General features: G+C 68.2%; 108 protein-coding genes, 2 tRNA genes and 1 pseudogene (2 of these 111 cut by a window edge). 40 read left to right on the forward strand and 71 right to left on the reverse strand.

Annotated features, from left to right (window positions below):
• Nucleotides 1-1,050 (forward strand): annotated as a pseudogene (lnt, locus tag ABQE89_RS10265) (apolipoprotein N-acyltransferase); its annotated part reaches 411 nt to the left of the window's first position; the annotation flags it as partial.
• On the opposite strand, the gene ABQE89_RS10270 reads toward lnt, so the two are convergent.
• Nucleotides 986-1,429, reverse strand: a complete 444-nt coding sequence (locus ABQE89_RS10270; RefSeq protein ID WP_448416223.1) for a universal stress protein — start codon at nucleotides 1,427-1,429, stop codon at nucleotides 986-988. The pseudogene lnt and the gene ABQE89_RS10270 overlap by 65 nt on opposite strands.
• A gap of 244 nt (nucleotides 1,430-1,673) precedes the next feature.
• Here ABQE89_RS10270 and ABQE89_RS10275 point away from each other — a divergent pair, with 244 nt between their 5' ends.
• Nucleotides 1,674-2,324 (forward strand): UdgX family uracil-DNA binding protein, encoded by a 651-nt coding sequence (locus tag ABQE89_RS10275; protein WP_448416224.1) that lies wholly within the window; start codon nucleotides 1,674-1,676, stop codon nucleotides 2,322-2,324.
• Here the strand turns inward: ABQE89_RS10275 and ABQE89_RS10280 are convergent.
• From ABQE89_RS10280 to ABQE89_RS10295, 4 genes are all read right to left on the reverse strand, one after another.
• A complete protein-coding gene (locus tag ABQE89_RS10280; protein ID WP_448416225.1) occupies nucleotides 2,321-2,611 on the reverse strand; it encodes a hypothetical protein in 291 nt (96 codons plus the stop codon). The two genes, ABQE89_RS10275 and ABQE89_RS10280, sit on opposite strands and share 4 nt — an antisense overlap.
• A 257-nt stretch (nucleotides 2,612-2,868) precedes the next feature.
• Complete coding sequence (locus ABQE89_RS10285) at nucleotides 2,869-3,300, reverse strand: type II toxin-antitoxin system Rv0910 family toxin (RefSeq protein ID WP_448416226.1); 432 nt, start codon at nucleotides 3,298-3,300, stop codon at nucleotides 2,869-2,871.
• Nucleotides 3,301-3,316: 16 nt separating this feature from the next.
• Nucleotides 3,317-3,387, reverse strand: a tRNA-Cys gene (locus ABQE89_RS10290).
• 59 nt (nucleotides 3,388-3,446) lie between these two features.
• Nucleotides 3,447-4,853 carry an MFS transporter gene (locus ABQE89_RS10295; protein WP_448416227.1) on the reverse strand — a complete coding sequence of 469 codons (1,407 nt, stop codon included), beginning with the start codon at nucleotides 4,851-4,853 and terminating at the stop codon, nucleotides 3,447-3,449.
• Between the two features lie 100 nt (nucleotides 4,854-4,953).
• Between ABQE89_RS10295 and ABQE89_RS10300 the strand changes: the two genes are divergently transcribed.
• Genes ABQE89_RS10300 through ABQE89_RS10310 form a run of 3 tightly spaced genes read left to right on the forward strand, consistent with a single transcriptional unit; the run spans nucleotide 4,954 to nucleotide 7,271 of the window.
• Nucleotides 4,954-5,466, forward strand: coding sequence for an SRPBCC family protein (locus ABQE89_RS10300; protein ID WP_448416228.1), 513 nt, complete (start codon nucleotides 4,954-4,956; stop codon nucleotides 5,464-5,466).
• A gap of 15 nt (nucleotides 5,467-5,481) precedes the next feature.
• Complete coding sequence (locus tag ABQE89_RS10305; protein WP_448416229.1) at nucleotides 5,482-6,366, forward strand: universal stress protein; 885 nt, start codon at nucleotides 5,482-5,484, stop codon at nucleotides 6,364-6,366.
• Between the two features lie 8 nt (nucleotides 6,367-6,374).
• Nucleotides 6,375-7,271 carry a universal stress protein gene (locus ABQE89_RS10310; RefSeq protein ID WP_448416230.1) on the forward strand — a complete coding sequence of 299 codons (897 nt, stop codon included), beginning with the start codon at nucleotides 6,375-6,377 and terminating at the stop codon, nucleotides 7,269-7,271.
• On the opposite strand, the gene ABQE89_RS10315 is transcribed toward ABQE89_RS10310, so the two are convergent.
• On the reverse strand, nucleotides 7,255-8,031 hold the full coding sequence (locus ABQE89_RS10315) for a ribosome hibernation promotion factor (protein WP_448416231.1): 777 nt from the start codon (nucleotides 8,029-8,031) through the stop codon (nucleotides 7,255-7,257). The two genes, ABQE89_RS10310 and ABQE89_RS10315, sit on opposite strands and share 17 nt — an antisense overlap.
• A gap of 45 nt (nucleotides 8,032-8,076) precedes the next feature.
• A complete protein-coding gene (gene uvrB / locus ABQE89_RS10320; protein WP_448416232.1) occupies nucleotides 8,077-10,227 on the reverse strand; it encodes an excinuclease ABC subunit UvrB in 2,151 nt (716 codons plus the stop codon).
• 69 nt (nucleotides 10,228-10,296) lie between these two features.
• On the opposite strand from uvrB, the gene ABQE89_RS10325 reads away from it, so the two are divergent.
• Both ABQE89_RS10325 and ABQE89_RS10330 read left to right on the forward strand, forming a co-directional pair.
• A complete protein-coding gene (locus ABQE89_RS10325; protein WP_448416378.1) occupies nucleotides 10,297-10,815 on the forward strand; it encodes a ribonuclease FAU-1 family protein in 519 nt (172 codons plus the stop codon).
• Between the two features lie 94 nt (nucleotides 10,816-10,909).
• Entirely contained in the window at nucleotides 10,910-11,410 is a 501-nt protein-coding gene (locus ABQE89_RS10330) for a hypothetical protein (RefSeq protein WP_448416233.1), read from the forward strand.
• Here the strand turns inward: ABQE89_RS10330 and coaE are convergent.
• From coaE to polA, 7 genes are all read right to left on the reverse strand, one after another.
• Nucleotides 11,407-12,573, reverse strand: a complete 1,167-nt coding sequence (coaE, locus tag ABQE89_RS10335; RefSeq protein WP_448416234.1) for a dephospho-CoA kinase — start codon at nucleotides 12,571-12,573, stop codon at nucleotides 11,407-11,409. The genes ABQE89_RS10330 and coaE overlap by 4 nt on opposite strands.
• 12 nt (nucleotides 12,574-12,585) lie before the next feature.
• Nucleotides 12,586-14,028, reverse strand: coding sequence for a 30S ribosomal protein S1 (rpsA, locus tag ABQE89_RS10340; protein WP_448416235.1), 1,443 nt, complete (start codon nucleotides 14,026-14,028; stop codon nucleotides 12,586-12,588).
• Between the two features lie 134 nt (nucleotides 14,029-14,162).
• On the reverse strand, nucleotides 14,163-14,783 hold the full coding sequence (locus tag ABQE89_RS10345; protein ID WP_448416236.1) for a TetR/AcrR family transcriptional regulator: 621 nt from the start codon (nucleotides 14,781-14,783) through the stop codon (nucleotides 14,163-14,165).
• Entirely contained in the window at nucleotides 14,771-15,616 is an 846-nt protein-coding gene (locus tag ABQE89_RS10350; protein WP_448416237.1) for an NmrA family NAD(P)-binding protein, read from the reverse strand. The genes ABQE89_RS10345 and ABQE89_RS10350 overlap by 13 nt, the downstream gene beginning before the upstream one ends.
• A complete protein-coding gene (locus ABQE89_RS10355; protein ID WP_448416238.1) occupies nucleotides 15,613-16,095 on the reverse strand; it encodes a nuclear transport factor 2 family protein in 483 nt (160 codons plus the stop codon). The genes ABQE89_RS10350 and ABQE89_RS10355 overlap by 4 nt, the downstream gene beginning before the upstream one ends.
• A gap of 83 nt (nucleotides 16,096-16,178) precedes the next feature.
• Nucleotides 16,179-17,387 carry a threonine/serine exporter family protein gene (locus tag ABQE89_RS10360; protein WP_448416239.1) on the reverse strand — a complete coding sequence of 403 codons (1,209 nt, stop codon included), beginning with the start codon at nucleotides 17,385-17,387 and terminating at the stop codon, nucleotides 16,179-16,181.
• 13 nt (nucleotides 17,388-17,400) lie between these two features.
• Nucleotides 17,401-20,151, reverse strand: coding sequence for a DNA polymerase I (polA, locus tag ABQE89_RS10365; protein ID WP_448416240.1), 2,751 nt, complete (start codon nucleotides 20,149-20,151; stop codon nucleotides 17,401-17,403).
• A 65-nt stretch (nucleotides 20,152-20,216) separates the two neighbouring features.
• On the opposite strand from polA, the gene ABQE89_RS10370 reads away from it, so the two are divergent.
• From ABQE89_RS10370 to ABQE89_RS10380, 3 genes are read left to right on the forward strand one after another with little or no spacing between them, the layout of a single operon-like run.
• On the forward strand, nucleotides 20,217-20,654 hold the full coding sequence (locus ABQE89_RS10370) for a Zn-ribbon domain-containing OB-fold protein (protein ID WP_448416241.1): 438 nt from the start codon (nucleotides 20,217-20,219) through the stop codon (nucleotides 20,652-20,654).
• On the forward strand, nucleotides 20,651-21,850 hold the full coding sequence (locus ABQE89_RS10375; protein WP_448416242.1) for a lipid-transfer protein: 1,200 nt from the start codon (nucleotides 20,651-20,653) through the stop codon (nucleotides 21,848-21,850). Before ABQE89_RS10370 ends, ABQE89_RS10375 begins: the two co-directional genes overlap by 4 nt.
• A 1-nt stretch (nucleotide 21,851) precedes the next feature.
• Complete coding sequence (locus ABQE89_RS10380) at nucleotides 21,852-22,085, forward strand: DUF167 domain-containing protein (RefSeq protein ID WP_448416243.1); 234 nt, start codon at nucleotides 21,852-21,854, stop codon at nucleotides 22,083-22,085.
• A 5-nt stretch (nucleotides 22,086-22,090) separates the two neighbouring features.
• Here ABQE89_RS10380 and ABQE89_RS10385 read toward each other — a convergent pair whose 3' ends face one another.
• Complete coding sequence (locus ABQE89_RS10385; RefSeq protein ID WP_448416244.1) at nucleotides 22,091-23,305, reverse strand: branched-chain amino acid ABC transporter substrate-binding protein; 1,215 nt, start codon at nucleotides 23,303-23,305, stop codon at nucleotides 22,091-22,093.
• A 427-nt stretch (nucleotides 23,306-23,732) separates the two neighbouring features.
• Here ABQE89_RS10385 and ABQE89_RS10390 point away from each other — a divergent pair, with 427 nt between their 5' ends.
• The 4 genes from ABQE89_RS10390 to ABQE89_RS10405 are packed head-to-tail and all read left to right on the forward strand — an operon-like array spanning nucleotide 23,733 to nucleotide 27,654.
• On the forward strand, nucleotides 23,733-24,962 hold the full coding sequence (locus ABQE89_RS10390; RefSeq protein ID WP_448416245.1) for a branched-chain amino acid ABC transporter permease: 1,230 nt from the start codon (nucleotides 23,733-23,735) through the stop codon (nucleotides 24,960-24,962).
• A 10-nt stretch (nucleotides 24,963-24,972) separates the two neighbouring features.
• Nucleotides 24,973-25,962, forward strand: coding sequence for a branched-chain amino acid ABC transporter permease (locus ABQE89_RS10395; protein WP_448416246.1), 990 nt, complete (start codon nucleotides 24,973-24,975; stop codon nucleotides 25,960-25,962).
• Entirely contained in the window at nucleotides 25,955-26,896 is a 942-nt protein-coding gene (locus tag ABQE89_RS10400; RefSeq protein WP_448416247.1) for an ABC transporter ATP-binding protein, read from the forward strand. The genes ABQE89_RS10395 and ABQE89_RS10400 overlap by 8 nt, the downstream gene beginning before the upstream one ends.
• Complete coding sequence (locus tag ABQE89_RS10405) at nucleotides 26,893-27,654, forward strand: ABC transporter ATP-binding protein (protein ID WP_448416248.1); 762 nt, start codon at nucleotides 26,893-26,895, stop codon at nucleotides 27,652-27,654. The genes ABQE89_RS10400 and ABQE89_RS10405 overlap by 4 nt, the downstream gene beginning before the upstream one ends.
• Here ABQE89_RS10405 and ABQE89_RS10410 read toward each other — a convergent pair whose 3' ends face one another.
• Both ABQE89_RS10410 and ABQE89_RS10415 read right to left on the reverse strand, forming a co-directional pair.
• Nucleotides 27,655-28,980, reverse strand: a complete 1,326-nt coding sequence (locus ABQE89_RS10410; protein WP_448416379.1) for an ABC transporter substrate-binding protein — start codon at nucleotides 28,978-28,980, stop codon at nucleotides 27,655-27,657.
• A 66-nt stretch (nucleotides 28,981-29,046) separates the two neighbouring features.
• Nucleotides 29,047-29,673, reverse strand: coding sequence for a two-component system response regulator PdtaR (locus ABQE89_RS10415; RefSeq protein ID WP_448416249.1), 627 nt, complete (start codon nucleotides 29,671-29,673; stop codon nucleotides 29,047-29,049).
• A gap of 69 nt (nucleotides 29,674-29,742) precedes the next feature.
• On the opposite strand from ABQE89_RS10415, the gene ABQE89_RS10420 reads away from it, so the two are divergent.
• Both ABQE89_RS10420 and ABQE89_RS10425 read left to right on the forward strand, forming a co-directional pair.
• Nucleotides 29,743-29,816: transfer RNA gene (locus tag ABQE89_RS10420), tRNA-Leu, on the forward strand.
• Between the two features lie 60 nt (nucleotides 29,817-29,876).
• On the forward strand, nucleotides 29,877-31,130 hold the full coding sequence (locus ABQE89_RS10425; protein ID WP_448416380.1) for an adenylate/guanylate cyclase domain-containing protein: 1,254 nt from the start codon (nucleotides 29,877-29,879) through the stop codon (nucleotides 31,128-31,130).
• Between the two features lie 11 nt (nucleotides 31,131-31,141).
• Here ABQE89_RS10425 and ABQE89_RS10430 read toward each other — a convergent pair whose 3' ends face one another.
• The 7 genes from ABQE89_RS10430 to ABQE89_RS10460 are packed head-to-tail and all read right to left on the reverse strand — an operon-like array spanning nucleotide 31,142 to nucleotide 37,814.
• Nucleotides 31,142-31,633 (reverse strand): Dps family protein, encoded by a 492-nt coding sequence (locus ABQE89_RS10430; RefSeq protein ID WP_448416250.1) that lies wholly within the window; start codon nucleotides 31,631-31,633, stop codon nucleotides 31,142-31,144.
• A 55-nt stretch (nucleotides 31,634-31,688) separates the two neighbouring features.
• Complete coding sequence (locus ABQE89_RS10435) at nucleotides 31,689-33,365, reverse strand: DUF2339 domain-containing protein (protein WP_448416251.1); 1,677 nt, start codon at nucleotides 33,363-33,365, stop codon at nucleotides 31,689-31,691.
• A 44-nt stretch (nucleotides 33,366-33,409) separates the two neighbouring features.
• Complete coding sequence (locus ABQE89_RS10440) at nucleotides 33,410-34,075, reverse strand: response regulator (protein ID WP_448416252.1); 666 nt, start codon at nucleotides 34,073-34,075, stop codon at nucleotides 33,410-33,412.
• Nucleotides 34,048-35,169: a MacS family sensor histidine kinase gene (gene macS, locus ABQE89_RS10445; protein WP_448416253.1), complete on the reverse strand. Its 1,122-nt coding sequence runs from the start codon at nucleotides 35,167-35,169 to the stop codon at nucleotides 34,048-34,050. The genes ABQE89_RS10440 and macS overlap by 28 nt, the downstream gene beginning before the upstream one ends.
• A gap of 6 nt (nucleotides 35,170-35,175) precedes the next feature.
• Nucleotides 35,176-35,928, reverse strand: a complete 753-nt coding sequence (locus ABQE89_RS10450) for an amino acid ABC transporter ATP-binding protein (protein WP_448416381.1) — start codon at nucleotides 35,926-35,928, stop codon at nucleotides 35,176-35,178.
• A gap of 5 nt (nucleotides 35,929-35,933) precedes the next feature.
• Nucleotides 35,934-36,866, reverse strand: coding sequence for an amino acid ABC transporter permease (locus ABQE89_RS10455; RefSeq protein ID WP_448416254.1), 933 nt, complete (start codon nucleotides 36,864-36,866; stop codon nucleotides 35,934-35,936).
• Between the two features lie 12 nt (nucleotides 36,867-36,878).
• Complete coding sequence (locus ABQE89_RS10460; protein WP_448416255.1) at nucleotides 36,879-37,814, reverse strand: ABC transporter substrate-binding protein; 936 nt, start codon at nucleotides 37,812-37,814, stop codon at nucleotides 36,879-36,881.
• A 103-nt stretch (nucleotides 37,815-37,917) separates the two neighbouring features.
• On the opposite strand from ABQE89_RS10460, the gene ABQE89_RS10465 reads away from it, so the two are divergent.
• Genes ABQE89_RS10465 through ABQE89_RS10490 form a run of 6 tightly spaced genes read left to right on the forward strand, consistent with a single transcriptional unit; the run spans nucleotide 37,918 to nucleotide 44,620 of the window.
• Entirely contained in the window at nucleotides 37,918-38,526 is a 609-nt protein-coding gene (locus tag ABQE89_RS10465; protein WP_448416256.1) for an HdeD family acid-resistance protein, read from the forward strand.
• Nucleotides 38,527-38,574: 48 nt separating this feature from the next.
• The gene (locus tag ABQE89_RS10470) at nucleotides 38,575-40,035 is read left to right on the forward strand and encodes a cytochrome ubiquinol oxidase subunit I (protein WP_448416257.1); all 1,461 of its coding nucleotides are present in this window, start codon (nucleotides 38,575-38,577) and stop codon (nucleotides 40,033-40,035) included.
• Between the two features lie 8 nt (nucleotides 40,036-40,043).
• Nucleotides 40,044-41,084, forward strand: a complete 1,041-nt coding sequence (cydB, locus tag ABQE89_RS10475) for a cytochrome d ubiquinol oxidase subunit II (protein ID WP_448416258.1) — start codon at nucleotides 40,044-40,046, stop codon at nucleotides 41,082-41,084.
• A gap of 53 nt (nucleotides 41,085-41,137) precedes the next feature.
• Nucleotides 41,138-42,613 (forward strand): ABC transporter ATP-binding protein/permease, encoded by a 1,476-nt coding sequence (locus ABQE89_RS10480; RefSeq protein WP_448416259.1) that lies wholly within the window; start codon nucleotides 41,138-41,140, stop codon nucleotides 42,611-42,613.
• Nucleotides 42,606-44,111, forward strand: a complete 1,506-nt coding sequence (locus ABQE89_RS10485; RefSeq protein WP_448416260.1) for an ATP-binding cassette domain-containing protein — start codon at nucleotides 42,606-42,608, stop codon at nucleotides 44,109-44,111. Before ABQE89_RS10480 ends, ABQE89_RS10485 begins: the two co-directional genes overlap by 8 nt.
• Nucleotides 44,108-44,620, forward strand: a complete 513-nt coding sequence (locus ABQE89_RS10490; protein WP_448416261.1) for a DUF4190 domain-containing protein — start codon at nucleotides 44,108-44,110, stop codon at nucleotides 44,618-44,620. The genes ABQE89_RS10485 and ABQE89_RS10490 overlap by 4 nt, the downstream gene beginning before the upstream one ends.
• On the opposite strand, the gene ABQE89_RS10495 is transcribed toward ABQE89_RS10490, so the two are convergent.
• From ABQE89_RS10495 to ABQE89_RS10545, 11 genes are all read right to left on the reverse strand, one after another.
• Entirely contained in the window at nucleotides 44,617-45,486 is an 870-nt protein-coding gene (locus ABQE89_RS10495; protein WP_448416262.1) for an acyl-CoA thioesterase II, read from the reverse strand. The genes ABQE89_RS10490 and ABQE89_RS10495 overlap by 4 nt on opposite strands.
• Before the next feature lie 10 nt (nucleotides 45,487-45,496).
• Nucleotides 45,497-46,915, reverse strand: a complete 1,419-nt coding sequence (gene pyk / locus ABQE89_RS10500) for a pyruvate kinase (protein WP_448416263.1) — start codon at nucleotides 46,913-46,915, stop codon at nucleotides 45,497-45,499.
• Between the two features lie 76 nt (nucleotides 46,916-46,991).
• Nucleotides 46,992-47,399: a DUF2752 domain-containing protein gene (locus ABQE89_RS10505; RefSeq protein WP_448416264.1), complete on the reverse strand. Its 408-nt coding sequence runs from the start codon at nucleotides 47,397-47,399 to the stop codon at nucleotides 46,992-46,994.
• On the reverse strand, nucleotides 47,389-47,778 hold the full coding sequence (locus ABQE89_RS10510; RefSeq protein WP_448416265.1) for a TM2 domain-containing protein: 390 nt from the start codon (nucleotides 47,776-47,778) through the stop codon (nucleotides 47,389-47,391). The genes ABQE89_RS10505 and ABQE89_RS10510 overlap by 11 nt, the downstream gene beginning before the upstream one ends.
• A 114-nt stretch (nucleotides 47,779-47,892) precedes the next feature.
• Nucleotides 47,893-49,290 (reverse strand): HNH endonuclease signature motif containing protein, encoded by a 1,398-nt coding sequence (locus ABQE89_RS10515; protein WP_448416266.1) that lies wholly within the window; start codon nucleotides 49,288-49,290, stop codon nucleotides 47,893-47,895.
• A gap of 48 nt (nucleotides 49,291-49,338) precedes the next feature.
• The gene (gene lgt, locus ABQE89_RS10520; protein WP_448416267.1) at nucleotides 49,339-51,318 is read right to left on the reverse strand and encodes a prolipoprotein diacylglyceryl transferase; all 1,980 of its coding nucleotides are present in this window, start codon (nucleotides 51,316-51,318) and stop codon (nucleotides 49,339-49,341) included.
• The gene (trpA, locus tag ABQE89_RS10525; RefSeq protein ID WP_448416268.1) at nucleotides 51,315-52,103 is read right to left on the reverse strand and encodes a tryptophan synthase subunit alpha; all 789 of its coding nucleotides are present in this window, start codon (nucleotides 52,101-52,103) and stop codon (nucleotides 51,315-51,317) included. Before trpA ends, lgt begins: the two co-directional genes overlap by 4 nt.
• Complete coding sequence (trpB, locus tag ABQE89_RS10530) at nucleotides 52,100-53,359, reverse strand: tryptophan synthase subunit beta (protein WP_448416269.1); 1,260 nt, start codon at nucleotides 53,357-53,359, stop codon at nucleotides 52,100-52,102. Before trpB ends, trpA begins: the two co-directional genes overlap by 4 nt.
• Nucleotides 53,360-53,362: 3 nt before the next feature.
• Entirely contained in the window at nucleotides 53,363-54,181 is an 819-nt protein-coding gene (gene trpC, locus ABQE89_RS10535; RefSeq protein ID WP_448416270.1) for an indole-3-glycerol phosphate synthase TrpC, read from the reverse strand.
• A gap of 71 nt (nucleotides 54,182-54,252) precedes the next feature.
• On the reverse strand, nucleotides 54,253-54,846 hold the full coding sequence (locus ABQE89_RS10540; protein WP_448416271.1) for a TIGR02234 family membrane protein: 594 nt from the start codon (nucleotides 54,844-54,846) through the stop codon (nucleotides 54,253-54,255).
• Nucleotides 54,843-56,378, reverse strand: a complete 1,536-nt coding sequence (locus ABQE89_RS10545) for an anthranilate synthase component I (protein ID WP_448416272.1) — start codon at nucleotides 56,376-56,378, stop codon at nucleotides 54,843-54,845. The genes ABQE89_RS10540 and ABQE89_RS10545 overlap by 4 nt, the downstream gene beginning before the upstream one ends.
• 48 nt (nucleotides 56,379-56,426) lie before the next feature.
• On the opposite strand from ABQE89_RS10545, the gene ABQE89_RS10550 reads away from it, so the two are divergent.
• Genes ABQE89_RS10550 through ABQE89_RS10560 form a run of 3 tightly spaced genes read left to right on the forward strand, consistent with a single transcriptional unit; the run spans nucleotide 56,427 to nucleotide 58,836 of the window.
• A complete protein-coding gene (locus ABQE89_RS10550; protein ID WP_448416273.1) occupies nucleotides 56,427-56,891 on the forward strand; it encodes a peroxiredoxin in 465 nt (154 codons plus the stop codon).
• A gap of 59 nt (nucleotides 56,892-56,950) precedes the next feature.
• Entirely contained in the window at nucleotides 56,951-57,691 is a 741-nt protein-coding gene (locus tag ABQE89_RS10555; protein ID WP_448416382.1) for an alpha/beta fold hydrolase, read from the forward strand.
• Nucleotides 57,688-58,836 carry a PP2C family protein-serine/threonine phosphatase gene (locus tag ABQE89_RS10560; RefSeq protein ID WP_448416274.1) on the forward strand — a complete coding sequence of 383 codons (1,149 nt, stop codon included), beginning with the start codon at nucleotides 57,688-57,690 and terminating at the stop codon, nucleotides 58,834-58,836. The genes ABQE89_RS10555 and ABQE89_RS10560 overlap by 4 nt, the downstream gene beginning before the upstream one ends.
• 9 nt (nucleotides 58,837-58,845) lie before the next feature.
• Here the strand turns inward: ABQE89_RS10560 and hisI are convergent, their stop codons facing one another.
• From hisI to hisD, 8 genes are read right to left on the reverse strand one after another with little or no spacing between them, the layout of a single operon-like run.
• Complete coding sequence (gene hisI / locus ABQE89_RS10565; protein WP_448416275.1) at nucleotides 58,846-59,193, reverse strand: phosphoribosyl-AMP cyclohydrolase; 348 nt, start codon at nucleotides 59,191-59,193, stop codon at nucleotides 58,846-58,848.
• On the reverse strand, nucleotides 59,190-59,972 hold the full coding sequence (hisF, locus tag ABQE89_RS10570) for an imidazole glycerol phosphate synthase subunit HisF (protein WP_448416276.1): 783 nt from the start codon (nucleotides 59,970-59,972) through the stop codon (nucleotides 59,190-59,192). The genes hisI and hisF overlap by 4 nt, the downstream gene beginning before the upstream one ends.
• A 1-nt stretch (nucleotide 59,973) precedes the next feature.
• The gene (locus ABQE89_RS10575) at nucleotides 59,974-60,789 is read right to left on the reverse strand and encodes an inositol monophosphatase family protein (RefSeq protein ID WP_448416277.1); all 816 of its coding nucleotides are present in this window, start codon (nucleotides 60,787-60,789) and stop codon (nucleotides 59,974-59,976) included.
• A 7-nt stretch (nucleotides 60,790-60,796) separates the two neighbouring features.
• Entirely contained in the window at nucleotides 60,797-61,531 is a 735-nt protein-coding gene (gene priA / locus ABQE89_RS10580) for a bifunctional 1-(5-phosphoribosyl)-5-((5-phosphoribosylamino)methylideneamino)imidazole-4-carboxamide isomerase/phosphoribosylanthranilate isomerase PriA (protein ID WP_448416278.1), read from the reverse strand.
• A gap of 10 nt (nucleotides 61,532-61,541) precedes the next feature.
• Nucleotides 61,542-62,159: an imidazole glycerol phosphate synthase subunit HisH gene (gene hisH / locus ABQE89_RS10585; RefSeq protein WP_448416279.1), complete on the reverse strand. Its 618-nt coding sequence runs from the start codon at nucleotides 62,157-62,159 to the stop codon at nucleotides 61,542-61,544.
• Nucleotides 62,156-62,779: an imidazoleglycerol-phosphate dehydratase HisB gene (hisB, locus tag ABQE89_RS10590; RefSeq protein WP_448416280.1), complete on the reverse strand. Its 624-nt coding sequence runs from the start codon at nucleotides 62,777-62,779 to the stop codon at nucleotides 62,156-62,158. The genes hisH and hisB overlap by 4 nt, the downstream gene beginning before the upstream one ends.
• Nucleotides 62,776-63,924 (reverse strand): histidinol-phosphate transaminase, encoded by a 1,149-nt coding sequence (locus tag ABQE89_RS10595; protein ID WP_448416281.1) that lies wholly within the window; start codon nucleotides 63,922-63,924, stop codon nucleotides 62,776-62,778. The genes hisB and ABQE89_RS10595 overlap by 4 nt, the downstream gene beginning before the upstream one ends.
• Nucleotides 63,921-65,234 (reverse strand): histidinol dehydrogenase, encoded by a 1,314-nt coding sequence (gene hisD, locus ABQE89_RS10600; RefSeq protein WP_448416383.1) that lies wholly within the window; start codon nucleotides 65,232-65,234, stop codon nucleotides 63,921-63,923. Before hisD ends, ABQE89_RS10595 begins: the two co-directional genes overlap by 4 nt.
• Nucleotides 65,235-65,327: 93 nt before the next feature.
• Here hisD and ABQE89_RS10605 point away from each other — a divergent pair, with 93 nt between their 5' ends.
• A complete protein-coding gene (locus tag ABQE89_RS10605) occupies nucleotides 65,328-65,738 on the forward strand; it encodes a nitroreductase family deazaflavin-dependent oxidoreductase (RefSeq protein WP_448416282.1) in 411 nt (136 codons plus the stop codon).
• Nucleotides 65,739-65,748: 10 nt separating this feature from the next.
• Here the strand turns inward: ABQE89_RS10605 and ABQE89_RS10610 are convergent, their stop codons facing one another.
• The 4 genes from ABQE89_RS10610 to nadA are packed head-to-tail and all read right to left on the reverse strand — an operon-like array spanning nucleotide 65,749 to nucleotide 69,725.
• Entirely contained in the window at nucleotides 65,749-66,240 is a 492-nt protein-coding gene (locus ABQE89_RS10610; RefSeq protein ID WP_448416283.1) for a hypothetical protein, read from the reverse strand.
• A 55-nt stretch (nucleotides 66,241-66,295) separates the two neighbouring features.
• Nucleotides 66,296-67,162: a carboxylating nicotinate-nucleotide diphosphorylase gene (gene nadC, locus ABQE89_RS10615; RefSeq protein ID WP_448416384.1), complete on the reverse strand. Its 867-nt coding sequence runs from the start codon at nucleotides 67,160-67,162 to the stop codon at nucleotides 66,296-66,298.
• Nucleotides 67,162-68,685: an L-aspartate oxidase gene (locus ABQE89_RS10620; RefSeq protein WP_448416284.1), complete on the reverse strand. Its 1,524-nt coding sequence runs from the start codon at nucleotides 68,683-68,685 to the stop codon at nucleotides 67,162-67,164. The genes nadC and ABQE89_RS10620 overlap by 1 nt, the downstream gene beginning before the upstream one ends.
• Complete coding sequence (nadA, locus tag ABQE89_RS10625; protein WP_448416285.1) at nucleotides 68,682-69,725, reverse strand: quinolinate synthase NadA; 1,044 nt, start codon at nucleotides 69,723-69,725, stop codon at nucleotides 68,682-68,684. The genes ABQE89_RS10620 and nadA overlap by 4 nt, the downstream gene beginning before the upstream one ends.
• Nucleotides 69,726-69,772: 47 nt before the next feature.
• On the opposite strand from nadA, the gene ABQE89_RS10630 reads away from it, so the two are divergent.
• Entirely contained in the window at nucleotides 69,773-70,465 is a 693-nt protein-coding gene (locus ABQE89_RS10630) for an NUDIX hydrolase (RefSeq protein ID WP_448416286.1), read from the forward strand.
• A gap of 43 nt (nucleotides 70,466-70,508) precedes the next feature.
• Entirely contained in the window at nucleotides 70,509-71,846 is a 1,338-nt protein-coding gene (locus ABQE89_RS10635; RefSeq protein WP_448416287.1) for a lipase family protein, read from the forward strand.
• On the opposite strand, the gene ABQE89_RS10640 is transcribed toward ABQE89_RS10635, so the two are convergent.
• Genes ABQE89_RS10640 through bioB form a run of 3 tightly spaced genes read right to left on the reverse strand, consistent with a single transcriptional unit; the run spans nucleotide 71,812 to nucleotide 73,637 of the window.
• Nucleotides 71,812-72,444, reverse strand: a complete 633-nt coding sequence (locus tag ABQE89_RS10640) for a DUF2567 domain-containing protein (protein ID WP_448416288.1) — start codon at nucleotides 72,442-72,444, stop codon at nucleotides 71,812-71,814. The genes ABQE89_RS10635 and ABQE89_RS10640 overlap by 35 nt on opposite strands.
• Entirely contained in the window at nucleotides 72,441-72,632 is a 192-nt protein-coding gene (gene bsaP / locus ABQE89_RS10645) for a biotin synthase auxiliary protein BsaP (RefSeq protein ID WP_448416289.1), read from the reverse strand. The genes ABQE89_RS10640 and bsaP overlap by 4 nt, the downstream gene beginning before the upstream one ends.
• Before the next feature lie 9 nt (nucleotides 72,633-72,641).
• Nucleotides 72,642-73,637, reverse strand: a complete 996-nt coding sequence (bioB, locus tag ABQE89_RS10650; protein ID WP_448416290.1) for a biotin synthase BioB — start codon at nucleotides 73,635-73,637, stop codon at nucleotides 72,642-72,644.
• A 47-nt stretch (nucleotides 73,638-73,684) separates the two neighbouring features.
• On the opposite strand from bioB, the gene ABQE89_RS10655 reads away from it, so the two are divergent.
• Nucleotides 73,685-74,263, forward strand: coding sequence for a TetR family transcriptional regulator (locus ABQE89_RS10655; RefSeq protein ID WP_448416291.1), 579 nt, complete (start codon nucleotides 73,685-73,687; stop codon nucleotides 74,261-74,263).
• 25 nt (nucleotides 74,264-74,288) lie between these two features.
• On the opposite strand, the gene ABQE89_RS10660 is transcribed toward ABQE89_RS10655, so the two are convergent.
• From ABQE89_RS10660 to ABQE89_RS10675, 4 genes are all read right to left on the reverse strand, one after another.
• Entirely contained in the window at nucleotides 74,289-74,798 is a 510-nt protein-coding gene (locus tag ABQE89_RS10660) for a 2'-5' RNA ligase family protein (RefSeq protein WP_448416292.1), read from the reverse strand.
• Complete coding sequence (gene bioD, locus ABQE89_RS10665; RefSeq protein WP_448416293.1) at nucleotides 74,798-75,466, reverse strand: dethiobiotin synthase; 669 nt, start codon at nucleotides 75,464-75,466, stop codon at nucleotides 74,798-74,800. The genes ABQE89_RS10660 and bioD overlap by 1 nt, the downstream gene beginning before the upstream one ends.
• Nucleotides 75,463-76,605: an 8-amino-7-oxononanoate synthase gene (locus ABQE89_RS10670; protein WP_448416294.1), complete on the reverse strand. Its 1,143-nt coding sequence runs from the start codon at nucleotides 76,603-76,605 to the stop codon at nucleotides 75,463-75,465. Before ABQE89_RS10670 ends, bioD begins: the two co-directional genes overlap by 4 nt.
• Before the next feature lie 134 nt (nucleotides 76,606-76,739).
• Nucleotides 76,740-78,044: an adenosylmethionine--8-amino-7-oxononanoate transaminase gene (locus ABQE89_RS10675; RefSeq protein WP_448416295.1), complete on the reverse strand. Its 1,305-nt coding sequence runs from the start codon at nucleotides 78,042-78,044 to the stop codon at nucleotides 76,740-76,742.
• 22 nt (nucleotides 78,045-78,066) lie between these two features.
• Between ABQE89_RS10675 and ABQE89_RS10680 the strand changes: the two genes are divergently transcribed.
• The 4 genes from ABQE89_RS10680 to treZ are packed head-to-tail and all read left to right on the forward strand — an operon-like array spanning nucleotide 78,067 to nucleotide 86,472.
• A complete protein-coding gene (locus ABQE89_RS10680) occupies nucleotides 78,067-80,256 on the forward strand; it encodes an acetyltransferase SucT (RefSeq protein ID WP_448416296.1) in 2,190 nt (729 codons plus the stop codon).
• Entirely contained in the window at nucleotides 80,256-82,418 is a 2,163-nt protein-coding gene (gene glgX, locus ABQE89_RS10685) for a glycogen debranching protein GlgX (protein ID WP_448416297.1), read from the forward strand. Before ABQE89_RS10680 ends, glgX begins: the two co-directional genes overlap by 1 nt.
• Before the next feature lie 3 nt (nucleotides 82,419-82,421).
• Nucleotides 82,422-84,749: a malto-oligosyltrehalose synthase gene (gene treY / locus ABQE89_RS10690; protein WP_448416298.1), complete on the forward strand. Its 2,328-nt coding sequence runs from the start codon at nucleotides 82,422-82,424 to the stop codon at nucleotides 84,747-84,749.
• A complete protein-coding gene (gene treZ, locus ABQE89_RS10695; RefSeq protein ID WP_448416299.1) occupies nucleotides 84,742-86,472 on the forward strand; it encodes a malto-oligosyltrehalose trehalohydrolase in 1,731 nt (576 codons plus the stop codon). The genes treY and treZ overlap by 8 nt, the downstream gene beginning before the upstream one ends.
• On the opposite strand, the gene ilvA is transcribed toward treZ, so the two are convergent.
• Complete coding sequence (ilvA, locus tag ABQE89_RS10700; protein WP_448416300.1) at nucleotides 86,460-87,740, reverse strand: threonine ammonia-lyase IlvA; 1,281 nt, start codon at nucleotides 87,738-87,740, stop codon at nucleotides 86,460-86,462. The genes treZ and ilvA overlap by 13 nt on opposite strands.
• Before the next feature lie 26 nt (nucleotides 87,741-87,766).
• Nucleotides 87,767-88,207: a nitroreductase family deazaflavin-dependent oxidoreductase gene (locus tag ABQE89_RS10705; RefSeq protein ID WP_448416301.1), complete on the reverse strand. Its 441-nt coding sequence runs from the start codon at nucleotides 88,205-88,207 to the stop codon at nucleotides 87,767-87,769.
• A gap of 99 nt (nucleotides 88,208-88,306) precedes the next feature.
• Between ABQE89_RS10705 and ABQE89_RS10710 the strand changes: the two genes are divergently transcribed.
• The 4 genes from ABQE89_RS10710 to ABQE89_RS10725 all read left to right on the forward strand — a co-directional run bounded on the left by ABQE89_RS10710 (nucleotide 88,307) and on the right by ABQE89_RS10725 (nucleotide 92,569).
• Nucleotides 88,307-88,501: a hypothetical protein gene (locus ABQE89_RS10710; protein ID WP_448416302.1), complete on the forward strand. Its 195-nt coding sequence runs from the start codon at nucleotides 88,307-88,309 to the stop codon at nucleotides 88,499-88,501.
• Nucleotides 88,502-88,565: 64 nt separating this feature from the next.
• Nucleotides 88,566-89,942: a WS/DGAT/MGAT family O-acyltransferase gene (locus ABQE89_RS10715; RefSeq protein WP_448416303.1), complete on the forward strand. Its 1,377-nt coding sequence runs from the start codon at nucleotides 88,566-88,568 to the stop codon at nucleotides 89,940-89,942.
• 4 nt (nucleotides 89,943-89,946) lie between these two features.
• Nucleotides 89,947-90,930 (forward strand): Acg family FMN-binding oxidoreductase, encoded by a 984-nt coding sequence (locus ABQE89_RS10720; protein WP_448416304.1) that lies wholly within the window; start codon nucleotides 89,947-89,949, stop codon nucleotides 90,928-90,930.
• Nucleotides 90,931-90,949: 19 nt separating this feature from the next.
• Nucleotides 90,950-92,569 (forward strand): sensor histidine kinase, encoded by a 1,620-nt coding sequence (locus ABQE89_RS10725; protein WP_448416385.1) that lies wholly within the window; start codon nucleotides 90,950-90,952, stop codon nucleotides 92,567-92,569.
• A 21-nt stretch (nucleotides 92,570-92,590) separates the two neighbouring features.
• On the opposite strand, the gene ABQE89_RS10730 is transcribed toward ABQE89_RS10725, so the two are convergent.
• From ABQE89_RS10730 to lspA, 13 genes are all read right to left on the reverse strand, one after another.
• Nucleotides 92,591-93,583 (reverse strand): Acg family FMN-binding oxidoreductase, encoded by a 993-nt coding sequence (locus ABQE89_RS10730; RefSeq protein WP_448416305.1) that lies wholly within the window; start codon nucleotides 93,581-93,583, stop codon nucleotides 92,591-92,593.
• Nucleotides 93,584-93,628: 45 nt separating this feature from the next.
• Nucleotides 93,629-94,360 (reverse strand): respiratory nitrate reductase subunit gamma, encoded by a 732-nt coding sequence (gene narI, locus ABQE89_RS10735; protein WP_448416306.1) that lies wholly within the window; start codon nucleotides 94,358-94,360, stop codon nucleotides 93,629-93,631.
• Between the two features lies 1 nt (nucleotide 94,361).
• Nucleotides 94,362-95,006 (reverse strand): nitrate reductase molybdenum cofactor assembly chaperone, encoded by a 645-nt coding sequence (gene narJ / locus ABQE89_RS10740; RefSeq protein WP_448416307.1) that lies wholly within the window; start codon nucleotides 95,004-95,006, stop codon nucleotides 94,362-94,364.
• Nucleotides 95,003-96,658, reverse strand: coding sequence for a nitrate reductase subunit beta (gene narH / locus ABQE89_RS10745; RefSeq protein WP_448416308.1), 1,656 nt, complete (start codon nucleotides 96,656-96,658; stop codon nucleotides 95,003-95,005). The genes narJ and narH overlap by 4 nt, the downstream gene beginning before the upstream one ends.
• 2 nt (nucleotides 96,659-96,660) lie before the next feature.
• A complete protein-coding gene (locus tag ABQE89_RS10750) occupies nucleotides 96,661-100,341 on the reverse strand; it encodes a nitrate reductase subunit alpha (RefSeq protein ID WP_448416309.1) in 3,681 nt (1,226 codons plus the stop codon).
• Nucleotides 100,338-101,558, reverse strand: coding sequence for a nitrate/nitrite transporter (locus ABQE89_RS10755; RefSeq protein WP_448416310.1), 1,221 nt, complete (start codon nucleotides 101,556-101,558; stop codon nucleotides 100,338-100,340). The genes ABQE89_RS10750 and ABQE89_RS10755 overlap by 4 nt, the downstream gene beginning before the upstream one ends.
• A gap of 101 nt (nucleotides 101,559-101,659) precedes the next feature.
• Nucleotides 101,660-102,061 carry an SRPBCC family protein gene (locus ABQE89_RS10760; RefSeq protein ID WP_448416311.1) on the reverse strand — a complete coding sequence of 134 codons (402 nt, stop codon included), beginning with the start codon at nucleotides 102,059-102,061 and terminating at the stop codon, nucleotides 101,660-101,662.
• 4 nt (nucleotides 102,062-102,065) lie between these two features.
• Nucleotides 102,066-105,599, reverse strand: coding sequence for a DNA polymerase III subunit alpha (dnaE, locus tag ABQE89_RS10765; RefSeq protein WP_448416312.1), 3,534 nt, complete (start codon nucleotides 105,597-105,599; stop codon nucleotides 102,066-102,068).
• A 94-nt stretch (nucleotides 105,600-105,693) separates the two neighbouring features.
• On the reverse strand, nucleotides 105,694-105,858 hold the full coding sequence (locus tag ABQE89_RS10770; protein WP_448416313.1) for a hypothetical protein: 165 nt from the start codon (nucleotides 105,856-105,858) through the stop codon (nucleotides 105,694-105,696).
• 47 nt (nucleotides 105,859-105,905) lie between these two features.
• Nucleotides 105,906-106,631 carry a TetR/AcrR family transcriptional regulator gene (locus ABQE89_RS10775; RefSeq protein WP_448416314.1) on the reverse strand — a complete coding sequence of 242 codons (726 nt, stop codon included), beginning with the start codon at nucleotides 106,629-106,631 and terminating at the stop codon, nucleotides 105,906-105,908.
• Between the two features lie 86 nt (nucleotides 106,632-106,717).
• Complete coding sequence (gene rarD, locus ABQE89_RS10780; protein WP_448416315.1) at nucleotides 106,718-107,596, reverse strand: EamA family transporter RarD; 879 nt, start codon at nucleotides 107,594-107,596, stop codon at nucleotides 106,718-106,720.
• The gene (locus tag ABQE89_RS10785; protein WP_448416386.1) at nucleotides 107,593-108,504 is read right to left on the reverse strand and encodes an RluA family pseudouridine synthase; all 912 of its coding nucleotides are present in this window, start codon (nucleotides 108,502-108,504) and stop codon (nucleotides 107,593-107,595) included. Before ABQE89_RS10785 ends, rarD begins: the two co-directional genes overlap by 4 nt.
• Nucleotides 108,505-108,518: 14 nt before the next feature.
• Complete coding sequence (gene lspA / locus ABQE89_RS10790; protein ID WP_448416316.1) at nucleotides 108,519-109,079, reverse strand: signal peptidase II; 561 nt, start codon at nucleotides 109,077-109,079, stop codon at nucleotides 108,519-108,521.
• Nucleotides 109,080-109,121: 42 nt separating this feature from the next.
• On the opposite strand from lspA, the gene ABQE89_RS10795 reads away from it, so the two are divergent.
• A complete protein-coding gene (locus ABQE89_RS10795; RefSeq protein ID WP_448416317.1) occupies nucleotides 109,122-110,039 on the forward strand; it encodes an asparaginase in 918 nt (305 codons plus the stop codon).
• Nucleotides 110,039-110,503, forward strand: coding sequence for a hypothetical protein (locus ABQE89_RS10800; RefSeq protein WP_448416387.1), 465 nt, complete (start codon nucleotides 110,039-110,041; stop codon nucleotides 110,501-110,503). Before ABQE89_RS10795 ends, ABQE89_RS10800 begins: the two co-directional genes overlap by 1 nt.
• Here the strand turns inward: ABQE89_RS10800 and ABQE89_RS10805 are convergent.
• Entirely contained in the window at nucleotides 110,485-111,864 is a 1,380-nt protein-coding gene (locus ABQE89_RS10805; protein WP_448416318.1) for a DNA polymerase IV, read from the reverse strand. The two genes, ABQE89_RS10800 and ABQE89_RS10805, sit on opposite strands and share 19 nt — an antisense overlap.
• Before the next feature lie 39 nt (nucleotides 111,865-111,903).
• Between ABQE89_RS10805 and ABQE89_RS10810 the strand changes: the two genes are divergently transcribed.
• Nucleotides 111,904-112,122 carry an RNA-binding S4 domain-containing protein gene (locus ABQE89_RS10810; RefSeq protein ID WP_448416319.1) on the forward strand — a complete coding sequence of 73 codons (219 nt, stop codon included), beginning with the start codon at nucleotides 111,904-111,906 and terminating at the stop codon, nucleotides 112,120-112,122.
• 77 nt (nucleotides 112,123-112,199) lie between these two features.
• Here ABQE89_RS10810 and ileS read toward each other — a convergent pair whose 3' ends face one another.
• Nucleotides 112,200-114,220 carry the 3' portion of an isoleucine--tRNA ligase gene (gene ileS / locus ABQE89_RS10815; RefSeq protein ID WP_448416320.1) on the reverse strand. The gene runs 1,117 nt beyond the window's last position, so the window shows 2,021 of its 3,138 coding nt (coding positions 1,118-3,138); its start codon lies off the right edge, out of view; the stop codon is at nucleotides 112,200-112,202.

The following is a 114,220-nucleotide window of genomic DNA, read 5'->3' on the forward strand; positions in this document are numbered from 1 at the left end:
TCGCAGTGGAACCAGCCGGCGACGCTGGCGCCCGCATCGGCGGGCGGCGTGTGGCTGGTCAGCGCGCTGATCGTGGCGGTCAACACGGCAGTCGTCGGGTCGGTCTTGCTGCGTTCGGCGCGCCCGCTCGCGCTGGCCGTCGTCCTCGCCGCACTGGGCCCCGCCTGGTTCTGGGCCGGCCCGGCGCCACCTCAGGGCGCGTCGGCGCGGGTGGCGCTCGTCCAACCCGGGGACATCGTGGACGCGACGGAGCGGCAGGCCGTCGGCGAGGCGTTGACGGCGCAACTCGAGGGTCAGCGCCTCGACCTGGTGGTCTGGGGTGAGAGCAGCGTGGCGGTCGATCTGGTCGACGACCCCGACGCCCTGCGGCGTCTCGCGGCGCTGTCCCGCCGGGTCGGGGCCGACCTGCTGGTCAACGTCGACGCGCGGGGACCCACCGGAGACATCCACAAGTCCTCGGTGCTGATCGGCCCGGGCGGGGCGCGGGGGTCCTACACCAAGACCCGGCTGGTGCCGTTCGGCGAATACGTGCCGCTGCGGCCGCTGCTGGGCTGGGCCACCCGCCACACCAAGGCCGCCGACGAGGATCGACGGCGCGGATCCGGTCCCGTGGTGCTGCACACCGACTCGTTGGCGATCGGGCCGTTGATCAGCTTCGAGTCGACGTTCTCGGACCTGCCCCGTCGCGTGGTGCACCTCGGCGCCCAGGTGTTGGCGTATCAGAGCTCGACGTCGACCTACCAGGGCAGTTGGGCCCAGCCCCAGCTGGCTGGCCTGGTCGCCGTGCACGCCGCAGAGGTGGGCCGGCCTGCGGTACACGCCGGGTTGTCCGGTGTCAGTTCGGCGTTCGACGCGCGCGGCCACGAGCTCGGCTGGTTACCGGCCGATGACCGCGGCGTGTTGGTGGTCGACGTCCCACTGGGGACGCACCGCACCGGCTACGACCGCTTCGGAGACTGGGCGGTCGCCGCGTCGCTACTGATCGCTATGGCGTGGTGTGCACGATCAGCACGTCGCTCTTGGAGCGCCGTGCGACGTTGGCGGGAACGGAGCCGAGCAGTCGGCCCGCGATGGTCGAGAGCCCGACATTGCCGACCACCAGAAGATCGGCCTTGACCTCGTCGGCCAGCTCGACGAGGGCGTCGACCGGGGCGCCGACGATCGCCTTCTCCTCGACGTTGGTGGCTCCGGCTTGTTGAGCGCGCTCCCGCGCCTCGCGCAGGATCGCGTAGATGGGTGCGTTGCCCGCCATCTTGTAGCCCTCGTCCTTGAGGACGTCGGCAGCTCGCTGATCCTCGTTCTGGGGAAAGTACGCCGTGGCCACGATCACCTTCGCATCCGACCCGGCGATCTGGCCGGCCTTGTCCACCGCGCGCAACGACGAATCCGATCCGTCCGTGCCGACCACGATGGTCTTGTAGCCGCTCATCCATATCCTCCAAGTGTCAGTTAGCGCCACCCGAGACAGTAACCCGTAGCCAGGTGCCCGGGGCGCAAATCACCCCACATGAATAGCATTTGCCTGGCGATTCGGACCACATTACGCCCCCAAGATCACTTGGCGCGCCGTAGGTGACGCGGCCTACACCCACGTCGCAATATTCGGCCGCGTCAATCGGCAACCGCAGCAAGAGAAGTGATAGCCGAGCGGTCACCGCGGGTAACCGCGTGACATGACCAAGCGAAGCGCCGCCGAATTCGTGCCGGACACGCGCGATCTGGACGATCTGGCCAGCGCCGCTCAGGGATGCAAGGGTTGCGACCTGTATCTGGACGCCACCCAGGCGGTGTTCGGCGGTGGCTCAGATACGGCCGACATGATGCTGGTCGGCGAACAACCGGGCGACCAGGAGGACAAAGCGGGGGTGCCGTTTGTCGGACCGGCGGGCAAGCTGCTCGACAAGGCGCTCGCGGCGGCCGACATCGATCGCGACCGCCTGTATGTGACCAACGCCGTCAAGCATTTCAAGTTCACCCTGCCCGAGCGCGGCAAACGTCGTATTCACAAGACGCCCAGTCGCAGCGAGGTCGTCGCCTGTCGGCCTTGGCTTTTCGCCGAGATGATGTCGGTGCAACCGGAAGTCGTCGTACTGCTCGGCGCGACGGCCGCACAATCCTTGTTGGGCAGTACATTTCGCCTGACCGCCCATCGCGGCGAGCAACTGAGCCTGCCCGATGCCCCGGACACCGCCGGTTTCGACCCCGCGGTCGCCGTCACCGTGCATCCGTCCTCGGTGCTGCGCGGTCCGCCCGATGCCCGGGAGGCGGCGTTCGACGGCCTGGTGTCGGATCTACGGTTCGCCGCAGGCCTGCTCGCCGGTTAGCAGCCCCACGCGGCGGGAGGCACCCATTGCCACACGGCAGGCGGCACCCAGTAGCCCGCTCCACACGGCGCCGCCGGTGGTGGTGGGGCGTTCCAGCGCGGCCCGCGGTGGCCCTTGTTCCAGTGCCGCCAATCGTCCCAGTCGTCGTGGTCGAGCTTCCATGTCACCTGATGCGGTGCGGTGGCCACTCCCGGTTCGGCTTTTGCGGCGCCCGCACCGAAACCCACACCCGCGACAGCGAACGCCGCGACGATTGCTGCTCCCGCTCCGAATTGCTTCACAGTCACGTTCAAAACCCCTATTAGCACAGCCAATTCAGTCCACGACCCGCCATGATTCTATCCCTACGAAGCCAGGCAAATCATCTGAATTCCGGTGTGCGGCTTGGTTATTGACGCTCACGCGATTTGCGGACAGACGCCATCGCTACTGCAGTGGGACGTGACTGCAAACCCTTTCGCTCCTCGTTAGGTGTGGCGACCACCGGCCATGCGCATCCGCGCAAACCGGCTCTGTTGACGCAGCAAGCAGCCTGGTCGGTAACTCAGGTGTAGAGAGCTTCGAAGCGCTTGACGGAGCGTTCGATATCGCCGCGCACCGCTCTGGCCGCGGCTGCTCCGATCGGCCCGAACAGGGGGCGCCCACCGAGATCGATCTTGACGCTGAACGCGCATCCCACCTCGGCCGGGGCCACCGTCATCCGCAGGGCGTACTTCGTGCCGCCCACCCCGTCGCCGGTGATCGCCAGCAGCTTGGGCGGATCGAGCTCGCGCACCGTCCAGGTGACACGGTTGCGCAGGCCCTTGGCTCCCGCCACCCCGACCAGGGTGGTGCCGACCGCCAGCTCCGAGGGCACCTCGCCGCGCCACCCCTCGTGCATCTGCAGCCAGTCACCGAGCTCGGCCAGGTTGGATGCGTGCGCCCAGGCGTCTTCGGGGCACAGCGACAGCTCGCGCGACAGTTCCAGCTTGGCCATGCCCGATCCTAAGCAGAGCGAGTGGCGGGATTCGAACCCGCGTAGACGGCTTTGCAGGCCGGTGCCTATCCACTCAGCCACACCCGCACGACAGTGAGGCTGCCAGGACACCGGCCGCGGGCCCAGCATTGAAATAGTCGTGATCTTTATTGGGCCTGGCCCCACCCGCGGCCGCTCCGCGTCGAGGCCACCATCCCGAAGGCGGCCAGCAGCGCGAACGCCGCGAATGCCCAGCGTGCCGACGTCGCATCGCCGACGTCGGTCAGGTTGACGACCACCCCGGCCAGCCCGGCGCCGAATGCGCCGCAGATCAACTGGACGGTGTTGATCGCGGCGGCCGCAGCGGGCGCCTCCGCCGGATCGTCGACCCGGCTCATCGCCCACGCCGACAGGTGCGGCCACGCCATGCCCACCCCGGCCCCGGTGATCAGCAGCGCCACCGCCCACGCCGCAACCCGGCCGAACGGCGCCTCCGCAGCCATCGTCGACGACCCCACCGCCAGGCCGGCCGCCATCACCAACGGGGCGACCGCGACGGTGCGGCGGATCACCCGCTCGCTGCGCAGCGACGCGCTGACGATCTCGCTGACCGTCCACCCGACCGCCAGAACGGCGCCGAGAAAGCCCGCGGCGACCGGCGTCAGATGAGCAAGGCGCTGGCCGAACAGCGGTACGTACATGTCCACCATCGTCGCCGCCATCAGCACGCCCAGCGTCAGGTAGATCCACTTCAACGGCCCACGACCGTAGGCACTGGGCGGCAGCACCGCGGCGGGCCGCCGCCGGTCCACAGTGAAGAACACCGCGACCAGTACCGCCCCGAGCGCCAACAGCGCCACCGTCCCACGAATGTCGGTCGGCACCGCGGCGACGCTGACGGCCATCGCCGCCGCGCCCAACAACAACAGCGACCACACCGGTATCGGGGTACGGACGAGCTCCTCGCCGCCGTTGCGGCGGGCGGGCAACGCAACCGGCACCAGAACGGCCATCGCGGCGGACAGGATCACCAGCACACCGAACGCCCACCGCCACGAGGTGTACTGCGAGAACAGTCCGCCGGCGGCAGGACCGACCAGAGTGCCGACGCCCCACATCGCCGACACCAACGCGGATGCCTTGGTCCACAACGTGTTCGGCAGCGCGGTGCTGATGACCGCGTACCCCAGGCCGGCCAGCAACCCGCCCGCCAGACCCTGCACCGTGCGACCGGCCAGCAGGATGCCCATCGTCGGGGCCAGCGCACAAGCCAGGCTGCCCGCACCGAACACGCCGAGGCCGAACAGATAGGACCAGCGCGGCCCGATCCGCAACACCGTCGAGTGCACCGTCGTCGCCGCGACCACCGACGCGACCAGATATACCGTCGTGACCCACGCATACAGCCGGTGGCCGCCGATGTCGGCCACGGCGCTGGGCATCAGGCTGATGGTGAGGAATTCGTTGGTCGCGTACAGCGCGATGCCACCGGCGAGCACGGTGGAGGTGCCAAGATTCTTCGGGCCCAACAGCTCACGCCAGCTGCCCGTGGTGGTCGCCGCGGTATCGGTCACGACCGTCACGTTACGAGCTCAACCGCCGTTGAGGTCAATCCGACGTATTAGGGACTACCGGCCCTAGCAGCGCCACCCGCCGGTGGCGCAAGGTGGATGCATGGTGACCAAGGCACTGCAGATCGGCGGCGCGCTCGCGCTGCTGTATGCGGCGCGCCGGTATTACCGCAACTGGGGTACCACCAAACACGAGGCGCGCAAGCCCCTGGAAGGCGACGACCTGCTCAGCGATTCGGTGGTCCGGACCACAGCGGCGGTGTGGATCGACGCGCCGGCCGCAGCGGTCTGGCCACGGCTGGTGCAGGCGGTCCGGGAGCGCAACGCCGACGACATGGTGGAGGTCATCGACGAACAGGCGATCGTGTTGCGCACCGATCGACCGTGGGATGCGGTGTGGTCGTTCCACCTCCTGCCGTACGGCCCGGATCGCAGTCGTCTTCTCACCCGGACGCGGGTTCGACTTCGCCACCCCGGCGAGTTGTTGATGGTCGAAATCACAGGTCCGGCAAGGGCCTTCATGGCACGGAGCATGCTGCTGGGCGTGAAGCGCAGAGCAGAGCAGCAGTTTCGCGAAAAGGTAGATGTCGCCACACCAATGGCAGCGCTCAATTGAGGGGATGTGTGTGAAATGTCTTCAGAGAATCCAGAGTTCGGAATTCTTGTCGGCGTCGACGGCTCACCGGAGTCGAACTCCGCGGTGCGCTGGGCTACCGGGGAAGCGCAGATGCGTAACCTCCCGCTGACCCTGATGCACGTCGTGGCGCCGATCGTCGTGAGCTGGCCGGTGGCCTCACTGCACAGCAGCATCAACGAATGGCAGGAGCAGAACGCGAGCAAGGTGCTCGACGACGCACGCAGGATCGTGGCGGACAGCGCGGGTGATTCATCGCCCCCGGTGGTCCGGACCGAGACCGTCCACACCGACATCGCCTCGGGGCTGGTGACCGCCTCCCGCGACGCGTACATGACAGTCGTCGGTGACCGGGGCATGGGTGCGTTCGGCCGTGCCATTCTCGGATCGGTCAGCAGCGGCCTCGTGCACCACGGGCACGGCCCGATCGCGATCATCCACTCCGACCAAGACCACAGACCAGACCCCGGCCTACCGGTCCTGGTCGGCATCGACGGGTCGCCCGCATCGGAGGAGGCGATCGAGCTCGCATTCGATGAGGCCTCCCGCCGCAAAGTGGAGCTCGTGGCACTGCACGCCTGGAGTGACGTCGGGGTCATTCCGGTCAGCGACGCGGATTGGCGCCTCTACGAGGACCAGGGACAGGCGGTGCTGGCTGAGCGGCTGTCCGGGTGGCAGGAACGCTATCCCGACGTGAGCGTGCGGCGAGTTGTCGTGGGTGATCAGCCCGCCCGGTGGCTCGTCGACGAATCCGACAAGGCCCAGGTGGTCATCGTGGGCAGCCGCGGCCGAGGACGACTGGCCGGCATGCTGCTGGGCTCGGTCGGCTCAAAAGTGGCGCAGGCGGCCAAATCGCCGGTGATCGTCGTGCGGCCCCGGTAGGAGACGGCATGTCCGAGAGCACCCGGCCCGTGGTGGTGGGCGTCAACGGCACGGAATCGTCGCTGCGAGCAGCGCGCTGGGCCGCCGCGGTGGCCGACGCGTTCGGGGCTCCGCTGGAGGTCGTCAACGGCCGGCACGCGACCGGCCACGCCCTCACCGCGGCCGCCGCAGCCATCCAGGCGGCCGCCGTCACCGCACAGCAGGAGTCGGCGGCCGCGATGCTCAAGGCAGTCGAAGACCGGCTGCGGTCCGACTTCGGTTCGCTGGAGATCATCACCCTGCGCTCCGACGAACCCGTGGACCGCCTGCTGACGGCGCGCAGCCGCCAGGCCCGGCTGGTCGTCGTCGGGTCCGACGAACTCTCGCCTGCGCGCGCGATCATGATCGGGTCGACCACGCTTGCGGTCTCGGCGGGGGCTGCGTGTCCGGTGATCGCTTGGCGCGGGGACAATACGGCGCCGACCGGACAGCCCGTGGTGCTCGGCGTCGACGGTGACCGGACCGGACCCGCCGCCTTCGAGGCCGCCTTCGAGTTCGCGGATCGGTTCGGCGTCGAGCTGAGAGCCGTGTATGCCTGGCCGGCGATGCACCCTCCGGCCGAAACGATCACCCGGCAACTGGTCGACTGGGACGCGATCGAGGCGCTGCAATGGCAGGGCCTGCTCAGCGTGGTCGAACCATGGACCGACCGCTACCCCAACGTCGCGGTCACCCATTTCGTCGAACCGGAAGGCGCCGGCGCGGCGCTGATGAAACACGCGTCGCAGTCTCAACTCGTGGTCGTCGACAACCGGGGCCGCGGCGCGCTGGCCGGCACGCTGCTGGGCTCCACCAGCCTGAACCTTCTACACCACTGCCCTGCGCCGGTGATGTTGTGCCACACCGCCGTCAGGCCGCAGGAGTGATCAACCCGTAGTGACCGTCGTAGCGGTGATAGAGCACGCAGGCACGGCCCTGGGCGGCGTCGATGAAGAACAGGAACGGCAGCCCGAGCAGGCCGATGCGCTCGGTGGCCTGCTCGACGGTGATGCACGGAACCGGCTGAGTGCTGATCGTCAGGGGCAGCTCGAAGGGGGCCAGCTGGTCCGCGGGCACGGGCGCGACCTGCGCCAGTCGGTAGCCCGTCGGACCGTGCCGGTACAGAACGCTGGCCATTCCGGTGGCCTTCTCGGTGAACAAGTGGAAGTCGTAGTCGAGCAGGTCCATCTCGAGCGCGGCCTCGTCGACCGAACACGGCGCGAGCGTGAACGACTTGCGCCGCACGATCCGACGCTGTTCAGGGGGCACCGGAAAGTGGCTGGGGCGGTGGGTGGGTCGGGTCTCGTGCCGCTCGTGGATTGCGTCCGTCGACCGCCCGGCGGCCCGGCGAAGCAGCCGCCGTAACCGATCCGCCAGCCGGTCGACGGCTTCGCGGGCGTTGGCGCCCTCGGCCTCCGCGCGGATCAGCCGGCCGTCCAGGTCGAGATTGGCCTGCGCGATGACCGGCCGCTCCTGCGCCGGGTCCCCGTGTCTGGTCAGTTTGACGTGCGCGTGCAGGACCCGACGATGGGCGAACCGGCCCAACTCGGCGATCTTCTCCTTGGCGTAATCGGCCGCGCCGGGCAGATGACCGCGCGTGGTCACTTCGACGTCGAAACCTGGCGCCGCTTTCGTTCCCTCACCCATACTTTCGTTCTACGCGAGTTACACGGCGGGCGCGAGGGCCGAAGGTCATCTCAGGCCGGCCGCGTCCATCCCGCGTAGTTCCTTTTTCAGGTCGGCGATCTCGTCGCGGATGCGCGCAGCCAACTCGAACTGCAGGTCGCGGGCGGCTGCCATCATCTGGTCGGTGAGTTCCTTGATCAGATCGGCCAATTCGGCGCGCGGCATGTTGGTGGTGTCGCGTCCCTCGAGGATGCCCGCGCTGGCAACACGCCCCGGTTCGCCCTGCGCACGGCGTCCGCGCGAGGAGTTGCGCCCCGAACCGCCCACCTCGACGTCGTCGGCCTCCCGATACACCTGATCGAGGATGTCGGCGATCTTCTTGCGCAACGGTTTCGGGTCGATGCCGCGCTCTTCGTTGTAGGCAATCTGCTTGGCCCGGCGGCGTTCGGTCTCGTCGATGGCCTCGCGCATCGAGTCGGTGATGTTGTCGGCGTACATGTGCACCTCGCCGGACACGTTGCGCGCCGCGCGTCCGATGGTCTGTATCAGGCTGCGGGTCGACCTCAGGAAGCCCTCCTTGTCCGCGTCGAGGATCGCCACCAGCGACACCTCGGGAAGGTCCAGGCCCTCCCGCAGCAGGTTGATGCCGACCAACACGTCGTAATCGCCCAGCCGCAGTTGGCGCAGCAACTCCACCCGACGCAACGTGTCGACCTCGGAGTGCAGGTAGCGCACCCGGATGCCCATCTCGAGGAGGTAGTCGGTGAGGTCCTCGGCCATCTTCTTGGTCAGCGTGGTGACCAGCACCCGCTCGTCGCGTTCGGTGCGCAGACGGATCTCGCCGATCAGGTCGTCGATCTGGCCCTTGGTGGGCTTGACCACCACCTTCGGGTCGACGAGGCCCGTCGGACGGATCACCTGCTCGACGAACTCGCCGCCGGTCTGGCTCAGCTCGTACGGCCCGGGGGTGGCCGACAGATACACCGTCTGGCCGATCCGGTCGGCGAACTCCTCCCAGGTCAGCGGCCGGTTGTCGATGGCCGACGGCAACCGGAACCCGAAGTCGACCAGGTTGCGCTTGCGGGAGATGTCGCCCTCGTACATGCCGCCGATCTGCGGCACCGTGACGTGTGACTCGTCGATGACCAGCAGAAAGTCCTCGGGAAAGTAGTCCAGCAACGTGGCCGGCGCCGAACCGGCAGGTCGGCCGTCGATATGTCGTGAATAGTTCTCGATGCCGGAGCAGAAGCCCACTTGGCGCATCATCTCGACGTCGTAGTTGGTCCGCATCCGCAGCCGCTGAGCCTCCAACAGCTTGCCCTGACCCTCCAGCTCGGCCAGCCGCTCCTCCAGTTCTTGTTCGATGGTGGAGATGGCCTGCGCCATGCGCTCGGGGCCGGCCACGTAATGGGTGGCCGGGAAGATCCGCACAGAGTCGACCTTGCGGACGACATCGCCGGTCAGCGGGTGCAGGTAGTAGAGCTCCTCGATCTCGTCACCGAAGAACTCGATGCGGACGGCGAGTTCCTCGTAGGACGGGATGATCTCCACTGTGTCCCCGCGCACCCGGAACGAACCCCTGGTGAACGCGACGTCGTTGCGGTTGTACTGCACGTCGACCAGCAGCCGCAGCAGCGCGTCGCGGGGCACCTCGTCGCCGACCTTCAGCTCTACCGAGCGGTCGAGGTAGGACTGCGGGGTGCCCAGGCCGTAGATGCACGACACCGACGCCACCACGACCACGTCGCGGCGAGACAACAGACTCGACGTCGCGGAGTGCCGCAGCCGCTCCACATCGTCGTTGATCGAGCTGTCCTTCTCGATGTAGGTGTCGGTCTGGGCGATGTAGGCCTCGGGCTGGTAGTAGTCGTAATACGAGACGAAGTATTCGACAGCGTTGTGCGGCAACATTTCTCGCAGCTCATTGGCGAGCTGGGCGGCCAGCGTCTTGTTGGGCGCCATCACCAACGTCGGCCGCTGCAGGCGTTCGATCAGCCACGCGGTGGTCGCGGACTTGCCCGTGCCGGTAGCACCGAGCAGCACCACGTCCCGCTCCCCCGCCTGGATCCGGCGCTCCAGTTCGTCGATGGCGGCCGGCTGATCGCCTGCGGGCGCGTACGGGCTGACCACCTCGAAGCGGTTGCCGGTGCGCACGAGTTCGTCGACGGCACGGTACTCCGAGTGCGCCAGCACGGGGTGTTCGGTAGCGAAAGCCATAATTCACCAGAGTAGAACCCGGCACCGACACATTCTGTTCCCCCGCGGTTCGCCACTATCCTGATGGCCATCCACGCGCCCAAGCACGAGACATTCGACCTGTCGGCTCGCACCAACACCGACCCGAAGGGTGTCGTGCGGGCCGTCGACACCTACACCGTCGAACCCTGGGGTCTCTACATGGCCCGTCCCACGCCCGGTCGCGCCCAGTTCCACTACATGGAGTCCTGGCTGCTGCCGTCGCTGCGGCTGCGGGTCACCGTGTTCCACTTCAACCCCGGCCACGAACGCGACCAGGATTTCTACCTCGACGTGGGCGACTACGTCCCCGGCGACACCGCGTGGCACTCCGAGGACCACTACCTCGACCTGGTGGTTCGCACCGGAATCAGCGTCGAGTTGTGCGACGTCGACGAGCTGTTGACCGCGGTCCGGCACGGCCTGCTCACCCCGGAGACCGCCGAACAGGCCGTACACACCGCCGTGTCGGCGATCGGCGGGCTGGCCAGGCACTCCTACGACCTGCACCGCTGGCTCGCCGGTCTCGGCATGCCGTTGACGTGGCGCGGCGCGACGCATGGGCCATGACCAGGTAACACCGCGCCGCCGCGCGCCGATCTTGTTGTTGATGGCAACAACCATGAATTTGTGCGGGCGGTCGCGGACGGTACTCTCTGGTCACGTGGGCCCCATCAAGCGCACCTGGACCACCGCCGCGGCCGCTGTGGTCGTGGCGGTCGGCTCCGTCCTGATCCCGGCCACCGCCGGGGCGCAGCCGGATGAGCCCGGGCCCGAGCCCGAGATCCTGCACAACGTCATCTACCGGGCCAGGGCCGACGGTACGTCCCGCGGCGCGGTGGTCGCCTACAAGATCGACGATCAGAACGTCAACAGCGCCCAGCCCACGCTGCTGCCCGGCCAGACATTCGAGATCAACGCGGTGCTCGCGGACCCGGCCAACGCCGGTATGGAGATCTCGATCGAATGGCCGTACGGATCGAATCTGCACTGCGAGATTCTGGTCGACGAGCAGATCGTCGCCAAGGCCGACCAGTTCATCGCGCCGCGGCTGTTCCGGCCGAAGGACGATCCGTTGTACGGGGTTCTGCAGTGCGGCGCCCCGCTGGATCTGCCGGTCGAGGGCGTCGCCCCGCCGGTCGAGGACGTCCCCCCGCCCGCCTAACCGCCGAGGCGCCAGCCGGTGGTGCGGGCCCACTCCCACGCGCGGTGATACGCGTCGAGAAACCACGGTTCTTTGGCGTCGGCGTAGTCCGGTGTGGACAGCGCATGGCGCTTGGCGGCGAGATAGTCCTGTTGCACACCGGTGTTGGTGGCCAGCCAATCGCGGAACAACAGCGCGAACTGTTGATTCGGCCAACCGTCGACACGCACGTGGATGTTCGCATGCCGACCCGGGTCGGCTGCACAATGAAACCGCTTGCGCCACAACGCGTCGTCTTCCGAGTGTGAGACGTCTGCGGTGATGTGCGCGACGCGCGGATAGCCGATCGTGGCCAGGGGTTCGGCGATCTCGTCGGCGACCTCCAGCGATGCGACGGTGACCTGGATGTCGATGACGTCCTTGGCGTCCATCCCCGGCACCGCCGTCGAGCCGATGTGGTCGACCCGCAGGGCCTTTGCTCCGCACGCCATCTCGATGCGCTTGATGATGCGCTGCGCGTCCGCCGGCCATTCGGCCTGGTAGGGCACCAGCCCGTCGGCCGTCGGGGCGCACTGCTCAAGACGGATGTTGTGGGCGAGCGGCAGGATCCGGTTGTACCAGAGGTCGCGCGCCCGCTCCACGAGTGCGCCCTGGGACCCCGAGTTGTCCAGTAGCACGTCCGCGATCGCGCGGCGCTGCTCCTCGGAGGCCTGGGCCTTGATGCGGGCGCGCGCGTCCTGTTCGTCCATGCCGCGCTTGATCAGTCGCTCGACGCGGATCTCGACCGGGGCGGTCACCACCACGACGAGCGGGAACATCGGCGCCATCCCGGTCTCGACGAGCAGTGGGATGTCTTCGACCACCACCGCCTCCTCCGAGACGCTGGCGATGATCTCCTCACGCCGCCTGCCCACTAGGGGATGCACGATCCCGTTGAGAAGTCCGCGCGTGTGGTCGTCCTGAAACGCCTTGGCCGCCAACGCAGGCCGGTTCAAGGCGCCGTCCGGCAGCAGAATGTCCTCGCCGAACGCCTCGACCAGCGCCGCCAGCCCCTCGGTGCCCGGCTCGACGACTTCGCGGGCGATCACGTCGCCGTCGACGATGATGCCGCCACACTTCTCGAAGGTGGTGGCCACCGTCGACTTGCCGGCGCCGATACCGCCGGTCAGACCGATGCGAATCATCCGGCTGCGCTGCTAGGCGCTGCCGGCGAGCTTCTCCCGCAGCGCCGCGAGCTGCTCATCGCTGGCCAGCGAGCCACCACCGGTGGGCTCGTCGGAGCGAGAACTGCTGCTCGTCGAACCGGATGCGCTCTCCTCGGCCTCGGCAGCGGCGAACTTCTCCATCTGCGCGGTGTGCATCTTGTGACGACGCTCGGCCTCGGCGTAGCGGGCCTCCCACTCCTCCCGCTGCTTCTCGAAACCCTCGAGCCATTCGTTGGTCTCGGAGTCGAAGCCCTCCGGGAAGATGTAGTTGCCCTGATCGTCGTAGCTGTCGGCCATGCCGTACTTCGACGGATCGAACTCCTCAGTGTAGTCCTCGTTGGCCTGCTTGAGGCTCAGCGAGATGCGGCGGCGCTCCAGGTCGATGTCGATGACCTTGACCATGGCGTCGTCGCCGACCTGGACCACCTGATCGGGCACCTCGACGTGGCGCTCGGAGAGCTCCGAGATGTGCACCAGGCCCTCGATGCCCTCCTCGACACGGACGAACGCGCCGAACGGCACCAGCTTGGTGACCTTGCCCGGAACGATCTGTCCGATCGCGTGGGTGCGGGCGAAGTGGCGCCACGGGTCTTCCTGCGTCGCCTTGAGCGACAGCGACACCCGCTCGCGGTCCATGTCGACGTCGAGCACCTCCACGGTGACCTCGTCGCCGACCTGGACGACCTCGGACGGATGGTCGATGTGCTTCCACGACAGCTCGGAGACGTGCACCAGGCCGTCGACGCCGCCGAGATCGACGAACGCGCCGAAGTTGACGATCGAGGACACCACACCCTTGCGGATGGCGCCCTTCTGCAGCTGGTTGAGGAATTCGCTGCGCACCTCGGACTGGGTCTGCTCCAGCCAGGCGCGGCGGGACAGCACCACGTTGTTGCGGTTCTTGTCCAGCTCGATGATCTTGGCTTCGAGTTCCTTGCCGATGTAGGGCTGCAGGTCTCGTACGCGGCGCATCTCGACCAGCGAGGCTGGCAGGAAGCCGCGCAGGCCGATGTCGAGGATCAGGCCGCCCTTGACGACCTCGATGACGGTGCCCTTGACGGCCTCGTCCTTCTCCTTGAGTTCTTCGATGGTGCCCCAGGCGCGCTCGTACTGCGCACGCTTCTTGGACAGGATCAGCCGGCCTTCCTTGTCCTCCTTGGTGAGGACCAGGGCTTCGACCTCATCGCCCACGGAAACGACCTCGTTGGGGTCGACGTCGTGCTTGATGGAGAGCTCGCGAGAAGGGATGACGCCTTCGGTCTTGTAACCGATGTCGAGCAGGACTTCGTCACGGTCAACCTTGACGATGGTCCCTTCGACGATGTCGCCATCGTTGAAGTATTTGATGGTCTTGTCGATGGCGGCGAGAAAGTCCTCGCTCGAGCCGATGTCGTTGACGGCTACTTGTGGCGAGGCGACGGAGGGACTTGGCATGTGGTGGGTTGCTCCGGACAGGTTGGATCGTAGGGACTGGGACATTTGATTATTTGATCTCGGCACGGCAACACCGCACACGGATACCCACCGAGCGTACTCGACTGACTCCACGCTGGACAAACCTGCTCGGCCTAACGCCGATTCCCACCGGCGGTGACGTGCTCAAGGCCCGCGCCGCCGGCCATGGCGCAGATCGAGGCCGCCACTTTCTGCAGGTGCGCCCGGGTCACTGGCCGGCTCAGTGCGATCACCCGCCAGAACACCAGCGCGGCGACCGCATCGAGGATGAGGTCACGATCCGCGCGCTCGGACAGTTCCCCGCGCTGCGCAGCGCGGTCCAGCACGATCTGGGCGCGGGCCCGTCTGGGTCGGCCGACATGGTCCATGAGCGCAGCCCCGAGGGTGGGATTGCGCTGCGCCTCGGCCAGCAGGTCCGGATAGATGGAGCGCACCTGCGGATCGGTCAGCCAGGTGTGCACCTCGTCGAGCAGCACCAGGACGTCGCCGAGCAGCGATCCGGTGTCGGGGGCCGGCGCACCGGTGACGCTCAGCGTGCGCATCAGTTCCACGATCATCTCGACCTTTGACGGCCATCGACGGTACAGCGAGCTCTTGCCGACGCCGGCCCGCCGGGCGACGGCCTCCATCGTCAGGCCGCGCACGCCGTTGTCGGCGAGTTCGGTGAACACCGCGGCCAGGATCGCGTCGGTCACCCTGACGTCGCGAGGGCGGCCGGCGCTCACGAGGGCCATCGCCGACTGCGCAGAAAATCCTCGAAGCTGCGCGGCGCAGTTCCAGTGAGCCGCTCGACGGCGTCGGTGACGCGCGCCTGCGCACCGTCGCGCACGAGCCCGTCGAGGGCCACCAGACCGGCGGCGAACTCGGCGTCGTAACCGGCCCCGACGAGACGGTCGATGTAGCGTTCGGGCGCAACGGCGCGGTGGGTGACCCGCCGGCCGGTGACGTCGGACATCAGCGCGGCGGCCTCGTCGTAGCTCAAGGCCTGCGGACCGGTCAGCACGTGCTCGTCAGTGGTGCTCCCCGCGGCGCCGAGCAGCGCCGCGGCGCACCGGCCGATATCCCCCGCGTCGATGAACGCAAGCTTGCCGTCCCCGGTGGCGGTGATGAATTCGCCGGTCGCCCGGATGCTTTCGGCGAGCGGATGGTTACCGACGAAGTTCTGCATGAACCACGACGGTCGCAGGATCTCCCATTCGGGGAACGTCCTGCGCACCAGCGCATCGACCGCCCCGAGGCCGGCGTCCCCGGAGGCCACCGCCGACGAGCTGAGCATGACGACGCGACGCACGCCGCTCGCCACGGCGAGCTCGGCGAACGGGCCGATCACCGTGACCGGGTCGGGGTGACCGACCGGCGCCAGCAGATACAGGCGGTCGACCCCGTCGAGCGCCGGGCGCCACGTGACGTCGTCGAACCAGTCGAAGACGTGGTGCTCGAGGTCAGTCGGTGCCGCCGGCGCGCGCGTGGCCGTGCGGACCGACAGGTCCGGAAAGTGGCGCAGTTCGTCGGTCACGGCCGCTCCGGTGGTTCCGGTGGCTCCGAGGACGAGAACCACCGTGTTCACTTCTCGCCCGCCACGTCGAAGGCCGCCATCATCTCGTCGAGCCCGCCCAGCGCCGCACCGGCGGCCAGCGGGTTCCAATAGTCGCGATAGCCGCTGATGCCGTCGGCATCCACGGTGATGACGGCGACGTAGGCGATCTCGTACGGGTTCCCGGTCTTGACCGCATGCCCGTTCACCGCCCACTCGAGGATCACCGTGTCCGGGTCAGCGGTGTCGTGGCGGGTCTGCCAGGTGATGGCCGCGACGTCGAAGGTCTGCGTGTAGTCGGACACGTAAGCGCGCACCGCCTCGCGACCGTCGAGCTCCGGCCAGCCGGGCGGCGCGAAGGGGAACGACATGGTGCCGTCGGGCGCCCATTCGTCGGCGAACGCTTGCATGTCGTGGTCGAGCAGGGCGTGCTGCAGCCGGTCGATCGTGGCGTGCGCCCGGCTCCGGCGCCGCTGGTCGTCTAGTCGTTCCACTTCGGGGCTTCCTCTCATCAATTACGGACGGTACCGTCTCGTAATAGCGAGAACCGTGTCGTCGCCACTGCTATTCCGGATCAACCCGGCACCGGGCCGAGCTACCGGGCCGGCTGGCGCCGGATCACCTGCCAGAGCACCAGGCCGGCCTGCAGCCCCAAGGCGACCGAGATCATCGAGATCAGCGTGGCGGGTAGCGCGTCGTCACCGTCGGCGCCGAATATCTCGGCCACCCCGATCAGGCCCATCGATCCGGGCACCAAGAGCCAAAAGCCCGGCAGGATCATGGTGATCGCCGGCGGCGCCGAACGCAGCCGCGACATCGCCAATGCCGCGACCGACAGCGCCAACCCTCCGCAGAATCCACTCGCGTAGCTGCCGAACAGCAGATCGCCCAGGAATTGGGCGGCATAGGCGATCGCAGAGATCGAGACCAGCCACGGCAAAAATGAACGCGGCGGGGCCAGAAACAGCATGACTCCCAGCGCATAGACCACGACACCGAGCCACGGGGCCCACGGCCCGATCTTGTTGATCGCCGCCGGGCTCAACTGGCTCTCATCCAGCCCGAACACCTGCGCGGCAATCACGATGCCGAAGGCCAACTGCACAATCTGGACGAACCCTGCGATGAGCCGACTGGACCCCGAAATGACATCGCGAGAGGTCAACTCGATGACCGCCAACGTGATGGCGGCGCCGGGCAGAAACATCGCCAGCGGAGGTATCAGGGCGCGCAACCCGACGTGATCGAACTCCAGATAGCGCGCGCCGACGATACAGATCACGGTGACCCCGAACGCGCTGACCACCGGCACCAGATGCGCCAGCCCCGGGATGCGCTGCCCGGCCACCCAGAACAGCCCGACCATGACCCCGAGCACTCCTGCCACCAGGACGTTCAACGACGTCGGTTCCAGCACCAGTGCCAAGCCGGCGCTCCACACGCCATACCCCAGCACGGTCACCCAACTCGGGTACGGCTGCGGAAGCGCCTCGATCCGGTCCAACCGGGCCTCGCCCGCGATCGGGTCGACCCGGCCGTGCAAGGTGTCGGAGACCAAACCGGCCAGGGGGAACGCCTGGTCGAAGCGGAGGTCGCGGTCGATCTGGGCGGCCTTGACCACCGAGCCGGACTCCGCGGCCGGGCCCACCACCTGCACGTGGTTGGGCAACGCGATGAAATTGGCGTTGAGTCCGTATGACGACGAAGACCGCTCGATCATCTGGCGAACCATCGTGACCGGATAGTTCGACGCCGCCATCGCGGCACCCAACCGGGCGAGGTAACCGATCCGTTGTCCGCTCATGGTGGTCCCGGGGCTAGTGCGCGGCCGCATCCCAACTGCGGCCGAAGCCGACCGAGACCTCGAGCGGCACGTCCAGCGGGTAGGCGTTGCCCATCTTGTCGCGGACCAGCTTCTCGACCGCGTCGCGCTCCCCCTCGGCGACCTCGAACAACAGCTCGTCATGCACCTGCAGCAGCATCCGCGATCTCAGATCGGCCTCCTTGAGCGCGGCGTCCACGTCGATCATCGCGACCTTGATGATGTCGGCGGCGCTGCCCTGAATCGGGGCGTTGAGCGCGGCCCGCTCGGCCGCCTCACGGACCTGGCGGTTACTGCTGTCCAGTTCCGGCAGATAGCGGCGGCGGCCCAGCACCGTCGAGGTGTAGCCGTCCTTGCGCGCCTGGTCGACGACCTGATGCAGATAGTCGCGAACCCCGCCGAACCGGGCGAAGTACTGCTCCATCTGCACCTTGGCCTCCTCGGTGGAGATCTTGAGTTGCGCGGCCAGGCCGTAGGCGGACAACCCGTAAGCCAGGCCGTAGGACATCGCCTTCACCCGGCGCCGCAGTTCCGGCGTCACCTCGTCGATCGGCACGGAGAACGCCCGCGACGCCACGAACGAATGCAGATCCTCCCCCGTCCGGAACGCTTCGATGAGGCCTTCGTCGCCGGACAGATGCGCCATGATCCGCATCTCGATCTGGCTGTAGTCGGCCGTCATCAGCTCCGCGAACTCGCCGTGCTCACCCTTGCCGACCACGAACGCGTCCCGGATCCGGCGGCCCGCATCGGTGCGGATCGGGATGTTCTGCAGGTTGGGTTCGGTCGAGGAGAGCCGCCCCGTCGCCGCGATCGTCTGGTTGAACGTGGTGTGGATGCGGCCGTCGGAGGCCACCGAGTTCAGCAGCCCGTCGACGGTGACCTTCAGTCGGGTGGCATCGCGGTGGGCCAGCAGATGCTGCAGGAACGGGTGACCCGTCTTGTCGAAGAGCGACTGCAGGGCGTCCGCGTCGGTGGTGTAGCCGGTCTTGGTGCGCTTGGTCTTGGGCATCTCCAATTCGTCGAAGAGCACGACCTGCAATTGTTTGGGCGAGCCGAGGTTGATCTGCTTGCCGATCACCGCATACGCGGCTTCGGCAGCGTCGCGGATCAGGTCGGCGAACTCGCTTTGCAACTGGGCGAGCTGATCGAGGTCGACGGCGATGCCCGCGGTCTCCATCTCGGCCAGCACGCGCTGCACCGGCAACTCCATGTTGGCCAGCAGCGCCGACGAGTCGATGCGCGCGAGCTCCTCGTCGAGGGCGTCCGCCAGGTCCATCACCGCGCCGGCTCGCAACAGCAACGTCTGCACGGCCTGGTCGTCGACGCCCTCGTTGTCATCGAGCAGTGAAAGCTGTTGCTGCTCAGGGTTGTCCGCACGCAGCTCACGTTTGAGATATCGCAATGACAGGTCGTCGAGCGCGAAGCTGCGCTGCCCCGGACGCACCAGGTAGGCCGCCAGGGCGGTGTCGGAGGTGACACCCGCCAACGTCCATCCGCGGCCTTCCAGGTCGTGCATCGCGAGCTTGGCCTCGTGCAGCGCCTTGGGCTGACCGGTGTCGGCCAGCCACGACGCCAGCGCGGCCTCGTCGTCGGCCTGCAGGGTCGCGGTGTCGATGTAGCGGCCGTCACCGTCGGGCGCGACGATCGCGACGGCGGTGGCGTCGGAGTCGAACGCCGAATGCGTGCCGACGACGGCCACCCCGAACCGCTGACCCGCGCTGTGTTCGGCCAGCCATCCGGCCAGCTCACCGGGCGCCAGCGCGCCGCCGCGCACCTCGAAGCCCTGGTCCACCTCGGGGTCGGCCGAGGCCAGCGTGTCGAACAGCCGGTCGCGCAGCACCCGGAACTCGAGGTCGTCGAACAGCCGATGGATCTGGTCGCGATCCCACGGTTGCATGCGCAGGGTGTCCGGGGTCTGCGGCAACGGCACGTCCCGAACCAGATCGGTGAGCTCGCGGTTGAGCACGACGCTGGACAGGTTGGCCCGCAGCGCGTCGCCGACCTTGCCCTTCACCGCGTCCACGTTGTCGACGAGGGCCTGCAGCGAGCCGTACTGCGCGATCCATTTCGTCGCCGTCTTCTCCCCGACGCCGGGAATGCCGGGCAGGTTGTCGCTGGGATCGCCACGCAGTGCGGCGAAGTCCGGATACTGCTCCGGGGTCAGCCCGTATTTCTCCTGCACCGCCTCCGGGGTGAACCTGGTCAACTCGCTGACCCCCTTGCGCGGGTACAGCACCGTGATGTCGTCATTGACCAGTTGCAGCGCGTCGCGGTCACCGGTGACCACCAACACCCGGTAGCCGCGTTCGGCGGCCTGGGTCGCCAGGGTGGCGATGATGTCGTCGGCCTCGAACCCGGGTTCGGCGAGCACGGTGATACCCAGCGCGCCCAGCACCTCCTTGGTGATGTCGATCTGGCCGCGGAACTCGTCGGGAGTCGCCGACCGGCCCGCCTTGTACTCCGGGTACTTCTCGGTCCGGAACGTCTGGCGTGACACGTCGAACGCCGCGCCGATGTGGCTGGGCTGCTCGTCGCGCAGCAGGTTGATCAACATCGCGGTGAAGCCGTAAACCGCGTTGGTGGTCAGGCCGCCCTGGGTCTTGAAGTTCTCGGCGGGCAACGCGTAGAAGGCCCGGTACGCCAACGAGTTGCCGTCCAACAGCATCAAAGTCGGCTTGTCGGTCACCTTTTCCACCGGTGCGGTTGCGGTCACGGCCTCAACTCTAGGCACCACGGCCGACATCTCGGCAGGCGGAACAGAACTGGAACGTGTTTCAGCTCCGTCAGGCGACTCGGTACGCTGACCGCGTGTCAGCATCTACCCAACCCGCGATCGACGGCTGGTTCGCCACCGACGGATCCGGCTCGCCCTACCTGATCGGCGCGAAGTGCCATCAGTGCGGGACCTTTGTGTTCCCGCCCCGCGCCACCAACTGTCCCAACCCCGCCTGCGCGGCCGACGAACTCGCGCAGGTGCCGCTGTCGCGGCGCGGAAAGCTCTGGAGCTACACCGAGAACCGCTACGCTCCCCCGCCCCCGTACCCGTCGCCGGATCCCTTCGAGCCCTTCGCCGTTGCCGCCGTGCAACTCGACGAGGAGGGACTCATCGTGCTCGGCAAGGTGGTCGAGGGCACGCTGGCCGCCGACCTGAAGGTCGGCATGGATATGGAGTTGGACACGATGCCGCTGTTCGTCGATGACGACGGCATCGAGCGAGTCGTCTACGCATGGAGGCCTGCGTCATGAGTCCCGAACCGTTGTACATCCTGGGTGCGGGCATGCACCCGTGGGGCAAGTGGGGCCGTGACTTCACCGAATACGGTGTCGTCGCCGCGAGGGCCGCGCTGGCCGAGGCGAACCTGGACTGGCGCCAGATCCAACTGGTCGCGGGTGCCGACACGATCCGCAACGGCTATCCGGGTTTCGTGGCGGGCGCGACGTTCGCGCAGAAACTCGGCTGGAACGGCGTGCCGGTCAGCTCCAGCTACGCGGCATGCGCCAGCGGTTCGCAGGCGCTGCAGAGCGCCCGCGCCCACATCCTGGCCGGCTTTTGTGACGTCGCTCTGGTGGTCGGGGCGGACACCACGCCCAAGGGGTTCTTCGCCCCGGTCGGCGGGGAACGCAAGGACGACCCCGACTGGCAGCGCTTCCATCTGATCGGTGCGACCAACACCGTGTACTTCGCGCTTCTCGCCCGCAGGCGAATGGACCTCTACGGGGCCACGCTCGAGGATTTCGCCCAGGTCAAGGTCAAGAACGCCCGGCACGGGCTGGACAATCCGAACGCGCGGTACCGCAAGGAGAACACCGTCGAGGACGTGCTGGCCAGCCCGGTGGTCTCCGACCCGCTGCGGCTTCTCGACATCTGCGCGACCTCTGACGGCGCGGCGGCACTGGTGGTGGCCAGCAAGTCGTTCGCCGAGAAGCACCTGGGCTCGCTCGAGGGGGTGCCGTCGGTGCGCGCGATCAGCACCGTGACCCCGCAGTACCCACAGCATCTACCCGAATTGCCCGATATCGCAACGGATTCGACCGCGGTGGTGGCTGCGCCCGAGCGCGTCTTCAAGGACCAGATCCTCGACGCCGCCTACGCCGAGGCCGGTATCGGACCCGAGGATCTGAGCCTGGCCGAGGTCTACGACCTGTCCACCGCGCTCGAACTCGACTGGTACGAGCACCTCGGGTTGTGCCCGAAGGGCGAGGCCGAGCAACTGCTGCGCAGCGGCGCGACGACGATCGGGGGCAGGATCCCGGTGAACCCGTCGGGCGGGTTGGCCTGCTTCGGCGAGGCCATTCCGGCCCAGGCCATCGCACAGGTCTGTGAACTAGCCTGGCAGCTCAAGGGTCAGGCCACCGGCCGCCAGGTCGAGGGCGCCAAGGTCGGTGTCACTGCGAACCAGGGCCTGTTCGGTCACGGTTCGTCGGTGATCGTCGCCCGATAGCGTGTCCGCGAGCGCCACGGTCGTCGTCCGCGTCAAACCCGGCAGCAAGAAGGGTCCGCTGGTCGAGGTGGGCACCGACGGTGTGCTGTCGATCTTCGTTCGCGAACGCGCCGTGGAGGGGGCGGCCAACGACGCGGTCATCCGGGTGTTGGCCGAGTATCTGGGCGTGCCCCGCAACCGGGTGCGGTTGATCTCGGGTAAAACCGCCCGGCTCAAGCGCTTCCGCATCGACTAGCCCCGTCACTCGACGCGGTAGACCCAGTTCAGTGCGCGCTCGAGTTCGCCGTTGGAGGTCCACCGGTAGCTGCGGGCGACGCCCTCGCCGCGGTAGTTGCGCACGAACTCCAGCAGCGCCGCGCGGGTGATCGCACCGGAGTCGATGCCCTTGAGCAGGATGGTGCCCAGATCGTAGGCCTCGGCGCTGTAGGCGCCCGGCGCGGTGCCGAACTTGCGGCTGTACTCGTCGGCGAAGTCGGACGGGTCCGGACCGCAGGGACACGACAGCACGGCGCCGGCGGCCGCCGGTCCGGCCTGCGCGACGAACTCCGCGCTCTTGGTACCGTCCGAGCCGACGAACGCGCCAAAGAATCCCGCGTCGCGCAACTGCGCTGCGAACGGTGCGGCCTCGGCGTAGTACCCGCTGAAGAACACCGCGTCCGGCGCTGCGGTGTTGATCAGCGTCACCGCGCCCGAGAAGTCGGCGTCGCCCCTTCTCACCGCCACGTGGCAGGCCGAATCAGCCATGGCGCCAAGGGTTTCCCGTACTTTCGAGGCGAGGCCGATGCCGTAGTCGGTGCTGTCGTCGACCACACACACCTTGCGGTGGCCGAGGGTGGCCGTCATGTAATTGGCGATCGCCGGACCCTGCACCGCGTCACTGGCCGATCCGCGGAAGAAGGTCCGCCACCCCTGCTCACTGAGTGCGGCGCTGGTGGCCGACGGCGTGGCGGCCACCAGACCGGCCCGGTCGAACACCTCACCGGCGGCCATCGCCTCCCCCGAGAACACCGGACCCACCAACCCGACGGTGTAGGCATCCTCGACGATCCGGTCCGCGGTCTGTCGGGCCTTGTCCGCGTCGCCCTCGGTGTCGAACGGCTTGAGCTGCACCTGACACGCCGGGTTGGCCGCATTGTGCTTGTCCACGGCCAGCTGGACGCCGTACTTGACGGCGACGCCGAACGCCGCGTCGGGACCGTTGAGCGCGCCGGCCACCGCGATCGACAACGGAGGGCACACCGCGCTGCCGTCCCCGGCCGGGTCAGCCGTGCGCACCGGGGCGTCGGCGCCGACCTCGGTGCCGGAGGCGTCGATCTGCGCCTGCGCCACCATGGTCAGATCCGACGGCGCCGCCGCGGGTCCCGGCGCCGATCGGCTGCATGCGGCCACGGTTGCCAGCATCGACACCGAGGCCAGCCCCACAGCCAGTGCGCTCCACAGCGAGCGACTGCGCACGAGTTCACCTCCGCATGCGAGCTTCCGACCCCGTCCGACCCAGAGGTAGAAACATAGCAGCGGTTCCGGAAGCTCTAGAAGGTCTAGAAGCTGAAGTCGCCGTGCGGGCTGCTTTCTCGATGCGTGTCGGGCGTCAACTCCGCGATCGCGGCAACAGCGAGCACCGCCAGCATGGCGATGAACACGATCAGGGTTGTCATGTCAGTGAGTCTCTGCCTTCCGCGCAACCCCCAACAGTGGCAGTAGTGACCGCTTCCGTAAATATCCCGCCATCGTGTGGGTCTCGCGTGTCACTGTCCCGAACCGAAACCGATACGTGCAACTGATTTTCGAACGCTATAAAGTCCGGAGACCGAAATGCGACGGAGGTTGATCATTGGGCTCGTGCGCTCGAGCGCTCTCGCGGAGCCTGCTCCTTCTCGCGTTCGTGGCGATCGCGGCCGTGCTGAGCGCGGGCACCGCCGCCGCAGACGACCCGGACACCGCCCGGGTGTCGGGCCGGCTGGTCGACGCCGGCAAACCCATCGTGGGCGCCGAGGTGCGCGCGCTCAACTCGGCCGGTGGACAAGCCGCGACCACGCGCTCCGACGACGCCGGCCGCTGGACGCTGCAGGTTCCCGACGGCACCTACACGTTCGAGGTGGTCGCCGACACGCTGCCCGACGGCGTCAGCGTGCAGGGCACGGTGACCCGGGAGGTGGCCTCGGGCAGGGTCAATGCCGTCGTGTTCACGTTCGGGGACGTCCGCACCGGGCAGGGCACACCGATGTACGAGCGCGTCATCCATCTGCTCATCGACGGACTGCGGTTCGGACTGGTGATCGCCGTCGCGGCCATCGGGCTCAGCCTGGTGTTCGGCACCACCGGGTTGACGAACTTCGCGCACGGCGAACTGGTCACGCTCGGCGCGGTGTTCGCCTGGGTGTTCAACGTGTCGATCGGGTTGCCGCTGGTCGTCGCGACGCTGCTCGCCATCGTGCTCGGCGGCGTCGTGGGCTGGTTGAACAACGCCGGGCTCTGGCATCCGCTCCGGAAGCGACGAGTCGGGCTGATCCCACAACTCGTGGTGTCGATCGGTCTCGCGATCTCCCTGCGGTACCTGATCCTGATGCTGTTCTCGGATCGAACCCAGGCCTTCGCCGACTCCACGGTCAGCATTCAGCGTCATTGGGGACCGATCGCGATCAGCGACATCAACCTGCTCACCATGGTGATCAGCGTCGTCGTACTGGTCGCGGTGGCGGTGATGCTCCAGAAAACCCGGATCGGCAAGGCCATACGGGCCGTGGCGGACAACAAGAGCCTGGCCGCGGCCTCCGGGATCAACGTCGAGCGGGTGATCACCTACGTCTGGTGCCTCGGCGGTGGTCTCGCTGCGTTGGGCGGCGTGCTGCTCGCCGTGTCCGAACTCGGCGGCCGGGTCCAGTGGGAGATGGGATTCAAGCTGTTGCTGCTGATGTTCGCGGGCATCATCCTCGGCGGGCTCGGCACGGCCTACGGGGCGCTGCTGGGATGTCTGGTCGTCGGCATACTCGTGCAGTTGTCCACGCTGATCATCAATCCCGATCTCAAGTACGTGGGTGGTCTGCTGATCCTGATCTTCATCCTGGTCGTCCGTCCGCAGGGCATCCTGGGCTCGCGCGAAAGAATCGGCTGAGGACCCGCCCATGGACATCGTCACCGCCCTGCAGACCTCGTTCGCGCAGCTGATCGGCCCCTCGGCGATCTTCTACGCATTGCTCGCCATCGGGCTCAACCTGCACTTCGGCTATACCGGACTGCTCAACTTCGGCCAGATCGGCTTCGCGCTGCTGGGCGGGTACGGCGTCGGGATCATGACCGTCACCTATCAGCAACCGCTGTGGGTCGGCGTCCTGGTCGGGCTGGCGGCGGCCGGCGGGCTCGCAATCATCTTGGGAATTCCCACCCTTCGGCTGCGTGCCGACTATCTGGCGATCGCCACCATCGCGGCCGCCGAGGTGCTCCGGCTGATATTCCGGTCCACCGCGTCGGACTCCGTCACGGGCTCGACCAACGGCCTCTACGGGTTCGCCGGTCCGTTCACCCGGTTCAGCCCGTTCGACTCCGGCAAGCATTATTCGTTCCTCGGTGTGCGCTTCGTCGGCGACGACGTGTGGGCGATGGTGGTGGGCTGGACGCTGGTCCTGGTGCTGTGCGTCTTCGTGTACCTGCTGGCGCACAGCCCGTGGGGCCGCGTGCTCAAAGCGATCCGTGAGGACGAGGACGCCGCGCGCGCGCTCGGCAAGAACGTCTTCGTCTACAAGCTGCAGGCGCTGGTCCTCGGCGGGATGATCGGGGGCATGGGCGGGATCTTCAACGCATTGCAGACCAAGTCGATCCACCCCGACTTCTACTCGACGGCGCAGACGTTCTACGCGTTCGGTGCGCTGCTCCTCGGCGGCGCCGCCACGGTGTTCGGCCCCGTCATCGGGGCGATGCTGTTCTGGTTCCTGCTGGCGATTCCCGATGCCCTGATGCGCCAGGCCATCGCCGGACCGGATCCCCTGTTGCCGCTGACCGATCAGCAGGTGGGCGCGATGCGCTATGTGCTGCTGGGAATTTTCATCGCGCTGCTGATGGTGTTCCGGCCGCAGGGCATCATGGGACGAAGACGGGAGGTCGCGCTCGATGGCTGACGCGTCGCTGTTCACCGGTGTGGCCGCCGAACCCGGGTCCGCCAAGCCGGATCCGATCATGGTGGTGGACAACATGTCCCGGTCCTTCGGCGGGCTCAAGGCGGTCGACGTCGAACATCTGGAGATCCAACGCGGCAGCATCACCGGGCTGATCGGCCCCAACGGCGCCGGCAAGACGACGTTCTTCAACCTGCTCACCGGATTCGACCGGCCCGACACCGGGTCGTGGACGCTGGACGGCAGGCCGATGGGCAAGCTGCCCCCGCACCGGGTGGCGCGGCGCGGCGTGGTGCGCACCTTCCAGCTCACCAAGGCGCTGGCGAGAATGTCTGTGCTGGACAATGTCCGGCTCGGCGCCGGCCACCAGACCGGCGAGCGGATCCTCAATTCGCTGATCCGGATGAGCTGGCGCCAGCAGGAACGCGATATCACCGAGCGCGCGCATCAGATGCTGGTCCGGTTCAAGTTGGACGCCAAGGCCGACGACATGGCCGGCTCGCTGTCCGGTGGCCAGCGCAAGCTGCTGGAGATGGCGCGGGCGCTGATGACCGACCCGAAGGTCGTCATGCTCGACGAGCCGATGGCGGGGGTGAACCCGGCCCTCACCCAGAACCTGCTCGAACACATCAGATCGCTGCGCGACGAGGGCATGACCGTGCTGTTCGTCGAACACGACATGGACGTCATCCGCGATATCAGCGACTGGGTCGTGGTGATGGCTCAGGGCGCCGTCATCGCCGAATCGCTACCCGAGGCCCTGGCCGACAACTCCGCGGTCGTCGATGCCTACCTGGGCAGCCACCACGACCAGGTGCTCGAATTCGACCAGAGCGGCAACCCGGTGGGCGCCACCGCCGAGCTGGCCGTGGAGCTCGAGCGGGCGGTCGCGGAGACCATCGAGGCCGGCGGCGACCTGTCCGAGCCGATCCCATGAGCGACGAGCACGCCCGCCTGGCCGAAGGCGCGCTGCTGCGGGCCGACAACCTGGTCGCGGGCTACCTCCGCGACGTCGACATCCTGCGCGGTTGCGACTTCTTCCTGCGCGACGGCGAGATCGTCGGCATCATCGGCCCCAACGGGGCGGGCAAGTCCACCCTGCTCAAGACGCTGTTCGGCATGATCCCGGTGCGCTCCGGGCGGGTGACACTGCGCGGCGAGGACATCACCGCCGCGCCCGCGCACGTGCTCGTCACCAAGGGTGTGGGTTACGTGCCGCAGAACCAGAACGTGTTCGCCTCGCTGACCATCGAGGAAAACCTGCAGATGGGCATCTACCTGCGGTCCTCGAAGTTCGCCGAACGCTTCGAGTTCGTCAGTGAGCTCTTCCCGCTGCTGGCCGAGCGCCGCCGCGTCAAGGCCGGGGCGCTGTCCGGTGGCGAGCGGCAGATGGTCGCGATGGGCCGGGCCCTGATGATGGAACCGTCCGTGCTGCTGCTCGACGAACCGTCGGCGGGCCTGTCACCGATGTTTGCCGACGAGGTGTTCATCCGCTGCAAGCAGATCAACGCCGCGGGCGTGTCGGTGATCATGGTCGAGCAGAACGCCCGCCGCTGCCTACAGATCTGCGACCGCGGCTACGTGCTCGACCAGGGCGTCAACGCCTACACCGACACCGGCCAGAACCTGATGAACGATCCGAAGGTCATCGAGCTCTACCTGGGAACGCTTGCGGCTAAACGCAAATCAGGCTAGTCAGTCGTTCTCGACAACGATGTAGTCGGTGGTCTGCAGCTTGTTGTCGGGGCCGAACTCGAGGCTGCCGTACGAGCCGATCGACGGTTCACCCGCCGGGCCGAATGCCAACTCGCCGGTCACGCCGTCGTAGTCGATGTCCTCACCGGCGACGATCAGGTCCCGGCACTGGACGAACGTGGTGCACTTCGTGCCGTCGCGAGTCACCGCGATGATGTTCGCACCGATGTCGACCCCGGCCGTCGAGCCCGCCTGCTCGGCCGCCAGCGCGGAGATCACCACGGCGTCGTAGGCCTCACCCGCGTAGTTGAAGTCGACCAGGCCCGCATTGACGGCCAGCAGCCGATCCCGGAACTCGGGGCCGATCTCGGTCAGCGGCGTGGTGCCCTTCATGCCGGCCACCAGGCCCGGCGCAACGCCCTCGCCGAGTGCGTTGCCCATGTTGCCGTCCGTGCCGTACACCAACATCCCGTCCGACGGCCCGATGCCGACCTCATGCATGCGGGTGAGGATCTTCGCGGTCTCCTCGAAGCCGATCACCGCGACGGCGTCCGGATTGAACTCCTTGATCTGATCGACCTCGGCGTTGAAGGACTGGGCGTTGGGGTCGTAGATGATCTTCTTGATCTGGTCGGACCCGATGCCCGCGGTCTCCAGGTTCTTCACCGTGTTGCTCGCCAGACCGGTGCCGTAGGGATCGTTGAGTGCCAGCACAACCACCCGCTGCGCACCGTCCTGGGTGATCAGCTGGGCCAGCGCCTGGGCCTGCAGCACGTCGGTCGGGGCGGTGCGGAAGTACAGGCCCTTGTCGGGATAGCAGACGAACTGGTCAGACGTGTTGGCCGGGGAGAACATCACCACGCCCGCGCTGGTGATCTTGTCGATCACCTTCAGCGACACCGCCGACGACGCGGCGCCGACGATGACGCTCACACCCTCGGCAAGCTCGCGGTCCACCGTCACGTTGGCGGTGTCGGTCGTGGTGTCGCCGGAATCGCCGGTGATCAGCCCGACCGGCTGGCCCAGTACGCCGCCGGCGTCGTTGATCTCGGTGACCGCGATCTGGACCGCGGCGATCTCCGGCGGGCCGAGGAACGACAGCGTGCCGGTCTCGGGCAGCAACGTCCCGATCTTGAGCGGGCCGGTGACCGGCGTCGGACCCGCGGTGGCCTGGGCGGGTTCGCAGTCGGTGGTGACCACTTCCGCGGTACCCTCGGCGCCGTCGTCGGCCGCCACGGTCTCCTCGCTGGTGTCACTCGAGGAGCAGCCCGCTATGCCGAGCACAAGCACACCGGCACCACCGACAGCAAACGCTTTCCGTGCCAAGCGACCGCGCACGTCCCACCTCCGGGTCAAAGTTTTTCGGCGATTCTCCGGGGAAACCTTAACCAATCAGCTCGATGGCGTCGTGTCTTTCGGTGTGTCCAGGGTTTCCAGCACCACTTCGGCGACCCGCTTCATCGTGGTCCGGCGATCCATCGCGGCGCGCTGGATCCACTTGAACGCCTCCGGTTCGGTCATCTGATGCTTGGCCTGCAGCAAACCCTTCGCCCGCTCGACCAGCTTGCGCGTGTCCAACTGCTCCCCCAGCGACGCGACTTCCTGCTCCAGCGAGGTGATCTCGCTGAAGCGGCTGACCGCAACCTCGATGGCGGGCACCAGGTCGTTGATGCTGAACGGCTTGACCAGGTAGGCCATCGCACCGGCATCCCGGGCGCGTTCGACGAGGTCGCGCTGGCTGAACGCGGTGAGAATGACGATCGGGGCGATGCGTTTGGTCGCGATCTCCGACGCCGCGTCGATACCGTCGCGGCGCGGCATCTTGACGTCCATGATCACCAGGTCGGGCCGCAGGCTTTCGGCCAGGTCGACGGCCTCCTGCCCGTCGCCGGCCTCACCGACGATCTCGTAGCCTTCCTCGCGCAGCATTTCGGTCAGATCCATCCGGATGAGCGCTTCGTCTTCGGCGACGAGCACCCGACGTGGCTTTTCGGCGTCGGTCGGTGACATGGCTGCCATTGTTGCGGTAATGGCTGCGATCAGCGACATCGGGGCATCCTCTAAGGTGGGAAGCCGCACAGAAGCGCCGCCCTCGTATCCCAACTGGCAGAGGAACTGGACTCAAAACCCAGACAGTGTGGGTTCGAATCCCACCGAGGGCACCCCTGTCCGAATACGCTTGTTCCGTGGCCGTCAAGCTACGCCCCGTCTGCGTGCCGGAGATGGCACTGGAGAACCGCGTCTCGGCCCGCACCCGTCTTCGCTCCGGGGTCGTCGCCCGGCGCCGCCGCGTGCTCAACGCCACCGCGATGATCAGCGCCGCGATCACGGCGTTCTTCGGTGTGCAGGGCGTGCTGATCGGTCAAGACCTGTGGGTGCCTCTGATCAACTTCGCCGGGGCGGTTGCCTTCGTCGCGATCCCGCGGCTGTGCCGATTCGGTGAGTTGTTGGCGCCCGTGGTGTTCTTCGTGGTCGCCTACACCATCATCACGGTGCTCTGCGTCTACATGGGCACGGGCACCGGACTGCAGTTCTACTACGTCGTCGCCGCCGCGATCATGCTCGTGGTGTTGGGAATCGACCACATCCTGTTGGCGGTGACGCTGTCGGGGTTGGGCGCGGTGACGGTCATCCTGCTGGAGCTTTTCGTGCCCGACGACACCGGCGTGCAGCCGTCGTGGGCGTTCGCCGCGTCGTTCGTGTTGACCGTCATCACCGCGTGGATCCTGGTCATCGCCACGCTGTGGTTCGCCCTGCGCGAGATCCGCCGCGCACGCGAGGCGATGGAAGCCGAATACGAGCGATCCGAACGGTTGCTGGCCAACATCCTGCCCGCTTCGATCGCCGATCGGCTCAAGGATCCGGCCCACACGGTCATCGCCGACAAGTACGAGGACGCCTCGATCCTGTTCGCCGACATCGCCGGATACACCAAGCGCGCCAGCGGGATACCCCCCAGCGAACTGGTGCGGTTCCTGGATCGCCTGTACACCGATCTGGACGCGCTCGTCGACCGCCACGGGCTGGAGAAGGTCAAGACGAGCGGCGATTCGTACATGGTGGTCAGCGGGGTTCCCGAACCGCGTCCCGATCACCTCGAAGCGCTCGCCTGCCTGGCATTGGATATGGCCGAGGCCGTCGCCGACCTCAAAGACCCACAGGGCCAAGAGGTTCCGCTTCGCATCGGGCTGGCGGCGGGCCCGGTGGTCGCCGGGGTCGTGGGATCCCGGAAGTTCTTCTACGACGTCTGGGGCGACGCGGTCAACGTCGCCTCACGAATGGAGTCCACCGACGTCGAGGGCCGCATCCAGGTACCCGAGAACGTCTACCAACGCCTCAACCACGCCTACGTGTTCGAGGAGCGCGGGATCGTCGACGTCAAGGGCAAGGGCGCGATGCGCACCTACTACCTGCGCGGCCGCCGCGAGCCCGCCACGCACCGATCGATCGGGCAGGACACCGCGGCGACGCTGTGACCCGGAGGGGTCTAGACCTTGTGGTTCTCGGCCTTGATCAACCAGGCCTGCTTCTCCAGGTCCGCGATGAGTTGATGCAGGATGTCCGCGGTGGTGGGGTCCTCCGCATCGACCGCGTCGCGCACCGCACGCATGGTCTCGGTCGCCGCGTACGTGCGCGCGGTGATCAGGTCGATCACCTCTTCAGAACCGCGCTCGTAGGCCGGGAACTGCGGCAGCGTGGTGCTGGCGACGACGGTGTCCGACCGGCCATCCGGTACGGCGTTGAGCGCGCGCATCCGCTCGGCGATCGTGTCGCTGCCCTCCCGTGCCAGGTCGACGAGTTCGTCGAGCTGCAGGTGCAGGTCCCGGAAGTTCGTGCCGACGACGTTCCAGTGCGCCTGCTTGCCCTGCAGGTGCAGTTCGATCAGGTCGACGAGCACGCGCTGCAGGCTGGCGGCGAACTCAGGCGATGCTTGGAATCCCTTGATATCTGCTTCACTGCGACGGTTTGTGGTGGTCATGACTCTTCAAACACCTCCTAAATTGGAATGAGTCCATTTTAGCATGTGATGTTGGTCATGGTCGTGGCTGTAGCTGCTGGTCCTGCCTGTCCAGCAGCCGTGCGTAGCCGGCCCCCATCCCGAGCAGAGCGAGGCCGACCACGATGAAGACCAGCACGCGGAAAATCCCGTCGAGGGTGCCCAGGTCGAAGAGGAACAACTTCGCCGTCGCGGCGACCACCAGAGCGAGCCCACCACCGATCGGCACCGACCTGTCCACCCGTGACAGCCGCGCCGCGTGGCCGAACGCCGCCGCGGCCAACCCGATCCAGCAGATCGTGGCGGCCGTGTGCCCGGCGAAGAAGCCTCCGCCCTCGCCGGCGATCGCGACGCCTGCCGTGACGGCGAACGTGGTGACCGCGTAGACGACCGTGACGGCCGCACAGACCCAGACCACCGGGTCGCGGCCGGCCGGCGTCCACACGGTCACCCCGGCGAACGCGATCAGCAGCAGGCTGGCGATCAAGGTGGAGATCGCCGCGGCCGTGCTCAGCGCGGTCGCCTCCACCAGCGTCCAGGGCGGCGCGTAGCCGAGATAGAACAGGGCGCCGACGACGGCGAACCCTCGCGAGATCCACCTCGCCACCGGCGCCCGCCGGGCGGCGACCGCGATGACCACCGCCGCGGCGAGCAGCACCGGACCCGCGACATGACCTTTGCATGCCACCAATACGGCGATCACGGCCGAGACCGCCGACATCGCCGACCACACGGCCCGCACGCCCTTGTCGACGCCGGGCCACCGGTCACCGGTGAGCACAATCCCCAGCAGCACCGCGGACAGCGCGGCGGCCATCAGTGCCGCCGGCACGCGGTCGGCGACCAGCGCCACACACAGCACAGGCAGCAACCCCGCGCCGGTCAACAGTGCCAGCAGCACGCGGTTGCCGGTGTCGCGCAGCAGGATCAGCGCGGCGGTGACGGCAAGGCCCGCCGCGATCACGCAGGCCGCGGCCAGCAACGCGTCACGGCCGTCACCGTGGTGCACCGCGATCAGCGCGGTGATCAATGGCACGGTGGTGGCCGCGATGCGGGCACTGTGCAGCCATGGCCAGTCCCTGCCCAACTGCACCGGCAGCGACGCCGCCGACAACGCCAGCATGAAGCTCACCAACAGCAGCGTCACGCCGCCGACCACGATGGGCGCCAACACGATCAGCGGCACCAGCACCAGCACGCCCAGGTGCTCGGAGTTCCAGCGACGGGCCAGCATGAGCCCGCCGCCGCCGATGACCGCGGCGGCGAGCAACCCGAGCGGCGCCGACAGCCAGTGGTAGATCGTCGTGACGGCGATGACGTCCATGTAGCCCGCCGCGACGCCGGTGGCGGCCAACGCGATCGCCCCCACGCGTCCCCCCGGGCGCCCGGACAACCACCCGCCCGCCCCGACCAGCCCGACGGCCAGCACCACGCCCGCGGCGACGCGGACCTCGGGGCGAAGAATGCCGGCCTGCGCGGCCAGCACCAGCAGCAGCACCACGCCGACCAGCGTCACCGCCACCCCGGCCACGGCGAGCAACTTGCCGATCCAGCCGTGGTCGCTCGACGGTTTCGTAGGTGCCAGAGGCGCCGGCGGGGGCGGTGGCGGTGGCGGTGGCCAGTACGGCGCGGGCTGATGTCCGGAGAGCAGACGATCCAATTCGGCGAGGTCGGCGTACAACCGGGCGATCACGGCGCGATGCGGTTCGGTCATGGCATCGATCGTGGCGGCACCGCGCCGACTGCGGATGAGTAGGACTACTCGTCTAGGCCGTGTTCGATCGCGTAGCGCGCCAACTCCACCCGGTTGGCGACCTGAAGCTTGCGAAACGTCGCTTGCACGTGGTTCTCGACGGTGCGGTGGCTCAACGACAGTTGGGCGGCGATCTGTTTGGCGGTCAACCCTTTCGCGACGTAGCGCAGGATCTCGGTCTCCCGATCGGTCAGGCTGGGCACCGGCACCCCCGCGGGTCCACCGGCGGGCTGCTGGGCGATGCGCCGGTACTCCCCCAACACCAGACCGGCCAGCCCGGGCGTGAAGACGGCCCGCCCCTCGGCGGTTGCGCGCACCGCGTCACCGAGTTCCTGCTTGGACGCACTCTTGACCAGATAACCCGTCGCGCCTGCCTTGACCGCCTCCAGCACGTCGTCGCGCTCGTCGGATGCCGACAGCACCAGCACCCGTGACGACGGCGAGACCGAGCGCACCGCCGCGGTGGCCTGAGCCCCGTCGCCGTCGGGCAACCGCATGTCCATCAGCACCACATCGGGCTGGACCACCTCGGCACGCCGCCGCGCCGCACCCACCCCGTCGGCGGTGGCGACCACACGGAAACCGTCCTCGGCCAGATCGCGGGCCACCGCCTCACGCCAGATCGGATGGTCATCGACCACCATCACCGTCGGGCTACCGTCAGTTCCCATTCCGTCCCGCTTCCCGCAGAGGTGCGCAGCTTCGCGCTGCCTCCAAGCCAATCCATCCGGCCCACAATCGATTTGGCAACTCCGACCCGCCCCTCCCGCACCGCTTCGTCCAGCCGACCCTCGACGATGCCGACGCCGTCGTCGCGGATGCTCACCGTGACCGAGTCCCCGAGATCCTCCACCAACACATACGCGCGGGCGTCCGGTCCGGCGTGCGCGGCGACGTTGTCCAGCGCGTTGGCGGCCGCCGCGAACAGTTCCTCGGCCACTTGCGCGTCCAGCAGCACCGGATCGGCCGGAACGCTGACCGACACCCGGTCGGACGCGCGCCTGCGCAGCATCGCGCCGATGTCGGCGGTCCCCGCCACTTTCGGATCGGCGTCGGCCGAACTCACCAAGCGCCGCAACGCCCGCTCCTGCTCACCGGCCAACCGCGCCAGCTCTGCTGTCTCACCGCCGATCTCACGTCCGCGGCGAGACACCAGGGCCAACACCTGGATGGCGCCGTCGTGAACCTGACGTGACAACCGTTCGCGTTCCTGATGCGATGCGGCCAGACGCGCGGCCTGCTCCAGTTCGGCGTGCGCGCGGCGCGCGGTCTGCGCGGCCATGCCGACCGCCAACCCGACCGCCAATTCGATGACGATCGTCGCGTTGCGGCCCAGGTCGTAGTTGACGACGCCCTTGACGAACGTGCTGGCGATCATCACCGCCACCCCCGTGAGCATCCCGGCGATCGGTCCGGCCACGATCGCCGCGGAGATCGTCGCGTTGGTCGCCCACAACGTGGTCGGCCAACTCTGGTTCGCCAATGCCCACTCGTCGGTGGCCACCACCTCGGTGGCGAGGATGAACGCCACCACCACGCCGATCTCGCCCAGCACCCAGGAGGCCCGCCTGCCGAAGCCCTGCAGGTAAGCGACCGCGCACACCGCGCTCCAACCGATCAGCATCACCGACAGCGCCCAGCCCAAGGCGGGGCGCTGCAGGTTCGGGTTCACCACGATCTGGAACCCCACCGCATAGACGCAGCTGAGCAGCCGGAACACCTGCGCCGCGCGCCACAGCGGCGTGGCCGGATCCGGTGAGTCCATCACCGATCACAGTACTTTCGACAGAAACGCTTTCGTGCGTTCGTGTTTGGGGTTGGCCAGCAGGTCGCGGGGCGGGCCGCTCTCGACCACCACGCCGCCGTCCATGAACACCAGTTGATCGGCGACTTCGCGGGCGAATCCCATCTCGTGGGTGACCACCACCATCGTCATCCCCTCGCCGGCAAGCTTTTTCATCACTTCGAGCACCTCGCCGACGAGTTCGGGGTCCAGCGCCGAGGTCGGCTCGTCGAACAGCATCAGTTTGGGGTTCATCGCCAACGCACGGGCGATGGCCACCCGCTGTTGTTGCCCACCGGACAGCTGCGCCGGATAGGCGTCGGCCTTGGCGGCGAGGCCCACCTGGTCGAGCAGGTCCCGGCCCCTCGCGACGGCGGCATCCTTCTTGACACGTTTGACGTGGATCGGGGCTTCGATGACGTTCTGCAGCGCCGTGCGGTGCGGGAACAGGTTGAAATGCTGGAAGACCATGCCGATGTCGCGCCGCTGTTTGGCGGCGTCGCGCGGCGCCATCTCATGGAGCTTTCCGCCGCGCTCCCGGTAGCCGATCAGGTCACCGTCGACGTAGAGCCGGCCGGCGTTGACCTGTTCGAGATGGTTGATGCAGCGCAGAAACGTCGACTTGCCAGAGCCCGACGGACCGACCATGCACAGCACCTCGCCGCGGCCGACCTCCAGGGTGATGCCCTTGAGAACCTGCAGGGCGCCGAAGTTCTTGCAGACCTGCTCGGCCTTGACCATCGGGGTCACGGATGGGCCTCTCCCGCCAACTGCGCCTTGGCCAGGGCTTCGAGCTGCTTTGCCGTCAACTTCCGCGACGCGCCTCGCGAGTAGTACCGCTCGAGGTAGTACTGCCCGATCATCAGGATGCTGGTGATCGCCAGATACCAGGTGGCCGCGACCAGAAGCAGCGGGACGGGTTGGAACTCGCGCGCCGCGATCTCGCGCGAGGTGATGCCGTACAGGTCGAGGGTGAACGGCACCGCGGTGACCAGCGAAGTGGTCTTGAGCATGCTGATGACCTCGTTGCCCGTCGGCGGGATGATCACGCGCATGGCCTGCGGCAGCACCGTGCGCCGCATCGTCATCCCCCACGACATGCCCAGTGCTGTCGATGCCTCGGCCTGCCCCTCGGGCACCGAACTGATTCCGGCGCGGATGATCTCGGCCATGTAGGCGGCCTCGTTGAGTGCCAGCCCCAGGATCGCCAGCAGAAACGGGATCGACAACACCTGCAGGCCGATGTGGGCGAACGTCGGCCCGAACGGGATGCCGAGTTGAAGGGTGGCGTAGATCGTCGGGATCAGACCCCAGAACACCAACTGCACATAGATGGGGGTGCCGCGGAACACCCACAGGTACACCCACGCAACCGCTTTGAGCACCGGGTTGGGCGACAGCCGCATGACCGCAAGCATCACCCCGAGTGCGATCGCCAACACCATCGAGTAGACGGTCAGCTGCAGCGTGTTGACGACACCGACGGTCAGCACCCGCCGGTCGAACAGGTACTGCCAGTAGACCGGCCAGTTGTAGGCGCTGTTGGTGGCCGCGCCGTAGACGAACAGCACCACGATGACGACGATGACGACTGCCGCCACCCACCGCCACGGGTGACGCAGCGGAACGGCGTCGATGGCGGCGGGTGGGGCAGATGGCGACGGGTCGACGTCAGTCATGGCGAATCCTGGTCAGTTGATCGCGCCGTTGATGACCGGTTTGTCGATCATTCCGCGTTCGACACCCCAGTTGCTGGCGATTTCCTTGTACTTACCGGTCTCGATGAGATGCTCCAGCGCCATCTTCAGCGACTGCGCCAGCGGCGACCCCTTCTTCACCGGCCACCCGTAGGGCGCCGCGTCGAAGATCTCCCCCGCGCCCTCGAGCTTGCCGTTGCTCTGCTTGATGGCATAGGCGGTCACCGGCGAATCCGCCGACATCGCGTCGACCTGGCCGAGAACGACCGCGTTGGTGGCGGCGTCCTGCCCGTCGAACGACACGATCTCGATGGCCGGTTTGCCGGCGTCCGTGCACGCCTTGCTCTTGGCGGGCAACTCCTCGGTTTGCTCGGTCGTGGTGGCCTGCACCGCGACCCGTTTGCCGCACGCGTTGTTCGGGTCGATCGGCGCGCCGGGCCGCTGGGCCCACAGAATGCCCGCGCTGAAGTAGGTGACGAAGTCGACCGAGTTCTCCCGCTCCTTGGTGTCGGTGAACGACGACATGCCGACGTCGTAGGTGCCGCCCTGAATCGACGGGATGATCTTGGCGAAATCGGCTTCGCGGTAGTCCGGGGTCAGGCCCAGCGTGCCCGCGATCGCGTTCATCAGGTCGACGTCGAAGCCGACGATCTTGCCGCTGGGATCCTTGAACTCATTCGGGGGGTACGGGATGTTGACGCCGACCACCAGTTTGCCCGCCGACTTGATGGCCTCGGGCACGGTGTTGGCGATCTCCTCCACCTTCTCCGCCGACACCGCCGAGGTCTCGGTCTCCGAGTCTCCCGCATCGGTTCCGCTCGCACACCCCGACAAGGCCAGCGCGCCGCACGCGGCGATCACCATCGTGATGCGCCACACAGGCGTCCGACGGTTCTGACGTCTGAACACGGTTGCCTCTACTTTCTGCATGGGCCGATCCCAGCCGGTAACGGAACATTAACGACCACGGTGAAACATCACAGCGGTAACGCGAAATCCACCAGGTCGGGCGCATTTATGACACACTTCGGGCATGGAAACACCCGCTCCCCCAAGCTTGTTGCGTCATCTGTGGAAGTCCACGCTGCTGTCCGGAATCCTCGCCGTCATCCTCGGTGTGCTGGTGCTGGCCTGGCCGGGGATCACCGTCATCATCGCGGCCATCTTCTTCGGCGCCTATCTGTTGGTGACCGGCATCGCTCAGGTGATTTTCGCGTTCAGCCTGCACGTTTCGGCCGGCAGTCGGGTGCTGCTGTTCATCAGCGGTGCGGCCGCGCTGATCCTGGCCGTGTTGTGCTTCCGCAGCCTGCAGGAATCGATCCTGCTGCTCGCGATCTGGATCGGCGTCGGCTTCATCTTCCGAGGGGTGGCCACCGCGGTGTCGGCGATCAGCGACACCACGCTGCCCGGCCGGGCCTGGGAGATCTTCATCGGGGTGATCAGCCTGATCGCAGGCGTCGTGATCCTGGCGTCGCCGTTCGAGTCGCTGGCGGTGCTGACCCTGGTCGTGGGCATCTGGCTGATCGTGCTCGGGGTGTTCGAGGTGGTGGCCGCGTTCGGCATCCGCAAGTCCTCGACCGTCCCGACGACACCGAGCGCTCCCGCGGAAAAGCCCGCCGAGGAAACCACACCGGCCGAGTAACTACTACAATGCGTCGTAGGTAAGTTTTCCGAGAGGTGGGAGCGGCGCATGGATGTCGTAGACGTCTCGCGGTGGCAGTTCGGTATCACCACCGTCTACCACTTCATCTTTGTGCCGCTGACCATCGGGTTGGCGCCCCTGATCGCGGCGTTCCAGACCGCCTGGGTGGTCACCGACAACCCCGTCTGGTACCGGCTGACGCGGTTCTTCGGCAAGCTGTTCCTGATCAACTTCGCGCTCGGCGTGGCCACCGGCGTGGTTCAGGAATTCCAGTTCGGGATGAACTGGAGCGAGTACTCGCGGTTCGTCGGTGACATCTTCGGCGCGCCGCTGGCGTTCGAGGGTCTGGTCGCGTTCTTCTTCGAGTCGACGTTCATCGGCCTGTGGATCTTCGGCTGGACCCGACTGCCGCGGCTCGTGCACCTCGCGTGCATCTGGATCGTCGCGTTCGCGGTCAACGCCTCGGCGTACTTCATCATCGCGGCGAACTCGTTCATGCAGCACCCGGTCGGCGCGGAGTTCAACCCGCAGACCGGCCGTGCGGAGCTGGTCGACTTCGGCGCACTGCTGACCAACAACACCGCGATCTGGGCATTTTTGCACGCGGTGTGCGGATCCTTCCTCACCGCAGGTGCTTTCGTCGCGGGCGTGTGCGCGTGGTTGATGGTGCGCTCGCACCGGCGAGCCGACGAGACCGAGTTCGGGGCCGCCATGTACCGGCCCGCCACGATCGCGGGCAGCCTGGTCGCGCTGGCCGCCGCGGCCGGGTTGTTCTTCACCGGCGACATCCAGGGCAAGCTGATGTTCGAGCAGCAGCCGATGAAGATGGCGTCCGCAGAGTCCTTGTGCGACACCGAAACCGATCCGAAATTCTCGATCCTGACCGTCGGCACCCAGAACAACTGCGACAGCGTCATGCACCTCATCGAGGTGCCCTACGTGTTGCCGTTCCTGGCCGAGGGCACGTTCAGCGGGGTGACCCTGGAGGGGGTCAACGACCTGCAGCAGCAGTATCAGGAGCGGTTCGGCCCGGGTGACTACCGGCCCAACCTGTTCGTCACCTACTGGTCGTTCCGCGCGATGATCGGGCTACTGCTGGTGCCGGTGGCGTTCGCCCTCACCGCACTGTGGCTGACCCGCCGGGGAAGGGTCCCCGATCAGCGCTGGTTCGGCTGGTTCGGCCTGGTCACGCTGCCCACGCCGTTCCTGGCCAACTCGGCGGGCTGGGTGTTCACCGAAATGGGCAGGCAACCCTGGGTCGTCGTGCCCAACCCCACCGGTGACCAGTTGGTCCGGATGACGGTGCAGGAGGGCGTGTCCGGGCACGCACCGGGCACGGTGCTGTTCTCGCTTGCGGTCTTCACGCTGGTCTACGGCGTTCTGGCGGTGATCTGGTTCTGGCTGATGCGCCGGTACGTGGTCGAAGGGCCCCAGGAACACGACGCCGAACCGGTGCCGCCGCCCTCACCCGACGAAGACGACGTCGCTCCGCTGTCCTTCGCGTACTAGGAGATGTGATGGGCCTGCAAGAGTTGTGGTTTCTTCTGATCGCCGCACTGTTCCTCGGGTTCTTGATCCTCGAGGGATTCGACTTCGGCGTCGGCATGCTGATGGCACCGCTGGGCGCCGCCGGTGAGGGTGACCCCGAACAACGCCGCCGAGCGGTACTGAACACCATCGGACCGGTGTGGGACGCCAACGAGGTGTGGTTGATCACCGCGGGCGCGTCGATGTTCGCGGCGTTTCCGAACTGGTACGCCACCACGTTCTCGGCGCTGTATCTGCCGCTGCTGGCGATCCTGTTCGGGATGATCCTGCGCATCGTCGGCATCGAGTGGCGGGGCAAGATCGACGATCCGCGCTGGCGCCGATGGGCCGATGCGGGTATCGCGCTCGGGTCCTGGCTGCCCGCGGTGCTGTGGGGCGTGGCGTTCGCGGTCCTGCTGCGGGGCCTGCCCATCGACGCCGACGGCCGGGCTCACCCCTCGTTCGGCGACGTGCTGAACGGTTACACGCTGCTCGGCGGGTTGGCCACGGCGTCGCTGTTCGCCTTCTACGGCGCGGTATTCGTCGCACTCAAGACCTCCGGCCCGGTGCGCGACGACGCCTTCCGGTTCGGCCGTGCCCTGTCGCCGGTCGTGGTCGTCTTCGCCGGCGGGTTCGGACTGTGGACGCAACTGGCCCACGGCACGGCGTGGACGTGGGCGGCGCTCGGCGTCGCGGTGGCCGCGCTGCTGACCGCGGTGGCGCTGGTGTGGGTCCGCCGCCGCGAAGGCTGGGCGTTCTTCTCGACGGTGATCGTCGTGGCGGCCGTGGTGGTGCTGCTGTTCGGCTCGATGTATCCAAACCTGTTGCCCTCCACGTTGAACCCCGACTGGAGCGTCACCATCTACAACGGTTCGTCGACGCCGTACACGCTGGGCATCATGTCGTGGGCCGCGCTGACGCTGCTGCCCCTCGTCATCGGATATCAGGCCTGGACGTACTGGGTGTTTCGCCGCAGGATCACCGCCGACGCCATCCCGCCCTCGGTCGGACTGACGAGGCAGCCGTCCTGAGCAGCGACCCCCGCGGCCCCGTCGACCCGCGCCTGTGGCGCGCATCGAGCGCGATGCGCCGCTTCCTCGCGGCGACAACGGCATGCGGGGTGGTGATCGCCGCCTGCACGATCGCGTCGGCAGTGGTGCTGGCCGACGTCGTCGCGCGGGTGATCACCGACCCCGCCGCACGCAGCCTCGACGCCGTCTCGGTGTCGCTGATGTTGCTGGTGCTGCTCTGGTCCGTTCGCACGGTGGCCCACTGGCAGCAGGGCAGGCTGGCCCAGCGAGGCGCCAGCGGGGTGATCGCCGACCTGAACCGTCAGGTGTTGACCGCCACGGCCGTGCTGCCGCCGCGGCAACTGGCCCAACGGCGCGACGACGCCGCGGTTTTGGTCACCCGCGGTCTCGACGGCCTGCGGCTGTATTTCACCAACTATCTGCCCGCGCTGCTGCTGGCGGTCATTCTCACCCCCGCCGCCGTCGCCGTCATCGCCCTCGTCGACTGGCGCTCGGCGGTCGTCGTCGTGATCGCGTTACCGCTCATCCCCATCTTCATGGCACTGATCGGCCTGACCACCGCGGAGCGCTCAGCCGCGGCGCTGCAGGCGATGAGCACGCTGCAGTCGCGCCTGCTGGACCTGATCGCCGGCCTGCCCACGCTGCGCGCGCTACGCCGGGTCGGTGGGTCGGCCACCCGAATCACCGAACTCAGTGCCGCACACCGCCGTTCCACGATGGCCACCCTGCGCATTGCCTTTCTGTCGTCGTTTGTGATGGAACTGTTGGCGACCCTCGGCGTCGCACTGGTCGCCGTGGGGGTCGGGCTGCGCCTGGTGTATGGCGACATGACGTTGACGGCCGGGCTCACCGCACTGCTGCTGGCTCCGGAGGTGTTCTGGCCGCTGCGCCGGGTAGGTGTCGCATTTCATGCCGCACAGGATGGGAAAGCCGCCGCAGACAAGGCGTTCGCGTTGATCGACGACCGAGAGTCCGTGACCGGCACGCCGCCCGTGCCGGTGGCGGACATTGCCGAACCGGGCCGGGTCACCGTGATCGCCGGTCCCAACGGTGTCGGCAAATCCACACTCCTGCACGATATTCTGGGTCTCAACGAGCCCGGCGCGAATCACCAGACCTGGTGGCACCGGGTGGCCTGGCTGCCGCATCGACCGATGCTGATACCCGGTACGGTACGCGAGAACCTCGAGCTGTTCGGGCCGCTCGGCGACCTCGACGCCGCCTGCCGCGCCGCATGTTTCGACGAAGTACTCGCGGAGTTACCCGACGGACTGCAGACTGTGCTCGGCCGCGGCGGCGTCGGCCTGTCACTGGGGCAACGCCAGCGCCTCGGACTGGCCCGCGTACTGGGCGCATCCGCGGATGTGCTGTTGCTCGACGAGCCCACCGCCCACCTGGATGCGGAGACCGAAGAGCAGGTGCTGCGTGCCATCGCACAGCGTGCGGCCGACGGTGCGACCGTCATCGTCGTCGGGCACCGAGAACCGGTGCTGGCCATCGGCGACCGGGTGGAGCGCATCGATGCTTGAGCTTCTGCGGCCGCGACTTCCCCGATTGCTGCTGGCGATCCTGTTCGGGGTGTTGGCGCTGGGCAGCGCCCTTGCACTGACCGGGGTCTCGGCCTGGCTGATCACCAGGGCGTGGCAGATGCCACCGGTGCTGCACCTCACCGTCGCCGCGGTGTCGGTGCGCGCACTGGCCATCTCGCGCGCGGTCTTCGGATACTGCGAGCGACTCGCCTCTCACGACACCGCCCTGCGCGCCGCCGCCGACGTTCGCGAACGCCTGTACTCGCGATTGGCGACCGGCCCCATCGATGCGGTCATGCGCCGGCACACCGGCCAGTTGGTGAGCGATGCCGGAGCCTCGGTCGACGAGTTGTCCGAGGTGCTGGTGCGCGCGGTCGTGCCGATCGCGGTCGCCACGATCCTCGGCGTGTCGTCGGTGGCCGTCATCGCGGTCATCTCACCCGCCGCCGCGGCGGTGCTGGCGCTGTGCCTGCTGGTGGCCGGGGTGGCCGCGCCCCATCTCGGCGCGCGGGCCGCAACCGCCGCCGAACTGCTGGCCGCACAACATCATTCCCAACGTGATACGGCGGCGATGATCTTGCTCGAGCACGCGCCGGAGTTGCGCGTCAACGACCGGCTCGACGACGTGCTCGACGACGCCGACCGTGAGCAACGCCGCTGGGGCCACGCTCTCGACCGGGCCGCGGCGCCGGCAGCCCTGGCAGCGGCGGCGCCGACCGCCGCGATCGGGGTCAGCGTGCTCGGGGCCGTCGTCGCCGGGGTCGCGCTGGCCTCCTCCGTCGCACCGACCACCGTGGCGATCCTGATGTTGTTGCCGCTGTCCGCCTTCGAAGCCACGACCGCACTTCCGGGCGCCGCGGTTCAGCTGGCCCGGTCGCGTCTCGCGGCGCGTCGCATCCACGACCTCACCACCGCCGACGACGAGGACGCGCGACGGCCGTTTGTCCCGCCCATTCACCTCGAACCCGGTGCGCGACTGGCCGTCACCGGACCGAGCGGATCCGGGAAGACCACACTGCTGATGACACTGGCCGGCTTGCTGCCCGAGGAGAGGGCCGCAGACGCGGCGTTCTTCCCCGAGGATGCGCACCTGTTCTCCACCACGGTGCGGGACAACCTGTTGGTGGCGCGCGGCGACGCAGAGGACGCCGAACTACGCGATGCGCTGGACAAGGTAGGCCTGACGAGTTGGCTCGACTCACTGCCGGACGGGTTGTCCACGGTGCTGGTCGGCGGGCCGGCGGCGGTCTCCGCGGGCCAGCGCCGGCGTCTGCTGTTGGCGCGGGCCCTGATCTCGCCGGCGTCGACCGTGTTACTCGACGAACCGACCGAGCATCTCGACGCCGCCGACGGACAGCGAATGTTGACCGAACTGCTCACCCCGGGCGGCCTTTTCTCCGCCGATCGCACCGTCGTCGTCGCCACCCATCACCTGCCCGACGACCTTGATTGTCCTACGGTCCTGTTACCTGCGGGGCGAGTAACCTCACCCGCATGAGCGAACCGGACAAGCCCGAGACGCCACCATCTGCACCGCCACCGCCACCGGCGCCGCCGCCACCGCCGGGGTACGGGGGTTATCCGCCGCCTCCGCCCCAGCCCTACGCCGGATATGCGCCGCCCCCGCCGACCACCGTGCCGAAAAACGGTCTGGGTATCGCGGCACTGGTCGTCGCGATCGTCGCGCTGTTGTCGCTCGTCGGCGGCATCGTGCTGGGCGTCGTCGCGATCATCCTCGGGTTCTTGGGCTGGCAACGGGCCAAGCGCGGCGAGGCCACCAACGGCGGGATGGCGATCGCGGGCATCGTGCTCGGGTTGCTCAGCATCATCGAGGCGATCGTCGTCATCGGATTACTGGTCTGGGGATTCGGCGAGGCGGGCGGCACCGACTATTTGGACTGTATGTCGCGGGCGGGCACCGACCAGCAGGCCATCCAGCAGTGTGCCGATCAGTTCCGCGACCGTGTCGAGGACCAGTTCTCGATCACCATTTCGCCTACCCGCTAGCGGGATTTGGCGGCAGGGAAGTACTTGACGATGCCTTCCTGCACGACGGTGGCCACCAGGTGACCGGACTGGTCGAAGAAGTGTCCGGTGCCCAGGCCGCGGGAGTCGGCGGCCACCGGGGAGGTGGTCGAGTACAGCACCCAGTCGTCGAACTGCACCGGACGGTGAAACCACACCGAGTGGTTGGTGGTGACCGCGAAGATGCGGTCGAACCCCCACGACAGGCCGTGGGTGGTGATGATCGAGTCGAGCACCGTGGTGTCCGACGAGTAGACCAGGGCCGCGGCGTGCACGGCCCGGTCGTCGGGCATCGGCCCCTGCGCCTTCATCCACACCCGGTTGTAGGTGAGGGTGTCGCCCTTGTCGCGCATCACCCAGGTCGGGTCGTTGGTGTAGCGCCAGTCGATCGGGCGAAGGGCGTTGACGAAATGCGGGACGACGTCCTCGTACCCGCGCAGCAGGTCGTCGACCGGCGGCACCGTCAGCGGGCCGGGCAACTCGGGCGGAGCGATCTCGTGCTCGAGGCTGCGGCCACCCGACAGGTAGGACACCATCGCGGTGGTCAACAACTCGCCGTTCTGCATGACGTCGACCCGGCGGTTGGCGAACCGGCGCTCGTCGCGCAGTCGAACGACGTGGAACTCCAGGTCCTTCTCCGGGTCACCCCCCGCGATGAAGTGCGCCGACAGTGCGCTCGGCGGCAGGTCGTGCTCGAGGCTGCGGCTTGCCGCCATGAACGCCTGTGCCATCATCTGGCCGCCGAATGTGCGCACCGGGTTCTTGCTCGGGTGCGAGCCCAGGTAGAGGTCGTCGCCGGTTTTACGCAGGTCCAGGATCCCCAGCAGTTCCTCTAGATCTGAGTCCACACGCGACCTCCTATACGTCGTCCTCCCCGATCCGGTGCACATGGATCAGATTCGTGGAGCCTACTGTGCCAGGCGGAATGCCGGCGATGACGACCACCAGGTCGCCGCGCTTGTACCGGCCGAGCTCCAGCAGCGAGTTGTCCACCTGTCTGATCATTCCGTCGGTGGTTTGGATGTGGGGCACGATGAACGTCTCGGTGCCCCAACTCAGGGCGAGCTGACTACGCACCTCGGGCAGCGAGGTGAACGCGAGCAGCGGTAGCGGGGTATGCAGCCTCGACAGCCGGCGCACGGTGTCGCCGGACTGGGTGTAGGCCACCAGGGCCTTGGCGTCGAGTCGCTCGCCGATGTCGCGGGCCGCATACGAGATGACGCCGCGTTTGGTGCGGGGCACGTGGGTGAGCGGCGGGGCCGCCACCGAGTTCTCCTCGACCGCGGAGATGATGCGGGCCATCGTCTTGACCGCTTCCAGCGGGTACTTGCCGACCGACGTCTCACCGGAGAGCATCACCGCGTCGGTGCCGTCGAGGATCGCGTTGGCGACGTCGGAGGCCTCGGCGCGGGTCGGCCGGGAGTTCTCGATCATCGACTCAAGCATCTGAGTGGCGACGATGACCGGTTTCGCGTTCTCCCTTGCCATTTGGATTGAGCGCTTCTGGACGAGAGGAACTTCCTCGAGCGGAAGTTCCACACCCAGGTCGCCGCGTGCGACCATGATGGCGTCGAACGCCAGCACGATGGCCTCGAGATTGTCGATGGCTTCCGGCTTTTCGAGTTTGGCGATGACCGGCACCCGGCGCCCGATGCGGTCCATCACCTCGTGCACGAGTTCGATGTCTGCCGGTGAGCGGACAAACGACAGTGCGATCATGTCGACACCGAGGCGAAGGGCGAACTCGAGGTCGTCAATATCCTTGCCCGACAGGGCGGGCGCCGACACGCTCATGCCGGGCAACGACATTCCCTTGTTGTTGCTGACCGGGCCGCCCTCGGTGACGGTACAGATGACGTCGCTGCCTTCGATGCGTTCGACGATCAGGCTGACGTTGCCGTCGTCGACCAGCACCCGGTCGCCGGGCACAGCGTCGTCGACCAGCCGCTTGTAGGTGGTCGACACCCGGTCCGGAGTGCCTTCGAAGTCGTCGGTGGTGATCCGCACGGTCTCACCGGTCGCCCAGAACGTGGGGCCGCCGGCGAACCGGCCGAGACGGATTTTGGGACCCTGCAGGTCGGCGAGGATGCCGACGGCTCGCCCAGTGGCGTCGGAGGCGGCGCGAACACGTTTGTAGTTGGCCTCGTGGTCTTGGTAATCGCCGTGGCTGAAGTTGAGTCTCGCAACGTCCATGCCGGCCTCGACCAGTGCTCTTACCGCGTCGTCGCTCGCGGTGGCCGGACCCAGAGTGCAGACGATCTTTCCACGCCTATTCACGACTCACCAGCATAGTCTTGATCGATTCGGCGCGCGCCGGCCGACGGAAAGGCTTGGCAGTCGGGCTTTTTGACGGTCACCCGAGAACCGTCGGGACCAGTGGGAACCCCGGGAGGTTCCTCGCCACGGTCCAGGCGACGACAGCGACGAGAATCACACCAATCGCGGACGCGGTCATCGCTTGCCGGCCTCGATAACGACTCACCAACACCCACACCAGCAGCAGCGGCAAAGCGACGAGGAGAAACACGTTGTCGGTGACCGCGGACGCCAGGTCGCCGTGCAGCAGGTCATGGGTCATCCGGAGGCCACCACAGCCCGGGCAGTACCACCCGGTCAGGGCGTAAAACGGGCACGCCGGGAAGAAGAACCGCGCGCTGTGCGGATCGCCGAGACCGACATACGCCAACCCGCCCACCAGCAGGGCGCCGGCGCCCAGCGCGCCGTACAGCCGTCCGCGGCTGGAGGTGGCGCTAGGTGCCATCGCGCAGAGGACGTCCCTGCGGGTCGCGGACCTTGTCGGTCAGCAGCAGCACCGCATCGACGACACCCCAGATGACTGCGCCGATGCCGCATGTGACGAGGCCGACGACCAGTTGCGCGATCCCCAGACCCGTGTAGCCGAGATAGATGCGGCCAATGCCCACAATGCCGACCAGCCCGACCAGTTGTAGCAGGCCGGCGACGACCTTGGACTTGTCGGACAGGGGCTCGCCCGTGACCGGATGCCGTCCGTATGGAGCCGATGGGTCCGCGTAGCCAGGCGGATATGGACCCGCTGGCGGCGGCGGGTAGCCCGGCTGTGGCGGCGGAGGTGGAGGCGGGTTTCCGTACTCGTTGCCTCCGAACTGCGGCTCGGTCATGACACCAGCATGCCAGAACCGTGCCACGCGAGGCAGTGAGGAAAACCCGAAATTTGTCGGGTACCTCCACCCTCCCCCGTGTATTCGACCGTCTCGATCGCGGCCGATCAGGCCTCAGAACGGTGGCGGATCCGAATCATTCTGTGCACGTTCGGCTTTGATGCGATCGCGGCGTTCGGCAGCCCGGGTGCGCTGACGCAACGGCATTTTCTGGCCACGATCCACATCCGATGTCGGCTGTGGCGGCGGAGGCGGTAATTCGGGGGTCGTGACATCCCACCCCGGAAAGAAGCTTCGACAACCGGGATGGGTCGAGTAGGTACGGCCGGTCGGCGAGGTCCACGCCGCTGTCCCGTCGGGCTGCAGCACAACCGCCCAGTCACCGTCCCAGAAGGTTTTCAACAGGTGGTGTTTACGGCATAGACAAAGGAGGTTCGATGGGTGGGTTGCCCCGATTGGATAGGGCACCACATGGTCGATATCGCAGAGTTCCGCGGGCGCGGTGCACCCCGGAAATCGACACGTCAGATCCCGGATGCGCACAAACCGCGCCAACTTCGCGGAGGGCCGATAGCGCTGTTCGGGCGGATCTTGCGGCGCGCATAGTGGCTGCAGTTGCGCGCCGTTGGTCAGCATTTCCCTCAACAACGCCGAGGGGACCACCCGACTGCCGGCCATGACCGCTGTACCGCGGTCAGCCACAGCCGCCTCAATCGCGGCCTTGTCGGCGACGACGTGCACCGTCACCGCCGACTTCGGCACGGGTTGGTTGGCGCTAGGGCATTCGGCGGATCCGCACCGGCACGCCAGATGGAAGTTGCGGTTGGCGATCGCCCCCAACGCATCCGCGCGAAGCTCGCCCTTCGACCGCGGATCGTTTTCACACACCCCGGCCACCATCGCCGACACCGTCTTGTCGAGCACCGCGGCGTCGGTTGCCAGCAGCCGACCCCATATTGACGTCACCCCGGCCTCGTCCTCATATGAGCCCACGCAGAAGTTCCTGGTGCGCAAACTCTCGGTCGCTTTGATGACGGCGTCGGGGTCGAAGCGTTCCACCAGTGCGTCGACCCTCGCAGTCAATTTTTCGTCTGAAAGTGGACCCCACTTTCGGGCCCGCGCCGCGAGCGCCGCGTCGATCAGCGCCCAGATTTGGTCGTCGGTGATCAGACGGGTACGAAATGTGATCGCCGAGACCACGCGAGAACTCAACTCACCTCGGGCGAACAACGCAGCCACCCGCGGCAACCGGTCGCGAAGGGTTCCAGCCATGAACATCTGGCCGGAGGCCTTGCGATGGCTGATATTCATCGCCGCAGCTACTTCGGCTGCCGCCGAATCCCACACATCGCAGACCCACCGAGCCCGCGGGTCGTCGTCCTCGTCCTCGGCAACCCGTCGTTTGACCAACTCCCCGATCGCCGCCGACCGCAACGCGGCCGCGGCAGCCTCGGCGCGGGTCGCCTCTTCGATCGTGGCGACCAACCCCGCGTCATCGACGGTGTCGAACATAAGTTCTAGTGTGGCACCGGGGTACGACAGGTCGCGCGAGCGGAGCGATCAGCCCTTACGTCGGCGCCGTAACCAGCCACGAACCCGGCCGCCAGACTCTGGCTCTGCCGATTCCGCCTCAGCCGCGTCCTTGACCTCAGCGGCGTCGGCGACCCCTTCGACCGCAGCCTCGTGCGCCTCGGCCGCACCCTCTTGGGCCTCCACGGCCTCTTCACCCTCGACGGCACCCACACCACCCACAGGCTCGGCGTCGTCGCCAGATTCTTCGGCCTCGTTGGTGACTGCTATTTCGTCATCGGCCTGCTCGTCGTCGGAAGGCTCGGCGTCGGCCTCTTCGCCCTCGTCGGCGACATCGTCTGCGTCATCAGGCTGCTCAGCCGCGGTCTCCTCAGCTTCAGCGGCGCCTTCAACCGCAGCCTCATGCGCCTCGGCCGCACCCTCCTGGGCCTCCACCGCCTCTTCACCCTCGACGGCACCCACACCACCCACAGGCCCGGCCTCGACGTCGGAAGGCTCAGACTCGTCCGCGCCGGCGTCTTCGTCATCGGCCTGCTCAGCGGCGACCTCAGCCGCGGTCTCCTCAGCCTCAACGGCACCGTCGACTACAGCCTCATGCGCCTCGGCGGCGCCCTCTTGGGCCTCCACGGCCTCTTCGCCCTCAACCGCGCCGACACCACCCGCAGGCTCGGCCTCGCTTTCAGCTTCCGCCTCGACGGCCTCTTCGGCCTCGGCTTCCTCACCAGCAGCGGCGAACTCTTCGGCCTCGGCGATCTCCTCGGCGGGCGCCTCCGTCACATCCTCAGCGAGAGCCTCGGCTTCAGCAGCGGCCTCCGGGACGTCGGACTCCGGCTCCTCGTCACCTTCGGCGGCGAACTCCTCTGCTTCGGCGACGCTGTCGGCGGGCACGCCGGCCACGTCGGCGCCGAGCGCTTCTGCTTCTCCCTCTTCGGCATCCTCGGCGTCGGCATCCTCAGCCGGCGCCTCGGTGACGTCCACGGAGAGCGCCTCGGCTTCCGACGCCGCCTCCGATTCCGCTGTTTCATCGGAATCCGCAGCGACCTTCGCCGCGGCGACAACGCCACCCAACGAGCCGGCCGCACTCAGATCCTTGACGAGGTCCTCAACCGACGCGCGCTCCTGAGGTTCGGCCTCCGCGACTTGTTTGCCCTTGAGCGAGGCCGGGTCCTCGCGGCCCTTGGGCGCGACCATCAGGTAAACCACTGCGCCGATGAACACGAATGTCGACGTGAACGAGTTGACCCGGATGTCGGCGATCAGGGTGGCCTGGTCGTCACGCATCAACTCGATCCAGAAGCGACCGAGGCAGTAACCCGCGACATACAGCGCGAACAGCCGGCCGTGGCCCAGTTTGAACCGGCGGTCGGCCCAGATCAGCACCGCGAAAACCAGGAGGTTCCACAACAATTCGTACAAGAACGTCGGGTGCACGACCGAATGCAGTTGGCCCGTCGACACACCGTTGGCCAGATCGGGACTCACCACGCCACTGGCGTTGGTGCGCTCGTAGATCTCCAGGCCCCACGGCATGGTCGTCGGGCGCCCGTACAACTCCTGGTTGAAATAGTTTCCCAACCGCCCGATGGCCTGCGCCAGCACGATTCCCGGCGCTATCGCATCGCCGAAGGCCGGCAGTGGTATGCCGGCACGCCGACACCCGATCCACGCCCCGACACCGCCCAGTGCGACCGCACCCCAGATTCCCAGGCCGCCGTCCCACACCCGCACCGCGCCGATGAATCCCGCGCCGCCGTCCCCGAAGTACTTGGGCCAGTCGGTGATGACGTGGTAGACCCGCCCACCGATCAGACCGAACGGGACCGCCCACAGCGCGATGTCGTAGATGACGCCGCGTTCGCCGCCCCTGGCCTCCCACCGGCGGTCGCCGACGACCAGGGCCGCCACGATGCCGACGATGATGAACAGCGCATACGCCCGGATCGGAAACCCGCCGACGTACCACACGCCCTGTGACGGGCTGGGGATGTAGGCGAGTACCGATGTCGTCACGCGGTGACCCTCTCCCGTACGCCCTCGGCCAGTTCCTCGGTCAGCGACCGCAACGCCGGAATGCCGTCCTGCAACGCCGAAACCAACGCCGATCCCACGATTACACCGTCCGCGTAAGAGCCGATCTGCGCTGCCTGTTCACGCGACCGTACGCCCAGTCCCACGCCGACGGGGATGTCCGAGATCGCCTTGACGCGACGGACCAGTTCCGGCGCTGCGTCCGACACCGCGTCACGTGCTCCGGTGACACCCATCGTCGATGCGGCATAGACGAATCCGCGGGACGCCTCGACCGTCTTGGCGAGCCGCTCCGGCGTCGATGAGGGCGCCACCAGAAAAATCCGGTCCAGATCGTGCTGCTCGGAGGCCGCCATCCACTCCGCGGCCTCGTCAGGGATCAGGTCCGGGGTGATGATCCCGAGCCCACCGGCAGCCGCCAGATCGCGGGCGAATGCATCAACTCCATACCGCAACACCAGGTTCCAGTAGGTCATCACGACGGCGCGGCCGCCGGCCCTGCTGAGCGCCTCGACCGCCGCCAGCGAATCACGCACCCGCACACCGCCGCGCAGCGCCGACTCGGTGGCCGCCGCGATTGTCGGGCCGTCCATGCCCGGGTCCGAGTAAGGAATGCCGACCTCGATCACGTCGCCACCGGATTCGACGGCCGCGGTCATCGCCGAGACCGACGTCGGCACATCGGGGAACCCGGTCGGCAGATAGCAGATCAGCGCCGAGCGGCCCTCGGCCCGACACGCGTCGAACAGCGCCCCGAGGCGACTCATGACGCACCGTCCAACAGCCCGAACCACTTGGCCGCGGTCTCGACGTCCTTGTCACCGCGCCCGGACAGGTTCACCAGGATGATCGAACCGCTTTCGAGCTCGCGCCCGAGCGCCAGCGCGCCTGCGACCGCGTGCGCCGACTCGATGGCGGGGATGATGCCCTCGGTGCGGCACAACAGCGCGAACGCGTCCATGGCCTCGGCGTCGGTGATCGGCCGGTACTGCGCACGGCCCGTGTCCTTGAGGTGGGCATGTTCGGGGCCCACGCCGGGATAGTCCAATCCCGCTGACACCGAATGCGATTCGATGGTCTGGCCTTCCTCGTCCTGGAGCAGGTACGAGAACGAACCCTGGAACGCCCCCGGTGATCCGCCGGTGAAAGTCGCGGCGTGACGACCGGTTTCGACGCCGTCGCCGGCCGCCTCGTATCCGATCAACCGGACGTTCGGGTCGTCGATGAACGCGTGGAAGATGCCGATGGCATTGGAACCGCCGCCCACACAGGCCGTCACCGCATCGGGCAGCCTGCCTGCCTGCGCCTGGATCTGTGCCCGCGCTTCCAGGCCGATGACCCGTTGGAAGTCGCGCACCATGGTGGGAAACGGGTGCGGTCCCGCCGCGGTGCCGAAACAGTAATAGGTGTTGTCCGCGTTGGTGACCCAATCGCGAAACGCCTCGTTGATCGCGTCCTTGAGCGTCTTGGAACCGGCCTCGACCGACACCACCTCGGCGCCGAGCAGGCGCATCCGCGCGACGTTGAGCGCCTGGCGCGCGGTGTCGACCGCACCCATGTAGATCACACACTCCAGACCCAGCAGAGCGCAGGCCGTCGCCGTGGCGACACCGTGCTGACCCGCTCCGGTCTCGGCGATCACCCGGGACTTCCCCATCTGACGTGCGAGCAACGCCTGGCCCAGCACGTTGTTGATCTTGTGAGATCCGGTGTGGTTGAGGTCTTCTCGCTTCAGGAAGATCCGCGCGCCGCCGGCGTGTTCGGACAGCCGTTCGGCTTCGTAGAGCGGCGACGGGCGGCCGCTGTAGTGGCGTTGCAGCCGGTCGAGCTCGTCGAGAAACGTCTGGTCGCCGCGGGCCTTCTCGTAGGCGGAGGTGACCTCCTCGATCACCGCCATCAACGCCTCGGCGACGAATCGTCCTCCGTAGACGCCGAAGTGGCCGTGTTCGTCAGGGTCGTGGGCGGTCGGTTCTGCCACGGCCGCGCTCGAACGTGGCAACTCCGGCCCGGTGAGGTCGGCCACTTCTCAGCGCGCGGGTTTGGGGCACGACGGATGGGTGCCCGCGGTGACCAGGTCGGCGACGGCGCCACGGGGATCACCACTGGTGACCAGTCCCTCACCGACGAGCACCGCGTCTGCGCCGGCACCGGCATAGGCGAGCAGATCCGCCGGGCCACGCACACCGGATTCCGCGATCCGGATGACGTTCGACGGTAACCCGGGAGCGATGCGGGCGAAGCAATCCCGATCGACGTTGAGTGTCTTGAGATCCCTGGCGTTGACACCGATCACCGACGCGCCGGCCTGCAGCGCGCGATCGGCCTCCTCCTCGGTGTGCACCTCGACCAGTGCGGTCATGCCCAGCGACTCGGTGCGCTCCAACAGGGACTCCAGCACCGGTTGTTCCAGCGCGGCCACGATCAACAGCAACATGTCGGCGCCGTGGGCGCGCGATTCGTGGATCTGGTACGGCCGGATGATGAAATCCTTGCGCAGTACCGGAACTGACACCACCGAACGGACGGCGTCGAGGTCCTCGAGCGAACCGTTGAACCGGCGCTGTTCGGTGAGCACGCTGATGATCCGCGCGCCGCCGTCCTGGTAGGAGCGGGCGAGTTCTGCCGGGTCGGCGATGGCGGCCAATTCACCGCGCGACGGGCTGGCGCGCTTGACCTCGGCGATCACCGCGATACCCGGTTCGCGCAGCGCGGCCATCACGTTCAGCGGCGGTGGCGCGTCCTTGGCCATTTCCTTGATGTCGGTGAGCGGAATGGCGGCTTCACGAGCGGCTACGTCGGCACGGACTCCTTCGATGATGGAGTCGAGCACGGTCGCCGAACTCATGTGTCTCGCTTCCTCTCCAAACCCGCCCGATGATCTTCATCGAAGGGTAGCCGCCACCACAGCACCGTCGATCACCGGCCCTTGTTGTCCGGTTCGCTGCGGTCCCGGGTCGGATCGGTGCCTTCGTCGAGCGCGTCCCAGAGCATTCGCTCTGACATCGTCGCGTCGGATTCCTCGGTCGTCACAGCTGGGCGACGGGTGTAGCGCAGCGCGGTCGAGCGCCCCGTGACCGCGGAGCGGATCAGCAGCACGGCCGCGACGAGGGTGACCGCCGCGGCGGCCAGGGTGATGCCCGCGCCCACGTAGTGCCGCTGCGAGCCGACCAGGTCGGCGACCGGCGCCTCGGCCAGATGGGACGCGCGTACCGCGACATCGCGCGTCACCCACAGGCTGATCGCCAGGTAGCCCATTCCTCCGCTGGCCACGGCCACCAACAGCGCCAACGCCCGAAGCGGCCAGCCACGAACGGCCAGCACCGCCACAGCCGCGGCAACCAGCAGCACCGCCAGCGGTATCAGCGCGGTCGACCACGTCGCACCGGAGAGCGCCACGGTCTTCGGTTGGCCCAACCCGTCGAAGGAGGTCACCGCCACCCAGGTCATGCGCGACGCGACCCACACCGCCGCCGCGGCGAGCACCAGAAGCCCCTGCGCGGCCCGGATCACGGCTCACCCAGCGTTTCCGCGGCGGCGATCGCGCTGAGCACCGCGCGTGCCTTGTTCGCCGCCTCGGTGTACTCGTAGGGCCCGTTGGAGTCGGCCACCACGCCGCCACCGGCCTGCACGTACGCGGTGCCGTCGCGCATCAGGGCGGTGCGGATGGCGATCGCGAAATCGGCGTTGCCCGCGAAGTCCAGGTAGCCCAGCACGCCGCCGTACAACCCGCGGCGGGTCTTCTCGACCTCTTCGATCAACTCCATCGCGCGGACCTTCGGCGCCCCTGACAACGTGCCGGCCGGGAAACAGGCCGTCACCGCGTCCAGCGCGGTCTTGTCGTCGGCGAGCAGTCCGGTCACCGTCGACACCAGGTGCATGACGTGGCTGTAGCGCTCGATGTGGCTGTAGTCCTCGACGCGCACGGTGCCCGGTTGGCAGACCCGGCCCAGGTCGTTGCGGCCGAGATCGACCAGCATCAGGTGCTCGGCGAGTTCCTTCTCGTCGGCGAGCAGGTCCTTCTCCAGCAGCAGGTCCTCTTCCTCGGTCGCGCCGCGCCAGCGGGTCCCGGCGATCGGGTGCGTGGTCGCCCGGCCGTCCTTGACCGTCACCAGCGCCTCGGGGCTGGAGCCCACGACCGAGAAATCCAGCCCACCTGCGGCGTCGGGCACGTTGAGCAGGTACATGTACGGGCTGGGGTTGGAGACCCGCAGCATTCGGTACACGTCGATCGGATCGGCGTCGGTGTCCATCTCGAAGCGCTGCGACGGCACCACCTGGAAGGCCTCGCCCGCCTCGATGTCGCCGACGAGTTTGTCGACGATCGCCGTGTACTCCTCGACGGTGCGCTGCGAGCGGTGCAGCGGTTCGGGCCTGCAAAACGTCGCCACCGTCGACGGCAGGTGCTCGGACAGGGCGGCGGTCATCACGTCGAGGCGCTTGACGGCGTCGTCGTAGGCCCAGTCGACCCGTTCGTCGGTGCCGTTCCAGTTCACCGCGTTGGCGATCAGCGTGATCGTGCCCTCGTGGTGGTCGACGGCGGCGATGTCGGTGGCGAGCAGCAGCAACATGTCGGGCAGTCCGAGATCGTCCACCGTCAGCGACGGCAGCCTCTCCAGGCGCCGGACCATGTCGTAGGCGAAGAAGCCGACCAGACCGCTGGACAGCGGCGGCAACCCGGCCAGCGGCTCGGTTCGCAACAGGTCCAGCGTCGTGCGCAGCGCGTCCAGCGGGTCGCCGCCCTGCGGGGCGTCGGTGGGCGTGGCGCCAAGCCACACCGCTTCACCGTCGCGGACCGTCAGCGCCGAGGGCGCCCCCGCGCCGATGAACGACCACCGCGACCAGGATCGGCCGTTCTCGGCGGACTCCAGCAGGAACGTCCCGGGCCGGTTGGCGGCCAGTTTGCGATACGCCGACAGCGGGGTCTCACTGTCGGCGAGCACCTTGCGGGTCACAGGTACCACGCGGTGCCCGGCGGCCAACGCGCGGAAGTCCTCGCGTGAGGTGGTGGTCGCGAGTGTGGTCGCGGAGGCTTTGGCCGGCACGTCTCGATTCTCCCAGACGGCCGCGCACCACCGCGTAGCGTGGCAGCCATGAAACGCGGCGACCAGGTTCCCGAGTTCGAACTGCCGGACCAGACGGGCACGATGCGGCGCCTCGGCGACTTGCTCGCCGACGGGCCGATCGTGCTGTTCTTCTACCCTGCCGCGATGACACCGGGCTGCACGAAGGAGGCCTGCCACTTCCGCGATCTGGCAGCCGAATTCGCCGCGGTCGGCGCGTGCCGCGTCGGCATCAGCACGGATCCGGTCGAAAAGCAGGCTCAGTTCGCCGACAAGCAGAGTTTCGACTATCCGCTGCTGTCCGACGCCGACGGCAGGGTGGCCGAACAGTTCGGGGTCAAGCGGGGGCTGCTCGGCAAGTTCATGCCGGTGAAGAGGACGACATTCGTCATCGACACAGACCGCACCGTGCTGGACGTCATCGCCAGTGAGATCAACATGGACACCCACGCCGACAAGGCCCTCGACGCACTGCGCGGGAGGCAGTCGGCTTGACAGACGTTCGGACGAGAAACAACGTCAGGATCGTCGGGGCCGACAACGGCCCGACGGTCATGCTCTCCCACGGATTCGGGTGCGATCAAAATCTGTGGCGTCGGGTGTGCCCGCAGCTGTCGCCGACGTTTCGGGTGGTGCTGTTCGACCACGTCGGGTCGGGTGGCGCCGACCCGACCGCGTGGGACGCGCAGCGGTATTCGTCACTGCAGGCCTACGCCGACGACGTGCTCGACATCGTCGATGAACTCGACCTGCGCGATGTGACGTTCGTCGGGCACTCCGTGGCCGCGATGATCGGCGTGCTGGCGGTGACGACCGACCCCGCTAGGTTCGCCAAGCTGGTGTTGCTGACGCCGTCGCCGTGCTACATCGACGACGACGGCTACCGTGGCGGGTTCTCCCGCGCCGACATCGACGACCTGCTGGAGTCCCTGGAGAGCAACTACCTGGGCTGGTCGCGTTCGATGGCGCCGGTGATCATGGGCGCCCCCGAACAGCCCGAACTCTCCGACGAACTCACCGACAGCTTCTGCCGCACCGACCCGGAGTGCGCGGCCGCGTTCGCGCGCGCGACCTTCCTGTCCGACAACCGTGCCGACCTGCCGCGCGTGTCGGTCCCGACGCTGGTGATCGAGGCCAGCCAGGACGCCATCGCCCCGCGCGAGGTGGGCGCCTACGTCCACCGTCACATCGACGGCAGCGAATTGGTGACGCTGGACACCGTCGGACACTGCCCGCACCTGAGCGCACCGCAGGCCACCGCCACCGCGATCGCGACCTTCGCCGCGTCCAAGTGAGCGTCGAAGACCTCTTCGAGAACGCCCCGTGCGGATATCTCGCCGCGGCGGTGGACCGACGCATCATCACGGTGAATCGGACGCTGGCCGACTGGCTGGGTTACCGAGCAGACGCGCTGACCGGCCGACTGTTCACCGACCTGATGTCGGTCGGCGGACGCATCCACTATGAAACCCACTTCGGTCCCCTGCTGCAACTGCACGGCGAGTTATCCGGGGTGGCAGTCGATTTGAAGACCGCCGATGGCTCTCGGCTGCCCGCCTTCGTCACCGCCAACGTGGGGACCGATGACGACGGCCGGCCCACCCTGATCCGGATGATCTTTCAGGACGCCAGCGATCGGCGCTCCTACGAGCGCGAATTGCTCGAGGCGCGACGGGAAGCCGAGCGTGAACACACCCGGGTGCAGGTGCTGGCGCGGACATTGCAGCGCTCACTGCTGCCACCGTCGCTGTCGCCTCCCCCTGGGCTGGTGGCGCACGCCTACTTCCATCCCGCTTCGGCCGACGAGGTGGGTGGCGACTTCTACGATCTTTTCCCGCTGTCGCCGCGCCGGTCGGGTTTTTTCATCGGCGACGTGTGCGGCAAGGGCGCCAACGCCGCGGCGCTGACCTCGTTGACGCGCTACACGCTGCGTGCCGCCTCGGTCATCGACGACGACCCGGTCGCCGTGCTGGCCAACCTGGACGCGGTCTTCCACCAGGAGGTGCACAGTGCCGCGATGCGGTTCTGCACGGTCATCTTCGGCATCCTCACCAGCAGCCAGCACGGGTTCGACGTACAACTGGCCAGCGGCGGACATCAGCCGCCGCTGCTGCTGACCGGTGACGGGACCGCGCGTTATGTCGACACGGTGGGCGGTCAAGCGGTCGGCCTCACCTCGCAACCGCGGTTCGTGTCGACCACGCTCTCGCTGATGCCCGGCGACACGCTGGTCTTCTACACCGACGGTCTGACCGAGGCCCGCACCGGCGTCGGCACCGAACGCTACGGCGACGACGCCCTGGTGGAGTTCGCGGCGGCACACGCGTCGAGCGGGCCCGCAGCGATCGTCGGCGCCATCCGCGGACTGCTCGACAGCCTGGGATCCGGCGTCGAGGACGACGTCGCAGTGTTGGCGTTGGGCGTACCCGCCGGTTCCTGAGCGGTGCCGCTAGCTCTCGGGCGCCAACAGAACATCGGCGTCAAAGCAGGAGTGCTCACCGGTGTGGCAGGCCGCGCCGACCTGGTCGACCTCCAGCAGTACGGTGTCGCCGTCGCAGTCCAGCCGCACCGAATGCACATGCTGGGTGTGACCCGACGTCGCGCCCTTGATCCACTGCTCACCCCGCGAGCGTGAATAGTAGGTCGCCTCACGGGTTTCCAGCGTTCTGGCCAACGCGTCGTCGTCCATCCACGCCACCATCAGCACCTGACCGGTGCCGCGCTCCTGCACCACCGCGGTGAACAACCCGTTGGCGTCGCGTTTGAGCCGCGAGGCGATGGCTGGATCCAAAGTCACCGCACCACAATCCCCTCCGCCGCCATCGCCGCCTTGACTTCGGCGATGGTCAGCTCCCGGAAGTGAAAGACGCTGGCGGCCAGCACGGCGTCGGCGCCTGCGGCCACCGCGGGCGCGAAATGCTCGACCGCCCCCGCGCCGCCGCTGGCGATCACCGGCACGTTCACCGCGCCGCGGACCGCCGCGATCATCGGCAGGTCGAAACCGGCCTTGGTGCCGTCGCAGTCCATCGAGTTCAGCAGGATCTCGCCGACGCCGAGTTCTGCTCCGCGCACGGCCCATTCGACGGCGTCGATACCGGTCCCCCGGCGTCCGCCGTGGGTGGTGACCTCCCAACCCGACGGTGTCGGTTCCTGACCCGCGGGGACGGTGCGGGCGTCGACCGACAACACGATGCACTGCGACCCGAACTGGCGCGACAACTCCGAGAGCAGTTCCGGACGTGCGATAGCCGCGGTGTTCACCGAGACCTTGTCGGCACCGGCCCGCAGCAGGGCGTCCACGTCGGCCACCGACCGCACACCGCCGCCGACGGTCAACGGGATGAAGACCTGTTCGGCGGTCCGCTTGACGACCTCGAGCATGGTGGCCCGGCCTGACGACGACGCGGTCACGTCGAGGAACGTGAGTTCGTCGGCGCCCTCGGCGTCGTAGACCGCGGCGAGTTCGACGGGATCGCCTGCGTCGCGGAGGTTCTCGAAATTGACCCCCTTGACCACTCGGCCGTCGTCGACGTCCAGGCACGGGATGACCCGGACCGCGAGATCCTTCGGGTTCAACTCAGAAATCCTCCGGGGAGCCGACGGAATGCAGAAGGTCCAGAAGTTCGGCGTGCGTGCCGGGGTCGCCCACCAACACCGACGGCGACTGCACCGTCCAGTCGGCGCCGGTGAGGTCGGTGACGGCACCACCTGCCGCGCGCACCAACGCCAGCCCGGCCGCGTGATCCCACACGTGGCCGCTGAAACTGATGGCGCCGCCCAGGATCCCGGCCGCGGTGTACGCGAGGTCGATGCCGGTCGCGCCGTGCATGCGCATCCGCGAGCACTTTCGGCTCAGGTTCTCGACGACCGCCAGCCGGTAACGGCCGGGCACCCGGCCACGCGAGTCGACGTTGAATGTGCCGACGCCGACGATGGAGTCGGCCAGCCGTCCGGACTGCAGCGGGGGCTGTTCGACACCGTTGTGGCGCAACGGTTCACCGACCACACCGGTGTAGCGGTCCCCGGTGAACGGCACCCAGGTCAGGCCCGCGACGGGTTCGCCGTCGCGCAGCAGGCCGAGCAGGATGGCCGCCATCGGTGAGCCGGCCGCGTAGTTGAACGTGCCGTCGATCGGGTCGAGCACCCACACCAGCGGCGACTCGAGGTCCGCGCCGCCGTATTCCTCGCCGTGCACCCCGATGCCGGTGCGGTTCGTCAGCGCCTCGGTCACCTGCCGTTCGATGGCCAGGTCCACCTCGGTGGCGAAGTCGTTGCCCTTCTTCTGCACCGCGGACTCGGCCCGGTGCCCTTCGATGAACGGCTTGACCGCCTCGTCCAGAATCGCGGCGGCCTCGGCGACCAGCGCATCGAGGTCCGTACCGTCCAGCGCCATCGCCGCCCTACTGCCTGACCGCGGACAGCGCTTCGGGCAGCGTGAAACGCCCGGCGTACAACGCCTTTCCCACGATCGCCCCCTCCACGCCGCGATCGGTCAGCGTGGCGATGGCCCGCAGGTCGTCGAGGCTGGACACGCCACCCGAGGCGATCACCGGCGCGTCGGTGCGCTCCGTGACATCGGTCAGCAATTCGAGATTCGGCCCGTTGAGGGTGCCGTCCTTGGTGACGTCGGTGACCACGAAACGGGAACAACCTTCGCGGTCAAGGCGTTCGAGCACCTCCCACAGGTCCCCGCCGTCGGTCTCCCACCCGCGGCCCCGCAGCCGGTGGTCGCCGTCGACGATCTTGACGTCCAACCCGACGGCCACCCGGTCGCCGTGTTCGGCGACGACCTTGGCGCACCACTGCGGGTTTTCCAGCGCCGCGGTGCCCAGATTCACCCGCGCGCAACCGGTGGCCAGCGCGGCGCTCAGCGACTCGTCGTCGCGGATCCCGCCGGACAGTTCCACGGCGACGTCGAGTTTGCCGACCACCTCGGCGAGCAGTTCCCGGTTGCTGCCCCGGCCGAACGCGGCGTCGAGGTCCACCAGGTGGATCCACTCGGCGCCGTCGCGCTGCCAGGTCATCGCGGCGTCAAGCGCCGAACCGTACTCGGTCTCGCTGCCGGCCTGGCCCTGGACCAGGCGCACCGCCCGGCCCTGCACCACGTCGACAGCGGGCAGAAGAATGAGAGACACGCTGCTCAACCTAGATCTCCCCGACCCAATTGCCCAAAAGCGCGGCGCCCGCGTCGCCGCTCTTCTCCGGATGGAACTGCGTGGCGGCCAGCGCACCGTCCTCGACCGCGGCCAGGAACGGCACGTGGTGGGTGGCCCAGGTCAGCGACGCCTCGGGGCTGCCCTCCCACTGCTGGGCGGCATAGGAGTGCACGAAGTAGAACCGCGTCGCGGGGTCCACACCGGCGAACAGGCGGGTGCCGGTCGGCGGGTCGACGACGTTCCACCCCATGTGCGGTATCACCGGCGCGTCCAACCGGATCACCGACCCCGGCCACTGACCGCAGCCGTCGGTCTCCACACCGAACTCCACGCCGCGGCTGAACAGGATCTGCATGCCGACGCAGACGCCGAGGACGGGACGACCCGCCGCCACCCGGTCGGCGATGATCGCGTCGCCGCCGACCTTGCGCAGCCCGGCCATGCAGGCCTCGAACGCGCCCACCCCGGGCACCACCAGACCGTCGGCGTTGCGGGCGGCGTCGGGGTCGGAGGTCACCTCCACGTCCGCGCCGACTCGTTGCAGTGCGCGCTGTGCCGATCGCAGATTGCCCGAGCCGTAGTCGAGGATGACGACTCGACGTGTCACAGCGAGCCTTTCGTGGACGGCACGCCGGTGACGCGCGGGTCGTACTCGACGGCCTGGCGCAGCGCACGGGCCACGGCCTTGTACTGCGCCTCGGTGATGTGATGCGGATCGCGTCCGTACAGGGTGCGCACGTGCAGCGCGATGCGCGCGTTCATCGCGATGGTCTCGAACACGTGCCGGTTGATCACCGTGTGGTAGGGCACCTCGCTGCCGGCGATGGTGGTGTGCAGCATGTGCTCGGGTTCTCCGGTGTGCACGCAGTAGGCCCGCCCCGACACGTCGACGGCGGCATGGGCGAGGGTCTCGTCCATCGGGATCCACGCGTCACCGAAGCGGCGGATGCCCTTCTTGTCGCCCAGCGCCTGCCCCAGCGCCTGACCGAACACGATCGCGGTGTCCTCGATGGTGTGGTGGCCTTCGATGTCGACGTCGCCCTTGGCGCGCACCGTCAGGTCGAAGCTGGCGTGGGTGCCCAGCGAGGTGAGCATGTGGTCGTAGAACGGCACACCAGTTTCGACGCTGACGACTCCGCTGCCGTCGAGGTCGAGTTCGACGGCGATGTCGGACTCCTTTGTGGTGCGCTCGATCCGGGCCCTGCGGGGCGTAATTGCTGTGCTCATATCGTCGATCCGCTCCTCACGTGCGCGGCAGATTGAAGTTCGGTGGCGGCCAGGCGCTCGCTGGCCGCCAGCAGCGCGTCGTTCTCCTCGGCCAGTCCGGTGGTGGCCCGTAGATATCCGGGGATGCCGACGTCCCGGATCAGGATGCCGTCGTCGAGGTAGCGCTGCCAGGTGGCCGGCGCGTCGGCGAACTCACCGAACAGCACGAAGTTGGCGTCGCTGGGAATGACTCGAAAGCCCATGCCCGCCAACGCTTCGGTGACCCGCTCGCGCTCGGAGATCAGCGTCGCGACGCTTCCCAGCGTGTCGTCGGCGTGGCGCAGCGCCGCCCTGGCGGCGGCCTGTGTCAGCGAGGACAGGTGATAGGGCAGCCGCACCAGCAGCATCGCGTCGATCACCGCCGGCGCGGCGATCAGGTAGCCGAGCCGGCCGCCCGCGAACGCGAACGCCTTGCTCATGGTCCGGGTGACGACGAGCTTGGTCGGATGCTCCGCGATGAGGTGCACCGCGCTGGGCTGAGAGGAGAATTCGCCGTAGGCCTCGTCGACGATCAACACCCCGGTCTGCATCGCGTCGAGCAGCAGGCGCAGCTCGTCGAGCGAAACGCTCTGGCCCGACGGGTTGTTGGGACTGGCCAGGAACACCACGTCCGGGCGGTGTTCGCCGATGGCCCGCACCGCCACTTCGACGTCCAGGCTGAAATCGTCGGCCCGGTTGGCCACCAGCCACGTCGTCTGGGTGCCGTCGGCGATGATGGGGTGCATCGAGTACGACGGCACGAAACCGATCGCGCTGCGCCCCGGCCCGCCGAACGCCTGCAGCAGTTGCTGCAGGATCTCGTTGGAGCCGTTGGCGGCCCAGAGGTTGTCCACGTCGAGGCCGGCACCCGTCTGCGCGCTGAGGTAGGTCGCCAAGTCGGTGCGCAGCGCCACCGCGTCGCGGTCGGGGTAGCGGTGCAGTTCGCCCGCCACCGCGAGCACCGAGGCAGCCACGTCGTCGACTAGTGCCTTCGTCGGCGGGTGCGGGTTCTCGTTGGTGTTGAGCCGCACCGGAACCTGCAACTGCGGCGCGCCGTAGGGGGATTTGCCCCGCAGGTCGTCGCGCAGCGGCAGGTCGGCCAGCGAGATGTTCTTGCCGATGCTCACCGCTCGAACCTCCGCCGAACCGCCTCACCGTGCGAGGGCAGGTTCTCGGCCTCGGCGAGGGTGATCACATGACCGGACACGTCTTTGAGCGCAGATTCGTCGTAGTCGACGACGTGGATGCCGCGCAGGAAGGTCTGCACCGACAGCCCGCTGGAGTGCCGCGCGCATCCGGCGGTGGGCAGCACGTGATTGGAGCCGGCGCAGTAGTCGCCAAGGCTCACCGGCGAGTACGGGCCGACGAATATCGCTCCCGCCGAACGGATTCGGTCAGCGACACCACGGGCGTCGGCGGTCTGGATCTCGAGGTGCTCGGCGGCGTAGGCGTTCACCGTGCGGACGCCCGCGTCGATGTCGTCGACGAGCACGATCGCCGACTGCGGGCCGGTCAGCGCCGCGGTCACCCGTTGCCGGTGCACGGTGGTCTGCAGTTGCCCGGCGAGCTCGCGGTCGACGGCGTCGGCCAGCGTCGTGCTGTCGGTGACCAGCACGCTGGCCGCCATCTCGTCGTGCTCGGCCTGGCTGATCAGGTCGGCGGCGACGTGCGCGGGGTCGGCGGTGTGGTCGGCGAGGATCGCGATCTCGGTGGGGCCGGCCTCGGCGTCGATACCGACCTGGGAACGGCAGATCCGCTTGGCAGCGGTGACGTAGATGTTGCCGGGGCCGGTGATCATGTCGACCGGAACCAGTTCAGTGCTGTCGGTGTCGGTTCCGCCGTAGGCCAGCAGCGCGATCGACTGTGCGCCGCCGACCGCCCACACCTCGTCGACGTCGAGCAGTCGCGCGGCCGCCAGGATCGTGGGATGCGGGAGGCCGTCGAATGCGGCCTGCGGCGGGCTGGCGATCGCCAGGGACGCCACGCCGGCGATCTGGGCGGGCACCACGTTCATCACCACACTGGACGGGTACACGGCGTTGCCGCCGGGCACATACAGCCCCACCCGCTGCACGGGCACCCACCGCTCGGTGACGGTCGCGCCCGGGGCGAGTTCGGTGACCGTGTCGGTGCGGCGTTGGTCGGCGTGCACCGCGCGAGCGCGGGCGATCGCGACCTCCAGGGCCGCCCGCACGTCGGCGCCGAGGTCGGCCAGCGCCGCGTCGAGCGCTGCGGCCGGCACCCGGACCGCGGCGGGGCGCACCCCGTCGAAGGATTCGCCGTAGTCGAGCGCGGCCTCGGCCCCATGCGCCGCCACGGCCTCGACGATCGGCCGGACATCGGGCAGCACCGCGTCGACGTCCACCCCGCCGCGCGGCAGCGCGGTGCGCAATTGTGCGGCGGACAGCGTGGTGCCGCGCAGATCGATACGCGCCATCGGGGGATTCACACAACCATTCTCCCAGAGCGGTACAAATCGATATCGCCGCACGTCAGCACGTTTCCGCGGGTAATGCGATAGGTTGCGGTCATGCGCGCGAAAGATCACCCCAACAATGCCCCCGGCATCCCGATGATTTTTCCGCCCTGGATCGAGAACCTGCAGGTCAAGTACTTCAACCGGATGGTCAAGCCGTTCGCGCCGTATCTGCCGGGAGTCGCGACCATCCACCATCTCGGCCGCAAGTCCTCGAAACCCTACGAGACGATCGTGACCGCCTATCGGAAGGGCAACACCGTGGCGGTCGCGCTCGGCCACGGCAAGACCGACTGGGTGAAGAACGTGCTGGCCGCGGGCGAGGCGGAGTTGCAGTACCGACGCCGCTCGGTACACCTGACCAATCCGCGCATCGTGCCCGCGGGCACCGGCGGCGAGGACCTGCCGGCCATGGCCCGGGCGCAGGCCAAGAAGGTCGCGATTTTCCTCGCCGACGTGTCCTGACTTCAGCGACCTACTTGCACAGCTCGGTGATCGCGCTGTTCGTCTCGTCGGCCTGTTTCAACCGGGCGGCCTGCTCGGGCTCCTCGTTCGGCGCGCCCGCGGTGGCGTGGGCGCCGATGTCCATTAGATCGTTGGCGAACTGCTCGACTTTGTTGGCGAGATCTTCGGGCGTCGCGGGGTCCAGCCGCGCGAGCAGGTACTGACCGCCGTCGTAGAGCGACACCCTGGCGTTGGCCGCCACCGCCTGGGCGCCCGTGACGTCTTCGGGCCCACCCGCCGGCGCCAGGTTCGTGTTGAGGGACACGCCGCGCCGTACGACGTCCATCGCCTTGCAGATCTGGACTTTCGCCTCTGCCCGCTGGATGGCGTCGTAGCCGTCCTCCTTGGCGAAGTCGACGCGATACAGCGTCCATCCGGCCAGCGCCACCGCGGCGATCGACAAGATCAGGGTGACGATGCCCAGCGCGTTGACGCGACGCGGTTCGTCATCGCTATATCCCACTGTGGCCCTCGATCAGTTTGCTCAGCGAAGAATCAGGCATGGGCAGATGGTAGCGCTAAACATCGAGGCCGATGTCCAACACCCGAACGGAGTGGGTCAGGGCGCCGACGGCCAGATAGTCGACACCGGTGGCGGCGTAGGCCGCGGCACTGTCCAGCGACAGCCCGCCCGAGGACTCCAGCCTGGTCGCCGGCGACCGTGAGTCGCGGCGCTGCACCGCGACCTGGGTCTGCCACACCGGGAAGTTGTCCAGCAGCACCAGCGCCTCATCGCCCAGGTCCTCGGCAAGCACCTCGTCGAGTTGCTCGAGCGAGTCGACCTCGACCTCGCACGGCAGTCCCGGCGCGGCCGCGCGGACCGCCCGCAGCGCCGCCACCACGGATCCGGCCGCGGCGACATGGTTGTCCTTGATCAGCGCGGCGTCGCCGAGCCCCATCCGGTGGTTCACCCCGCCGCCCACCCGCACGGCGTACTTCTGCAGCGCCCGCAGTCCGGGCAACGTCTTACGGGTGTCCCGGATCTGGGTCTTCGTCCCCTTGACCGCGCTCACCCAGCGCGCGGTCGTGGTGGCGATGCCCGACAGATGACACACCAGGTTCAACATCGTGCGTTCGGCTGTCAGCAGCCCCCTGGTGGGGGCGTCGACGGTGAGCACCACGCCGCCGCCGTCGAGTCGCGCGCCGTCCTCGACGCGACGGGTGACCACATAATCGTCGGCGCCGATCACCTCGTCGAGCACCAGGATCGCGAGGTCGGTTCCCGCGATCACGCCCGGTTCGCGCGCCACCAACGACGCCGTCATCCGCGCGTCGGCGGGCACGGTCGCCTCCGTGGTGACGTCGGGTCCGTACCGCAGGTCCTCCTCGAGCGCACGGGTGATCACCCCGCGGGCCTCGGTCAGTTCGTCGGCGGTGAGTTCCATCAGCACGCGGCCGGCACCAGGGTGGGAACGTAACGGTGGTGGCAGCCAAGAGATTCCGTGCGGGCCCTCGCCGCGGCCACCACGGCACCGGCGACCGTCGTCAACGCAACGTCCTCGAGGTCGGCCCGCGACAGCTGCGGTCGCGGCGTCGCCGCGTCCAGGATCTGAGCCAGCGCGCGCAGTCCGTCGTCGTCGCGGACCACCGAGGCGTACCGCGTCATCGCGCGTTGCAGTTCCGCGCGCGGTAGGGCATGGCGGGTAACCGGTTCGGGGAGCTGGGCTTTCGACGGCCCGGCCTCGGATGCGTGCGCCGCGGCGGCCTTCCCGGCGCGGCCCCCCACCACGAGACCCTCCAGCAGGCTGTTGGACGCCAGCCGGTTCGCACCGTGCATACCCGTGCGAGCGACCTCACCCGCCGCGAACAGGCCCGCCAGGTCAGTGCGCCCGTGCACGTCGGCGACCACGCCCCCACAGCTGTAGTGCGCACCGGGCACCACCGGAATCCACTCCTGTGTCGGGTCGATTCCGGCCGACCGACACGCCGCGGTGACCGTCGGAAACCGCTCGGCGAAGCCCTGGATGTGGCGGGCGTCGAGGTAGACGCAGGGGTCGCCGGTGGCGACCAACCGGGCCGCGATCGCCGAGGCGACGACGTCTCGCGGCGCCAGGTCCCCCATCGGATGCACGCCGGCGGTGACGGACTCGCCGCGGGCGTCCACCAGCACCGCGCCCTCGCCGCGCACCGCCTCGGTGATCAGCGGGCGCCTGCCGGCGGTGTGCCCGTCGAACAGCATGGTCGGGTGGAACTGGATGAACTCGAGGTCGGCCACCGGTAGCCCGGCCCACATCGCCAGCGCGACACCGTCACCCGTGGAACCCTCCGGGTTGGTGGTCGCCGAGTACAGATGGCCGAGGCCACCGCTGGCCAGCACCACAGACGGCGCGTGCAGCACGCCGAGGCCGTCCTCGTTGAGCACCACCACCCCGGTGACGGCGCCGTGGTCGTGAAGGATTTCCAGCGCGATGTGATTGCGCCGGATGTCCAGGCCGGCGGCCGCGGCGTCCAGCGTGCGCTGCACTTCGGCTCCGGTGGCGTCACCGCCAGCGTGAATGATCCGCCGTCGCGAGTGACCACCCTCGCGGGTCAGCGACCATCGCCCCGGCTCGGACTCGTCGAAACAGGCTCCGTCGTCGACCAGTTCGGCCACCGCGCGGTAGCCGTCGGCCACGATCGAACGGACCGCGTCCGGATCACACAGCCCGGCGCCCGCCGCCAGGGTGTCGGCGACGTGCGCGTCGACCGAATCCCCGTCCTCCCGCAGAATCTCGGGCAGCACGACGGCGATACCGCCCTGCGCATAGAACGTCGCGGTTTCGGCAGCCTTGCTCAGCACCACGACCTTGCGGCCGCGCCGGTGTGCGGCCAGTGCGGCGACCAGACCCGCGACTCCGGTGCCGACCACCACGACGTCGGCCCGCTGTCGCCAGTAGCCACGACCGCCGCAGGCCGCCGGTGCGCTCATTCGCCGCCGCCGGGCGTGCCGATCTCGATCATGCGTTGCACGCTGACGCGCGCTTTTCGCGCGGTCTCGGGATCGACGTCGACCTCGTCGCGGCCCTCGACCAGGCAGCGCAGCAGGGCCGCCGGGGTGATCATCTTCATGAACCGGCACGAGGCCCGGTCGTTGACCGCACGGAAATCGACTTCCGGTGCGGCGCGGCGCAACTGGTGCAACATGCCGACTTCGGTGGCGACCAGGACCTGGCGCGCGTTCGTTTCACGCGCGGCGTCGAGCATGCCGCCGGTGGACAGGATCTTGACCCGGTCGGCCGGGAAGGAACCCTCGCCCGCGAGGTAGAGCGCCGACGTCGCACAGCCGCATTCGGGGTGCACGAACAGTTCGGCGTCGGGATGGGTGCGGGCCTGGTCGGCCAGTTCGTCCCCGTTGATGCCGGCGTGCACGTGGCACTCGCCCGCCCACACGTGCAGGTTCTGCCTGCCGGTGACCCGCCGGACGTGGGCGCCGAGGAACTGATCGGGGCAGAACAGCACGTCGCGGTCCGCGGGTATCGACTCCACCACCTCGACGGCGTTCGACGAGGTGCAGCAGATGTCGGTCTCCGCCTTCACCGCCGCGGTGGTGTTGACATACGAAACCACAACGGCGTCAGGATATTCGGCCTTCCAGGCGCGTAGATCGTCGGCCGTGATCGAGTCGGCCAGCGAGCATCCGGCCCGCTGGTCCGGGATGAGCACGGTCTTGTCCGGCGACAGGATCTTCGCAGTCTCGGCCATGAAGTGCACACCGCAGAACACGATGGTGCCCTCGGTGGCCTCCGCGGCGATACGCGACAGCGCCAGCGAGTCGCCGACGTGGTCGGCCACGTCCTGAATCGCCGGAACCTGGTAGTTGTGCGCCAGAATTGTGGCTCCGCGCAGGTCGGCGAGGCGCCGGACTTCCGCGGCCCACTCCGCGTCGCCGTCGACGCCGGAATACCCGGTCGGACCGTCGGTGATCCGGTTCGCCATGTCGTCTGCGGGCATACGGTCGAGCACCGTCATGGCCGCCTCCTCCGTCGTATCGGAGTTTTCGACTTATAATCGAAAACATGGCATATATTAGCACCGCTCACGAGGTACTCGCCGCGGTGTTCCAGGTTCGCGGGGTCGACTCCCGAAAACCCGCACTTCACGTGCTGTTGTGGCAGCGCGCACTGGAACCGGAGGCCGGAAAGTGGTCGCTGCCCGGTGGTCGACTCGGCGACGAAGAGGATCTGACCAGCTCCGTTCGCCGACAACTGGCCGAGAAGGTCGACCTGCGTGAACTTGCTCACCTCGAGCAGCTCGCGGTGTTCTCCGACCCGCACCGGGTGCCCGGTCCGCGCACCATCGCCTCGACCTTCCTGGGCCTGGTGCCCTCCCCCGCCACCCCCGAACTGCCGCCGGACACCCGCTGGCACCCCGTCACCGATCTGCCGCCGATGGCGTTCGACCATGGCCCGATGGTCGACCACGCGCGCACCCGACTGGTGGCCAAGCTGTCCTACACGAACATCGGGTTTGCCTTGGCGCCAACTGAATTCGTGATCTCGTCGCTACGCGACATCTACAGCGCGGCACTCGGCCACCAGGTGGACGCGACGAACCTGCAGCGCGTGCTGGAACGGCGCAAGGTGATCACCCGCACCGGCACCACCGCGCGGTCGGGCAGAAGCGGGGGCCGGCCCGCAGCCCAGTACCGGTTCACCGACTCGCACTACCGGGTGACCGACGAATTCGCCGCCCTGCGCCCGCCTGGGTGAGGCAGAGTGGATTCTTAACGCTCTCTTAAGCAACAATGGCCGGATGACTTCGGGCAGCACCGCACCGCTCGCCGGTGCCGAGTGGATCGGGCACGCACCCCACCAGGAGCTGGCTCGGGGTTCGCGCCCGAAGCTGCCCGTCGACGACCCCTTCTACCAGCCGCCGGAGGGCTTCCAGCACGCGCAGCCGGGCACCGTCCTGCGCAGTCGCGACGTCGAGCTGGCGTTTCTGGGCCTGATACCGCAGAAGCTCGCGGCCACCCAGCTGCTCTACCGCACCACCGACCTCAACGGCCGCCCCGAGGCCTCGGTCACCACGGTGATCGTGCCCGCCGAACGGCAGCCCGGCGCCGTGACGCCGGTGGTGTCCTATCAGTGCGCGATCGACGCGGTGACCTCGCGATGCTTCCCGTCGTACGCGCTGCGCCGCAGGTCCTTGGCGCCCGGCGCGCTCGCCCAATTCGAGTTCTTCCTGATCGCCGCGGCCCTGGCCGAGGGGTGGGCGGTGTCCATCCCCGACCACGAGGGTCTGCACGGCTACTGGGGGACGCCGCACGAGCCCGGCTACCGCATTCTCGACGGTCTTCGGGCCGCGGTGAGCTGTGCGCGCCTCGACCTGTCCGAATCGGCGCCGATCGGGCTGTGGGGCTATTCCGGGGGCGGTCTGGCCTCGGCGTGGGCCGCGGAGGTGCACGCCGCCTACGCACCCGAACTCAACGTGGTCGGCGCAGTGCTCGGCTCGCCGGTCGGTGACCTCGGGCACACGTTTCGCCGGCTCAACGGCAGCTTCTATTCGGGGCTGCCCGCGATGGTGGTGGCGGCGCTGTCCCACGTGTATCCCGACCTCGACCGGATCATCCAGGAGCACGCCACCGACAAGGGCAAGGCGATGCTGCTGCGCGCCGAGAAGATGACCACCGCGCATGCGGTGCTGCGGTTCATCCGGATGGACATGGGCAAGCTGGTCGACGGGCGCCTCAACGAGATTCTGGACACTCCCGAGGTCAAGCACGTGTTCGACAGCATCAAGCTGGGCACCGCGGTGCCGACCCCGCCGGTGCTGATCGTGCAGGCGGTGCACGACCGCATCGTCTCGGTCGGCGACATCGACGAGCTCACCGAGACGTACCGGTCGGGCGGCGCGTCGGTGACGTATCACCGGGACATGTTCAGCGAGCACATGCTCTTGCACCCGATGTCGGCGCCGATGGCGTTGCGCTGGCTGATCGACCGGTTCGACGGCAGGCCGACCTCAGAGCACCTCGTGCGCACGACGTGGCCGACGCTGCTGAACCCGATGACCTACGCCGGGATGGCGCGGTTGGCCAAGATCGCCGCCAAGGTCATCACCGGGCGGACGGTAGAGCGCTCCCCGCTGTGACCGAGGGGTCGAGCGCCGGTCGCTCGACCGGCGGCCACGCGCCGAGGTCATCGCGTGGTGTGGACAGCACCAGCAGCGAATAGACCAGGGCCGCCACCGCGACAGGAAACAGGATCGTCATCGCGGCCTGCAGCGGCGAAGCCCCGAAGAACACCGCCGGCGCCTCCACCACATAGTGCACCCGCTGCTCCGGTGTGACCGGCGCGGCATCCACGTCGATCGCCCCGTAGCGCCAATGGACAAGCAGCGCACCGACTCCCGTCGCCGCCCCCGCGGCCGCCGCCGCCCCGACCGATAGCGTGGCGGCCATCAGCGGCCCACGGTGCGCGCGCCACTGCCACACCAGCACCGCCGCGATGACAGACATCGCGCACAGCATCCCCACGATCAAGAACGCCGCGACGAAGAAGTTGTCGGCCTCGTTACCCAGGTAGGCGCGGATACGGTCGCCACCCTTGGTCAGCGCGACCACACCGTGGATCGACGGCGCCACCACCGCCCACAGCGCCCCGATCGCCGCACCGGTGACCGTCATCGCGACGACAACGGTCAGCGCCGCGCGGCGACACGAAACACGGGGCGGTGCCGGATCGTTCATCGCTGCTCCAGATCCTGGGAGTCGGTCGGGCCGTGCCGCGAACAGGTGGCCGTCCAGCCGTCGGGTCGCACTTGCACGACCATCCGCCGTCCACATTCAGCGCAGAACCGCGGCGGCTCCAGACCGAGCCGGGCCGCTGTCGGCACCGCGGTGCCGTCGGGTTCTCCGGTGTAGACGTTGAACGCCATCAGTTAGTTCTACAGGCTGGCGTTGAGCGCCTTGATGGGCATCTGCAGATCGTCGAGCAGTTCCAGGTCGGACTCGGCCGGCCGGCCCAGTGTGGTCAGGTAGTTGCCGACGATCACGGCGTTGATGCCGCCGAGGATGCCCTTCTTGGCGCCCAGATCGCCGAGCGTGATCTCGCGGCCCCCGGCGAAGCGCAGCATGGTGCGGGGCAACGCCAGCCGAAACGCGGCGACCGCCTTGAGGGCCTCGGCGGCCGGAAGCACCTCGAGGTCACCGAACGGTGTGCCCGGCCGCGGGTTGAGGAAGTTCAGCGGCACCTCGTGCGGGTCGAGTTCGGCGAGGTTGGCGGCGAATTCGGCCCGCTGCTCGAGGGTTTCGCCCATACCGAGGATGCCGCCGCAGCAGACCTCCATGCCGGCGTCGCGAACCATCTCCAACGTGCCCCAGCGCTCTTCCCAGGTGTGGGTGGTCACGACGTTGGTGAAGAACGAGCGGGCGGTCTCCAGGTTGTGGTTGTAGCGGTGCACGCCCATCTCGGCGAGCTGGTCCACCTGCTCCTGGGTGAGCATGCCCAGCGAGCACGCGATCTGGATGTCGACCTCGTTGCGGATCGCCTCGATGCCGGCCGCGACCTGAGCCAGCAGTCGCTCGTCGGGCCCACGCACGGCGGCGACGATGCAGAACTCCGTCGCGCCGGTCTTGGCGGTCTGCTTGGCCGCCTCCACCAGGCTCGGGACGTCCAGCCATGCGCTGCGCACCGGCGAGGCGAAAAGCCCGGACTGCGAACAGAAGTGACAGTCCTCGGGGCAGCCGCCGGTCTTGAGGCTGATGATCCCCTCGACCTCGACATCGGGGCCGCACCAGCGCATCCGCACCTCGTGGGCCAGGGCGAGCAGGTCGTCGAGGCGGTCGTCGGGCAGTTGCAGCACCCGCAGCGTCTGGTCCTGGTCGAGGCCCTCGCCGCGCTCGAGTACCTGCTCGCGCGCCTCTGCGAGTATGTCGCTCACGAATTCACCTCTCGTCACTTGAACGGTGTTCAGGTTAGGGTACGGGCGTGCAGCTGACCAAACGCGACGTGGTCGACGCAGCGGCGTCACTTCTGGACAACTACGGCATCGCCGACCTGACCATGCGGCGGCTGGCCCGTGAGCTCGAGGTCTCCCCCGGCGCGCTGTACTGGCATTTCGCCAACAAGCAGGAGTTGCTCGGTGCGGTCGCCGACCGGATTCTCGACGGCGTGCCGGCCGCGACGGGCATCGTCGAGGTGTGCACCGGGCTGCGGGACGCCCTGCTGTCGCACACCGACGGTGCCGAGCTGGTGTCGGCCAGCTTCGCCGCGGGCCAATCGCAGGCGATGACGCGGATTCTGGCCTCGCTTGCCGGCGCGGCGGCCGACGCCGGCCTCGCGGTGGAGCAGGCCGAACTAGCGGCCCGCACCGTCGTCTACTACGTGTTGGGCTTCACCGTCGACGAACAGTCGCGGCTGCAGTGGGACGCCGCCGGGGCCGCCATCGCCTCGCCGGGCGTGTTGACCGACGACGCCGGAGCGAGGTTCGCGTTCGGCGTCAACCTGCTCGTCAACGGCATCACCACCAACGCCCAAACGGACATTTGGGCGGAAAAGGTCGAGTAGCGGCCGCCGAAACGTCGATCTCGCGTCAGCCGATCGGGTACTCGCGTTTGGTGGCGCCGTCCCAGCGGCGCAGCCCGACCACGACGCCCTCGATCTCCGCCGGTGTCCCCGCAATCCGCACGGCGCGGCCCATCTGGGCGGGAGTCACCCGTCGCGCGAGCGTCACGTGGGCAGTCCACCGGCCCGGCAGCGCGGTGGCCATCGGGCCGGGGTGCAGATGCGGCAGGCACAGCCGGTGCACCTCGGCGTGCAGGTCCAACAGTGCGGCCGTCGGCACCACCAACCGCGCCAGCACCGCCTTGGCCCGGCCGAAGAACAGCGGCGCGCCGATCCGGACGGGCGTCGGCAACCCGGCCGTCAGCGGCGCGAGCAGGTCGTCCACCTCGGCGTCGATGCGTTCGGCCACCGTGAGCGTCGTGTGCGGTCTGCCGGCGGACGCCTGGCCGGCAATGCCCGCGTCGCGCAACTGGTCCCACACGTCGCGGATCGTCGTCTCGATGTCCTGGTCGAAGACCAACTCCACGGAGTGGACCATCACACCAGTGTGGCAACCCAGGCCGGCTCGAACGCCGACGCGCTGATCGCCTCGAACTCGGCGGCCGTCATCGTGCCCGCCCCGGCGGGTAGCACCGCCCGCAGCGGGGCCATCTCGGCCAATGCTTCGCGGTTGCCTGCCTCTGCGGGTCCGGCGTCCGGCGGCCAGGCCCCGATCACCAGCCCGGCACACGAAACCCCCTGCACAGCAAGGGATTCCAGCGTCAACGCGGTGTGGTTCAAGGTGCCCAGACCGGCGGAGACGACCACCAGCACGGGTGCCGCCAGGTCGGCGGCGACGTCGCGCAGCGTCGCCCCACCTGCACCGATGTCGACCAGCAGCCCGCCGGCGCCTTCGACCAACACCAGCTCGGCGCTGACCGCACGCACCGACGCCACCAGTTCCGCTCGGGTGGGCAGCGCCAGGCCGGCCCGCTGTGCGGACGCCACCGGCGCCAACGGCTCGGGATAGCGCCACCCGCCGGACAGCGCCTCGACTCCGGACAACCTCCGGACATCCGCGAGGTCGTCGTCCTGCGGGCTCCCGGTCTGCACGGGTTTGCACACCGCCACGTCGACGCCCGCGAGTCGCGCATGGCAGGCCAGCGCGGCGGTGGCCACCGTCTTTCCGACGCCGGTGTCGGTCCCGGTGACGACCAGAACGCTCACGCGCGGGCGGAGACCACTTCGGTGAGCACCTCGGCTGCCATCGCCATGTCGGCGTCCGAGAGGGAGGCTCGCGCGGTCAACCGCAACCGGGACGTCCCGGCGGGGACGGTGGGCGGGCGGAAGCAGCCGACCCGCACCCCCCGCTCCAGGCACCCGACGGCGGCGGCCAGCGCGACCTCGGGCTCGCCGAGGATCACCGACACCACCGCGGATTCCGGTCGGCCGGCGGCGTCACAGACCGACGCGAGCTCTCTCGCGCGGTCCAGCACCGCCTGCGCGCGCCACGGCTCGGCGAGCAACACCTTCAAGGCCGCCCACGCCGAACCGACCGCCGCTGGCGCCAGGCCGGTGTCGAAGATGAACGGCCGTGCGGCGTCGACGAGGTGGTCGCGCACCGCGTCGGGTCCGAGCACGACGCCGCCCTGGCTACCCAGCGCCTTGGACAGCGTGGTCGTCACCACCACGTCGGGCGCCCCGGCCAGGCCGACCTCGTGCACCAATCCACGTCCGCCTGCGCCCCGCACCCCCAGCCCGTGTGCCTCGTCGACGACGAGCAGCGCGCGGTGCCGCCGGCACACCTCGTGCAGATCGGTCAGCGGGGCCAGCACGCCGTCGGCGGAGAACACCGAGTCCGTCACCACCACGGCGCGCTCCTCGGCGCGTCCGGCCAGGGCGGCCTCGACGGCGGCGACGTCGCGGTGCGGGGTGACGACCACCCGGGCGCGCGACAACCTGCAGGCGTCAACCAGAGACGCGTGGGTGAGCGCATCGGACACCAACAGCGCCCCGACCCCGGTGAGCGAGACCACCGCGCCGAGGTTGGCGGTGTAGCCCGACGAGAACACCAGCGCCGACTGCGCGCCGAAGAAGTCCGCCAGCGCACGCTCGAAACCCTCGTGGAGTTCGGTGTTTCCGGTCACCAACCGGGACCCGGTGGACCCGGCGCCCCAGGTGCGCAGCGCGGCCACCCCCGCGTCGATCACCTCCGGGTGCTGCGACAGGCCCAGATAGTCGTTGGAGGCCAGGTCCAGTTCGGCGCCAACGGGCGGTCGGGCGCGCAGCGTGCGACGCAATCCGGCCGCGCGGCGCTGCTGCTCGACCTCGTCGAGCCACGCCAGCGGCGACAGGCCTGTGCGCACGCGGAGCCTCCTGTGATGAACCGACAATTGAACACTGTTCAGGTTAGGGCACCGGCTTGGCGAGAGCGCAACCACGTACGGTTTCGGGGCTCGAAAACGTACCAGCGTGAGCGCTCGGCACACAGAAGCGAGCGCTATGCCAGGGCACGGGCGACGGCGACCATCCCGGAGGTGATCTGGGCGACCTCGGCGGGCGTGCAGATGTAGGGCGGCATCGCGTAGACGAGGTTGCGAAACGGCCGCAGCCACACGCCGTGGTCGAGCGCGACGGGCGTGGCCACCCGCAGGTCCACGGGCTGCTCCATCTCGATGACGCCGATCGCGCCGAGCACCCGCACGTCGGCCACCCCGGGCAGCGCTGCGGCCTCGGCGAGACCGTCGCGCAGGCCCGCTTCGATCGTGCGCACCGAGGCCCGCCAATCCCCGCCCAGCAACAGTTCCACCGAGGCCACCGAGACCGCGCAGGCCAGCGCGTTGGCCATGAACGTCGGCCCGTGCATCAACGCGCCCGGGTCGTGCGAGCTGATGGTGTCCGCGATCTCGCGCGTACACAGCGTGGCGGCCAGCGTGAGGTATCCGCCGGTGAGCGCCTTGCCCACGCACATGATGTCGGGGCTGACGCCGACGTGGTCGGCGGCGAACAGCTCGCCGGTGCGACCGAAGCCGGTGGCGATCTCGTCGAAGATCAGCAGCACGCCGTTGCGGGTGCAGATGTCACGCAGGTCGACCAGATACCGCGGATCGTGAAACCGCATACCGCCTGCGCCCTGCACCACCGGTTCGACGATGACGGCGGCCACCTCGTCGACGTGGTCGACCAGCAGTCGCTCGAACGCCTCGACGTAGGCCGGGTCGTAGGACGACGGCACCGGCGGGGCGAACACCTGACGGGCCAGAACATCCGTCCACAGCTCGTGCATGCCGCCGTCGGGGTCGCACACGCTCATCGGGGTGAAGGTGTCGCCGTGGTAGCCGCCGCGCCAGGTCATCAGCCGGTGCCTGGCGCCGCGGCCGAGGCTGCGCTGATACTGCAGCGCCATCTTGACCGCGACCTCGACCGACACCGACCCGGAGTCGCTGAAGAACACGGTGTCGAGCCCGTCGGGTGTGTGTTCGACGAGCAGCTGCGCGAGGCGTGCCGCGGGTTCGTGGGTGAGCCCGCCGAACATCACATGGTTCATCGTCGCGAGCTGATCGGTGATCGCGGCGTCCAGCACCGGATGGCCGTGGCCGTGGACGGCCGTCCACCACGACGCCATCGCGTCGAGCACCTCGATCTCGGCGCCGTCGCGGCTGAGCGTGAGCCAGGCGCCGTGGGCGCCCAGCGCCACCACCGGAGCCGGCGCCTGTCGGTCCTTCGTGCTGCCGATGGTGCTGTAGGGATGCCAGAGGTGAGCGGCATCGATCGCGCTGATCTCGGCGGGCGTCATAGCGGCCACCTTCGGTAGATTATCGGGCGTCATGTTGCCCCAGGCTTCTCCCCGGTCGGCGTCTCACACCGTGCCGCAACCCGTCTCAGGCGCCGCGAAGGCGTCGGCGGGTGCGCGCGCGACGGGCGCCTACCGCCACGACCTGGACGGATTGCGCGGTGTGGCGATCGCCCTGGTCGCGCTGTTCCACGTGTGGTTCGGCCGGGTTTCGGGCGGCGTCGACGTCTTTTTGGCGCTGTCGGGGTTCTTTTTCGGCGGGCGCCTGCTGCGCAGCGCGCTGACCCCGGGCGCGTCGCTGTCACCGGTGCCCGAAATCACCCGCCTGGTCCGCCGCCTGCTGCCCGCGCTGGTGGTGGTGCTCGCCGGCGCCGCGGTGCTGACGATCCTGATTCAGCCGCAGACCCGGTGGGAGACGTTCGCCAACCAGAGCCTGGCGAGCCTGGGCTACTTCCAGAACTGGGAGCTGGCGAGCACCGCGTCGGACTACCTGCGCGCCGGCGAGGCTGTCAGCCCGCTGCAACACATCTGGTCGATGTCGGTGCAGGGGCAGTTCTACCTGGCGTTCTTGGCGCTGATCTTCGGGTTCGCCTACCTGTTTCGCCGGTTCCTGCGCTCACATCTGCGGGTGGCGTTCATCGTGCTGCTCAGCGCGCTGACGATCGCCTCGTTCAGCTACGCCATCCACGCCCACAACGCCGATCAGGCCACCGCCTACTACAACAGCTTCGCGCGCGCCTGGGAGTTGCTGCTGGGCGCACTGATCGGCGCGCTGGTGCCCTACGTGCGCTGGCCGATGTGGTTGCGCACCACGGTCGCGGTGGCCGCGCTGGCCGCGATCCTCGGCTGCGGCGCGCTGATCGACGGCGTGCACGAGTTCCCGGGCCCGTGGGCCCTGGTCCCGGTGGGCGCGACGATCCTGTTCATCCTGTCGGCGGCCAACCGGGTCGGCGACCCGCACATGGCCGGGCGCCCGCTGCCCGCGCCGAACCGGCTGCTGGCCACCGCCCCGTTCATCTCGCTCGGCGCCATGGCCTATTCGCTGTATCTGTGGCACTGGCCGCTGCTGATCTTCTGGCTGTCCTACACCGGGCATTCGCGCGCAGGCTTCCTCGAGGGCGCCGCCATTCTGCTGGTGTCCGGGGTGCTGGCCTGGCTCACCACCAGATACGTAGAGAACCCGCTGCGCTACCGCAGCCCGGCCACCGCCGCGTCGATCGCGCCCACCGTGCCGCTGCGCGTCAGGCTGCGCAGGCCCACCATCGCCTTGGGCTCGACGGTCGCGCTGCTGGGTGTGGCGTTGACAGCGACGTCGTTCACCTGGCGTGAGCACGTCACCGTCGAGCGCGCGAACGGCAACGAATTGGCGGGCCTGTCCAGCCACGACTATCCGGGCGCCCGTGCGCTCGTCGAAAAGGCCAGGGTGCCGAAGCTGCCGATGCGCCCGACCGTGCTGGAGGCCAAGAAGGACCTGCCGCAGACCACCCACGACGGCTGCATCAGCACCTTCGACAACGTCGACATCATCAACTGCACCTACGGCAACGAGTCCTCGCAGCGCACCATCGCGCTGGCGGGCGGTTCGCATGCCGAGCACTGGATCACCGCGCTGGACCTGCTCGGCCGCGCCCACGACTTCAAGGTGGTCACCTATCTGAAGATGGGCTGCCCACTGACCACCGAGAAACTTCCCCGGGTGATGGGCGACAACCGCCCGTATCCGAAGTGTCGCGAGTGGAACAAGCTGGTGATGGACCGGCTGATCGAGGACCGGCCCGACTACGTGTTCACCACCTCCACCCGGCCCTGGAACATCAAGCCAGGCGATGTGATGCCGGCGAACTACATTGGCATCTGGGAGAAGTTGTCCGACAACGACATTCCGATTCTGGCGATGCGTGACACGCCGTGGCTGGTGCGCGACGGCGAACCGTACTTCCCGGCCGACTGCATCGCCGAGGGTGGCAACGCCGTGTCCTGCGGAGTCAAACGCTCCGACGTGCTCTCCGCGCGCAACCCCACGCTCGACTTCGTCAAGCGCTTCCCACTGCTCAAGCCCCTCGACATGACCGAGGCGGTATGCCGTGCGGACATCTGCCGGGCGGTGGAGGGAAACGTGTTGCTGTACCACGACGCTCACCACATCTCGACCACCTACATGCGCACCATGACGACCGAACTCGGACGTCAGATCGCCGCCGCCACCGGCTGGTGGATTGACTGATGTCGTCGGCCGAGCACGGCCCCGCCCAACGTGAAGTCCCCACCGTTTGGCCGGGCGAGCCCTATCCCCTCGGTGCCACCTACGACGGCGCGGGTACCAACTTCTCGTTGTTCTCCGAGATCGCCGAGAAGGTCGAACTGTGCCTGATCGACACCGACGGCGGCGAGCAACGGATCGACCTCGACGAGGTCGACGGCTACGTCTGGCACTGCTATCTGCCCGCGATCTCGCCGGGGCAGCGCTACGGGTACCGGGTGCACGGGCCGTGGGAACCGGCCGAGGGGCACCGCTGCGACTCCAGCAAGCTGCTGCTGGACCCCTACGGCAAGTCCTTCCACGGCGACTTCCGCTTCGGCCAGGCGCTGTACTCCTACGACCTGCAGGCCGACGACCCGGCGTCCGGCGGCGAACCGCCCCGAGTGGACTCGTTGGGCCACACCATGACCAGCGTGGTGATCAACCCGTTCTTCCAGTGGGGTTCGGATCGCCCGCCGCGCAACCCCTATCACGAGACCGTGATCTACGAAGCCCACGTCAAGGGCATGACCCAGACCCATCCGGCCATTCCCGAGGAACTGCGGGGCACCTACGCCGGGCTGTGCCATCCGGTGATCATCGACCACCTCAAGTCGCTGAATGTGACCGCCATCGAACTCATGCCGGTGCATCAGTTCCTGCACGACCACCGGCTCCTCGACCTGGGACTGCGGAATTACTGGGGCTACAACACCTTCGGCTTCTTCGCGCCGCACCACGAGTACGCCGCGGCCACCCACGCCGGCGGCGCGGTCGCCGAGTTCAAAAACATGGTCCGGTCGTTTCACGAGGCCGGCATCGAGGTCATCCTCGACGTGGTCTACAACCACACCGCCGAAGGTAACCACCTCGGCCCCACCCTGAACTTCCGCGGCATCGACAACGCCGCCTACTACCGCCTGCTCGACGAGGACAAGCGTTACTACAAGGACTTCACCGGCACCGGCAACAGCCTCAACGCCCGTCACCCGCACACGCTGCAGCTGATCATGGACTCGCTGCGTTACTGGGTGCTGGAGATGCACGTCGACGGTTTCCGCTTCGACCTCGCCGCGACGCTGGCCCGGGAGTTCTACGACGTGGACCGGTTGAGTGCGTTCTTCGATCTGGTGCAACAGGACCCGGTGGTCAGCCAGGTCAAGCTGATCGCCGAACCGTGGGACATCGGTGAGGGCGGCTACCAGGTCGGCAACTTTCCAGGTTTGTGGACCGAGTGGAACGGGAAATATCGCGACACTGTGCGTGACTACTGGCGGGGCGAGCCCGCGACCCTCGGCGAGTTCGCCTCCCGACTGACCGGATCCTCCGACCTCTACGAAGCGACCGGCCGGCGGCCGTCGGCCAGCATCAACTTCGTCACCTGCCACGACGGCTTCACCCTCAATGATCTGGTGTCCTACAACGAAAAGCACAATGAGGCCAACGGCGAGGACAACCGCGACGGCGAGAGCCACAACCGGTCGTGGAACTGTGGTGTCGAGGGTCCGACCGACGACCAGGAGATCCTGGCGCTGCGCGCCAAGCAGATGCGCAACATCATGGGCACGCTGATGCTCTCGCAGGGCACGCCGATGATCAGCCACGGCGACGAGATCGGCCGCACCCAGCACGGCAACAACAACGTGTACTGCCAGGACTCCGAGATCTCCTGGATGGACTGGTCGCTGTGCGAGACCAACGCCGACCTGCTGGCCTTCAGCAGAAGGGCCACGCAGCTTCGCAGTGATCACCCGGTGTTCCGCAGGAGACGGTTCTTCGAAGGCAAGCCGATCCGAACCGGCGACCAGGTGCGCGATATCGCGTGGCTGACCCCGGCCGGCGAGGAGATGACGCTGGAGGACTGGAACACCGGCCTCGGCAAGTGCGTGGCGGTGTTCCTCAACGGCGAGGCCATCTCCGCGCCCAACGCACGCGGTGAACGCGTCATCGACGATTCGTTCCTGTTGTGTTTCAACGCCCACGACCAACCGCAGGACTTCGTCGCGCCCGCCGGTGGCTATGCCACGCAGTGGACCGCGGCCCTGGACACCGCCGACCCCACCGGCGCGGCCGACCTGGTGGTCGACGCGGGCGAGAAGGTGTCGCTGCAGGCGCGGTCGCTTCTGGTCCTGCGTAAGACTGCCTGAACCATGGCGTCTCAAGTCCTTTCGACCTACCGGCTGCAGCTGCGCGGTGACTGCTTCACCTTCGCGGATGCCGAGCGCCAGGTCGACTACCTCGCCGATCTCGGGGTGTCACACCTGTACCTGTCGCCGATCCTGACCGCCGCCCAGGGCTCGACGCACGGCTACGACGTCACCGACCCCACCACCGTCTCGGCGGCACTGGGCGGGCCCGCGGGCCTGGCGCGGTTGTCGGAGGCGGCCCGCGCCCGCGGTATGGGCCTGATCGTTGATATCGTGCCCAATCACGTCGGTGTGGAGCGGCCCGAACAGAATCCGTGGTGGTGGGACGTCCTCAAGCACGGCAGGGACTCCCCCTACAGTTCCTATTTCGATATCGACTGGGATCTCGACGAGGGCCGAATCGTGTTGCCGGTGTTGGGTTCCGACGACGACATCGCCGCTCTCGTCGTCGACGACTCCTCCGATGACCCGGTGTTGCGGTTGGGCGACCTGTGCTACCCGATCGCGCCGGGAACCGGTGACGGCACGGGCGCCCAGGTGCACGACCGGCAGCACTACCGCCTCGTCGGGTGGCGTGCCGGGGCGAGCGAAGCGACGGGGGCACTGGCGGGCGTCTGCGGATATCGCCGGTTCTTCTCGATCACCTCGCTGGCCGGGCTGCGCCAGGAGGACCGCACCGTGTTCGACGCCACCCACGACGAGGTCAAACGCTGGTTCACCGAAGGCCTCGTCGACGGCGTGCGCATCGACCATCCCGACGGCTTGTCGGACCCCGCGGGCTATCTGACCTGGCTGCGCGAACTCGTCGGCCCGGACGCCTGGATCGTGGTGGAGAAGATCCTCGCCGTCGACGAACCGTTGGATCCCTCGCTGCCCGTGGCGGGCACCACCGGCTACGACGCGCTGCGCGAAATCGGCGGCGTCTTCGTCGATCCCACCGGCGAGCAGGCGTTGACCGACCTGTTCGACTCCACCGGAGTGCCGTACAGCTCGATGCCGGATCTCGCGCGAATCCTCAAGGCCGAGGCCGTTGCCGAGACGTTGGCCAGCGAGTCGGCCCGGTTGCGACGCGCCATCGCCGGCGCCACCGGCACAGATCACGACGATCTGCCCGCCGCGATCGCCGCCCTGCTCAGCCGCGTCGGCGTCTACCGATCCGACTACCGGTCGCTGTCTGCGGTGCTGCCCGCGGCGTTCGCCGAAACCGCGTCCGCCGTACCGGATCTGGCCGCGCCGCTGGTCCTCATCGCCACGGCGCTCGCGGTGAGTCCCGAAGCCGGGGTCCGGCTACAACAGTTGTGCGGGGCGGCGACCGCGAAGTCGATGGAGGACTGCCTGTTCTACCGCGACGCACGGTTGGTGTCGCTCAACGAGGTCGGTTGCGAACCGCGCCACTTCGGGGTCAGCCTCGCGGAGTTCCATCAGAGGGCCGCGGTGCGCGCACAGCTGTGGCCGGCCGCGATGGTCGGCCTGACCACCCACGACACCAAGCGCGGCGAGGATGTCCGGGCCCGAATCGGGGTGCTCTCCCAGGTGCCGTCGTTGTGGGCGCAACTGGTCGGCAAGTGGACGCTGCGCACACCACCTCCCGACGCGCGCACCGGACTCTTTCTGTGGCAGAACCTTTTCGGCGTATGGCCCGCCGACGGCGAGGTCACCGACGCTCTGCGACAGCGCATACATGACTACTCCGAGAAGGCGATGCGCGAAGCCGCTGTCCACACCTGCTGGCACGATCCCGACGACGACTTCGAGACCGCGGTGCACACGTGGCTCGACGCGGTGTTCGACGGGCCGGTCGGCGCGGAGATGACGTCGCTAGTGGCCCGGTTGGACCTGCACGCACGCAGCGACTCGCTCGGCCAGAAGTTGATCGCCCTGACCGCTCCGGGTGTGCCCGACATCTACCAAGGCACCGAACTGTTCGAGGACAGCCTGGTCGACCCGGACAACCGGCGTGCGGTCGACTACGGCGTGCGCCGAGAGGCGCTGAAGACGCTGCGCCATCCCAAGGTTCGGGTGGTGGCTGCCGCGCTGCGGCTGCGCCGGAACCGGCCGGACTGCTTCACCGCGGGACACTACACGCCAGTGCTGGCCGACGGGTCGGCCGCCGGGCATCTGGTGGCGTTCCTGCGTGGCGACGACGTGCTGACCGCGGTGACCCGGCACACCGTGACGCTGTCCGAGACCGGGTGGGGCGACACCAGCCTGACACTGCCCGACGGCACGTGGGTCGACCGCATCGGCGGCACCACGTTGCGCGGCACCGTGCCGGCCGGGGAGTTGTTCGCCGACATGCCCGTCGCCTTGCTGGAGCGCGCCGATGCCTGAGTTCGCGGTATGGGCGCCCGTTCCCGAGCGGGTCCAGGTCGACGTAGACGGCGCGCTACACGAGATGACCCGCGACGAAAACGGGTGGTGGCGCGCCGATGTCGATGCCCGATCCGATGCCCGCTACGGCTTCGTCCTCGACGACGACCCCACCGTGCTGCCCGACCCCCGCTCGGCTCGCCAACCCGACGGTGTGCACGGACGTTCTGCGCTGTGGCGCCTCGACCCGGCGGCCTGGACCGACACCGACTGGGCGGGCCGGTCGATCGACGGTCGGGTGATCTACGAGCTGCATGTCGGGACGTTCACGGCGGCCGGCACCTTCGACGCGGCGATCGAGAAGCTGGACTACCTGGTCGATCTCGGAGTCGACTTCGTCGAGTTGATGCCGGTCAACGCGTTCGGCGGCACCCACGGCTGGGGCTACGACGGGGTGTTGTGGTACGCGGTGCACGAGCCCTACGGCGGGCCCGACGGTCTGGTCAGGTTCATCGACGCGTGTCACCGCCGGAAGCTCGGTGTGCTGATCGATGCGGTTTTCAACCACCTCGGCCCGTCCGGAAACTACCTGCCGCGATTCGGGCCCTATCTGTCCTCGGGCAGCAATCCGTGGGGCGAGTCGATCAACATCGCTGATGCCGACGCCGACGAGGTGCGCCGCCACATCATCGACTGTGCGCTGCGCTGGATGCGCGATTTCCACGCCGACGGTCTGCGCCTAGATGCCGTGCACGCACTCGTCGACACCACCGCCATCCACATCCTCGAGGAGCTGTCGGCCGAAACCGACGCGCTCGCCGAAGAACTGGGCAGACCGCTGGCGCTGATCGCCGAGAGCGACCTCAACGATCCACGGCTGATCACCCCGCGTGAGCGCGGTGGCTACGGGATGACTGCTCAGTGGGACGACGACATCCACCACGCCATCCATTCCGCGGTCTCCGGTGAGCGCCAGGGCTATTACGCCGATTTCGGGTCCATCCAAGCCCTCGCGCAGACGCTGAGGCACGGCTACTACCATGCCGGCACCTACTCGTCGTTCCGGCACCGACGTCACGGCCGTCCATTGGACACCTCGACCATTCCCGCGTCGCGGCTACTGGCCTACACGCTGACCCACGATCAGGTGGGCAACCGTGCCGTCGGCGACCGGCCGTCGCAGAACCTGACCTTCGGCCAGTTGGCGGTCAAGGCCGCACTGGTACTCGGGTCACCGTACACCGCAATGCTTTTCATGGGCGAAGAGTGGGGTTCGTCGTCGCCGTTTCAGTTCTTCAGCTCGCATCCGGAGCCGGAACTGGCCAGGGCGACCGCCGAGGGACGCAAACGAGAGTTCGCCGAGCACGGTTGGGACGCCGACGAGATCCCCGATCCGCAGGACCCGGCCACCTTCGAGCGTTCGAAGTTGAACTGGGACGAGGTCGACGACGGCGATCACGCCCGGTTACGCCGCACCTACGAGAAGCTGATCGCGTTGCGACACAGCGAGCCCGACCTTGCCGACCCCTGGCTGGACAATCTCAGAATCGACTTCGACGAGGAAGCCAGATGGCTTGTCATGCATCGCGGCGCGGTGGCCGTCGCATGCAACCTCGGCGCCGAAGCCGTCGCGGTCCCAGTCGCAGGCAACGTGGTGGTGGCCTGGGGCGAACCCACGCTCCAGGCCGATTCCACTGTGCTGGAAGGGCATTCGTTCGCGATAGTCCGCGCTCAGAGTAGGTAGCGGTACGCCGGCGAGCCCGGCTCCAGGGTCTCGACGTGGATGTCGGAAGCCTTCATCCGCTCCAGCAGGCCCTCGAGGTCGGCGGCCGAACCGAGTTCGATGCCCACCAGGGCCTCCCCGGTTTCGCGGTTGTTGCGCTTGACGTACTCGAACAACGTGATGTCGTCGTTGGGGCCGAGCACCGTGTCGAGGAAGCGCCGCAGCGCGCCGGGCTCCTGCGGGAAGTCGACCAGGAAGTAGTGCTTGAGCCCCAGGTGGACCAGTGAGCGCTCGACCACCTCGTTGTACCGGGAGACGTCGTTGTTACCGCCCGAGATCAGGCACACCACAGTCGATTCCGGCTCGATGCCGGCTTCCATCAAGGCCGCCACCGACAGGGCGCCTGCGGGTTCGGCGATGATGCCCTCGTTCTGGTACAGGTCGAGCATCGCGGTACACACCGCGCCCTCGTCGACGGTGGTCATCGACACCATGTCACCGGCGGCCGCCAGCGCGGCATACGTCAGTGTTCCGGCCCGGTTCACCGCCGCCCCGTCGACGAACTGGTCGACCTCGTCGAGGGTCACCGGCTCCCCGGCGGCCAGCGCGGCGATCATCGCCGCCGCGCCCGCAGGTTCCACCCCCAGCACCGAGGTGTTCGACGTCCGTTCGGCCAGATACGTGGTGATCCCGGCGATGCATCCACCCCCGCCGACCGGCACGATCACCATGTCGGGCTCCTCCTCGAGTTGGTCGAGGATCTCCGCGGCGATCGTGCCCTGGCCTGCCATGGTGCGCGGATCGTCGTAGGGCGGCACGAACGTCGCACCCGTTCGGGCCACGTCTTCGAGCGCCGCGGCCGCGGCCTCGTCGTAGGTCTTGCCGACCGCGATCAGCTCGATGAACTCCCGACCGTGGTACCGAATGCGGTCGCGCTTCTGCTTCGGCGTCTTGGCCGGGATGTACACCCGACCGTGGATACCCATCGACCGGCATGCCATCGCGAAGCCCTGCGCGTGGTTGCCCGCCGACGAACACACCACACCGGCGGCGATCTCGTCGGGACCGAGTTGCATCAGCAGGTTGTGCGCGCCGCGCAGTTTGTAGGATCGGACGGGTTGCTGGTCCTCGCGCTTGAGGTAGACGGTGGCGCCGGTGGCCTCCGACAACCGCTCGCTGAACTGCAGCGGACTGCGCAGCACCACGCCGGAAATTCGCTGAGCGGCCTCGTCGATGTCGGCCGCGGAAAGCGGCGACGTGCGAGTGGTCGGGCTCAGTTCAACGGACACCGATCAATGGTGCCACCAACCTGCGCTTATCGGCTAATCGGGGTCAGCACGAAGACCGGAATCCGACGGTCGGTCTTGTTCTGGTAGTCGGCGTAGTCGGGCCAGGCGGCCACCGCGCGCTGCCACCACAGCGCCCTCTCGTCACCGACCGCCTCACGCGCTCGGTACTCCTTGGTGACCGCGCCGTCCTGCAGTTCGACCTGCGGGTTCGCCACGATGTTGTGGTACCAGACCGGGTTCTTGGGCGCTCCGCCCAACGACGCGACGACCGCGTACTCTCCGTCGTGTTCGACCCGCATCAGCGGGGTCTTGCGGAGCTTTCCGGTCTTGGCCCCGACGGTGGTCAACAGCACGATCGGTTTGCCCTTCATGTCGACGCCCTCGGTGCTTCCGGCCGCCATGATCTTGTCGGCGTGTTCGCGTACCCAGTCCCACGGGCTCGGCTCATACTCTCCAGATAACGCCATGTGACCAGCTTAGGTGCGGCGGGTCGGCGCTCAAAAGTCCGCACCCCTCACGCAGAGTTTCGGCTGGCCGAAACTTAAGTTGCGAGTTATGCTGAACCCATGACTGTGCGGGACGAAGTGCGCATCGCCGGGGTGCCCTGGCCGGTGTACAAGCTGCTTGCCCTCGCGGTCGCTTTCATCGTGCTCGTGATCGTGGCCGTCGCCACGGTCAGTGCGGCGCCGGCGGTGCTGGCCGCCGCGGCCGCGGGTACCGTCGTCTGGCTCGGGCTGGGCGCATTTCACGACCGCTCCTAAAGTCCCCCGCACCGGTGACCAACGGCCCTCGTGTCAGGGCGGTGCGCCGGCGGACCCTCAGAGCATGGAGCAATTGTCCGTACTCGACGCGGGGTTCCTTCACGCAGAGGATTCCGACCGGCATGTGAGCCTGGCCATCGGGGCCGTCGCGGTGCTCGCCGGACCGATGCCCGACTTCGACACGCTCGTCGAAAGCCTGGCCGACCGGATCGTGGCCATCCCGCGCCTGCGGCAGGTGCTGCGCACCCAACCGCTGGACCTGGGCGCGCCGAAATGGGTCGACGACCCGAACCTGGATCTCACCCACCACATCCGGCGTGCGGCGCTGCCCCGCCCGGGCGACGACGACGCCCTGTTCCGCTGGGTGGCCGACGTGATGGAACGCCGCTTGGACCGCGACCGCCCACTGTGGGAGTGCTGGATCGTCGACGGACTACCGCAGAACCGGTGGGCGATCCTGATGAAGATCCACCACTGCGTCGCCGACGGCGTCGCGGCCACTCACCTGCTGGCCAAGCTGTGCGACGACGGGATCGGCGACACGATCGGCGCCGCGCCCGGCGCCACCGGCCGGGCGTCCGGCGCCGGGCGGTGGTTACCCGCGCTGAATCTCAACCCGGTGGACTGGGTCGTTACCGCGTGGCGCACGGTGCAGGGCGCCGCCGAGATCGCGGGTGGGCTGCTGCGTCCGGCCGCCTCCTGGCTCACCGGGCCGGTCACCGCGATGCGGCGCTACACCGCCGTGGAAGTGGCCCGCGAGGATGTCGACGCGATCTGTGAGCGGTTCGAGGTCACCGTCAACGACGTCGCGCTGGCGGCCATCACCGACAGCTTCCGCACGATGCTGCTGAGACGCGGTGAACAACCGCAACCCACGTCGCTTCGCACGCTGGTGCCGGTGTCGGTCCGCGCCGACGACGACGCGGACCGCACCGACAACCGTGTCTCGGTGATGCTGCCGTATCTGCCGGTCGAAAAATCCGACCCGATCCAACAGTTGCGTACCGTGCACGACCGAATGACCAGGGCCAAGTCCGGCGGGCAACGACAGGCAGGCAACATCGTCACCTCGGCGGCCAACGCGATCCCGTTCGCGTTGACCGCGTGGGCAGTTCGGGCACTGACCCGCCTACCGCAGCGCGGCGTGGTCACCCTGGCGACCAACGTGCCAGGCCCCCGCAAACGCATGTACGTGCTGGGCCGCGAGGTCGTGCGCCTGCTGCCGGTGCCGCCCCTGGCACTTCAGTTGCGCACCGGTATCGCGATTCTGAGTTACGCGGACCACCTCGTGTTCGGCATCGTCGGCGACTACGACGCAACGCCCGACGTCAACGATTTGGCGCGCGGCATCGAACGCGCGATCGGGCGGCTGACGGCGATCTGCTCCGGCCCGTGGCGCTCCACCCCGGTGGGAACACTCGCGCTGGTGCAAGGCGGTTGACGTCGTGACGACCGGGCCGACAGACACCGATGTGATCACCACGGCGGTGGAGTTGGCCTGCCGGGCCCCCTCCCTGCACAACAGCCAGCCGTGGCGGTGGGTTGCCACCGCCACGGGAGTGGAATTGCTCGCCGACCCGCACCGCGTCGTGCGCTCCGCCGACGACGCGGGGCGTGAGGCGCTCATCAGCTGCGGTGCCGCCCTGCATCACTTCTGCATCGCGATGGCCGCGGCGGGCTTCGACACCGACGTCGAGCTGTTTCCCGACGCCGAGCGCAGTGACCATATCGCGTCGATCAGACTGACTGCGCTGCAACGTGTTCCGCAGGGTGCGGGCCAGCGGGTCGACGCGATACTTCGTCGGCGCACCGACCGGCTGCCGTTTCGCGCCCCACCCGACTGGGAGTCGTTCGAAGAGGTACTGGCCGACCTGGTCGACGGTGATCTGATGCTCGACGTGCTCGATGCGGACGCTCGCGCCCGGCTGGTCGGCGCCGCCAGGCTGGTGGAGTCGCTGCGCCGCGACGACGACTTCTACCACCGTGAACTTCAGTGGTGGACAGCGCCGTTTCGGCTCTCCGAGGGGGTGCCGTCGGACGCGCTGGTGTCGGACTCCGAACGGCAACGGGTGCCGACCAACCGCAACTTCCGTCCCTCCGGGCACGCCGACCGTAGGCCCACCACGGCGCAGGACGAAGCGAAGATCCTGGTGTTGACCTCCGCGAGCGATACCCGCGAGGCGGCCGTCGAGTGCGGTGTCGCGCTTTCGCGGGTGCTACTCGAATGCACCGTCGCCGGGTTCACCACATGCACGGTCACCCATGTCACCGAGATGGCGCAGGGCCGCGAGATCGTCGGTGAGCTCACCGGGCGCGGCGGGATGCCTCAGGTGCTGATCCGCGTCGGGTCCGCGCCCTCGATCGAGGAGGTCTCGGCCCCGACTCCGCGGCGACCGGTACGCGAGGTGTTGCGTTGGGTGCGACGATGAGACCGTGACCGACCGGGACATGACGGGTGCGGCGCCGACCGGACGCCAACTGCGCCTTCGCGACGGTCTGGTCGACGCCATGCTCGTGGTCACCTCCGGGCTGGACCTGGACGCGACCCTGCGCACCATCGTGCGCACCGCCATCGACCTCGTCGACGCCCGCTATGGTGCGCTGGACGTGCGCGGCGAAGGCCACCATCTGGTGGAGTTCGTCTACGAGGGCATCGACGACGCGATGCGTGAACTGATCGGTCACCTGCCCGAGGGCCGTGGGGTGCTCGGTGTGCTCATCGACGATCCCAAGCCCATTCGGCTCGACGACATCCGATCGCACCCGGCCTCGGTCGGGTTCCCGCCGAATCACCCGCCGATGCGGACCTTTCTGGGCGTTCCCGTGCGCACCCGCGACGAAGTGTTCGGCAACCTGTACCTGTGCGACAAGGCCGACGGCCGCCCGTTCGGCGAGGACGACGAGGTGCTCGTGGAGGCGCTGGCCGCGGCGGCCGGCGTCGCGATCGACAACGCGCGCCTGTACGCGCAGTCGCGGACCCGGCAGTCCTGGATCGCGGCGACCCGCGACATCGCCACCGAGATGCTCTCAGGCGCCGACCCGGCGAAGGTCTTCCGGTTGATCGCAAACGAGGCAGTGACGCTGACCGGCGCGTCCGCCGCGGTCGTGGCCGTACCGTCCGACGTCGACGCGGCCACCTCCGAAATTTCCGAGCTGGTGGTGACCGCCACGGCGGGCGAACTACCCGAATCTGTCAGCGCCGCGACGATTCCACTGGCCGGCACCGCGGTCGGGCGGGCCTTTACCGACCGCACCCCCCAGCGACTCGAGAGCATCGACATAGGTCTGCGCACCGGGACCGGGCCCGCGCTGCTGGTTCCGCTGCGCGCCACCGACACGGTCGCGGGCGTCTTGATCGCGGTCCGGCCCGACGGCGCGTATCCGTTCACCGCGGACCAACTCGACATGACCGCGACGTTCGCCGACCAGGCCACGCTGGCCTGGCAGCTGGCCTCGTCGCAACGCCGGATGCGTGAACTCGACATCCTCACCGACCGCGACCGGATCGCCCGCGACCTCCACGACCACGTCATCCAGCGGCTCTTCGCCGTCGGACTGGCCCTGCAGGGCACAATCCCACGGGCTCGGGAAGGCGCCGTCCAACAACGTCTTTCGGATTGTATCGACGATCTGCAGGAGGTCATCGAGGAGATCCGCACCGCGATCTTCGACCTGCACCACACCCAGGCGGGCACGACAAGGCTGCGCCAACGACTCGACGAGGCCGTCGCGCAGTTCTCCACCCCCGGACTGCGCACCACCGTCCAGTACGTCGGACCGCTGTCGGTGATCAATCCGACCCTCGCCGATCACGCAGAGGCCGTGGTGCGCGAGGCGGTGAGCAACGCCGTGCGGCATTCCGGCGCCACCACGTTGACGGTCACCGTGAAGGTCGAGGACGATCTGTGGATCGAGGTGGTCGACAACGGGTGCGGTATGCCGGCCGACGTCACCGTCAGCGGCCTGGCCAATCTGCGCCGCCGGGCCGAGGAGGTCGGCGGTGAACTGAACCTCGCCGACACCGCGGACGGCGGGACGACGCTGCGCTGGTCGGCACCGCTCGGCTGACCCCTCGAGGCGAAACCCCGGTCAGCCGAACGGCGTTCCGTCCAGGTATGTGACCACCTCCGAGAGCGGGCGGCGCGGTGTGGACGGCAGCGGGTCGGCATTCACCGGCGCCCACCCGACCCGCATCATCATCTGCGGGTAACCGCTGACCCCGAACACGTCCTCGCGCACGGCTTCGCGGGTCTCGGCGATCTCCAGCGGTTCGGTGACCGGACAACTCGACAACCCGAGCGCGGTCGCGGTGAGCAGCACCAGGCTGGTCGCCTCGCCCGCCCGCAGCCGCGCCAACGTGTCGTCCTTGGCGGTCCCGAGGGCGAGCACCACCGCGTTGTCGTCGCCGGGCTCAGAGTCCGGTGGTTGGTCCAGCGCCGCGCCGGCGAACACCCGTCCGGGCAGCGGCGCGGTCGGGTCACTCGGGGGAATGTTCCGCGCCGGGACGCCGGACACCGATCCGTACCTCCCGCTCCACGCGGTCAGCTCGGACAGGTACTCGTGGTCGGTCGCGTGCCGGCGTACCGCCGCCGCCACGATGTGCTGCAGTCTCGGCAGCGACTCGACGCGACGCAGCATCACCCCGGCCCGCGCCGCACGCGCACCCATCAGCGTGATGTCTGCCGCGGGCACCGGCCACCAGCTGTAGATCCGCCGGTCCGTGCGGCGACGCGGAATCGCCGCCGCCAAGGTGATGTCGAGGTCGGTGGTGGGGTGGCGAGTCACCTCGATGCTGGCGAGGTGCTCGGGTTGCAGCGGGTTGGGCAGCCGGTGGATCTTGGCCTGCCAGCCCAGCGCGGCCAGCGCCACCTCTGCGTGATGCAGCGAAGCGCCACAGCTCAACAGCAGGTCGCGCCCGTCCGGGTCAGTGTTGGGTAGCTGCCTGCCGGGGTCGGCGTACAACTGCAGGCTGGCCTCGCCCACCTTCCACCGCCACGGCTGAGAGTTGTGTATCGACGGCGCCCGGCTGGCCAGTGACAACACCGTGTCGATCGTGCGACGGTCCGGGAAGCGAGCGCTCATATGTCCACCATCGCGCCCCGAACCGAGCCCGGCTAGAGACGAAAGTCACCAACCCCTGCGGTGCGGGCGCGAACCGACGAGATCGCCCTGTTCCGCGACGTCGCGGCTGCGGTAGACGATGTAGGGCCGGAACAGGTAGCCGATGGGCGCGCTGAACACGTGCACCAGCCGGGTGAACGGCCACAGGCAGAACAGCACCAGCGCGATCGTCACGTGGATCTGGAACCACGCCGGCGCCTGCACCATGAGATCTCCCCGCGGCTGCAACATCCAGATGGACCGGAACCACGGTGACACGGTTTCGCGGTAGTTGTGCTCGGCGCCGACCGGGGTGGCGCCGATCAGCGTGCACGACAGCCCCGCCACGATCGCCATCACCAGCACCAGGTACATCACCTTGTCGTTGACGGTGGTGGCCATGAACACCGGGCCGGTGGTACGGCGCCGATACACCAGCAGCGCGATACCGGTCAGCGTCGTGACGCCCGCGATGCCGCCGAGGATCAACGCCTGGACGTGGTACGCGTGCTCGCTCAGACCGACCGCGTCGGTCCAGGATTGGGGTATGACCAGCCCGATCACGTGGCCGACGATGACGACCAGGATGCCGAAGTGGAACATCGGGCTGCCGATGCGCAGCAGCCGCGACTCGTAAAGCTGCGAGGACCGGGTGGTCCAGCCGAACTTGTCGTAGCGGTACCGCCACCACGTCCCGACGGCGACCACCGCCAGCGCCACGTAGGGCACCACATCCCAGTAGATCTCCAACCCGGACATCTCAGTGCCCTCCTTCCGTCCGGCGTGGCGGCATGGTCAGCGTAAAAGGTTGCAGACCAACGGCTTCGGCAGGCGGTCCCTCGACGGCCAGTCGCTGCGCGCGAGCCACCTCCGCGCTGGCGGCGGCGGGCAGCGTCGCCAGCACAGCCCCGACGGTGTGCGCATAGGGTGACTCCACCTCGCACAGCGCCCGATACAGCACGTCCAGGGGCACCCGGTGCTCGACCAGCAACCCGCGGCCGCGGTCGGTGTCGACGGTCGCGGCGAACTCCAGCACCACCGGCAGGTGATCGGGTGCCTCGTCGCGCGGTGGCGTCACGCCCGCGTCCCGATACGCTTGCGCGAACGCCAACATCGCCGCACCCCGATTGCGGGTGTCGCCCGCGGTCCAGTAGGTCAGGTACATGGTGCAGCGCCTGCGCAGGTCGAAAATGGCAACGTAGTCCTGCGCGGCGCGCATCGGGTCCATCGCCCGCAACGCGGCGACGGTACGCGAAAGCTGCTCGCCCGCAGCGTGGTCCAGATGCTGCAGCAGTTCCTCGGCGGTCGCGAGTCGCTCGGCGGCTGGGTAGCTCAGCAGCAGCGACGCGCACTGCCACACCAACCGGTCGCCCAGCGCCGTGCGCTTTCGCTTGAGCACCTTCACTGGTCGTCCCCGTTGCGCGGGAACATGCCGCGCGGGGTGCCACGGCCGTCCCAGTTGAGCAGATTGACCCGCGAGGGTCGCGCCTCGTTGGCGGCCATCCCGCCCGAGGTCTGCCGGTGTTGCAAGGCGTGGAAGGTCTCGACCGCCACCGGCACCGGGTCGCCGCTGGCCTCGCCGAACGGCCCGGACTCGTACATGCCGGGACCGCCGTCGAAGTCCAGCGAGCAACCCGTCTCCTCCACCGAACCCGGTACGGTCGCGGCGTAGGCGGTCGGAATCACGTACCGTTCCTCGTATTTCGCCAACGCCAGCAGCCGGTACATGTTGTAGACCTGCTCCTCGGTCATCCCGACGGCTTCGGGAATGTGCGGTTGGGTCTCGCGACCGAGGTTGATGTCGCGCATGTACGACCGCATCGCGGCCAACCGCCGCAGCACCCCCTCGACCACAGTGGTGTCGCCCGCGGTGAACAGCCCGGCCAGGTATTCGATCGGGATGCGCAGCGACTGCAGCGCGCCGAACAGGTTGCCCAGTTCCTCACCGTCGTGCCCGTCTCGAGCCACCGCGTCGACCACCGGCGACAACGGCGGGATGTACCAGACCATCGGCATGGTCCGGTATTCCGGATGCAGCGGCAGCGCCACCTGATACTCGTGGATGAGCGCGTAGATCGGTGAGCGCTGCGCGGCCTCGATCCACTCGTCGGAGATGCCTTCGGCGCGCGCACCCGCGATCACCTGCGGATCGTTCGGGTCCAAAATGATGGACTTCTGCGCCTCGTAGAGGTCGGTCTCGTCTTCCACCGACGCCGCGGCGGTCACCGCGTCGACGTCGTAGAGCACCAACCCGATGTAGCGCAACCGCCCGACACAGGTCTCCGAACACACCGTCGGCAACCCCACCTCGACCCGCGGATAACAGAACGTGCACTTCTCGGCCTTGCCGGTCTTGTGGTTGAAATACACCTTCTTGTAGGGACATCCGGACACACACATCCGCCAACCGCGGCAGCGGTCCTGATCGACCAGCACGATGCCGTCCTCGGCGCGCTTGTACAGCGCCCCCGACGGGCACGACGCCACACACGACGGGTTGAGGCAGTGCTCGCAGATGCGCGGCAGATAGAACATGAACGTCTGCTCGAGTTCCAGCTTCACCTGTTCGCTGACCCGCTCGAGCACCGGATCGCCCGGCACGATCTCGGGCGAACCGCCGAGGTCGTCGTCCCAGTTCGCCGACCACTCGATGGTCATCGGCTCACCGCTGATCAGGCTGCGCGGCGGCGCGGTCGGCATCTGGTCGCCCAGTGGAGCGGACAACAGGTTCTCGTAATCGTAGGTCCACGGCTCGTAGTAATCCGACATGCTCGGCATCTTCGGATTGGCGAAGATGCGGGACAGCTTGGAGAACCGCCCGCCGTCACGAAGCCGCAACCGGCCCTTGCGGTCCCGGATCCAGCCGCCTCGCCACCGTTCCTGATCCTGATACGTCCGGGGATAGCCCTGCCCTGGGCGGGTTTCGACGTTGTTGAACCAGACGTACTCGGTGCCGGGCCGGTTGGTCCAGGCCTGCTTGCACGTCACCGAGCAGGTGTGGCAGCCGATGCATTTGTCGAGGTTCATCACCATCGCCAGTTGCGCCATGACCTTCATCGTCAGAACACCACTTCCTGGCTGCGCCTGCGCACCACCGTGACCTCGTCACGCTGATTGCCGGTCGGGCCCAGATAGTTGAACGCAAACGCGTTCTGCGCATAACCGCCGGCCATGTGACTGGGCTTGATCAACAACCGGGTCAGGGAGTTGTGGATGCCACCGCGCTTGCCGGTGGTCTCCGACAGCGGCACGTCGATGGTGCGCTCCTGGACGTGGTAGACGAACACCACCCCTTCGGGCATCCGGTGGCTGACGATGGCGCGGCACACCAGCACCCCGTTGCGGTTCACCGCTTCGACCCAGTCGTTGTCGCGGACATCGATCTTGGTTGCGTCGGCCGGGCTCATCCACATCGTCGGCCCGCCGCGCGACAGCGACAGCATCAGCAGATTGTCCTGATACTCCGAGTGAATCGACCATTTCGAGTGCGGGGTCAGATAGCGCACCGTCAGGCCCACCCCGTCGCGGTGGCCGACGGCCTGGTCACCGAACAACCGGCCCATGTCCAGCGGCGGCCGGTAGATCGGCAACTGTTCGCCGAGTTCCTCCAGCCAGTCGTGGTCCAGGTAGAAGTGCATCCGCCCGGTGAGGGTGTGAAAGGGCTTGAGATGTTCGATGTTCACGGTGAAGGGGGCATACCGTCGCCCGCCGGTCTCACTGCCCGACCACTCCGGGCTGGTGATGACCGGGACGGGCCGAGCCTGGGTGTCGGCGAACGTGATACGGCGTTCCTCACTGCCCTCGGCCAGGTGCGCCAGCCGCTGACCGGTGCGCTTCTCCAGTTCGCGGAAACCTTCCACGGCGAGCCGGCCGTTGGAGGTCCCCGACAGCGCCAGGATCACCTCGGCCATCCGGGCTGCGGTGGTGATCGCCGGCCGCCCGGCGGCCGCGCCGCTGCTCATCACCCCGAACGTCTTGGCCAGCTCGGCGGCTTCCTGCACCGGCCGGGTGGTGATGCCCTTGGTGGTGACGCCCAGCTCCTCGACGAGGGGTCCCAGCGTGGCCCATTCGTCGGCGATCGCGGTGTAGTCGCGTTCGACCACCGCCAGCGGCCCCATGGTCTTGCCGGGCACCGGCACCTCGCCGGTGACCCGCCAATCCCGCTCGACCCCACCGGGATAGGCCATCGCCCCCGGCGTATCGTGCTGAAGCGCACCGAGCACGACATCGGTGCGGGCGCCCAGATGCTTGGTGGCCAACGCGGTGAATGCGCGGGCGATCGCGCCGAATGCCTCGTAGTCCGAACGGGTTTCCCACGGCGGGTCGATCGCGGGGGTGAACGCGTGCACATACGGGTGCATGTCGGTGCTGGACAAATCGTGCTTCTCATACCAGGTGGCCGCAGGCAGCACCACATCCGAGAGCAGGGTGGTCGAGGTCATCCGGAAGTCGATCGACATCAGCAGGTCGAGCTTGCCCTCGGGCACGTCGTCCGACCAGGTGATGTCGTTGGGCCGCAGGTCTTCCGGTGCCGGGTCGGCCTGCAGGTTGGAGTCGGTGCCCAGCAGGTGACGCAGGAAGTACTCGTTGCCCTTGCTCGACGAACCCAGCAGGTTCGAGCGCCACACGCTGAGCACCCGCGGCCAGTTGCGCGGGTTGTCCGGATCGGTGACGGCCAATTTCAGCTCGCCCGAGGCCAATTGCTCGGCCACATAGGCCGGGATCGGCCGGCCTGCGGCCTTGGCGTCGTCGGCGACGTCCAGGCTGGACCTGTCGAACTGCGGGTAGAACGGATTCCAGCCCATCGCCGTCGACGCCGCCAACACGTCCATGGTGTGCTTGCCGCGGAACCGGCCGCGCCCGGTCGGACTGGCCAGCGCGTCGGCGCGGTAGCGGTCGTAGTTCCACTGGTTGGTGTGCACATACCAGTACGAGGTACCGGGCATCTGCCGCGGGGGCCTGACCCAGTCGGTGGCCATCGCCATCGTCGCCCACCCGGTGACCGGCCGGCACTTCTCCTGGCCGACGTAATGCGCCCAGCCGCCGCCGTTGCGGCCCATGGACCCGGTCAGCAGCAGCATCGCCAGCACCGCGCGGTAGGTCGCGTCACCGTGGAACCACTGGCAGATGCCCGCGCCCATGATGATCATCGAGCGGCCACCGGACTCCTGTGCGTTGCGGGCGAACTCGGTGGCGATCCGGATCGCCTGCGCTGCAGAGACTCCGGTGATCTGCTCCTGCCACGCCGGGGTGTAGGGCCGGGTCGCGTCGTCGTAGCCGGTCGGCCAGTCCCCCGGCAACCCCGGCCTCGCGACGCCGTAGTTGGCCAACATGAGGTCGAAGACCGTGCACACCCGGTGCTCGCCGACCCGGCGCACGGGCACACCGCGGATCAACGTCTCGCCGCTGCCCTCGGGGTTGTCGAAGGACGGCAGCCTGATCTCCGCGGTCGGCCCGTCCTCGGTGCGCACCGTCAGCGCGGGCACCAGGTCACCGAGGTCGAGGTTCCACTTGCCGACGCCGTCCTCGCCGTAGCGGAAACCCAACGAGCCGTGCGGCACCGCGACCGTATCGGTGGCGCCGTCCAGCAGCACCGGTTTGAACGCGGCGTTGTCCACCTGCTGGCCGAGATCCTCGGCGGTGAGCATCTTTCCGGGCACCAGCGCACCGTCGCGCTCTTCGAGTTTGACCAGAAACGGCAGGTCGGTGTACTGACGCACATAATCGACGAAGAACGGCACGCGTTGGCGGACAAAGAATTCCGACAGGATCACGTGACCCATCGCCATCGCCAGCGCACCGTCGGTACCCGCCGCGCACGGCATCCATTCGTCGGCGAACTTGGTGTTGTCGGCGTAGTCGGGACTGATCGCGACGACCTTGGTGCCGCGGTAGCGCACCTCGGCCATCCAGTGCGCGTCGGGGGTTCGGGTGACCGGGACGTTGGAGCCCCACATCATCAGGTACGCCGCATCCCACCAGTCCCCGGACTCGGGCACGTCGGTCTGATCGCCGAACACCTGCGGTGAGGCCACCGGCAGATCGGCGTACCAGTCGTAGAACGACGTCATCACCCCGCCGAGCAGTTCGACGAACCGCGACCCGGCCGCGAACGACACCATCGACATCGCCGGAATCGGCGAGAACCCCGCGACCCGGTCCGGCCCGTAGGTCTTGATGGTGTGCACGTGTGCCGCGGCGATCATCTCGGTGGCCTCGGCCCAGGTGATCCGCACCAGCCCGCCCATCCCGCGGGCCCGTTGGTAGCGGCGGCGACGCTCGGGGTCGGCCTGGATGTCGGCCCAGGCCAACACCGGATCGGTCAACCGCGCCTTGGCCTCCCGGTACATCTCGACCAGCACCCCGCGGGCATACGGATAGCGCACCCGGGTCGGTGAGTAGGTGTACCAGGAGAACGCCGCCCCGCGCGGGCAGCCGCGTGGCTCGTATTCGGGGCGGTCCGGGCCCACCGACGGGTAGTCGGTCTCCTGTGTCTCCCAGGTGATGATGCCGTCCTTGACGTAGACCTTCCACGAGCACGACCCGGTGCAGTTGACGCCGTGGGTGGAGCGCACCACCTTGTCGTGGCTCCACCGGTCGCGGTAGAACACATCGCCTTCCCGGCCGCCCCGGCGGTGCACGGCGCGCCCGTCCCCGGAGCTTTCGCCGGGCGTGAAGAACCGGCCGCTGCGCTGCAGCAGGTCCTCGACTGAGCCACCGGTGCGCGGGGGGCTGGTCACGGCGACGCCTCCTTGGGGTCGGGTTCGCGGGCGTGCAACCGCAGAACGGTGTAGCCGAGCGCGATCAGCGCGGTGGCCACCAACAGCGAGAGCCCGACGCTGAAATCGTTTTCGACCTGGTCGTAGGTGGCCCCCATGACCAGCGGCGGGAAATAGCCGCCGAGCCCGCCGAACGCGGCGACGATGCCGGTGACCGCGCCCACCGACGTCGCCGGCGCGCGGCGTGCCACCCAGGCGAACACCCCGCCGGTGCCGATGCCGAGGAAGATCGCCAGGGTGATGAACGTCGCCGCCGACCAGACGTCCGGCGGGGGCTGGAAGATCGCGACGAAGGCCGCCACCGCGGTGCCCGCGAAGGACACCACCACCACGTGCTTGGGCGCGAAGCGGTCGGCCAGTGCGCCCCCGACGGGCCTGGCCAGCACCGCGGCCAGCGCAAACCCGGCGGTGCGGGCGCCCGCGTCGACGGCGGAGAAATCGTAGATCGCCCTGATGTAGGTCGGCAGATAGTTGCTGAACGCCACGAAGCCGCCGAACACCACCGCGTAGAGGAACGACATCTCCCAGGTGACACGCAATTTCGCGGCCGCGCGCAGCTTGGGCACCACCGCATCGGTGTTGGGCACGAAGTGCGGCGAGTCGTGCAGGGCGAACACGCACAGCGCGGCCGTCACCGCCAGCGCGATCGCGATGATGACGTGGGTGCTGAACAGCCCGAACCAGTTGACGAACCGGGGCGTGAAGAACGCCGAGAGAGCGGTGCCGACCATCCCCATGCCGAACACGCCGGTGGCGAAGCCGCGGCGGGAGGCGGCATACCAGTGGTTGGCGAACGGGATGCCCACGGCGAACACGGTGCCCGCGATGCCCAGGAAGAAGCCGAACACCAGCAGCATCGGATAGGACCCCGCCGATCCCGCGGCGCCGACGGCCAGCACCGGCACGATCGAGGCCAGCGTCACCGCGATGAACATCACCCGTCCGCCGTAGCGGTCGGTCAGCGGCCCCACCGCGATCCGCCCCAGCGCCCCGACCAGGATCGGGGTGGCCACCAGAACCGACGCTTCGGTGCTGCTCAGCGACATGTCGCCGGCGTAGGTGGTGGACAGCGGGCCGATCATGTTCCAGGCCCAGAAGTTGATGGCGGAGACCCAGGTGGCCAGCGCCAGATTCCACCCCTGCCGTGCGCCGGTGTCCGGCGAAGTCGCCGCGTTCACACCCCTACACAACCATCACGGCGCAAAATTGGCCGGACTTTTGGCCGAAACCGCACTGTCGAAAGTTGGCGAATTCCAACCGTGTTCGCCGTGCGTCGGGGTCAGCGCTGCAGCAGCCGCCGCAACGTCTGCAGATCCGCGGCGACCGCCGCCGCATCGGCCTCGAACTCGGTGTCGGTCATCCCTGGCCGTCTACGCAGCGTGAACACCACCTCGCAGCGGGCCTCACCCACACCGGCGGGCACCACCCGCAGCGGGTTGTACACCGTCTCACCCGAGGGTAGCCGCACCACGTGATCGAGCACGCCGAACTCGTTGGTCGGGGAGAACTCGACGACCACCTGCCCCATCGGCGAGTCGGCGACCCAACCGTCGGCGCTTTGGCGCAGGCCGCCCTCGGCCAGGCCGGCCGCCCACTGCGGCCAGCTCTGCGGATCGGCCGCGAACGCGTAGACCACCTCGGGTGCGGCGTCGACCCACACGCTCAGATGCCGCGACTCCATGCGGCTAACCCCCCAGACAACCCGGGCCGAGCAGTGCCTTGAGGTCGCCCATCAGCGCCGAGGAGGGCGTCACGCGCAGCGAGGCGTCCAACTCGAGCGTGGTGATGCGCTCTCCACTGATCAGCCGCAGGTGTACCTGCGCGGTGCCGGGATGGCGGGCGAGCACCTGTTTGAGCGCGGTCACCTTGTCCACCGTGCACTGCCGCGTCGGCAGGCTGACCGCCAACGGACGGTTCACCTGGGCGTTCGAGAAGTCAGGCACCACAAGCTCGTTGGCGATCAGCGAGATCCGGTCGTCCCGGATCGCCACCCTGGCCCCGATCAGCACCACTGCGTCGTCGGCGATCTCGGCGCCGAACGTGGAATAGGTCTGCGGGAAGAACAACACCTCGATGCCACCGGTGAGGTCCTCCAACTGCGCTGACGCCCAAGGCAACCCGTTCTTGTTGACTCGCCGGTTGACCGAGGCCAAGATGCCGCCCACGCGCACCTGGGTGTCGTTGGCGACATCGCCGTCGAGAATGGCCGGGATCGCGGTGTCGACCTGGGCGGCGAGCAGATGCGCGATGCCGTTGAGTGGATGCCCGGACACGTACAGTCCCAGCATCTCGCGTTCCAGCGCCAGTTTGTGCTTGTCGTCCCACTCCTCGTCGGGCACCTTGATCGAGAACACCGCGTCGGTGGCGGTGTCGGCGCCACCGAACAGGTCGAACTGACCCATCGCCTCGGCCTTCTTGGTTCCCAGCACCGACTCCACGGCGTCGCTGTGCACCAGGAACAGACCCTTGCGGGGATGGCCGAGCGAGTCGAACGCGCCGGCCTTGATCAGCGATTCCGTCACTTTCTTGTTGCAGGCCGCGATGTCGATCTTGTTCAGGTAGTCGGAGAAGTCGACGTACTTGCCCTTCTCCGTGCGGGTGTTGATCAGGGAGGTGACGACATTGGCGCCGACGTTGCGCACGCCGCCCAGGCCGTAGCGGATGTCCTCGCCGACCGAGGCGAAGTTCATCGCGGATTCGTTGACATCCGGCGGCAACACGGTGATGCCGAGCCTGCGGCAGTCGGAGAGGTAGACCGCCGCCTTGTCCTTGTCGTCGCGGACCGAGGTGAGCAGGCCGGCCATGTACTCGGCGGGATAGTTGGCCTTCAGGTACGCCGTCCAGTACGACACCAGACCGTAACCGGCGGCGTGCGACTTGTTGAACGCGTAGTCGGCGAACGGCAGCACCGTGTCCCACAGTGCCTTGATCGCGGCGGCGGAAAACCCGTTGGCCTTCATACCTTCCGAGAAGCCCTCGTACTCCTTGTCGAGCACCTCGCGCTTCTTCTTGCCCATCGCCTTGCGCAGAATGTCTGCTCGGGCCAGGGAGTAACCTGCCACCTTCTGCGCGATGCGCATGATCTGCTCTTGATAGACGATCAGGCCGTAGGTCTCCGAGAGGATCTCCTCGAGCGGTTCGGCCAACTCGGGATGGATCGGCTTGATCGCCTGCCGGCCGTTCTTGCGGTCGGCGTAGTCGTTGTGCGAGTTCTGCCCCATCGGGCCCGGCCGGTAGAGCGCGATCACCGCGACGACGTCCTCGAACCGGGTGGGCTGCATGCGGCGCAGCAGGTCGCGCATGGGCCCACCGTCGAGCTGGAACACGCCCAGCGTGTCACCGCGGCCCAGCAACTCGTAGGTGGTGGTGTCGTCGAGCGGCACCGACTCGAGATCGAGGTCAATTCCCCTGTTCGCCCTGATGTTCTCGATCGCGTCGCCGATGATCGTCAGGTTGCGCAGGCCCAGGAAGTCCATCTTCAGCAGGCCGATGGCCTCACACGACGGATAGTCCCAGCCGGTGATGATCGCGCCGTCCTGCGGCCGCTTCCACAGCGGGATGGCCTCGGTGAGCGGCTCGCTGCTCATGATCACCGCGCAGGCGTGCACACCGGCGTTGCGGATCAACCCCTCCAGCCCGAGCGCGGTCTCGTAGATCGTCCGCACGTCGGGGTCGGTGTCGATCAAACCGCGCACCTCGGCGGCTTCCTTGTAGCGTTCGTGGCTCGGGTCGGTGATCCCCGACAGCGGGATGTCCTTGGCCATGATCGGCGGCGGCAACGCCTTGGCGATACGGTCGGCGATCGCGAACCCGGGCTGGCCGTAGTTGATGCGCGCCGAATCCTTCAGCGCCGCCTTGGTTTTGATGGTGCCGAAGGTGATCACCTGCGCGACGCGGTCGTGGCCCCACTTGTCGGCGGCGTAGCGGACCATCTCCCCGCGGCGGCGGTCATCGAAGTCGATGTCGATGTCGGGCATCGAGGCGCGCTCGGGGTTGAGGAACCGCTCGAAGAGCAGTCCGTGCTCGATCGGGTCGATGTCGGTGATCCGCAGCGCGTAGGCCACCAGTGACCCGGCCGCCGAACCGCGGCCGGGCCCGACCCGGATGTCCACCGAGCGCGCATAGTTCACCAGGTCGGCGACGATGAGGAAGTAGGACGGATAGCCCTTGCCGCAGATGACGTCGATCTCGTAGCTCGCGCGTTCGACGTACTGGTCGGGCACTCCCTGCGGGAACCGGCGGGCCAGGCCCGCGTCGACCTCGTGGCGCAGCCACGACCCCTGGTCGTGTCCGTCGGGCACCGGGTACACCGGCATCCGGTCGCGTGGCTCCCACACCTCGGCGTAGGGCTGCACCCGCTCGGCGATCAACAACGTGGCGTCGCAGGCGCCCGGGATGCTGTCGTCGAAGATCGCCCGCATCTCGTCGGCGGATTTCAGGTAGTAACCGTCTCCGTCGAATTTGAACCGGGTGGGATCCGACAGCGTCTTGCCGGTCTGCACACACAACAGCGCTTCGTGGTTGTGGGCACCGTCGCGGGTGACGTAATGGCAGTCATTGGTGGCCAGCGGCGGAATGCCGAGCTTTCGGCCGATGTCGAGCAGTCCGTCGCGGACCCGGCGTTCGATGTCTAGGCCGTGGTCCATCACCTCGAGGAAGAAGTTCTCCGGCCCGAAGATCTCGCGCCACTTGGCGGCCGACTCCAGGGCCTCCCGGTCGTGGCCCAGCCGCAGCCGGGTCTGCACCTCGCCCGACGGGCAGCCGGTGGTGGCGATGATGCCCGCGGCGTTCTCGGCGATGATCTCGGCGTCCATTCGCGACCATTTGCCGAGCTGACCCTCGAACGAGGCCAGCGAGGACAGCTTGAAGAGGTTGCGCAGCCCGGTGGCGTTCTCGGCGACCATGGTGAGGTGGGTGTAGGACCCGCTGCCCGAGACGTCGTCGCCCTTCTGGCTCGGGTCACCCCACTGGATGCGCCGGGTGTCGAACCGGGACGCCGGGGCGATGTAGGCCTCGACGCCGATGATCGGCTTGATCCCGGCGTTGGTGGCGCTGTTGTAGAACTCGCTGGCGCCGAACATGTTTCCGTGGTCGGTCATGCCGATCGCGGGCATCTCCAGCCGCTGCGCCTCGGCCAGCATCGGGGTGATCTTGGCGGCGCCGTCCAGCATCGAGTACTCGGTGTGGTTGTGAAGGTGCACAAAAGACGAACCGCTCATAGGAGGGCAAGTCTATGGCCGAGCACCGACAGCTCTCGGCGTGTCGCGGTGCGTGTCTGATGTCGGGGTCGGATCGGGCTGTGACCAGGCGCGCTTATCGGCGTTCTGCAACCGCCGCCGGCTCGGGTTCGGACCGCTTCGCGTGCGGTCGCGCCGACCTGTTGATCAGCGTCACCAGCGGCGGCTGCCACCCCAGTTGGGCGGCGACTCCCGCCGCCATCAACAAGGCAACCATCGCCGCGAACCAGATGCCGTTCATACCTGCACGCTATTGGCCGACGGGGGGTCGAGGAATCGGGTGTTTCCCTATATCGCGTCGGAAACCGCGTCGGGACGAGCCAGCCGAGACACCCTGGGCCAGTCGGCGGCTGTCTCCGTGCGCGTGCAGGTGCCGGTGGGCAGGGGCGGGCCGAGCACCACCGGCGACGCCTGCTCCCGCGGCGGCGAATCCAGCAATCCGCGCGTGAGGATCTGGTGAAGTTGCTTGGCAATGGAAACAACGGTTTCTTGCGGATGCACGAAACCCGCGAAGAAACCCACCCCCCAGAACACCGCGAAAAGCATGTTCACCACGGCAGACGCGTCCACATCCTCGGGCAGTTCGCCCCGCGCGACCGCGTCGTCGATCATCCACCCGTAGAACCCCAGCACCGCCTCGGCGGCCGGTGTGTTGGCGCCGCGCATCCCCGGGTTGCGGTGCAGTTCAAGCCGCGAGGCGAGGATGAACCGCATCATCGAGCGGTCCGACAAATCCATCCGACGCGCGACCGCGACGAACGTGCCGAGCTGGGTCAGCAGCGTCTTCTCCCGGCGGGCCTGCGCAATGCAGTCGGAGACAAAGGCATACGCCTCCTTCTGGAGGCTGTCGTAGACCTGTTCTTTGGTGTGGAAGTAGTAGTGCATGGTCGGTCGGCTGAAGCCGGCGCGCTGCGCGATGGCCTGGAACGTCGCGGCCTCATACCCGCGTTCGTTGATCACTTCCCGCGCCGCCCGCAGGATGTTCGCCCGGGTTTCGGCCGAATCGGACCCCACCGGGCGACCCCGTCCACGACCACCCCCGAGGGGCGGCACTCTGCTCGCCACGAGCAAACGCTATGGCATTGCTGACAGGAGGTCAACTAGCGGTTCTGTGCAAACATCCGGGTACGTCGCAACGCGTCCACGCTGAACACCGCCAGCGCCACCCAGATCAACCCGAAACCCAGCCAGCGCGCGGGTGGCATCGGCTCGTTGCCGACCGCCACCCCCCAGGTCAGTTGCATCACCGGCGTCAGATAGAACAGCAGGCCCAGCGTCACGAGCGGTAACCGCTGAGCCGCCGCGCCGAAGAACAACAGCGGCAGCGCGGTGATCACCCCGCAGAACACCAGCAACGCGACGTGGGCCTGACCGTGGCCGGTGAAGGTGCCGTGCCCGCCGCCCTGCAGTACCGCGATGTAGGTCAGCGCCACCGGCGTCGCCACGGCCGCCTCGATTCCGACGCTGACCCGCGGATCCGTCGGCACCACCTTCTTGACCGCCCCGTAGAGCCCGAACGAGAACGCCAGCCCCAGACCGATGATTGGTGGCGCGCCGACCTCGACCGTGAGCACCACCACCGCGACCGCGGCCACGACGAGCGCGGCGAGCTGGGCGCGGTTGAGTCGCTCGCGGAAGAGCACCAGCCCCAGCATCACGGTCACCAGCGGGTTGATGAAGTAGCCGAGGGCGGCGTCGACGACATGGCCGTTGTTGACCGCGTAGATGTAGATACCCCAGTTCGCCGAGATCAGCGCCGACGCGCACACCAGCAGCAGCCACACCCGCGGGGTGATCGCCCGGATGTCGCCGAGCCGGCGCGCCACCATGAGCACCACCGCCATGAACAGGCACGTCCACACGATCCGGTGGGCCAGCACCTCGACGGCGCTCGCCGGTTTCAGCAGCGGGAAGAAGGCGGGGAAGGTACCCCACATCGCATAGGCGCCGACGCCGAAAAGCAGCCCACTTCTCGTCACAGCTCGTCGCGCAACACGTCGAGAGCGTCCTGCAGATCGGCCGAATAGGGGCTGGTGATCTCGATGCGCCGCCCGTCGGCGGGATGGGCGAAGGCCAACGACCTGGCGTGCAGCCACTGACGTTGCAGGCCAAGCCGTTTCGCCAGGGTGGGGTCGGCGCCGTAGGTCAGGTCTCCGACGCAGGGATGGTGCAGCGCCGCGAAGTGCACGCGGATCTGGTGGGTCCGCCCGGTCTCCAACTCGATGTCGAGCAGGCTGGCCGCCCGGTGCGCCTCGAGGGTGTCGTAGTGGGTGATGCTGTGCCTGCCGGTCTCGGTGACCGCGAACTTCCAGTCGTGGCCGCGGTGACGGCCGATCGGCGCGTCGATGGTGCCGGACGACGGGTCCGGATGGCCTTGTACCAGCGCGTGATAGCGCTTCTCGACGGTGCGCTGCTTGAACGCCCGTTTGAGCACGGTGTACGCGCGCTCGGACAACGCCACCACCATCACCCCCGAGGTGCCCACGTCGAGGCGGTGCACGATGCCCTGACGTTCGTGGATGCCCGACGTGCTGATGCGGAAACCCGCGGCGGCCAACCCGCCGAGCACCGTCGGACCGCTCCAGCCGACGGTGGCGTGGGCGGCCACCCCCGGCGGCTTGTCCACCGCCACGATGTCGGCATCGGAATACAGTATCGCCATACCCTCGATGTCGACAGGCGTATTCTCAACGGGCGCAGGCGCTTCCGGCAGCCGCACTTCCAGCCACGCGCCCGCGGTCAGCTTGTCGGCCTTGCCGACCCTGGCGCCGTCGAGGTCGACGCCGCCCTCCTCGGCCAGCGCCGCGGCCGCCGTGCGGGACAACCCCAGCAGGCGGGCCAGGCCGGCGTCGACACGCATCCCCGCCAGGCCCTCGGGCACCGGCATCACGCGCGTGGTGCTCACGGGGCAGTGTCGGCCTTGCGCCGCCCGACGGTGTCGAAGTCGAACCCCAGCAGTGACAGCACGACCAGCAGGATCGCACCGCCCACCACCGACGGGTCGGCCACGTTGAACACCGGCCACCAGCCGATGGACAGGAAGTCGACGACGTGGCCGCGCAACGGGCCGGGTGAGCGGAAGAACCGGTCGACCAGGTTGCCCGTCGCGCCGCCGAGGATCATGCCCAGCCCGATCGCCCACCAGGGCGACACCAGCCGCCGGCCCATCCAGATGATGCCGATCACCACGCCGGTCGCGATCAGCGTCAGCACCCAGGTGTAGCCGGTGGCCATGGAGAACGCCGCGCCGGAGTTGCGCACCAGCGTCCACGTCACGGTGTCGCCGATGATCGACACCGGCTGACCGGGCGTGAGCAGCCTGACGGCGAGCACCTTGGTGACGATGTCGACCACCAGCACCACCGCCGCGACGGCGAGCAGCAGCCGTATCCGACGTTTCGGCGCAGCCTGCGGCGCCGCGTCGGTTTCCGGCTCGGCCGGCCCCGTGGATTCATCGGTCACTCCCCCATCATCCCAAAGGTTGCGTGGGGGAGAATTCGCCCCATGGGCCGCCTCGTCGTCATCACCACCGGCGGCACCATCGCCAGCGGTACCGGGGCCGACGGGGTCAAGCGGCCGACCCGCAGCGGGGCGGACCTGACGGCCGGGCTGGAGGTGGAGGTCGTCGACCTGATGTCGGTGGACAGTTCGATGCTGACGCCGCCGGACTGGGACCGCATCCGGGCCGCCGCGGCGTGCGGTGCCGACGGCGTCGTCATCACCCACGGCACCGACACCATGGAGGAGACCGCGCTGTGGCTCGAGCTCACCTACGACGGTGCGGCGCCGGTGGTGCTGACCGGCGCGCAGCGCAGCGCCGACGCCCCCGACGCCGACGGGCCGGGCAATCTGCGTGACGCGCTGAGCGTGGCCGCCAGCCCGTCGGCGCGGGGCTTGGGCGCGGCGGTGTGCTTCGCGGGCACTGTGTGGCAGCCGCTGGGCCTGCACAAGGTCGCGACGACCGATCTTCAGGGGTTCACCGGGGAGGCGCTGGGGTCGGTGACCGACGGGCGGTACACCCCGTCGGCCGTCAAGGACAGACCGTTTCTCGGCGACCTGTCGGCCGCGGACGCGCCGCGGGTGGACATCGTCGCGGTGTATCCCGGCGCCGACGCGGCGGCGATCGACGCCTGCGTGGCGGCCGGGGCGCGTGGCATCGTGCTCGAGGCGCTCGGTGCGGGTAACGCCGGCGCGCCGGTGATCGACGCGGTGCGCAGGCACTGCCTCGGCGGCGTGGCGGTCGCGGTGTCGACCCGGGTGCCCGGCGGTCGGGTCCGCCCGGGCTACGGGCCGGGCCGCGCACTGGTCGACGCCGGCGCGGTGGTGGTCCCGCGGCTGCGCCCGCCGCAGGCCAGGGTGCTGCTGATGGCCGCGCTGGCGGCGCAGGCGCCGCTGTCCGTAGTCTTCGCGAGGTGGGGCTGATGCGCGTGGCGGGTTGCGCGGCGGTAGCGGCTGTAACGGCCCTCGCCTGTGCGCCGGTGGCCGCCGCCCAACCGCCGCCGGGCGCCGACGCCACCGACGACTATCCGATCGCCGAGGGCGATTACCGGCCCGGCCCCCCGCCGAACTACGAGGTGTTCTTCACCACGCCCGACGGGATCCACTGCGGCATCGGCCCCAACGGCGGTCCCATCGGTTGCGACGCGGTGCCGATGGATGCGCCCGGGGGTACCAACCAGACGTTTCTCACCAGCGGTGCCCCCGCCGAGTACCGCCACTCCGACACGCCGACGTTCACCTACCCCGGCGTCGACGTCCTGCCGCCGGGACACCGGCTGGAGAACTGGGGCGCCGGCTGCGCGGTGGGCCACCAGGGCACCGTGACCTGTAAGACCTACGGCGGTCACGGGTTCACCATCTCGGCGGTCTACGGGGTGCTCTGGTAGGTCTCCATCTCCCGTAGATAGTCCGGCCAGTCGAGGCTGTCGACGGGATTGGCGCGGGTGATCTCCGCGGTGTCGTCGCGGAACGTGTGCACGGGCCCGGGGCCGCTCGCGCGGGTTTCGAACCGCACCGTCATCACGCCGTGACCGGCCCCCTGGATCCAGCCGTGCCCACGGGTGCTGTGGATGACGTCGTCACCGACCCGCCACGCCGGTGCGGCCGCGGCCCGCTCGGTGAGCGTCGGCGGCACCCGCACGCCGTCGGAGTGGTGTGGCGGGTCGTCCTCGGCGATCAGGTCCAGATCGGGAAACAGTGACTCCTGGTGAACGTCAGTGAGCCCGGAAAAGCCTACGCCGACAAGCCGAACCGGGCCGATCTCGAGCGGGTTGAGCAGCAGCCTGCGCGCGGTGGCGACCAGTGTGGCCGCGTCGGTGGTGGCGTGCGGAAGCGTGGCCGACCGGGTGAGCGTACTCATATCAGACTTCTTCAGCTTCACCGTGATGGTGCGTGCGCCACGACCGTCCTTTGCCAGCCGACGGTGGGCGTGCTCACCGATCGGGCCGACCGCCTCCCGCAACTGGTCGAGGGTGGTCAGGTCCTCGGGGAAGGTGGACTCGGCGCTGATCTGCTTGGCCGGCGCGTTTTCGGCAACGGGACGCTCGTCGATGCCGCGAGCCAACTGTTGCAGCGCGGGACCGACCGTCGCGCCGAGGATGTCGGCGGCCTCGGCGTCGGTCAACGCGGCGAAGGCACCGATGGTGTCGATGCCGAGCCGGTGCAATTTCTCCTCGGCAACCGGGCCGATGCCCCAGAGTCGCCGTACCGGAAGGCTTTTGAGCAGTGGCACCTCCTCGTCACGGCGGACCACCCGAATGCCGTCGGGTTTGGCCAGATCGGATGCGATCTTGGCGATCTGCTTGCCCGAGCCGGCACCGACAGAGGCGACCAGACCGGTGGCTTCGAAGACCTTGCTCTTCAACTGTTTACAGAACGCATCGACCGCCTCGGCGGGCGCGCCCGCGAGTTCGGCGGGCTCGGCGAAGGCCTCGTCGAACGAGAGTTGCTCGAGCACCGGAACGCTTGCCCGCACGGTGTCGAACACGCGACGGCTGGCCACTCCGTACACCACCCCGCGCGGGGGAAGCACCACCGCGGGCGCCCCGACCAGTCGGCGGGCCTGGTGCATGGGCATCGCCGACCGCGCGCCGAACACCCTTGCCTCGTAGCTGGCTCCCGCGACCACACCACGACCGCCGATGCCTCCGACCAGCACCGGCCGCCCGCGCAGCGTCGGTCGGGTCAGCTGCTCGACGGACGCGAAGAACGCGTCCATGTCGAGGTGCAGCACCCAGCGAGCGGTCACACGTCGATGCTAGGTCCAGCCACCGCTAGCCTTGCTGGTGTGGCCAGTCATGAGGTGGCGATCACCGACGACAGCATCCGGCTCGGACAGTTCCTCAAACTCGCGGGGCTGATCGACTCCGGCGCCGACGCCAAGGGCGTCATCGCAGACGGTCTGGTGCGCGTCAACGGCGACGTCGAGCGCAGGCGCGGCAGGCAATTGCGGGTCGGCGACGAGGTCTCGCTCGCCGGACACAGCGCGGTGGTCACCGGCGCCTAGTCCTTGGCGCGAACGTCAACTTGTGCTCGAGATTTTTCGAAATCCTCGAGCACAAGTTGACGTTCGGCAGTGACGAGTTACGCCTTGGCGATCGCCACCCGCACGCCGTCACCGATCTCGGCTCCGTCGGCGGGCTCGCCGAACTCGAAACTGGTGGCCAGGACCTCGCCGGCAATCAGGTCTTTGTGGGCTCGCGCCCACTTCTCACGCTGGGGCGGAACCGCCATCACGACCGAGATCCTGTCGGAGATGTCCAGACCCGAGGACTTGCGTAGCTCCTGCAGTTCGCGAATGCGGTCCTTGGCCCAGCCCTCGGCCTCCAGTTCCTCGGTGACCGTGCCGTCGAGCACCACCAGCCCCGCCCCGTCAGACAGCGCCGCGGTGTAGTCCGGGTCGGCGGCCACCAGCCGCGAGCTGTACTCCTCGGGTTGCAGCACCGCCGGCCCGGCGCTCAACGTCCCGTCGGGGTTGGCGACGGCCTCGCCCGCCTTGACGGCCTTGATCGCGGCCTGCACGTCCTTGCCCAGCCGTGGGCCCGCGACGCGGGCGTTGACGGTCAATTCGAAGCGACCGTAGGCGGCGACGTCGTCGGTGAGCTCCACCGCCTTGACGTTCAGCTCGTCGGCGATCAGCGCCCGATACGCTTCCAGCCGCTGCGGGTTGGCCACGGCGACCGTGAGTTTGGGCAGTGGCAGCCGCACCCGCAGCTTCTTGGCCTTGCGCAGCGAGGAGCCCACCGAGGCGACCTCGCGCACCAGGTCCATGTCCGCGACCAGTTCGGGATCCCGCGGTAACAGGTCGGCGGCGGGCCAGTCGGTCAGGTGCACCGAGCGCTCACCGGTCACGCCGCGCCAGATCACCTCGGTCATCAGCGGCAGCAGCGGCGCCGCCAGCCTGCCGGTCACCTCCAGCACTGTGTGCAGGGTGTCGATGGCGTCGGGGTCCTCCTCCCAGAACCGCGAACGTGACCGTCGCACATACCAGTTCGTCAGCGCCTCGGTGAACTGGCGCAGCTCGTCGCAGGCACCGGAGATGTCGCAGACGTCCAACGACTCGGTGAGGTCGTCGCGCAGCGCGGCGAGCTTGGCCAGGATGTAGCGATCCAGCACGTGCTTGAAGTCGGTGCGCCAGGTGCCCTTCTTCGGCGCATACAGCGTGAGGAAGGTGTAGGCGTTCCACAACGGCATCAACACCTGCCGCACCCCGTCGCGGATGCCCTGCTCGGTGACGATGAGGTTGCCGCCGCGCAGGATCGGTGAGGACATCAGGAACCAGCGCATCGCATCGGAGCCGTCACGGTCGAAAACCTCGGTGACGTCGGGGTAGTTGCGCAGCGACTTGCTCATCTTCTGGCCGTCGTTGCCCAGCACGATCCCGTGCGCCACACAGGTTTTGAACGCCGGCTTGTCGAACAGCGCGGTGGCCAGGATGTGCAGGGTGTAAAACCAGCCGCGGGTCTGACCGATGTACTCGACGATGAAGTCGCCCGGGAAATGCGGCTCCTCGGCGCCGGTTCCGTCGAACCAGTCGCGATTGTCGAACGGATAGTGCACCTGAGCGAACGGCATCGACCCCGAGTCGAACCAGACGTCGAGCACATCGGGGATGCGTCGCATCGTCGAGCGTCCGGTGGGATCGTCGGGGTTCGGCCGGGTCAACTCGTCGATGTGGGGCCGATGCAGGTTGTCCGGGCGCACGCCGAAGTCGCGCTCCAACTCGTCGAGGCTGCCGTAGACATCGATGCGCGGATAGGCCGGATCGTCGGAGCGCCACACCGGAATGGGTGTGCCCCAGTATCGGTTTCGCGAGATCGACCAGTCGCGCGCACCGGCCAGCCACTTGCCGAACTGGCCGTCCTTGACGTGCTCTGGATACCACGTGATCTGCTGGTTCAATTCGACCATGCGGTCGCGGAACGCGGTCACCTTGATGAACCACGACGACACGGCCCGGTAGATCAGCGGGTTGCGGCACCGCCAGCAGTGCGGATAGGAGTGGTCGTAGGTCTCGTGGCGCAGCAGCACGGCCCCGTTGCGCGCCGCACCACCCGAACCGCCCTTGAGGTCACGGATGATCTGCGCGTTGGCGTCGAACACGT

The organism is Mycolicibacterium sp. XJ1819 (assembly GCF_053483675.1).

Bases quoted from the DNA above. Each gene is read 5' to 3' on its own strand.
- trpC (WP_448416270.1), bottom strand. From the start codon at position 54,181: ATGAGTTCGGCGACCGTGCTCGACTCCATCATCGAAGGAGTCCGTGCC.
- ABQE89_RS10360 (WP_448416239.1), bottom strand. From the start codon at position 17,387: ATGAGCGGACAACGGATCGGTTACCTCGCCCGGTTGGGTGCCGCGATG.
- ABQE89_RS10430 (WP_448416250.1), bottom strand. From the start codon at position 31,633: ATGACCACCACAAACCGTCGCAGTGAAGCAGATATCAAGGGATTCCAA.
- ABQE89_RS10345 (WP_448416236.1), bottom strand. From the start codon at position 14,783: ATGGCCCTCGTGAGCGCCGGCCGCCCTCGCGACGTCAGGGTGACCGAC.
- cydB (WP_448416258.1), top strand. From the start codon at position 40,044: ATGGGCCTGCAAGAGTTGTGGTTTCTTCTGATCGCCGCACTGTTCCTC.
- ABQE89_RS10470 (WP_448416257.1), top strand. From the start codon at position 38,575: ATGGATGTCGTAGACGTCTCGCGGTGGCAGTTCGGTATCACCACCGTC.
- narI (WP_448416306.1), bottom strand. From the start codon at position 94,360: ATGTCCGGGTTGGAGATCTACTGGGATGTGGTGCCCTACGTGGCGCTG.
- ABQE89_RS10515 (WP_448416266.1), bottom strand. From the start codon at position 49,290: ATGTTCGACACCGTCGATGACGCGGGGTTGGTCGCCACGATCGAAGAG.
- treZ (WP_448416299.1), top strand. From the start codon at position 84,742: ATGCCTGAGTTCGCGGTATGGGCGCCCGTTCCCGAGCGGGTCCAGGTC.
- ABQE89_RS10710 (WP_448416302.1), top strand. From the start codon at position 88,307: ATGACTGTGCGGGACGAAGTGCGCATCGCCGGGGTGCCCTGGCCGGTG.
- ABQE89_RS10485 (WP_448416260.1), top strand. From the start codon at position 42,606: ATGCTTGAGCTTCTGCGGCCGCGACTTCCCCGATTGCTGCTGGCGATC.
- ABQE89_RS10315 (WP_448416231.1), bottom strand. From the start codon at position 8,031: ATGGGTGAGGGAACGAAAGCGGCGCCAGGTTTCGACGTCGAAGTGACC.
- ABQE89_RS10425 (WP_448416380.1), top strand. From the start codon at position 29,877: ATGGCACTGGAGAACCGCGTCTCGGCCCGCACCCGTCTTCGCTCCGGG.
- ABQE89_RS10725 (WP_448416385.1), top strand. From the start codon at position 90,950: ATGACGGGTGCGGCGCCGACCGGACGCCAACTGCGCCTTCGCGACGGT.
- ABQE89_RS10785 (WP_448416386.1), bottom strand. From the start codon at position 108,504: ATGCCGGTGCCCGAGGGCCTGGCGGGGATGCGTGTCGACGCCGGCCTG.
- ABQE89_RS10555 (WP_448416382.1), top strand. From the start codon at position 56,951: ATGCTCTCCCACGGATTCGGGTGCGATCAAAATCTGTGGCGTCGGGTG.
- ABQE89_RS10460 (WP_448416255.1), bottom strand. From the start codon at position 37,814: ATGCAGAAAGTAGAGGCAACCGTGTTCAGACGTCAGAACCGTCGGACG.
- nadA (WP_448416285.1), bottom strand. From the start codon at position 69,725: ATGACGGTGCTCGACCGTATGCCCGCAGACGACATGGCGAACCGGATC.
- trpA (WP_448416268.1), bottom strand. From the start codon at position 52,103: ATGAGTCGCCTCGGGGCGCTGTTCGACGCGTGTCGGGCCGAGGGCCGC.
- nadC (WP_448416384.1), bottom strand. From the start codon at position 67,162: ATGGAACTCACCGCCGACGAACTGACCGAGGCCCGCGGGGTGATCACC.
- treY (WP_448416298.1), top strand. From the start codon at position 82,422: ATGGCGTCTCAAGTCCTTTCGACCTACCGGCTGCAGCTGCGCGGTGAC.
- ABQE89_RS10605 (WP_448416282.1), top strand. From the start codon at position 65,328: ATGCGCGCGAAAGATCACCCCAACAATGCCCCCGGCATCCCGATGATT.
- ABQE89_RS10300 (WP_448416228.1), top strand. From the start codon at position 4,954: ATGGTGACCAAGGCACTGCAGATCGGCGGCGCGCTCGCGCTGCTGTAT.
- glgX (WP_448416297.1), top strand. From the start codon at position 80,256: ATGTCGTCGGCCGAGCACGGCCCCGCCCAACGTGAAGTCCCCACCGTT.
- ABQE89_RS10770 (WP_448416313.1), bottom strand. From the start codon at position 105,858: ATGAACGGCATCTGGTTCGCGGCGATGGTTGCCTTGTTGATGGCGGCG.
- ABQE89_RS10270 (WP_448416223.1), bottom strand. From the start codon at position 1,429: ATGAGCGGCTACAAGACCATCGTGGTCGGCACGGACGGATCGGATTCG.
- ABQE89_RS10440 (WP_448416252.1), bottom strand. From the start codon at position 34,075: ATGGGAACTGACGGTAGCCCGACGGTGATGGTGGTCGATGACCATCCG.
- ABQE89_RS10455 (WP_448416254.1), bottom strand. From the start codon at position 36,866: ATGACTGACGTCGACCCGTCGCCATCTGCCCCACCCGCCGCCATCGAC.
- rpsA (WP_448416235.1), bottom strand. From the start codon at position 14,028: ATGCCAAGTCCCTCCGTCGCCTCGCCACAAGTAGCCGTCAACGACATC.
- ABQE89_RS10465 (WP_448416256.1), top strand. From the start codon at position 37,918: ATGGAAACACCCGCTCCCCCAAGCTTGTTGCGTCATCTGTGGAAGTCC.
- ABQE89_RS10415 (WP_448416249.1), bottom strand. From the start codon at position 29,673: ATGGCAGCCATGTCACCGACCGACGCCGAAAAGCCACGTCGGGTGCTC.
- ABQE89_RS10510 (WP_448416265.1), bottom strand. From the start codon at position 47,778: ATGACCGAGCCGCAGTTCGGAGGCAACGAGTACGGAAACCCGCCTCCA.
- ABQE89_RS10435 (WP_448416251.1), bottom strand. From the start codon at position 33,365: ATGACCGAACCGCATCGCGCCGTGATCGCCCGGTTGTACGCCGACCTC.
- ABQE89_RS10405 (WP_448416248.1), top strand. From the start codon at position 26,893: ATGAGCGACGAGCACGCCCGCCTGGCCGAAGGCGCGCTGCTGCGGGCC.
- ABQE89_RS10450 (WP_448416381.1), bottom strand. From the start codon at position 35,928: ATGGTCAAGGCCGAGCAGGTCTGCAAGAACTTCGGCGCCCTGCAGGTT.
- hisD (WP_448416383.1), bottom strand. From the start codon at position 65,234: ATGGCGCGTATCGATCTGCGCGGCACCACGCTGTCCGCCGCACAATTG.
- ABQE89_RS10285 (WP_448416226.1), bottom strand. From the start codon at position 3,300: ATGGCCAAGCTGGAACTGTCGCGCGAGCTGTCGCTGTGCCCCGAAGAC.
- hisB (WP_448416280.1), bottom strand. From the start codon at position 62,779: ATGAGCACAGCAATTACGCCCCGCAGGGCCCGGATCGAGCGCACCACA.
- uvrB (WP_448416232.1), bottom strand. From the start codon at position 10,227: ATGGCTTTCGCTACCGAACACCCCGTGCTGGCGCACTCGGAGTACCGT.
- ABQE89_RS10705 (WP_448416301.1), bottom strand. From the start codon at position 88,207: ATGGCGTTATCTGGAGAGTATGAGCCGAGCCCGTGGGACTGGGTACGC.
- ABQE89_RS10680 (WP_448416296.1), top strand. From the start codon at position 78,067: ATGTTGCCCCAGGCTTCTCCCCGGTCGGCGTCTCACACCGTGCCGCAA.
- ABQE89_RS10480 (WP_448416259.1), top strand. From the start codon at position 41,138: ATGCGCCGCTTCCTCGCGGCGACAACGGCATGCGGGGTGGTGATCGCC.
- ABQE89_RS10400 (WP_448416247.1), top strand. From the start codon at position 25,955: ATGGCTGACGCGTCGCTGTTCACCGGTGTGGCCGCCGAACCCGGGTCC.
- narH (WP_448416308.1), bottom strand. From the start codon at position 96,658: ATGAAGGTCATGGCGCAACTGGCGATGGTGATGAACCTCGACAAATGC.
- ABQE89_RS10505 (WP_448416264.1), bottom strand. From the start codon at position 47,399: ATGGCACCTAGCGCCACCTCCAGCCGCGGACGGCTGTACGGCGCGCTG.
- dnaE (WP_448416312.1), bottom strand. From the start codon at position 105,599: ATGAGCGGTTCGTCTTTTGTGCACCTTCACAACCACACCGAGTACTCG.
- ABQE89_RS10395 (WP_448416246.1), top strand. From the start codon at position 24,973: ATGGACATCGTCACCGCCCTGCAGACCTCGTTCGCGCAGCTGATCGGC.
- ABQE89_RS10355 (WP_448416238.1), bottom strand. From the start codon at position 16,095: ATGAGAGGAAGCCCCGAAGTGGAACGACTAGACGACCAGCGGCGCCGG.
- coaE (WP_448416234.1), bottom strand. From the start codon at position 12,573: ATGATTCGCATCGGTCTGACCGGCGGTATCGGCGCCGGCAAGTCGACG.
- polA (WP_448416240.1), bottom strand. From the start codon at position 20,151: ATGTCGGCCGTGGTGCCTAGAGTTGAGGCCGTGACCGCAACCGCACCG.
- ABQE89_RS10550 (WP_448416273.1), top strand. From the start codon at position 56,427: ATGAAACGCGGCGACCAGGTTCCCGAGTTCGAACTGCCGGACCAGACG.
- macS (WP_448416253.1), bottom strand. From the start codon at position 35,169: ATGGACTCACCGGATCCGGCCACGCCGCTGTGGCGCGCGGCGCAGGTG.
- ABQE89_RS10640 (WP_448416288.1), bottom strand. From the start codon at position 72,444: ATGAACGATCCGGCACCGCCCCGTGTTTCGTGTCGCCGCGCGGCGCTG.
- ABQE89_RS10730 (WP_448416305.1), bottom strand. From the start codon at position 93,583: ATGAGCGCTCGCTTCCCGGACCGTCGCACGATCGACACGGTGTTGTCA.
- ABQE89_RS10575 (WP_448416277.1), bottom strand. From the start codon at position 60,789: ATGGCGCTGGACGGTACGGACCTCGATGCGCTGGTCGCCGAGGCCGCC.
- ABQE89_RS10635 (WP_448416287.1), top strand. From the start codon at position 70,509: ATGACTTCGGGCAGCACCGCACCGCTCGCCGGTGCCGAGTGGATCGGG.
- bsaP (WP_448416289.1), bottom strand. From the start codon at position 72,632: ATGGCGTTCAACGTCTACACCGGAGAACCCGACGGCACCGCGGTGCCG.
- ABQE89_RS10620 (WP_448416284.1), bottom strand. From the start codon at position 68,685: ATGAGCGCACCGGCGGCCTGCGGCGGTCGTGGCTACTGGCGACAGCGG.
- ABQE89_RS10490 (WP_448416261.1), top strand. From the start codon at position 44,108: ATGAGCGAACCGGACAAGCCCGAGACGCCACCATCTGCACCGCCACCG.
- ABQE89_RS10715 (WP_448416303.1), top strand. From the start codon at position 88,566: ATGGAGCAATTGTCCGTACTCGACGCGGGGTTCCTTCACGCAGAGGAT.
- ABQE89_RS10795 (WP_448416317.1), top strand. From the start codon at position 109,122: ATGGGCCGCCTCGTCGTCATCACCACCGGCGGCACCATCGCCAGCGGT.
- ABQE89_RS10800 (WP_448416387.1), top strand. From the start codon at position 110,039: ATGCGCGTGGCGGGTTGCGCGGCGGTAGCGGCTGTAACGGCCCTCGCC.
- ABQE89_RS10305 (WP_448416229.1), top strand. From the start codon at position 5,482: ATGTCTTCAGAGAATCCAGAGTTCGGAATTCTTGTCGGCGTCGACGGC.
- ABQE89_RS10760 (WP_448416311.1), bottom strand. From the start codon at position 102,061: ATGGAGTCGCGGCATCTGAGCGTGTGGGTCGACGCCGCACCCGAGGTG.
- ABQE89_RS10660 (WP_448416292.1), bottom strand. From the start codon at position 74,798: ATGGTCCACTCCGTGGAGTTGGTCTTCGACCAGGACATCGAGACGACG.
- ABQE89_RS10375 (WP_448416242.1), top strand. From the start codon at position 20,651: ATGAGTCCCGAACCGTTGTACATCCTGGGTGCGGGCATGCACCCGTGG.
- ABQE89_RS10275 (WP_448416224.1), top strand. From the start codon at position 1,674: ATGACCAAGCGAAGCGCCGCCGAATTCGTGCCGGACACGCGCGATCTG.
- ABQE89_RS10310 (WP_448416230.1), top strand. From the start codon at position 6,375: ATGTCCGAGAGCACCCGGCCCGTGGTGGTGGGCGTCAACGGCACGGAA.
- ABQE89_RS10630 (WP_448416286.1), top strand. From the start codon at position 69,773: ATGGCATATATTAGCACCGCTCACGAGGTACTCGCCGCGGTGTTCCAG.